This is a genomic window from Streptomyces sp. NPDC006463, from assembly GCF_042870715.1.
GTDB lineage: Bacteria > Actinomycetota > Actinomycetes > Streptomycetales > Streptomycetaceae > Streptomyces.
This window is the reverse complement of the sequence record NZ_JBIAHP010000006.1, coordinates 87,240-202,582: the sequence shown is the minus strand read 5'-3', so window position 1 is coordinate 202,582 and position 115,343 is coordinate 87,240. Positions and strand designations below refer to the sequence as shown.

Below are 115,343 nucleotides of genomic sequence, written 5' to 3'. Positions count from 1 at the left end.
CTACCGACATGGTTCTCCGTACGTTGCGTAGAGGGCGATCGAATGGGTCAGGAGGCCGGGTGGTGCCGGGGGCCGGCGCACCGGTGCCGGTCAGGAGCGGACACCGGCCGGCTGGATCCGCCAGAGCCCCGGACGGATCTCCACGGCACGCCGCGCGGCGCCGCCACCACCGGCGGTCGCGGACAGCGCCCGCAGCGAACGTCTGGCGTACACCTCCAGCCGGTGGTCGCGCAGGGCCCCCGCCAGCTGCAGGCACTCGCCGAACCAGGCCCGGGCCGTCTCCGCCCCCTCCGGCCCGTCCTGGGCCAGCGCCAGGAGCGCCCGGGCGCGGCTCGCCTCGTAGCGGCCGCGCGTACGGCCGGGCACCGACAGGGCGGCGAGGGCGGGCTCCAGCAGGGCGGCGGCCTCCGCCGCCGAACCGGCGTCCAGCCGCAGCTCGGCCAGGCCCACCAGGGCGCGGCCCGCCTCCTCCTCGTCGCCCGCCTCCCGGGCGTGCGCCAGCGCCCCCTCGTACAGCTCGTGCGCCCGTTCCGCGCGCCGGTACTGCCAGGCCAGGTCGCCGAGCGAGCGCTCCATCCGGGCCTGGGCCGACCGGTCCGCGCACCGCACTGCCGCGTCCAGCGCCATGGTGTAGGCGGCCTCGGCGTCCTCTTCCACCCACCCGCCCGTGGCGTCCGTCAGCCGTACCGCCAGCGCCCACAGCCCGGCCTCGTAGGCGGTCCGCGCCAGCCGTACGAGCCCCCGCGCGTCGGCGTCCGCCAGCCGGCCCGGCTGCGCGGCGGCCGCCGCGTACGCCCGGCACACCCGCTCCGCCGCCGCGCGCCGCACCTCGGCGTCCTCCTCCAGTGCCAGCCGCTCCACCGCCAGCAGCCGCAGCAGCTCCGGGAGGTGGCAGCCGTCGCGGTCCACCGCCAGCAGCCGCTCGTCGGCCAGGGCGTCCAGGGCCGCCGCGGCCCGCGGCTCGGCCAGGTCCAGCGCGGCGGCCGCCTGCCGGGCGCCGAACCTGCCGGGCGGCAGCAGCGACAGCAGGCGGAAGGTCCGCCGCTCGGCCCCGGGAGCCGCCGCGTACGCCTCCAGCAGGCGGGCCCGTACGTCGACATCGCCGGCCCGCAGCGCGTCCAGCCGCCCGCCCTCGTCCCGCAGCCGGTCCGCCAGCGTGGCGGGGGTCCAGTGCGGCCGGGCCGCGAGCTGGGCTGCGGCGGCCCGCACGGCGAGCGGGAGCCCCCCGCACAGCCCGGCGATCTCCTCGACCGCGCCGGGTCCGGGCGCGGGGCTGCCCCGCTCGGTGAACAGCCCGGCGAGCCGCCGCGACTCCTCGGGACGCCACGGTCCGAGGACCACCGGACGAAGCCCCGGGAGCCCGGCGGGCACCCGGCCCGCGGTGAGCAGCAGCGCGGAGCCCGGGGCGAGGGGCAGCAGGGGCCGTACCTGGGTCTCGGAGGTGACGTGGTCCAGCACGATCAGCACCCGGCGGCCCGTCAGGGGCGCCCGCTCCAGCCGGTCGAGGATCTCCGCGCCGGTCGGCGGCGGGCCGGCGGCGCGGCGCAGGTCCAGGAAGACCTGCCCGTCGGGGAAGGCGTCCGCCACGCGGTGCGCGCTCTCCACGGCGAGAGCCGTCTTGCCGGTGCCCGGCAGGCCCGTCACGGCGACGCAGCCGCCCGCGGGTGAGGCCAGCAACAGCTGCTCCAGCTCGGCGAGTTCAGCGGTCCGGCCCGCGAAGCGGGGGTCGGCGGGCGGCAGGGCGCCGAGCGCCGGCGACCAGCCTTGCGCACCGTCGGCCGGGGCGTCGGCCGCGGCACCCGATCCGGCCGGCCCGGACCGTACGGCCGACCCGGTGCCGGTGCCGGTGCCGGTGCCGGTGCCGGTTCCGGTTCCGGGGCCGGTTGCGGTTCGGGCTCCGGGCATCGACAGCGCCGGATCCCCTTCCAGAATGCGCCGCTGGAGCCGCCGGGACGAAGGGCCCGGCTCTATCCCGAGCTCCTCCACGAGGGTCCGCCGCAGCATCGCGAACACGCGCAGCGCTTCCGCCTGCCGCCCGCACCGGTACAGCGCCACCATCAGATGGGCGTGGAACTCCTCGTGCATCCGGTGCTCGGCGACCAGTTCCTGGAGCTCCGCCACCAGTTCGCGGTGCAGTCCCAGGTGCAGCTCGGCCCGGATGCGCTCGTCGAGCACGGTGGAGCGCACCTCGCCCAGGCGCACGGCCGCGCCGTCAAGCAGCGGCCCGTGCGGGGTGTCCGACAGCACCGGCCCCCGCCACAGCGCCAGCGCCCGCCGCATCAGATCCGCCGCCGCGCCGAAGTCCGCGTCCCGTAGGGCCTGGTGACCGCGGCGGGACAGGTCCTCGAAGACCGTGGTGTCGAGCGCGTCCGCTCCGACGCGCAGCAGATAGCCCGGGCGCCGGGTGACCAGCGACTCCCGGCCGCCGCGCGGATCGGCGCTGCCCAGCGTCTTGCGCAGGTGCGACACGTAGACCTGGAGCGTCGTCGTCGCCGTACGCGGCGGCGCCTCCGGCCAGAGCTCGTCGATGAGGCTCTCCGACGACACGACCTCGTTCGCGCGGACCAGCAGTGTCCCGAGGACGACCCGCAGTTTGGCGGCCTGCGGAGCGTACGAGACCACCGGGCCGTCGTCCGCACCGCCGTCCGGGCCGCCGTCCGCGCCGCCGCCCGTGACCTCCAGCGGGCCCAGGATTCCGAAACGCATCGTCCTCAGTAGTCCTGGACGACGGACGTGCGGGCCTCGGCCACCGCGCGGCGGCGCTGCGTCAGGGTGAGCGTGACCGGTACGGAGGGCCGCCCCGCGGCGTCGTGCCCCAGCGGCCCGGCCACCGCCACGCAGCGCAGCGGCAGATCGAGGTCCGCCTGCCCGCGGAAGTGCACCTGGCAGGCGCCGATCGCGCTGCGCGCCGGGTTCAGCCCGTGCGCCCGGCCCGCTGCGAGCAGCGAGGTCTGGCGCAGTGCCTCCATCAGGTGCAGTCCGGAGAGCTGCCCGTCCTCGCCCGCGAACACGGGGCTGATCTGCCGGGAGAGCAGCCAGGTGCTGATCCGGCCGCGTGCCGCGTCGGTCGGTTCGCTGATCACGGTGTTCTCGGGGGCGTAGCGGCCCGTCTCGGCGGAGTCGGCCGGCCGCAGCGGGCCGTCCGGCGCGTCGTCGAGCTCGGGCGCGGCCCGCAGCGCCTGCCGGGAGTGCTCCAGGTGCCTGCGGTAGAGCTTCGGCATGAGGAATACCAGACCGGCGGCGCCCGTCGCGCACGGGCGGCCGTCGATCACCACCTGCAGGTGGAAGTCGAGTCCGCGCGGCACCTCGTCGACCACGTTCGCAGGGCGGGCCCTGATGTGGGTCTCCATGGGTACGGGGCCGGCGGGGGCCCCGTCCGTACGCCAGGCCGAGAGGTCGGTGAGGTCGAGAGTGAAGCGGTAGAAGAGACCGGGGCGGTCCTCCGGCACGCCGAAGTAGCGGTGGCCGACGAACTCGCCGATCTCGCGCATGGTCTCGGTCGCGATCTGCAGATCGTGGAAGTGGCCCGGACCGTCGTTGAAGAGCGGATGGGCGACGGGGGTCGCGCCGACGAGGGTGAAGTTCTCCTCGCCGAGGCTGGGGACGTCGAGACCGTAGTGGGCCCGCGAGGGCGGACGGTGGATCAGGTGCTGGGCCGCCGCGGCCCCCGCGTGGCCGTGGACGGCGGGGGGCGAGGTCGTGCTGTTGTCGACTGTCATGTCCCTCTCCTAACTCTCGCGTCATGGTGGAGCGGTGGTCGAGCGGCCAGCCAGCCGGTGCCGTTGGCAGGAAAGTGCATGGCAGGAACTCATGCGTTCCGCATCGGCCCCCATCCGTGGTTGTGGGCTTTAGTCACCTCCAAGGGGGAGGACGGACCCTGCTGTACGAGAGCCCCGCCCCCCGGGATGTCCCCCCACCCCCCGGGCGGGGCCTTGCCCCGCGCCCACTCGACCGATCCCGGAAGGGAGCCCCCGATGACCACCACAGGTACCGACACCGTGCGGTCGGCGGAGTCGGCGGAGTCGGCGGATTCCGCGGCCGGGGCCGGCCCCGCGGGCCTGTCGGCCCGGCTCCGCTTCGGCTACGCCTCGGGATCGCTCGTCACGGGCACGTTCACCACCCTCCCCGGCCTGCTGCTGCTCCCGTACCTCACGGACACCCTGGGGGTGGGCGCCGCGCTGGCCGGCGCGATCGTCTTCGTACCCAAGGCCTGGGACGCCTTCCTCAACCCGCTGGTCGGGCGCGCCAGCGACCGCACTCGCAGCCGCTGGGGCGCGCGCCGCCCGTACGTCCTGTGCGGCGGGCTCGCGACGGCCCTGGCCTTCGCGCTGACCTTCGCCGGCCTGCTGCCGGGCACCGGCGGCGCCTGGCTCACCGCGGGCGGATACCTGCTCACCGCGACCGCGTTCGCCTTCTTCCTGGTGCCGTACGTCGCCATGCCCGCCGAGCTCAGCGACCGGCACCAGGACCGCATGCGCCTGGTCGGCGGACGGGTGGCCGTCATCGCAGTGGCCGCGCTGGTCACCGGCGCGGCCGGACCCGCCCTCATCGACGCCGGGGGCGGTGGGCTCGCCGGACACCGGTGGGTGGGGGTGTTCGGCGGGCTGGTCATCGCCCTCGGAGCGGTCTGGGTCTTCGCCGGAACCTCCGGCGGGGGCCGGGGCGGCCCCGTCGGCCCCCGCGTCCTCCAGAGCGAGCCGAGCCTGCGCCGCCAGTTCGTTGCCGCCCGCGGCAACCCGGCCTTCATGGCGCTGCTGCGGTGCGTGGTCGTCCAGTCCGTCGCGACCGGCGTCCTGCTCGCGGGCGCGCCGTACTTCGCCGAGCACGTCCTGCGCGACTCCTCCGGGGTCGGCGCGCTCGTCGCCGCGTTCGTCGCGCCCAACCTCCTGACCATGCCGCTCTGGTCGAGGCTGCGCGCCGGCCGCCACGGATACACCGTCGCCTCCGCCCTGTTCGCCGCCGGGTGCCTGCTCTTCCTCGCCGCCCCCGCACTGCCCGAAGGCGCCGTACTGCTCACCATGGCGCTGGCCGGCACGGGCCACGCGGGCCAGCTGCTCTTCCTGTACGCGATGCTGCCGGACTGCATCGCCAAGGACACCGCCCGGACCGAACGCCGCCGAGCGGGCGTCCTGTCCGGCCTGTTCAGCACCGGCGAGGGACTGGGTGTCGCCCTCGGCCCCTTCCTCTACGGCCTGGTGCTCCAGCTCTGCGGCTACGTCCCCTCCGGCACGGGACGGGCCGCCGAGCAGACCTCGACCGCCGAACTCGGCATGCTGGCCGGCTTCGCGCTGCTCCCCGCCCTGGCCACGGCGGTGGCCGTCCTCCTGCTGCGGGGCTACGACCGCACGGACCACCCCTACTGACCGTTCCTGACGACCTGGGGAGAATCCAGGGGTCTCTGATTCACTGGGGGACATGGGGATCGGGGCATTAGGTGCAAAGGCGCGACGGTTGGTGGCACACGAGGGGCGGTGGATGACGAGCCTCGGGCTGTGGGTGGCGCGGCGCACTGACGGGGTCGGGGACGTGGACATCGCTGTCGGGTATGCGCGTGCTCAGGCGCCGACGGCGTATGGGCTGGTCTTCGTGTTCGTGGTTGAGACGGTCGGCGTTTCCTTCATGCTCGCCGCGTATCCGGTCGCCCATCTGATCATGCTGCTCCTCGACCTCTACACGGTGTTTCTGGTACTGGGGCTGCACGCCGCGGCCGTCACACGCCCACACGTCGTGGGGCCGGGCGGGCTGCGGGTGCGGCGCAGTGCGGGGCTCGACCTGTGGATACCGCTGGAACGGATCGCGTCCGCTCGCTACGACCTCCGGTTTCCGGACGCGAACAAGTCCGAGGACGGTGTGCTGGACGTGGCCATCGCGTCGCAGACCTCGATCACTGTCGAACTGGCCCAACCAGTGACCACGGTAAGTCTCTTGGGGAAATGTACGGAGGTCCACACGGTCCGCTGTCACGCTGACGAACCGCGGGCCGCCGTCGCGGCCATCAAGAAGGTGTTACCGATCAAGAGCTGACGCCGCCACTCCGCGGATCGTCTCGTTGCCGAACCCTTTGCCGCTCTCGCCGTCAGCGGCGAGGAACCAGCGTTCGGCTTCCCGGTGTTCCCGCCACTCGGTTTCGGTGAGCTGGGCGGCGGCACTCATCCATGCCGGAACACACTCACCCGGTCAACGTCCAGCAGTCCCAACCCCTCATCGGACGCCGGGAAGTTACGGGTATGCGGGGGACCGTCCGCGCAGGATGATGGGACGATCATGACTCGCGGGCTTCGGGGGATGCTTTCGTGACGTACACACAGGAGTGGGACACCGGCCAAGTCGGCTTCGGCCCGGAGGTACGGGCCCTGATCGAGGAATCGCTCCTCCCCGGCCCCGTCGTCGACCGCGCCGTTCCCGATGGCGCCGTCCCCGTCCCCGTCCCCGACCCCGCCGTCGTCGTACGGTCCGGTACGTACGTCGTCGACCCGCCCTTCTTCGGCAACGGGGACATCGGTCGCGTCGCCGTCTGCGGAGCCGTCAACGAACTGGCCGCCACCGGAGCCGATGTCCGCCACATCGCCCTCGGCATCGTGCTGGAGGCCGGGCTGCCGCTGGACCTGGTGCGCAGGCTCACCGCCTCCGTCCGGGGCGCGGCCGCCGAGGCCCAGGTCGCCATCGCCGCGGTGGACACCCAGGTCGTCCGCGCGGGCGAGGCCGACCGGGTCTTCGTCACCGCCACCGCCTTCGGCGTGCTCGGCGGCCCGCCCCTGGAGCTCGGCTCGGTCAGGCCCGGCGACCGCATCGTGGTGACCGGGCGCCTGGGCAGCCACGCCGCCCACCTGGTCTCGCTGCGCGACGGGCTCGGCTACGAGCACCACGTACCCAGCGACTGCGCCCCTCTGGGAGGCCTGCTGCGCGCGGTGGGCCCCGACATCCGCCACGCCCGGACGGTGGTCGCGGGCGGCCTGGCAGAGGTCCTGCGCCGGTGCGCCGCGGGCCGCGGCCTGACCCTGCGGGTCGAGGAGGCCGCCCTGCCCGTCCGGTACGAGGCCCGCGTGGCCCTCGGCGCCCGCGGCCTCGCGCCCCTGGACGCGGCCTGCGCCGGGTGCCTGTGCCTGTTCGTGGCCCCGGAACGCACCTCCCAGGTCCTCACCCGCCTGCGCGCCCACCCCTACGGCCGCCACGCGACCGTGGTCGGCGAGGTCACCGCCGACCCGCTGGGCGAGGTGGAGTTCCGCACGCCGGACGGCCGCCTCCACACCCGCACGGTCCCCTCGGGCACGGTCCCCGAACGCCTGCTCTGACGAAGGGCTGACGCGGCACGTGTGCGAGATCGCCGCCGACTTCGCCGAAGAGGTGGCGCCCGAGGTCCCCGACGTGCCGGGCCGGCCGGCAGGACTCCTGCGGGGCCAACTCCGTTTTCTGAACAGTCGGTTGATCCACGTATGCGATGCCCTTGGGCGGCATATGCTCGGACCGCGCGTACGGACGCACGGACGGCCGTACACACGCGCGTCCGAACGCCTCGCGAGCCGTAAGGGGACCGTCCCGTGAGTGTCCGCATTCAACCTTCCTCCCAGGTCGACGAGACCGCCGAACTCGGTGAGGGGACCACCGTCTGGGATCTGGCGCAGATACGGGAGGAGGCCCGGCTCGGGCGCGGCTGCATCGTGGGACGCGGGGCGTACGTCGGGCCCGGCGTACGGATCGGGGACAACGTCAAGCTCCAGAACCACGCGCTCGTGTACGAGCCCGCCGAGCTCGGCGACGGGGTGTTCATCGGCCCGGCGGTGGTGCTCACCAACGACTTCTACCCGCGCGCGGTCGACCCCGACGGCCGCCTCAAGCGCGGAGGCGACTGGGAGGCGGTCGGGGTCGTGGTGGCCGAGGGCGCCTCGCTGGGGGCCCGCTCGGTGTGCGTGGCCGGGGTGCGCGTCGGGCGCTGGGCGCTGGTCGCGGCCGGCGCGGTGGTGTCCCGGGACGTACCGGACTTCGCGCTCGTGGCGGGGGTGCCGGCCCGGCGGATCGGCTGGGTGGGCCGGGCCGGGGTCCGCCTGGTGGAACACGAGGACGAGCCGGGCGTGTGGGAGTGCCCGCGCACCGGCGCGCTGCACGACGAGAAGGACGGCACGCTCGTCGAGCGCATCTGACGGTATGTCGGCAATTTAGGGCTTCGGCATTTCGTCAAAACCACAAACAACGAACAACCGTGGGCATACCGTGTCCCTGCACACGGGATCTGAGCAGGCAACAGGCCTGGCTCAGTGGGGGGTTGTACACGACGAGGGCACCGCGGGCAGTGCGCCGGCGGCGCGGTTCCACCGCGCCTGCGGCGGCTGCCGTTGACGCGCGCGCCCCAGTCCGACGGCATCGCTGGGGGGTCCAGACGCAGCCGTCGGACGGCTCGTGCCATCGGTGGGGATTCACCGGCGGCACGTGCGCCGTCATGCGCGATTCCCCTCCGCGGAGTGACGACCGCCAGGTCCGTCCGAGGAGCGATCAGAGGGGGTAGGTGTGTTGGAGCCGGAGAGCTCGGACATACGGGGTGCACGCAGCACCCGGGGAGTCGGGGTGGGGACCCGATGACCGCCGCACGATTAGAGGCACTGGCCCGCGAGGACCTGCCGCTGCACGCCCTCGCCGAGCGGCTGCTCGCCCTGGCCGAGGCGGGGCTGCCCGCGATGTACCTGCCGGGCGCCGAGAACTTCGTGTTCACGCTGGTGGGGACCGTCGCACCCGACGGCACCCGCCGCCTGGAGCGGCGGGGGACCAGCACCCGGTACGCGGCCATCACCGCGCTGGGCGCGCGGTTCCTGCCGGAAGACCGGCAGCGCGCCCTGTTCGGCGGGCTCACCGCCGAGCAGTTCGCGGGGCTGCTGGTGGAACGGCTCCCCGGGGTGACGAACCTCGGTGACGCGGCGCTCATCGCCTGGGCCGCCGCCGAGACCGGCCACCCCAAGCTGTCCGACGCCCTCGAACGGGTCGCCGCACTCGACGTACCCGGGCGGCCGCAGTACACCGTCGAGGCCGCCTGGGTCCTCTCTGCCCTCGTCGCGGCCCGCGCCGCGGTGGACGTGGAGGACCGCGTCGCCGCCGCCCGCGACCGGCTGCTCGCGGCGAAGACCGCCGGCAGCCCGCTGTTCCCGCACGCCACAGGGCCCGGGCTGGTGCCCGGATACCGGTCCCACGTGGCCTGCTTCGCCGACCAGACCTATCCGCTCCAGGCGCTGGCCCGGCTGCACGCGAGCGGCGGCGACTCCGAGGCCCTCGCGGCCGCGGACGCGTGCGCCGCCCGCATCTGCGCCCTCCAAGGGGACGGCGGACAGTGGTGGTGGCACTACGACGCCCGCCACGGCGGCGTGGTCGAGGGCTACCCCGTCTACAGCGTCCACCAGCACGCCATGGCTCCGACGGCCCTGTTCGACCTGGCCGACGCGGGCGGCACCGACTTCGGAGCCGAGATCCGCCGCGGCCTGCGCTGGATGACCGAGGTGCCCGAGCTCGCAGGGCCCGACGGGACCCCGCGCGAGCCCATGATCCGCGACGACTTCGACGTCACGTGGCGCAAGGTCTACCGCGGCGATCCGATGAAGGCCGTCCGCGCCGCCCGCGGACTCACCACCCGCGTGGCGCCGCACGCCCGGCTCGCACCCCTGGACCGGGTCTTCCGCCCCGCCTCGGTGGACCGCGAGTGCCGCCCGTACGAGTTCGGCTGGATGCTGTTCGCCTGGCTCGGGGGGCTGCCGAGATGAACCGGACCCAAAGGCCGTCCCTCTTCGGGATCTCACTCGACGCCCTGACCATGGACGAGACCGTACAGCGCTGCCTGGACGCGGTACGGCGCGGCGAACAGATCGAGATCGGCATGGTCAACGCCGCGAAGTTGGTCAACATGCGGCGCGACCCCCGCCTCGCCCAGGCGGTCGCGGGCTGCGACCTGGTCCTGGCCGACGGCCAGGCCGTCGTCTGGGCCGGGCGCCTGCTCGGCGTCCGGCTGCCGGAACGCGTCGCGGGCATCGACCTGTTCATGCGCCTGCTCGCCGCCGCCCAGACCGCGGACATCCCCGTCTACCTGCTCGGCGCCGAACAACGCGTCCTGGAGCTGATGCTCCAGGAGATCTCCGCACGCTTCCCCGAACTGCGGGTGGCGGGCAGCCGGAACGGCTACTTCGACGACTCCGCCCAGGAGACGATCGCCGACGCCATCGCCGACAGCGGCGCCCGGTTGCTGTTCCTCGGCATGACCTCGCCCAAGAAGGAGATCTTCACCGCCGGCTACGGCAAGCGCACCGGCGCCCACGTCGTGCACGGTGTCGGCGGCTCCTTCGACATCCTCGCCGGCATCACCAAGCGGGCCCCCATGCTCTGGCAACGGATGGGCCTCGAATGGTTCTACCGCACCCTCCAGGAACCGCGCCGCCTCGGCAAGCGCTACCTCACCACCAATGTCGCCTTCCTCCTCATGACGGCCCGGGAACTCATCCGCCGCACACCGTCACCCGCCCTTTCCGCGAACAGGAGTCACTGATGCGCGTAGTCGTCGTGGGACAGGGATACGTCGGCCTGCCACTGGCCATCAGGGCCGCCGAGGTCGGACACCAGGTGATCGGGTACGACGTGGACGCGCGGCGGGTCAAGAGCCTCGCCGCCGGTGAGTCGTACGTGGAGGACGTCTCCTGCGAACGGCTGACCCGGGCACTGGAGAACGGCAGCTACCGGCCCAGTGAACTCGCCCGGGACTGCGGCGGCTTCGACGTCGCCGTCGTCACCGTCCCGACCCCGCTGCAGGACGGGGCGCCCGACCTGCGCTACATCGAGGAGTCGGCGCACACCCTGGCCCGCTTCCTGCGCCCGGGCGCGACCGTGGTCCTGGAGTCCACCACCTACCCGGGCACCACCGAGGAGCTGTTCGCGCCGATCCTGGAGGACGGATCCGGGCTCACCGCGGGCGAGGACTTCCACCTCGGCTACAGCCCCGAGCGCATCGACCCGGGCAACACCGTCTGGGGCTTCCAGCAGACCCCCAAGGTGGTCTCCGGCGTCGACGCGCGCTCCCTGAAGGCCGTCGAGGCCTTCTACGGGCAACTCGTCGACACCACCGTGCCGGTGCGCTCGCCCAAGGAGGCCGAGCTGGCCAAACTGCTGGAGAACACCTTCCGGCACGTGAACATCGCGCTCGTCAACGAGATCGCCATGTTCGCCCGCCACCTCGACATCGACGTCTGGCAGTCCATCGAGGCCGCGTCCAGCAAGCCCTTCGGCTTCATGAAGTTCACCCCGGGCCCGGGCGTCGGCGGTCACTGCCTGCCGATCGACCCCTCGTACCTGAACTGGCGGGTGCAGCGCGAACTCGGCCAGAACTTCCGCTTCGTCGAACTCGCCAACGACATCAACAACCACATGCCCGAGTACGTGACGCGCCGCGTGATCGACGCGCTCAACGCCAAACGCCGCTCGGTCAACGGCTCCAAGGTCCTGCTCCTCGGGCTGGCGTACAAGAAGAACACCGGCGACGCCCGGGAGTCGCCCGCCGTACGCGTCTCGCAGCTGCTCCTCGACATGGGGGCCAAGGTCCGCGCGGCCGACCCCCACGTGGTGGAGAGCATCAAGGTCGACGCCCGCCTCGTGCGGGTCGAGCCGACCCGCAAGGAACTGGCGGCGGCCGACGTGGTCGTCCTGCTCACCGACCACGACTCCTTCGACTACGGGATGATCACCGAGCACGCCTCCTTCGTCCTCGACTGCCGCAACCGGTTGTCCGGACCGACCGTGGAGGTGCTCTGAGCCATGACCGTGACGAAGATCGTGTGCGTCGCCGGAGCGCGGCCCAACTACATGAAGATCAAGCCGGTGATGGACGCACTGGAGCGCCGCGGCGCCGAGGTGGTCCTCGTCCACACCGGACAGCACTACGACGAGTCCATGAACGACGTGTTCTTCCGCGATCTGGGCATCCGCACCCCCGACCGATACCTGGGCGCCGGTTCCGGCACCCACGCCCAGCAGACGGGGAGGGTGATGGCCGCCTTCGAGCCGCTGCTCGACGAGGTGGCCCCGGACGCGGTGGTGGTGGTCGGCGACATCAACTCCACGCTCGCCTGCGCCCTGGTGACCGCGAAGGCCGGCCCGCTGCTGGCCCACGTGGAGGCGGGCCTGCGCAGCCGTGACTGGAGCATGCCGGAGGAGGTCAACCGCGTCGCCACCGACCGGGTCAGCGACTACCTGCTGGCGCCCTCGCCCGACGCCGCCGCGAACCTGCGGGCGGAGGGCTACCGGGACGACCAGATCCACGTCGTCGGCAACGTCATGATCGACACCCTCCTCGCCAACCTGGACCGGGCCAGGCAGTCCGACGTCCTGGACCGGTACGGGCTGACCCGGGGCGGATACGGCCTGGTCACCCTGCACCGCCCGGCCAACGTGGACGACCCCGCGGCCCTCGGCGGCCTGCTGAAGGCCCTGGGCGAGATCGCCGTCCGCTGCCCCCTGCTGTTGCCCGTGCACCCGCGGGCCGCCGAGCGACTGGCCGAACTCGGCGTGCCGGGCGGCATCCGGCTGGTTCCGGCTGCCGGATACCTCGACTTCATCGCCCTGCAGGACTCCGCCCGCCTGGTGCTCACCGACTCCGGCGGCATCCAGGAGGAGACCACCGCGCTGGGTGTGCCCTGCGTGACGCTGCGGGAGAACACCGAGCGGCCCGTGACCGTGTCGGAGGGCACGAACGTACTGGCGGGCACGGATCCGGAGCGCATCGTGGCCACGGTGAACCGGGTGCTCGACGACCCGCCGGCCGCCCGCTGCCCCGAGCTCTGGGACGGCCGCGCGAGCGAGCGCATCGCCGCGGTCCTGCTGGACGGCGGGACCGCGCGGACCCGGCCCAGGCCCACCGACCTCGTCCCGCGGACGCCGTAACCGCACCGCCCGCACCAACCGCACCAACCGTGTGACAAGAGGGGGAAGACCATGGACCTCGCCGAGATATGGCGGGTCATGCGCAGGCGCTGGTACGTGCTGCTGCCCGGACTGCTGATCACCGGGGCGCTCGTCGTCGGAGTCCACCTGGTGGTGCCGGTGACGTACCGGTCACAGAGCACCGTGACCCTGCTCAACTCGCAGAAGGCCACCGAGGCCTACGACGGCAACCCCTTCCTGAGCACGCAGACCTCCCTCACCGGCATGGCCGACGGGCTCGCCCGCAACCTCAACTCCGACGACTCGTTGGCCGACCTCAAGGAGCTGGGGGTCACCGGAACGCCCGAGGCGAAGATCGCCGACAATGCCCTGGGCCCGTTCATGTGGCTCATTGCCACCGGGAGCGACCCGGACCGCGTCCAGGAGTCGGACAAGAAGCTCACCGCCTACGCCGAAAAGCGGCTCACCGAGCTCCAGGCGAAGCAGAACGTCGCCCCGGACGCCATGATCCGCATGGCGACGGTCGTGCCGCCGCAGAAACCGGTGGCCGAGACCAAGACCAGGCTGCAGTACCTCGTCATGGCCGGGGGCCTGGGCCTGGTGCTCAGCCTGGTCGCCGCCTTTTACGTGGAGGCGCGCAGGAGGCCGCACAAGCCCGAGCCCGAGCCCGAGCCCGAGCCGGAGCCGGAGGCCCAGGGCTCCGAGCCGGAGCAGGAGACGACCGTCCCCGTCCCCTCGACCCGCGAACCGGTCGTGGAAAGCACGCTCGCCATCCGGCGGCCGCCCACCTGGGCGCGGTCCGCCGAGGACGGTCCGGCCGCCGCAGAGCCCACGGCGCCGCAGCCCGTCACGCCCGTGGGGTCCGCCGCCGAGCCGCTCGACTAGGAGTCGACTCATGGACACCGTCCGCGCACCGGACAGTGAGACCGGTGAGCCGAGCGACGCCCCCGCTCCAACCGCTCCCGCACTCCTCGCTTCTTCCTCCCTCGGCCGGAAGGTCCGTTCGGCGGCCCGGTGGAGCCTGATCAATACCGTCGTCATGCGCCTGGGCAACTTCGCGACCGGCATCGTACTGGCACGTTTCGCCCTGGGCCCCGCGGAATGGGGCGTGTACGGGATCGCCCAGACCGTGCTGCTGGTCCTGCTGTCCGCGAACGAGCTGGGCGTGGGCCTGGCCATCGTGCGCTGGGAGGGGGACGCGCGGCGGTTCGCGCCGACCGTACTGACCCTCAGCACCCTCTCCAGCGGACTGCTGTACGTGGCGCTGTTCGCGGCGGCACCGACGGTGGCCGGCCTGCTCGGCTCGCCGGACGCCGCGGGCGTACTGCGCGTGATGTGCCTGTGCGTGGTGATCGACGGGGTGGCACAGGTGCCCGGCGGCTTCCTCACCCGTGAGTTCGCCCAGGGCAAGCGGATGGTCATCGACGGGCTCAACTTCGTGCTCAGCACGTCGGTGACGCTGCTGCTGGCCTTCGAGGGCTGGGGCGCGATGAGCTTCGCCTGGGGAGCCGTGGCGGGGAACGTCGTGACGCTGATCGGCTGCTGGCTGGCTGCACCGGGCACTGTGAAATTCGGCTGGGACCCCGGGCAGGCCCGGGCGCTGCTGAGGTTCGGGCTTCCGCTGGCAGGGGCGAGCATGCTGGCCCTCGCAGTGGTCAACGTCGACACCATGGTGGTGGGCGCGACGCTGGGCAACGTGTCCCTGGGCTTCTACGTGCTCGCCTTCAACGTCTCCGGCTGGCCCGTGAGGGTCATCTCCGAGGCCGCCCGCCGGGTCTCCTTCGCCGGCTTCTCCCGCCTGGCCGACTCGCCGCAGGCGCTCGCCCAGGGCTTCAGCCGAGCCCTGGGCGTACTGATCACCGGCACCGTCCCGCTGTGCGTCCTTCTGGCCGGCCTCGCGGGGCCGGTCATCCAGCTGATCTACGGGAGCCAGTGGGTTCCCGCCGCCGCGGCACTGCCCTGGCTGATGGCCCTCGGCCTGATCCGCATCGGCGGCGAACTCGCCTACGACTGCCTGGTCGCGATCGGACAACGCCGCTCGCTCTTCCTGGTGCAGGGCCTGTGGCTGGCAGCCCTGGTCCCGGCACTCCTCGTCGCCGCCCGCCTGAACGGCATCGTCGGAGTCTCCCAGGCCCATGTCCTGGTCGCCGGCGGCATGGTGGTCCCGGTATTCCTGTTCGCCCTCAGCCGCGGAGGAATCGGTGTCGGCTCGATCGCCAGGGCCTGCGCGTGGCCCTTCCTCGGCGGGGCCGTGATGGCCGCGATCATCCTCGGCCTGGAGCACCGGTTCGGCGACGGCCGGCTCGCGCTCCTCGCCATCGCCGCGATCGCCCTGGCCGGCTACACGGTGTGCGTACTGCCCAGTCGCGCCTTCCTGCGCGGCGTACCCAACAGGACGTGAGGTGAGCCTGATGTCACGGCGCATCAGCCGGAACCCGCTCGCGGGACTGCTGCTCGCAGCCCTACTGGCGGTCCTGGGCGTGGCCTGCTCGGGATCGGGCAGGTCCGCGCTGCCGGGCTGCCCGGATGACGCACCGACCTGCCCTGCGAGCGGGTCCCCGGCGACGCCGAGCGCCGGTCCGTCGACCGCAGCCGGTCAGGCGACCGGCAGCCCCGCCGCCTCTGCGTCCCCGACGGGTAAGCCCACCGCGACGGCGGGCGCCGGCACTGCGTCCGGCACACCCGCGGCCAAGCCCGCTTGCGCCTCTCCCGGGGCCTGCGGCTTCCCCGACGCCGGCACCACCGGTCCGCGGATCCCCCTCACACCCCGCAAGACCGGGTACATGGCCGTCCGTACCGACGGGCTCGTCATCCGGGGGGAGGACATCACCGGCTCGCTCGACATCTATGCGAACGACGTCACCGTCATCGACACCAAGATCACCTCGGACAGCTGGTGGGGCATCAACCTGCGCCCCGGTTTCGGCGGCCTGCGGGTCCTGCACTCCACCATCACAGCCGTGCCCGGCAAGGGGCCGGACAACGGCGGCGTGGACTACGCGGTGTCGAACATGGGGGGCAGCTCCATCGAGGTCGGCTGGTGCGACATCTCGGTGTTCGGCGACGCCCTGTCCATGGGGCAGGGCAATCTGCACGACAACTACGTCCACGACATCGTCCCGTTCGTCAACCTGGGCGGCGAGTGGCAGCACACCAACGCGGTGATCAGCGGTGGGGACGGCACCGGCGAGATGATCATCCGGCACAACACCCTGCTGAACCCGACCAGCCTCACGCAGGGTGCCTCGGGGAGCATCGGCCTGTTCGCGGACACCGGGGTGGTACGCAACGTCACCGTGGACAACAACTGGGTGGCCGGCGGCGCGTACGCCCTCTACGGCGGCAGCACCGGCGCCACCGGGATCAAGGTCACCGACAACGTCTTCTCGACGCAGTACCACCCCGCCTCCGGCGGCTACGGCGTGGTCGCCCACTGGAACCACGGCGGCGACGGAAACGTGTGGCGGAACAACCGGATGTCCGACGGCCGCCCGATCGAGCCCGAGCCGGCCCCGTGAGCGGCCTCATGCGCCGCGTCGCGCGGGCGCCCTGGACGCTGCTCAAGGCGTTGTTCGGCTGGCTGGCGCTCTTCGAGGCCCGGAACAAGGTCCTGCTGGCCCCCACCGCGGTGCGGCTGCTGCGGATCGAGGACTCCGAGACCCGACGGCTGGCCGCGGTCCTGCCGTCGCCGCCCTCGGCGATGGTCGCCACGGTGATCGCCACCCACCGGCGCCCCGAGGAGCTGCGTGCCGCGGTGCGCTCGGCCCTGGACCAGACCGTGTCCGACCAGGTCGTGATCGTGGTCGACGACGGCGCGGGACTCCCGGAACTCCCCGACGACCCACGACTGTTCGCCGTGTCGCTGGCACTGAACACCGGTGTGGCGGGTGTCGTGCGCAACGTGGGCATCCGCCTCACCCGCTCGCGGTACGTGGCGTTCCTGGACGACGACAACCTCTGGGAACCCGACCATCTGGAACGGACGCTGGCGGTCCTGGAGTCTCCCGACGGGCCCGACGGCGTCTACACGGCGCTGCGCCGCGTCCTGCCCGACGGCAGCGAGATCGACGTCCTGTCGGTGCCCTACGACCGGCGCCGCGCCGCCCGGGAGGCCTTCCTGGACACCAACGCCTTCGTCGCACGCCGCAACCGCTCCCTGCACTTCAGCCGTCTGCGCCGGACACCGGAGGTGCTGCCCCGCGAGGACTGGGAGCTGATCCGCCGCTACGGCCGCCGGCACCGGGTGCTCCATGTACCGCACCCCACCGTCCGATACCTGATGAACCCGGCCAGCTTCTACACGCAGTGGCGACAGCCCAGTTGAGGCTTGCCCCCCTTCCGCTCCGACCACAGGTGGTTGATCCCATGCCCCGATCCCGGGCCCTCAGAAACAAGTTCGTCGACGCACCCGGCTCGCTGGGCGAACGACTGCGCATCGCCCGCTGGCAGCGTTTTCAACGCTGCTTCCCCGGCATCGAGAGCATGAGCGTCGTGGACCTGGGCGGGACGGCCGAGATGTGGCTGCGCGCACCGGTGCGCGCCAAGCACGTCCACCTGATCAATCTGGAGGAACATCCCGCCGAACTGCCCGACTGGATCACGGCGGAGGTAGCGGACGTCACCGACCCGGCGGTCGCCGCCGAACTGAGCAGCCACGGTGGCTATGACCTGGTCTTCTCCAACTCGACCATCGAGCACGTGGGCGGCCACAGCCAGCGCCGCCGGTTCGTCGCCGCCGTCGAGTCCCTGGCGCCGCTGCACTGGATCCAGACGCCGTACCGCTACTTCCCGGTCGAGCCGCACTTCGTGGCGCCCGGCTTCCAGTTCCTGCCACTGGCCGCCAGGACACGCCTGGTACGGCACTGGCCGCTCGTCCACAGCCGTCCCGACAGCCCGGAGTTGGCGATGAACGCCGTGATCAACATCGAGCTGCTGACACGCGCCGAAATGCGCTACCTGTTCCCCGGATCGGTGCTCCTCGGCGAGCGGGTGCTCGGTGTCACGAAGTCGCTGACGGCCGTACGAACGGAGCGCGCATGCTGAACAACCTGATCAACAGGCATGATGCGGACCGGCTGCTGCGCAAGGTGCGACGGCTGGAACTGGACCCGGTGCTGGCCAAGCTGCGGGTGCGCGGCGGCGCGCGGGTGGTCCAGCACTGGTCCCAGGTAGACCCGTCGCTGACCGAGTGGTGGGCCATACCGGGGGTCATCAAGCGGTGGAACCTGCTCATGACCGGCGACGCGGACACCTCCTATCCCCAGTACGTGGCCGCCAAGCACTTCGCGCCGCGCACCGATCTGCGCGGCCTCTCGCTGGGGTGCGGCACCGGCGGAAACGAACTGCTCTGGGCGAAGACCGGTGCGTTCGCTCTCCTGGAGGGCGTGGACGTGGCGCAGCAGCGGATCGACTTCGCCACCCGCGCCGCCGCCGAGCACGGCCTCGCCGAAGTCCTGCGCTTCCGGGTCACCGACGTCAACCGGATGACCAGCGACGGGGAACGCTTCGACGTGCTGCTGGGCCTGCAGTCGCTGCACCACTTCGACGACCTCGACCAGACCCTGCCACGCCTGTCCCGACTGATCGAGCCCGGCGGGACGTTCGTGATCGACGAGTTCGTCGGCCCCACCCGGTTCCAGTGGACCGACCGCCAACTGGACGCCGCGAACGCGCTGCTGGCCCGGCTTCCCGAGGAGCGGCGGCGCCTGGCCGACGGCCGGATCAAGCGCCGCGTCGTGCGGCCCAGCAGGCTGTCGATGGTCTTGGACGACCCCTCGGAGGCGGTCGACGCGGCGGCGCTGCTGCCGGGCCTGCGACGCCACTTCGAGGTGGTCGAGGAACGGCCCTACGGGGGCACGGTGCTGCACATCGCGTTCTCCGGGATCGCGCACAACTTCCGTGACCAGGACCCGGAGACGCTGGCGCTGCTGGAGCGGTGCTTCGCCGCCGAGGACGCGGCGCTCCCGGAGGTGGGGCACGACTTCGTCGCCATGGTCTGCCGCCCACGCAGCGAGGGTTAGGGGGACGGTCAGGGCCCCGGCGTCGTACGCAGGGCGCCCGGCCGGGCGAGTGCGGCCGCGGCCGCGCGGCTGGCCGGGCGGCCGAGCGCGGCTCGCGAGGTCTCCCGGAGCAGGACGGCGGCGCGGAAGGCGGCCGTGGCGAGGGCGCCGTGCCGGCGCCGGTACAGACGGACGCGGTTGAGGGTGAGCAGCGTCCAGAGCCGGGGCGAGATCCGGGAGTCACCGCCGAGGTGTACGGCTTCGGCTGCCGGCTCCAGCCGGGTGCGGTAGTCCCGGTCCCGCGCACGCAGGCAGTATTCGGTCTCCTCGGAATAGAGGAAGAAGGACTCGTCCCACGGGCCGCAGGCGGCCAGGCAGTCCGCGGAGAGGGCCATCAGGGCTCCGGTCGCCCAGTCCGCGTACGTGGGCCGCCCGTACGCGGCGGGGTCGGTGACCAGTTCGCCGAGGCGGGGGAAGCGCCCGGCCCGGCGGTTGCCGATGACGGCCTCGCCGAGGGCGCGGGACACGCTCGACTCCCGGCGGAGCGAGTGCACGAGGGTACGGCCGTCGTCCTCGTACAGCAGCGGGACGCTGATCCCGACCCTGCCGCCCTCGGCCGGCGGGGCGTCGAGCGCGTCCACGAGCACCTTGGCGCAGCCGCGCCGCATCCGGACGTCCGGATTGCACACCAGGGCCGCACGGAAGCCGCCTTCCCACGCGGCGGCGGCCCCGAGGGCGGCGTTCACCCCGGCCGCGTAGCCGGCGTTGCGGCCGGTCTGGACGACGGTCGCGTCCGGGGCCAGCGAGCGGACCAGGTCCACGGTGCCGTCGGCCGAGTCGTTGTCGGCGACGACCAGGCGCCAGTCCAGCCCGGCCATGCCCTCCGGCAGTGAGGCGAGGAACTCCGGGAGCACCCCGGCGCTGTTCCAGGTGACGACGAGAACGGCAACGGGGCCTAGGGGGCCGACGGGACCGACGGGACCGGCGGAGCTGACGGGACGGACGGGTCGGACGGGACCGGGCACGGGGACTCCACGGTTCGGGGCTTCGGCGCCTCGCGCCGGATGAAGCCGAGGTAGCTGCCTCCGGCGGCGATCGTCAGGAAGAACATCCCCGCGAACATCGGGAAGCTGAGGGCGTCGAAGGTGGCGCTGATGACCAGGGAGACCAGGGCGGAGGCGAAGAAGGCCTGCCCGAGCTCACGGTCGGATTCGGTACGGGCCAGCCTGCGGATGGCACCGCCCTGGTGGACGCCGGTGAAGATGAGGACCAGGAGCGCGATCAGCCCCAGGAAGCCCATCTCGGCCAGCGTCAGCATGTACTGGTTGTCCGTGAAGAAGAACAGCTCGGGCAGGAACGTGCCGAAGCCGCGCCCGAACAGGGGGCGTTCGTCGAGGTAGGGGACGATCGCGCTGTACTTGACGGTGCGCGCCTGGGTGCTGCTGTCGGAGTTCGCCAGGAAGGACCCGAACAGCGTGGTGATGGTGCCGATCAGTCCCGGGACGATCACCTTGAAGCAGGCCACCGAGCCCAGCAGCAGACCGATCGCGGCCCACCTGCGCTGCGGCTTCCAGCGCAGCACCATCACCAGGACCACGATGAGCGCCCCGATGATGGAGGTCCGCGACACCGTGAGCGGCAGGGCGCCTCCCATCAGCGCCACCGGCCCCCAGCGGCGCCAGCCGCTCAGGTGCCGCCGCACCGGGTCGAAGGCCTGGTGCACGGCGAAGGGCAGCAGGATGGCGAGCATCCCGCCGAACTCCAGGGGATGCGCCGTGGTGGAGCGGGGCCGGGTGAAGGAGCCGCGGTCCATGGCGGTGAGCTGGGCGGCGGCCGACTGGAGCCCCGGGATGCTGATCTTGTCGGCGATGTTGGTCGCGCTGAAGAAGTCGTAGTAGCCGATCGCGGCCACCACCGCCCCCATCACCACGACCCGGCGCAGCAGCACGTCCAGGCGCGCCCGGTCCTGGATCCCCGCCGAGACCAGCACCACCAGGGACACCCACACGAGCAGCCCGATCAGGCCGCGGTCCGCCGCGAGGACCTCCTTCTGCGAACTGCCGCGCGTCGCGTTCGCGAGGTACGAGGCCAGCACCGACACGGCCAGCAGGCACATCACGACCCGGGACAGCCGGGTGCCCGGGGCCGGCCGGATGCGGCCGGTGATCCAGGCCGCCAGGTACCAGAAGAGGCCCAGCAGCGCGAACACGTTGGCCGGGGTGCCCACCCCGCCCATCCCCGGCAGCGTCAGGTTCGAGGGGATGAAGAAGGCCAGCGCCAGATATCCGCTGAGCAGGGCGACCGCGTCCAGTTGCCGGCCCCGGGCCCGCCGGTGCGCACGCCAGGCGCGCACAGCGGACGACCCGTTCGCGCGCCTGCGGCGCAGGGCCACCACCGCGGTCTCGGTCACGAAGGACAGGGTGAAACCGGCCGTCGTGCACAGGATGATGACGCCCAGCACCTGCTGGTAGCGGCTCTTGAGCTGGGGCCGCGGGGTCTGCGGCAGCACCACCGGGGCGGTGTGGACGAAGTACTCGGGCTCGACCTTGGCCGCGGCCTGTAGCGCCCCCAGCTGCTCCCCGGCGAAACCGGTGAGGATATTGGTCTCGCGGAGCACCTTCTCCCGGTCGGTGCCCGTGACCGTCAGCGTGAGCATCGGGCCCGAGGCGTTCGCGGCGAAGGAGACCGCGTACGGGTCCGTGACGCCGAGGCCGTGCAGATCCCGCGCCGCATCCGTCCCCGACAGGGCTCTGATCAGCACGTCCGCGGTCACGACCAGCGAACCGCCGGCGTTCGCGATGGGATTGCCGAAGGTGGGCGCCAGTTCGGCCACCGCCTTGGAATCGGTCAGCGCCACCGAACTCTGCGACTGGTACGCCACCGGCACCGACCGGTACAGGTGCACGGCCGCCAGGAGGCCGATCAGCGTCAGCGGCGCCATCACGTACCAGCGGCGCCGCAGCACCGCGAATATCTCACCGATGGTCACTGACGCCCCCACGAGGTACGGGATTTGATGGCGTGCCGACGCGTGTCCTGCAAGGATCGATCGCGACGAAGGGAATCGTGTGTCGCCTGGTGAGTTGGTCCGCGCGCTGCGTCGGCGCTGGTACGTCCTGGTCGTTGCGATGGCGCTCGCGGCCGCCGGCGCCTACCAGGTGCTCCGCCCCTCCGTGACGTACCTCAGCTCGGCCATCGTGGTGCTCAAGCCACCGGTGACCGGCAGCCAGCCGAACCAGCTCGTGAACCTGCAGCCGCCGCTCGCCGCCGTCTCCTACGCGGCGGTGCAGCAGCTGGACTCGCCCGCCGCGGAGGCCGAGCTCAGGGTCGCGGGAGTCACCGGCACCTACCGGCTGATCCCGCGCAACAGCGGCACCAGCGTGACCCCGCGCTACCTGATCCCCTCCCTGCAGATCCAGGCCGAGCAGCCCGGCGCGGCCGCCGCCGACGCCACCGTACGGAAGATCATCGAGCTCTACACCAAGCACCTGACGGACCTGCAGACGGAGCAGGGCATCCCCGAAGCGGCGCGGATGAGCGTCACCCTCCTGGTGCCTCCGAACGCGGTGGCGCAGACCGGCACCAAGAGCCGGGGTCTGGCCGGATCGGTTCTGCTGGCCGGGGTCGTGGGAGTGCCGGCGGCCCTGTGGACCGACCAGGCCCTGCTGCGCCGGAACCGGCGCCGGCGCGAAAGCACCGACGCCGGCCCCGGGAGCCACGTCCGGGAGGCCGAGCCGATGGCCGCGGCCTCCCGCTGAAGACGACGGGTGGTCCATCAGATCCCTCGGCGCTTCCAGGACCGCCACCACAGCCACTCGCGCCCCCGGTCGGCGACGGCCGAGAGCACCAGCGGCTGGAGGTACGGCATGACGCGCGCCCCGATGCGACGGCGCCGCAGCAGCGCCCGGTACTCGGCGAGCGAGGTGTAGCCCGGCAGGCACTCGGCGGCGAACTCCACGAGCTCGTCGACCGGCACCACCGCGGTCCGTCCCCGGTCGTAGGCACGGTAGGCGCGGCGCAGCGCGTACCGGGCGAGCCGGGTGCGCGCCGCCACCGACAGCCGGTCGGCCTCCGGGAGCAGCCCGGCGCACTTCTCCAGCACGGAGTCGAAGGCGACGAGCCGCTGGCGCAGGTCGTCCAGCTGCCCGCCGAAGTCCGTGGTGGACATGTTGCCGCCGTGGACGCGGTAGAAGGCCTGATCGGCGCCGCGGACGTACCCCACGTCGGCGTGCGCAGCGAGCCGCATCCACATCTCGATGTCGCCGGCGTGCGGGAGCTGCGGATCGTAGCCCCCGACCTTGCGCTGGAGACTGGTACGGACGACCACCTCGGGTGAGGTGATGCACCCGGTGCCCTCCCGGAAGCGCCGCTCCAGCCACCACCGTCCGGGGTAGACGACCGACCCCTTGCCTTCCGTACGGGCCGCGGGCAGCGGCCCGCCGTGCTGGAAGCGCAGCGGCCGGCCGTAACAGAAGCCCGCCTCCGGATGCGCGTCGAGCACGGCGGCCGCCCGCACCAGGGCTCCGGGGACGAGCCGGTCGTCCGCCGAGAGCAGTGCGACGTAGTCGCCTTCGGCCCATTCCAGGAGGCCCTCGTTGTAGGTGGCGATGTGGCCCTGGTTCTGCTCGTGGACCCGTACCTCGATCCGCGGGTCGGCGGCCGCCAGGGCGCGCGCGACGGTCGCGGAGTCGTCGGGCGAGGCGTCGTCGATGATCAGGACGCGGACGTCGACGCCCTCCTGCTCGTCCAGGACGCTCTTGACGCAGTCGGCCAGGAAATGGCCGTACTTGTAGCAGGGGATCACCACACTGACCGTGCTCACTGGCCGGCCACCTCCGTGGAGCCGGCCGCCTGCGCGGCCGGGGGAGTCGTGGTGAAGACCGGGCCGACCCAGTAGTTCACCGAGCCGAAGGTGTTCGCGGGGAACACCGTGGCGGAGCCGTACTTGTAGAGACCGTTGCCGGCACCGGCGCCGCCGTCGGCCGGGGCGACCAGCGGATAGGAGCGGTGCGCGCCCGTGAAGTAGCCGCCGTCCACCGAGTACCTGCCGTTCGGCGCGTGGTAGGAGGCCACGTACGAGGTGCCCGCGGTGATGTGCACCGGCGTGGCGAAGTGGAGCTGCTGCCAGCCGGACAGGGTCTCGCTGCCGAAGGTGCCGGTGGCCAGGAGCGTGCCGCCCGCGGACCACAGGCTGCCGGTGTGCGTGCCGGTGTTGCCCGGACCCTTGTAGAAGGTGACGCCGGTGACGTAGCCGTCGACCGCGGACTGGAAGCGGGTGCCCAGTTCCACGGAGTTGGTGTCGTCGCCCACGTTGGCGGTACTCGGTGTCGCCCCGGCGGTCCACAGGGTGCACGGGCAGTTCACCGACGGCGGGCTCGCGCTGGTGGTGAAGTTCCACGTGACCGGCGCGGCCATGGTGTTGCCCCACAGGTCGGCGGCCTGGACGGACGCCGTGTAGGTGGTGTTCAGCGCCAGTTCGGACGACGGGGTGAAGGTGGCGCTGTTCACCGTGTCGAGGACCTTGGAGCCCGGGACGGCGGCGCCGCCCGGGTCCTTCAGGGTGAACACCAGCGTCTCCGCGTCGATGCCTTCGCTGAAGGTGGCCTTCAGCGCCGCCGTGATCGGGGTGGCGGTCGCGGCGGACTGCGGCGAGGTCGAGCTCACCGAGGGCGGGGTCGTGCTGGCGGTGGAGGTGTCCAGCACCGCGTCCACCCAGTAGTTGCTCCCGGAGGAGGCCGTGGACGGGAACCCGCCGGTGGCGCTGTAGCGGTAGACGCCGTTGCCGCCGTCGGTGCCGCTGCGCAACGCCGTGAGCGGGGCCAGCCCCGCGTCACCGGCGGCGAAGGTGGTGTCGAAGGAGTAGCCGCCGTGCGGGGCGAAGTAAGAGGCGATGTACGTGGTGTTCGGCTTGACCGGCACGGGGGAGGAGAAGTTCAGCTGCTGCCAGCCGGAGGCCGTCTCGTTGGTGAAGGTGCCCGTGGCCAGGCGCTGCCCGGAGCTGCTCCACAGGCTGCCCGTGTGGGTGCCGGTGTTGGCGGGCGACTTGTAGAAGCGGACGCCGGTGATCGACCCGGCCGCCGAGGAGCGGATCTTCACGCCGAGTTCGACGGCGCCGCCGTCACCGGCGTTGACGGTCCCGGGAACCGCCGCGGCGGGCCAGACGGTGCAGGGGCACTGCTGGGGTCCGATGGTGAGCGGCACGGTGGTGGTGGTGCCGATGTTGACGCTGTCGTCCACCGCGCGCACCTTGATCTGTACGGAGCCCGGGGCGGTCGGGGTCCACTTGTAGCTCCAGGACCCGATTCCCGTGGTCGCCTTCCAGGTGGTCCCGCCGTCGGTGGAGACCTCCACCCGGGCCACCACGCCGCCGCCGCTGTCGGCCGCCGTGCCGGTGATGGTCACGGGCCGCAGCGCCGGAACGGTGGCGTTCGCCGCCGGGCTCGTCACCGTGACGACCGGGCCCGCCGTGTCCGTGGAGGCGGTCGCCGCGACCAGGTTGCTCTGCAGGGACCTGGGCTGGACGCCCATGTCGGCGAAGACGTTCACCGTGGCCTGCTGCATGCGCTTGTCCTCGGTGACCACCGCGTCGTCCGGGTTGCCGGTCGGCATGTTGGTCAGGCCCCAGGACCACTGCACGGTGCCCGCACCGAACACGAGGGCGTGCGAGGCCGGGTCGCGGAAGGCGACCAGGCTGTGCGTCGCGGTGCCGTTCCCGTACGTGTTGCCGTAGTCGAGCCGGAGTTTCCCGTCGTCGATGTCCACCGTGGTGGACGACATCTGGATCTGCCCGGCCGGCCGGTGGCCGTCCTCCACGTCGCTGTCCCACTCGTAGCCGAGCGTGCCCGACGGGAAGGTGGCGGTCTGGGACGGGGTCAGGTTCGCGACCGTGGTGTTCCGCCACAGCCGCATCTTCGCGAAGGAGCCCGGCACCGTGATCGCGTCGCTGCGGTAGCCGTTCACGCTGAACAGCGAGCCGGTCAGCTGGTTCTGCGGCTGGTAGGTCCGCCCGTTGGTGCCGCTGGCCGGGTCCATGAACGTGCCCGTCCAGATCCCGCTCGGGTCGGGGACGCCGTTCGGCTGGGGGAAGGACAGTTTGGTCTCCTTGTAGCAGACCAGGGTCCGGTTGGCGGTGTTGGCGCCGTCGATGCTCGGTGCGAGGCGGGTCTTCCAGAAGACCTCGTTGCCGCTGAAGTACGTCTGGTGCACCCCGGCACGGCGCGCGTTCAGCGCGTTCGTGAACTGCTCCTGGGTCCAGTACTCGTCGTGCCCCGAGGACATGAAGACCTTGTGGTTCTGCAACTGCGTCGCGCCGCGGGTCGACATGTCGATGCCCGACATGTAGCTCACGTCGTAGCCGTTGCGTTCCAGCCACGAGATCATCTGGTACTCGGACCCGTAGATCCCGTTCTCGCCGCCGATGTCCAACGGGCGGTTGTAGCTGACCTCGTACGCCCGGCCGTCGGGGGCGGGGCCCCCGCCGTCGTACAGGTCCTGGCCGCCGTAGTTGTTGTACGCCTGCCAGGTCTGGTCGCTGGTCTGCACCACGATGTCGGAGTGGCTGGAGTCGTTGCGGACGACGAACGGGTAGGGCATCACCCCGTTCCCGTCCGCCTGGTCGAAGTTGGCCACGTACAGACCGGAGACGGCGTCGGCCGGCACGGTCCACGTCGCGGTGACGGGCCAGTTCCCGCAGTCGACCAGGCCGGTCGACGGCTTGGTGGTGCAGCTTCGAGGGTTGCCGCCGGGCGTGAAGTTCGCCGGGTACGTCTGGGCCGCCTGCGCCGCGGTCGACAGCAGGCGGGCCCCGTTGCCCCCGTAGTGGCCCAGCCGGTAGACCGAGACACGGTACGGGGTCGGCGACTGGATCTTGAACTGCACGGTCTCGCCCGCCTGGACGCTCATCTGGGCACTGAAGCCCTTGATGTCGCCGTACGCGCTGGGTGCGAACCAGTCGGACATCGGCGTGCCCGGCTTGGAGTTCTCGCACACGACCGCGTTCGTGCCGGGACCGCACGGGTCGGCCGCACCGGCGACCGTGGACGGGGGCAGGACCGTTGCCATCAGGGCCGCGATCACGGTGAAGAGACCGTAACGGAGCAACCTTGTCCGTTTGTTCATCTGGACCTCATTTTTTGCGTCAGCGCAGGGCGTCGGTGAGCGCGTCCACGACCCGCTGCTGCTGAGCAGCGGTGATCTGGGGGAAGAGCGGGAGGGAGAGCATCCGGTCCGCGGCGAGTTCGGCGTGCGGGAAGTCCCCGTGGCCGTGGCCGAGGTGCGCGAAGGCCGGGGTGAGGTGGACCGGGGCGGGATAGTGCACGCCCGCGCCGATGCCCTCCGCGTTGAGTTTGCCGACGACGGCGTCGCGGTCGGCTCCGGCGGTGAGCCGGACGACGTACAGGTGCCACACGTGGACGTTGCCCTGCGCCGTCACCGGCAGGATGACGCGTCCGGCGGCCGCCAGGTCGCCCAGCAGCCCGTCGTAGCGGGCGGCGGCGGTCCGCCGGGCGGCGTTCCCGTCGGCCAGCCGGGCCAGCTTCGCCCGCAGGACGACGGCCTGCAGACCGTCGAGCCGGCTGTTGAACCCGGCCACGTCGTGGCGGTACTTGGCGACGCCGCCGTGGTTGGCCAGCGCCCGTATCAGGGAAGCCGTCTCCTCGTCGTCGGTCACCACCGCGCCCGCGTCGCCGTAGGCGCCGAGGTTCTTGCCCGGATAGAAGCTGGTCGCGGCGATCCCGCCGCTACCGGGGGAGCGGCCGTCGCGGGTCGCGCCCTGGCTCTGCGCGGCGTCCTCGACGACCTTCACGTGGGCCGGCAGCTGCGCCACCAGCTCCGCGGCGGCGGCGCACTGCCCGTACAGGTGGACCGGGACCACCGCGCGCGTGGCCTTCCCGACGGCGTCCAGTGCGGCCCGCGGATCCATCAGGAGACTGTCGGGGAGGCAGTCGACCAGGACCGGCCGGGCCCCGATCCGGGCGGTGGCGCCCGCGGTGGCGATGAAGGTGTTGGCTGGCAGCACCACCTCGTCGCCGACACCGACCCCGACGGCGCGCAGCGCCAGTTCGAGCGCGTCGGTGCCGTTGGCGACGCCCACGCAGTGCCCGACCCCGGCGAATTCGGCGTACTCGCGCTCGAACGCGCGGACCTCCTCACCCCCGATGAAGGCCGTGTCGGCCAGCACGCGGTCGAATCCTGCCCGCAATTCGTCGGCGACCTCGGCGTGCGCCGCCTTCAGGTCGACGAGCGGTATCTGGTTCATCCGACGGTGCTCCCCATCCGTGTCTCCGGCCACCGGCCGGTCTCGTTGCCGTCCGCCCGCAGTTCGTCGAGCGCCGGGCCGTCCGCCGCGCGCAGCCGGCGGGCCGGGCTGCCGGCCCAGACCTCGCCGGGCGGCACATCGGCCAGGACCGTGCTTCCCATACCGGTCAGCGACCAGGCGCCGACCTCTCTGTACTCGCGGACCAGCGAGCCCGCGCCCACGTACGCCCCCCGCCCCAGCCGCACCCCGCCGCCGAGGCGGACCCCCGAGGCGAGCGTGGCGAAGTCCCCGACCCGGTCGTCGTGGGTGAGGACCACCTGCGGCATCACCGCCACGTGGGACCCGACCCGGACGGCGGCGGTCAGCACGCAGTGCGCGAGCAGCACCGAGCCCCCGCCGAGGACCGAGGTCCCCGAGACCACCGCCGTGGGGTGGACCACCGTCGCGTACCGGCTCGTGGGCAGCCCGAGCCGGCGTACCAGGCGGGCCCGTACGGCGTAGTCGCGCGGACTGCCCACGCAGACCACCACCCGGGCGGCCGTCAGCTCGTGCACGAGGTCGCAGCCGCCCAGTACCGGCACACCGTCGACCTCGCGGCCGTGCAGGGCCGGATCGTCGTCGAGGTGCCCGGCGAGCCGCCACCGCGGGGCGCGGCCGTGCGCCGCGTCCGCGGCGCACGCGTCCCGGACCGCCTGGGCGGTCTCCCGCGCGAACCCGCCCGCGCCGACGATCAGCAGGTCGTCGGCCTGGTCCCAGGGCCCGTTCATCCGCCGGCCCGTTCGCGGAGCACCGCCACCACCCGGTCCTGCTGGGCGTCCGTCATAGTGTGGAACAGCGGCAGGATCAGCGAGTCGCGGCTGATCCGCTCGGTCACCGGCAGTGGCGCCGCGCCGTGCCCCGCGTACGCCGGCTCCAGGTGCGAGGCCATGATCCCGCGCCGGGCCGAGATCCCGGCCGCGGAGAGCACGGCGAGCAGCTCGTCGCGGCCGACCGGGAAGTCCTCGGCCAGCAGCACCCAGTACGACTGGAAGTTGCCCTGACCGTGACCCGGGTCCGTGACCGGGGTGAGACCGGGTACCGCGCGCAGCAGCTCCGCGTACCGGGCGGCCAGCGCCCGCCGCCGGGCCACGATCGCGTCCAGCTTGCCCAGCTGCACCAGGCCGACCGCGGCCTGGATGTCGGTCATCCGGTAGTTGTAGCCGACCTCCAGGTAGCTCTCGACGATCGGCTTGGCGCTCGCGTGCCGCTGCGCGGCGGACACGTTCATGCCGTGTTCGCGCAGCCGCCGCAGCCGCTCCGCCCACTGCGCGTCGTCCGTGGTCAGCATGCCGCCCTCGCCAGTGGTGATCACCTTGCGGGGGTGGAACGACCAGGCGGCGAGCAGCGCGCCGTGGCCGACGGACTTGCCGCCCACCGTCGCGCCGATGCCGCAGGCGGCGTCCTCCACCAGGGCGACGTCCCACTGCGCGCACGCCGCGCGCAGCGCGTGCACGTCCGCGGGCACCCCGCCCTGGTGGACGGCGAGCACCGCCTTCGTCCGGGGCGTGCGGACCGCGTCCACGGTGGCCGGGGTCAGATTGCCGGTGGCCTCCTCGACGTCCGCGAACACCGGCCGCGCGCCCACGTAGCGCACCGCGTTGGCCGTGGCGATGAACGACAGGGAGGGGACGACCACCTCGTCGCCCGGCCCCAGGTCCAGCGCGATGAGGGCCAGGTGCAGGGCGGTGGTGCACGAACTCACCGCGATGCCGTGCTCGGCGCCCACCCGCTCCGCGAAGGCCCGCTCGAACTCGGCGACCCGCGGGCCCTGGGCGACCCAGCCGGAGAGCACCGCGTCGGCCGCGGCCTTAGCCTCCTCCTCGCCCAGCCACGGCACCATGACCGGGACACGGGCCGGGGCGGCGTCCGCGACGCTCATCGGCCGGCCTTCTCGGCGGCGGCGTCGGCGGCGCGCTCGGCCCGCCACCAGTCCACCAGGTCCCGCAGTCCCCGGCGCATGTCGATCTCCGCGGTGAAGCCGAGCCGGCGCGTGGCCAGCGAGATGTCCGCGAGACGGCGGGTCACCCCGTTCACGGCGCGGGCCGGCCCGTGCACCGGCGCCAGCCCCTGCGCGCCCATCGCCTCCAGCAGCCCGAGCGCGAGGTCGAGCAGGCTGGTCTCGGTCGCGCTGGCGATGTTGAACACCTCGTCGGTCAGATCCGACTCCGCGGCCAGCAGATTGGCCCTCGCGATGTCCCTGACGTCGACGAAGTCCATGGTCTGCGTGCCGTCACCGAGGATCAGCGGCGGCTCACCCGCGGCGATCCGCTCCATCCAGCGGATCAGCACCTCGGTGTACAGGCCGTGGATGTCCATCCGGGGCCCGTACACGTTGAAGTAGCGCAGCGCGACGTAGTCCAGCCCGTACATGGCGTGGAAGCTGCGCAGCACGCCCTCGTTGAAGGCCTTCGCGGCCCCGTAGAAGGTGTCGTTGTTGTACGGATGGTGGAGCTCGGTGGTCGGGAACGTATCGGCGAGCCCGTAGACCGAGGCCGAGGACGAGGCGATCACCTTGCCCACTCCCGCGGCCGCCGCCGACTCCAGCACGTTGAACGTGCCGTCCACCAGCACCTCGTTCGCCAGCCGGGGCTCCTCCGCGCACTGGGTGATGCGGATGGCGGCGAGGTGGAACACCAGGTCGGCGCCCTCCGTCGCCTTGCGCACCGTGGCCACGTCGCGGATGTCGCCCTCGACGACCTCCACCACGCCGCTCGGCAGGGCGCGGGCCAGGTTGGCGGCCCGCCCCCGCACGAAGTTGTCGAGCACCACGACCTCGCGTGCCCCGTTGTCCACCAGGAGGTCCACCACGTGCGAGCCGATGGTGCCCGCTCCGCCGGTGACCAGAATCTTCTTGCCTCGTACGCTGCTCAACGCCCTGCCCCCACTGAGTCGGTCATGGTCTTGCGTGCGATCGGCCTGCGATCGCCGTGCCGGCGGGCCGCGCCCGGCCCGTGGACGGTCAGCGCCCGGTGCGCAGTCCGACGACCGCCCCGCGGAACTCCAGGCTCCGGGAGGCTGCTTCGAGGATGTCCAGCACCTGCAGTCCGGCGCGGCCGTCGGTCAGCGCCGGCCGACCCGTCCTGATCGCGGCGGCGAACTCCTCGACCATGCTGCGCAGGGCCTCCTTCTCGCCGAGCGCGGGCGCCACCATGTCGCCGCTCCGGTAGGAGACGAGCATGTCGCGGCGCTCGTCGGCGCCGATCTCCTGCGGGGCGGTCAGGTCCACCCCGCGGTCGAACACCGCCACGCGCTGGACGGGGTTGAGGTCGTCCCACACCAGGGTGCGCTTGGACCCACCGACCATGGTGGTCCGTACCTTCGTCGGGGACAGCCAGTTGACGTGTACGTGCGCGATCGCGCCGGTGTTGAGCTGGAGCGTCAGGTAGGCCACGCAGGACTGCCCGGCCCCGATCGGGTCGGCTCCGTGCGCGGCCACCGCGACCGGCCGGACGTGGTCCGGGAGGATGAAGTCGAGGACCGAAAGGTCGTGCGGGGCCAGGTCCCACAGGACGTCGACGTCCTTCTGGACGAGCCCGAGGTTGATCCGGACCGAGTCGAAGAACTGGATGTCGCCGAGTTCGCCGGAGCGGACCATCTCCCGGATGCGGCCCACGGCCGGGGTGTAGCAGTACGTGTGGTCGCACATCAGCGTGAGACCGCGCTCCTCGGCCTCGGTCACCAGCCGCAGCCCGTCCTCGTACGTGGCGGCCAGCGGCTTCTCCACGAGGACGTGCTTTCCGGCGCGCAGGGCGGCCAGCGCCACGTCCAGGTGCGTACCGGCGGGGGTGGCCACGGCGACCGCGTCGACGTCCGGGTCGGCGAGGACCTCCGCGTAGTCGGAGGTCGCCCGGACCGTCGAGTACCCGCCGAGCACCTGCCGGGCCCGGTCCTCGTTCAGGTCGCAGAGCCAGCGGAGCCGGAACTCCGGTGCGGACTGGAAGTTGCGGACGAGATTGGGGCCCCAGTAGCCCGCGCCGACCACGGCGACGCCTAATGCCTCGGTGGCCCCCCGGCCGGCGGCGTCCTTCGCAGTGTCCTTCACAGCGTTCCCCTTCGCTCCGCGAAACACGCCGGCTGGCGTGTCGACAACTCATGGCCGGGGCGCGTGTGATGGAGGGGAAACACCGTCGACGGCGGACCGGACGCCCCCGCGTCCCGTGCGTGACCCGCTCAACGGTGATGGCCCCCCACAACCGATGCTCTGCGCTCTGCGTAATGCGTACTTCAGCCCCCCGGCCGGCTGCGTGTTCCCCCAAGCAGCCGAACCTGTATCGCCGGCCAATCTAGTCCACCGGGCGTACGGCCGGGGAGAGTTGACGGAATCACCCGGCGCGGGTGTTCGAGCGTGCATACTGCCCGGGTGACCAGCATCGTGATACCGGCCCACAACGAGGGCCGGGTCATCGGCCGCCTCCTCGACGCGCTCCTGGCCGACGCCTCCGCGTCCGGGCCCGACATCGTCGTCGTGTGCAACGGCTGTACGGACGACACCGCCGAGGTGGCGTCCGCGCGCGGCCCTCGGGTACGGGTGGTCGAGATCCCGACCCCTTCCAAGCACACGGCCCTCCGGGTCGGTGACGAGCACGCGCGGGGCTTCCCCCGCCTCTACGTGGACGCCGACGTCGTCGTCGGGGCCGCCGACGTACGGGCCCTGGCCGGCGCGCTCGCCGGGAGTCCTGACCTGCTCGCCGCCGCCCCCGGCCGGGACATCCCGCTGACCGGCTGCGCATGGCCGGTCCGGGCGTACTACCGGGTGTGGCAGCGGTTGCCGGCCGTCCGCGAAGGCCTGTTCGGCCGGGGGGTCATCGCCGTGTCCGAGCCGGGGCACGAGCGGCTCGCCGCTCTGCCCCCGCTGATGGCCGACGACCTGGCCGCGTCGCTCGCCTTCGGGCCGGGGGAGCGCCTGGTGGTCGAGGCCGCCCGGGTCGTCGTCCATCCGCCGCGCACCTGGTCCGACCTGATCAGGCGACGGATCCGCGCGGCGACCTCCTCCGCCGAGTACGAGCGCTTCCAGGCCTCACTACGGGCCGACGCCCCGGCTTCGTCGTCCGTGTCGTCCGCGCCGTCCGCCCGCACCGGCTCGGCCGATCTGCGCGCCCTGCTGCGGGCCCAACCGGGGCTGCTCCCGGGGGTGGTGGTCTTCGTCGCGGCGGCACTCGCCGCCCGCAGGGGTTCCCGCAAGGCCATTCGCGATCAGGACTTCTCCACCTGGCTGCGGGACGAGAGCAGCCGCCAGAACTGAGCCGGTGATCGGCCGGATCGCGGCGAACCCCCCACCGTTGGCCCGTACAACCACTATGTTTCCACTCGCACGTTCGAGTGTCCGAGACCCCCGCCACCGGGAGCGCCTGAGCATGTACCTCGCGGACCGCTCCGCCCCCGCCGGGTCGAAGACCGCGCCGGACCGCGGACCCGGACGGACCCCCGCGGTCGCCTCCGCCGTCCTCGCGCTGGGCACGGTCAGCCTGATCACCGACATCTCCTCGGAGATGGTCACCGCCGTGCTGCCCCTGTACCTGGTCGCGGGTCTGGGCCTGAGCCCCCTCGGCTTCGGCGCGCTCGACGGCGTGTACAACGGGGTCAGCGCCCTGGTGCAGCTGACCGGCGGGCACCTCGCCGACCGGGTCCGCAACCACAAGCTGATCGCCGGCATCGGCTACGGCCTGTCCGCCCTGTGCAAGCCGCTGCTGCTGCTCGCCCACAGCCTGGGCCCGGTGGGTCTGGTCCTCGTCCTGGAACGCACCGGCAAGGGCCTGCGCACCGCGCCGCGCGACGCGCTGATCTCCCTGTCCACCCCGGCCGAGTTACAGGGGCGCGCCTTCGGTGTGCACCGGGCCATGGACACCACCGGAGCCCTGCTCGGCCCGCTCGCCGCCTTCCTCATCCTGAGCGTGGCGATCGACGGCTACGACGCGGTCTTCGGCGTCAGCGCGTGCGTCGCCGTACTCGGCGTCGTGGTGCTCGTGCTCTTCGTACCGTCCGGTGGCGGCGATGCCCCCCGGCCCAGGCCCCGGCCCAGGCCGAAGGGCGGCGCCGGCCCGGAACCGGCCCCCGTCGGCCCGCGCGAGGCACTGGCCCTGCTGCGCCTGCCCCGGCTGCGCGCCCTGGCGGTCTGCGCCGCCCTGCTGGGCCTCACCACCGTCAGCGACGCCTTCGTCTACCTGCTGCTGCAGGAGCGCGCCGGCATCGGCGAGCGCTGGTTCCCGCTGCTGCCGCTGGGCACCGCCGCCGTGTTCCTGCTGCTGGCCGTCCCGGCGGGCGCCCTCGCCGACCGGATGGGGCGCCGCACGATGTTCCTCACCGGGCACGCCCTCCTGCTGGCCGGGTACGGGCTGCTGCTGTGGTCCCCCGACTCGCCGGCCCTGCCCTGCCTCGTCCTCGCGCTGCACGGCATGTTCTACGCCGCCACCGACGGGGTGTTGCCGGCGGCCGTCGCCGCCACCGTGCCCCGGCAGCTGCGGGCCACCGGCCTCGCCCTGGTCGGCACCGGCCAGGCGCTGGCCCGCTTCGGCTGCTCGCTGGCCTTCGGCGGCGCGTGGACGCTCTGGGGCGCCGGGCCGGCCCTGTCCCTCGCCGCGGCGGGCCTGCTCTGCTGCGCGGCCGTCGCCGGGTTCGTCCTGCGTCCGCCGGCCCCGGCCGGCACCGCCCCGGACCCGGCCGACCCGACGGACGCCCCGGCCGACACCGCCCCGGACCCGGCCGACCCGACGGACGCCCCGGCCGACACCGCCCCGGCCGGCACCGCCCCGGACCCGGCCGACCCGACGGACTCGGCCGACCCGACGGACGCCCCGGCCAGCACCGCCCCGGACCCGGCCGGTCTGACCGACCCGGCCGACCCGACGGACGCTCCGGAGGGCACCGCCCCGGACCCGGCCGACCCGACAGACTCGGCCGACCCGGCCGACCCGACGGACGCCCCGGCCGGCACCGCCCCGGCCGGCACCGCCCCGGACCCGGCCGGTCTGACCGACCCGGCCGACCCGACGGACGCCCCGGACGGCACCGCTCCGGAGGGCACCGCCCCGGCCGGCACCGTCCCGGACCCGGCCGGTCTGACCCACCCGACGGACGCCCCGGACGGCACCGCCCCGGACCCGGCCGACCCGACGGACCCGACCGACCCGACCGACCCGCTCCCACGCCCGCGAGGAACCCGATGACACTGTCGCGCCGCCTGCTCGTACTCGCCGCGGCCGTGCTGCTCCTCGGGGCTCTGGCCACCGCACTGGTACTGCGCGCCGCCGCGCGCGGCGAGGCGCCGCAGCCGGGCGGCCCGGCCGTCGCCGCGGGCAGCGTCACCCTCGGCCCGCAGGACCGGCTGACCTTCCTCAACGGCGCACCGGGCCCGCACCGCGGCGCCCTCGCCTCCGTCCCGGCCGGGACCCCGCAGGCCGCGCGCACCGTCTCCGACCTCACCTGCCAGCGCTTCCACGCCGCCGCTGGCACCGGCGTGTGCCTGCGTTCCACGCCGGGCGCGCTCGCCCAGGACAACCGGGCCCTGATCGTCGACGCCGACCTGCGCACGCTGCACAGCTTCCCCCTCGCGGGCACGCCCAGCCGGGCCCGCGTCTCTCCCAGCGGCCGGTTCGCCGCCTGGACCGTCTTCGTCGCCGGAGAGTCGTACGGCGCCGCGTTCTTCTCCACCCGTACGGCGATCGCGGACACCCGCAGCGGAGCCCTCGAACCCGACCTGGAGAAGTTCACCATCTCCATGGACGGCCGGGAGTACCGCTCCGGGGACGTGAACTTCTGGGGTATCACCTTCTCCAAGGACGACGACACCTTCTACGCCACCCTGGGCACCGCGGGCCAGACCCACCTGGTCAAGGGCTCGATATCCCGGCGTACGGTCACCATCCTCGCGCAGAACGTCGAGTGCCCGTCCCTGTCGCCGGACGAGACCCGGATCGCGTACAAGAAGCGCGTGCAGCGCGGCGCGTCGCTGTGGCGCGAACACGTCCTGGACCTGGCCACGCTCCGCGAGCACCCGCTCGCGGAGAAGCACAGCGTGGACGACCAGGCCGTCTGGCTGGACGACCGGACCCTCGCCTACGGCCTCCCGGCCGAGGGAGCCCCCGACACCACTGACCTGTGGACCGTTCCCGCCGACGGGAGCGGCACGCCCCGCCTGCTGGCGCCGGGCGCATCCTCCCCGGCCCGACTCGGCTGATCTTGGTCCGCTTCGTGACAAGAGTTACATCCGCCCCCGAATGACCCGTTTTCCATGAATCATTATTTCCCGGAATCGTCGTATACCGGCCGGGAGAGACATGGGACGCGCAGGCAGCTGGATGGGTGACTGGCGGATCGCTCTGCCGGTGGCAGGCGGAGCAGTCGTACTCGGACTGGGCGGCCTCTACGTCACCGGGCTCGTGACCGGCGGCGACATCGAGGCCGGCACCCGGGTCCACGGGGTGGACATCGGCGGGATGAGCCGTGCGCAGGCACGTCAGGCGCTCACCCGGGAGCTCGGCCCCACCGCCGCGGCGCCGGTCGCCATGCAGATCGGCGACCGGGTCGAGAAGGCCGATCCGGCCGCGCTCGGGCTGTCACTCGACACCGCCGCGACCGTCGACCGCGCCGCACGCAAGGGCTACGGCCCCGTCACCGTCATCGGCGGTCTCTTCGCCTCCGCCAGCAGGGACATCGAGCCCGTGGTCCGCGTGGACGAGGCGGCCGGCCGCGCCGCGGTCGACCGGATCGGCCGGGCCGCCGGGCAGCAGGTCCGCGACGGATCGATCGCGTTCGAGAAGGGCACGGCCAAGGCCGTCGCTCCGCTGACCGGCGTCTCCCTCGCCGGGGACCGCGCCGTCGACACCCTCCGTGCCGCATACCTGCGGGCGGGCGCCGGCCCCGTCGTGATGCCGGTCGAGCGCACCCAGCCGCGCGTGGGGGCCGAGGAGACCGGACGGGCCATGCGGCAGTTCGCGGAGCCGGCGATGTCGGGGCCCGTCACGCTCACCGTCGCCGACAGGCGCATATCCATAAGCCCCGCCGTCCTCGGCAAGCACCTGGCGATGAACTCTGACGACCAGGGCCGCCTCGTGCCGTCCCTCGACTCCAAGGGCCTGCTCGCCGAGCCCGCGGTGGCCCGCCCGGTCGAGGACGCCACCCAGGCCCCGCGCGACGCCGCGCTCGGCCTCGCCACGGACGGCCGCGTGGTCCTCGGGGACCACGGCCGTGCGGGACGCCAGGTCACGGAGGCGGCGCTCCGCCGGGCCGTGCTGCCGCTGCTGACCCGCTCGGGCGCGGCCCGCAGCGGCGAGGTCGCCACCGTGGCGGTCCAGCCGGACCTCACGAGCGCCGAGGCCCGCCGGCTCGGCATCAAGGAGAAGGTCTCCTCCTTCACCGTCGCCTTCCCGGCCGCTCCGTACCGCACCACCAACATCGGCCGCGCCGTGGAGCTCATCAACGGCTCCGTGGTCCTTCCGGGGCAGGAGTGGAGCTTCAACCGGACGGTCGGTGAGCGCACCCCGGAGAACGGCTTCGTCGACGGCATCATGATCAATAACGGCCAGTACGTGAAATCGCCCGGCGGAGGCGTCTCGGCCGTCGCCACCACCATGTACAACGCCATGTTCTTCGCCGGCCTCAAGCCCGTCGAGCACGGAGCCCATTCCTTCTACATCGAGCGCTACCCCGAAGGCCGCGAGGCCACCGTCGCATGGGGCACCCTCGACCTGCGCTGGATCAACGACTCCGGGCACCCCATCTACATCCAGGCCGAGTCCACCGACACGTCGCTGACCATCACCCTCCTCGGCACGAAGAAGTACGACGAGGTCAAGGCGACCAAGGGGCCGCGCACCAACATCACGCCACCCGGCAAGCGGACGGGCAGCGGACCGACGTGCGAGGTCCAGACCCCGCTCGAAGGCTTCGACGTGTCCGTCGGCCGTGTCTTCGTCCAGGGAGGCCGGGAGGTCAAGCGCGAGGAGTTCAAGACCCACTACACGCCGCGCGACGAGGTCACCTGCACCCCCGAGGGCGCGGAGACCCCGAAGGCCGGAGAGGCCCCGAAGACCGGGCAGACCCCGCAGGCCGCGAAGACCGCCGGGACCGCGCAGACCGGCCGGGCGGGCGTGAAGGTGTGAGCCGACGGGTGACCGTCCGGGTGCGAAGTGTGCCGATCGGGAGCTTTGGGCGCCCGGAAGTGCTACAAATGGGTTCGTGACCATTCCTCGCCACCCGTGCCGGGCACGTCGGTGCGGTCACTCCTAGGCAGCAAGTTCAGGAGCGTCGCCGGACAGGTCTTCGTCCTCCAGGTGGCGATCGTGGTGTTGCTCGCCGCCAGCGCCCTCCTGGCCTTGGTGCTCCAGTCGCGGCACGACATCGACCGGGAGGCACGCAACCGGTCGGTTTCCGTCGCGCAGACCTTCGCCCACCAGCTCGGTCTGCAGGACGCGCTGAAGACGCCCAATCCGTCCTCCGTCCTGCAGCCGCTCGCCGAGCAGACGCGCAAGGCCGCCGGCGTGGACTTCATCGTGGTGATGGACACCAACGGCATCCGGTACAGCCACCCCCAGCCGGAACGCATCGGACAGCGGTTCGTCGGCACCATCGAGCCCTCGCTCGCCGGACACACCTATACCGAGAGCGTGGACGGCCCGCTCGGCAAGGAGATCCAGGCCGTCGTGCCGGTCACCGCGCCCGACGGCAAGGTCGTCGGCCTGGTGTCAGCGGGCTTGACGGTGAAGAACGTGACCGGCGTCGTCGACCGCCAGCTCCCCGTCATCCTCCTGGCCATCGCGACCGGCATGGCCCTGGCCACCGCCGGCACGGCGCTGATCAGCCGACGGCTGCGCCGCCAGACCCACGGGCTGGGCACGCAGGAGATGACCCGCATGTACGAGCACCACGACGCGGTGCTCCACGCCGTCCGCGAAGGGGTGCTGATCACCGACGGTGAAGGGCGGCTGCTGCTGGCGAACGACGAGGCCAAACGGCTGCTCGACCTGCCGGAGGACGCCGAGGGACGCCGCATCGGGGACGTACCGGGCCTGGACCGCCCCATGGCCGACCTGCTGCTGTCCGGCAGGGAAGCCACCGACGAGGTGCTGGAGAGCGGAGACAGGCTCCTCGTGGTCAACCAGCGGTCCACCCACCCCGGCGGCCGGCCGGAGGGCTGCGCGGTCACCATCCGCGACTCCACCGAGATGCAGGTCCTCACCAGCCGGGCCGAGACGGCCCGCCGGCGCCTCAAACTCCTGTACGACGCGGGCGGCGACATCGGCACCTCCCTCGACGTGGTGCAGACGGCCGAGGAACTCGCCTCCGTCGCCGTCCCCCGCTTCGCGGACTTCTGCACCGTCGACCTGGCCGACCCGGTGCTCGGCGGCGACGAACCCGGTGAGGTCACCGACATGCGGCGCACGGCGGTCTGCGGCATCCGCTCCGACCACCCGCTCTACCCCCTCGGCCGGCTGATCGACTTCCTGCCGTCCACCCCGCAGGCACGCGGTTACGGCACCGGAGAGGCGGAACTGGTCCCCGACCTGTCCGACGCGCCGGGCTGGGTCGCCCAGGACCCGCCGCGCGCCCGGGCCATCCTCGACTACGGGATCCACTCGCTCATCGCGGCCCCGCTCAGGGCCCGGGGCGTCGTGCTCGGCGTGGTCAACTTCTGGCGGTCGGAGAAACCGGAGCCCTTCGACGAGGACGAGCTGTCGCTGGCCGAGGAACTCGTCGCCCGCGCGGCGGTCAGCATGGACAACGCCCGCCGCTACACCCGCGAACACGCCCTCGCGGAAACGCTCCAGCGCAGCCTGCTGCCGCGCGCCCTGCCCGAACAGAGCGCCGTGGACGTGGCGCACTTCTACCTGCCCGCGCAGTCCGGGGTGGGCGGCGACTGGTTCGACGTGATCCCGCTGCCCGGCAGCCGGGTCGCGCTGGTCGTCGGAGACGTCGTCGGGCACGGCCTGCACGCCGCGGCCACCATGGGACGGCTCCGTACCGCGGTGCACAACTTCTCCTCGCTCGACCTGCCGCCCGATGAGATCCTCGCCCGCCTCGACGACCTCGTACAGCGCATCGACCACGACGCGGTCAGCGACGGCGTGACCGGCGGCGTACTGGGCGCGACCTGCCTGTACGCCATCTACGACCCGGTGTCCCAGCGCTGCACCGTGGCACGGGCGGGCCATCTGCCGCCCCTGCTGGTCGCTCCCGACGGCACGACGGAGATCATGGAGCTGCCGGCCGGACCCCCGCTGGGGCTGGGCGGCATGCCGTTCGAAACCGCGGAGCTCCACCTGGCCGAAGGGAGCCAGCTCGTCCTCTACACCGACGGGCTGGTCGAGGAGCGGACCCGGGACATCGGAGAGGGCCTGGAGCTGCTGCGCGGGGCGCTGAGCCATCCCGACCGGGACCCTCAGGAAAGCTGCCAGGCCGTGCTCGACCTGATGCTGCCGGCCCGGCCGGCCGACGACGTGGCGCTGCTCATCGCGAGGACACGGACCCTCGGCGAGGACCGCGTCGCGCAGTGGGACGTGCCGTACGAGCCGAGCGCGGTCGGCGTGGTACGGAAGGCGGCGGCGGAGAAGCTCGAAGAGTGGGGCCTGACGGAACTCGTCTTCGCCACCGAACTGATCCTCAGCGAGCTGGTCACCAACGCCGTGCGGCACGGCAGCGCGCCGGTGCGGGTGCGGATGCTGCACGACCACGCCCTGACCTGCGAGGTCTGGGACGGCACGAGCACCGCCCCGCACCTGCGGTACGCCGCCACCACGGACGAGGGAGGGCGCGGACTGTTCCTCGTGGCGCAGCTCAGCGAGCACTGGGGCGTCAGATACACCCCCGACGGCAAGGTCATCTGGGCGGAACAGGCACTGCCCGGGTCCTCCGACGGCGCGGAACCCGACCTCTCGGCCTTCCTGGACGTGGATCCCCTCTGAGGGCGACGGCGACGGCGGGGCGAGCGGGCTCGTCGGCCTGCCCGTACGGGAGCGCCCGCGGGCGCGCTGATCGCCGAATGGGCCCGGACCGTGATCGACGCGGCGCACGGACTGGACGCGGCCCTCGGCGCCCTGCACGAACGCGACCAGCGTCGCCCTCGAATCGGGCAACTCCGCCGACGTCGCCCGGGCCGTCCTGGAAGGCCGCGCCGACATCGGCCTGATCGAGAGCCCCCGCGCCGAAGGGACTGGAGAGCCGCCCGTGGCCAGGGGCTACCTGGCCGTCGTGGTACCCCCCGGCCCACCCCTGGGCGCGACGCACCGCCGTCACCGTCGAAGACCTCGCCGCCCGTACCGCCTTCGAGCGCGCGGTCAGGGCGCACCTTCCCGACTGGTAGCCCTCCGCAGGGCGGCGGCGGTCCCGCCGTCCTCACCGCCGGCACCCTGCGGTGAGCGTCGGTGACCGGCCGCGATCTCGGCCGCTCGCTGCGCGCCGTGTGGCCCGACGGCGGGCGTCCGACCGGCCCGGATGCACGTCTCCGCCCTGGTCGGCGGCACCGTCTCCGGCGCCCAGGTGCTGATGCACATCGTGCCCCGGACCCCGGACCCCGGACACGCCGGCCGCCTGGGCCGCGATCGCCTTCTTCCCGGCCGCCCCCGCCGCTGGCGTCAACCTGGTCCTGGCCGACGGGGACCAGCCCCTGGACGCCCGACCGATCGGCATTCCCGCGGCTCGCTGCCACCCGTACGAAACCCAGTTCGTCAGCGCCGGGCGGTCCGCGACCCACGTCCGGGTGGTTGTTCCCCGGCCCACCGGTTTTTGATCGTCCGGGCCCGGGCGGGCGGCAAGAGTTGACCCATGATCACTGATCCGCTTGCCACCCCTGAGCCCTCGGACGAGCCCGCACCGGAGCCTGTCCGCAGGCCTTCCCGCCGTACCGTCATCGCCGGCGCGGCCGCGGTCGCGGGAGCCGGCGCCCTGACGGTCGCCGCCGCTTCCGCCGAGACGCCGAAAGCCGCGCCCGGCGCAGCACGCCCCGACTGGGACACCTGCCTCACCATCGCCCGTGCCATCCTCGTGCGGGACGAGAAGGACCAGCCCCTGGTGCCGCGTTACGCGGACATCCTCCTGAAGAACGGTCTGCCCCGCTCCCGCGCCCGCAAGAACGTGCTGATCGTCGGCGCCGGGCCCGCCGGGCTCACCGCCGCCCACCTGCTGCGCGAGGCCGGGCACCAGGTCACCGTCATCGAGGCCAACGCGAACCGGGTCGGCGGCCGGATCAAGACCTTCCGTGCGGGCGGCCACGAGAAGTCCGCCGCGCCCTTCGCCGACCCGAAGCAGTACGCCGAGGCCGGGGCCATGCGCATCCCCGACAGCCACCCGCTGGTCACCGGGCTGATGGACGGCCTCGGCCTGAAGCGTCGGCGCTTCCACCTGGTCGACGTCGACGGGGCCGGTCGCCCCGCGTACCGGACATGGATCTACGTCAACGGCATCCGTACACGCCGGGCCGACTACGCGCGCAGCCCGCAGGCGGTCAACCGCTCCTTCGGAGTGCCGCAGGCCTACGAGTCCGTGCCCGCCGCCCAGATCGTCCGGGACGCCTTCGCTCCCGTACGCAAGGAGATCGAGGGCAAGAAGGACAGGGAACTCGTCGAGGGCTGGGCCCGCGTCATCCAGAACTACGGCCACATGTCGATGTACCGGTACCTGACGGAGGTGGCGGAGCTCGACGAGCGGACCATCGACCTGATCGGAACGGTCGAGAACCTCACCTCCCGTCTGCACCTCGCCTTCGTGCACAGCTTCATCGGGGCTTCGCTGATCAGCCCCGACACCGCCTTCTTCGAACTGCCCGGCGGCACGGCCACGTTGGCGGACGCGCTCTACGCCCGGGTCAAGGACCTGGTACGGCTCGACCGGCGTGCCACCCGGATCACCCATGGCGAGGGCCAGGTCACCGTCGACACCGTGTCCGAGGGCCGTGGCGGCAGCCCGGTACAGCGCGAGACCTTCACCGCCGACACCGCGATCATCACCGTCCCCTTCTCCGGGCTGCGCCACATCCCGGTCACCCCCGCGCTCTCCTACGGCAAGCGGCGCGCGGTCACCGAACTGCACTACGACGCCGCCACCAAGGTGCTGCTCGAATTCAGCCGCCGCTGGTGGGAGTTCGACGAAGCCGACTGGAAGCGGGAGCTGGAGGCCGTGAAGCCCGGCCTGTACCGGAGGTACCAGCTCGCGCAGACCCCGGAGGCAGGGGGTCTGCTGGGCGCCCACCCCTCCGTGCCCAAGGGCCACATCTCCGATGCCCAGCGCGCCCACTACGCCGCCTGCCGCGCGGTCACCCGCGACCAGCCCGAAGCGGCCGGCGTCATCGGCGGCGGCTCGGCGACCGACAATCCCAACCGCTTCATGTTCCAGCCGTCCTACCCTGTCGAAGGCAGCGCCGGCGGGGTGGTCCTCGCTTCCTACAGCTGGTCGGACGACGCCCTGAAATGGGATTCCCTGGACGACGACGAGCGGTACCCGCGCGCCCTGGCAGGCGTCCAGGAGGTGTTCGGGCAGCGGATCGAGGTGTTCTACACCGGAGTCGGCCGCACCCAGTCCTGGATGCGTGATCCGTACGCCTACGGTGAGGCGTCCGTGCTGCTGCCCGGCCAGCACACCGAGCTCTTCCCCCATGTCCGCAAGGCCGAGGGCAACCTGCACTTCGCCGGGTGCCACACCTCCATCAAGCCTGCGTGGATCGAAGGGGCCCTGGAATCCGCGGTACGGGCCGCGCTGGAAGTCCACTCGGCGCCGTGAGCGGCTGAGGGCCGCGCCGGCCGCCGCCCGAACCCAGGGCGTCGGCCGGCGCGGCCGCGGCGGTACCGTCAGCTCTCGGCGAGCACGATCAGCCAGTCGCCCTCGGCGAACCGGATCCGCCGCCGCTTGTCGGGGTTGATGCTCACCCCGTAGGCCGGGCCCGTGGACATCTGCCCGCGCAGCCGGTAGCCGACCGCGCACTCGCGGCGGCGGCGTGCGGATTCGACGACCGTGGCGAAGGAGACCTCACGACCGGCCCGGACGTAGTCCGTGGCCGGTCTGAGGTAGAACTCGTGCCCCTCCGCGTCGAACAACTCCTCGAAGACGTCGGCGAGGTAGCGGCTCTCCGAGATCTGGGTCATCAGGAGACTGATGAGCCTGCCGCTCACGATGAAGTCGGCTCCCTCGCGGGCGGGCGCGAGGAGCCGGTTGCCGTCGTCGGACATCTCGGTGGTGAGGGCGAGTTCCCGGCGTGCGGCCTCCCCGATGGCCCGCAGGTGCAGCAGCGTGACCAGCGTCCGGTCGTCGGCCAGCGCCTCCGGGTCCGTCGCCGTCGCCGTCGTCGGCCCCGTCGTCTCGTGAGCTGTCAGGGAAGGCGCTCCCGCGGCCACCGGGTCCGTTTCACCGATCACGATCACGCTGTCGTACGACGGCACGTCCAGCTTGGCCAGGACGAGCGGGTCGGTGATGTCCCCGCTGCGGAAAGTCACTTCGAGATGGTTCAGGGCCGCCGCGACGTCACCGGCGCCGTCCGCCGCCGCCCACTCGCCGAGCGCCACGACATCCAGGGTCGTTCCGGGGCTCACATACTGGTCGAGCTGATCCACGATGAGCGGAGCCCGGCGGTTCCAGCCGAGCAGGAGCAGGCGTTCGGCCACGGGGGCCCTGGTCCCGGCCGTGACGATCGCCTCCTCCTCGACGCAGGAGGCCACGTCCAGCTGTACGGCCGTGTCGTCGTCCTGTGAGATGACGATGATCCGGTCGCCCGCGCCGATCGCCGTAGCGGGGTCCGGATTGAGGGCGACGCCGCCGTCGGCCCGCAGCAGGCCGACCACGGCGGACGTGGCGAACGACAGCAGGGCCTCGCCGAAGGTGCGTCCCGCGAGCCCCTCGGCGGGGGCGGTGTAGAACTCGTCGCCCTCGAAGTCCAGCAGTTCCTGGTAGACGAGCGAGAGGCCGGGCTGGCGCGCGGTCTGCACGAGGAGCCGGGCGACGATGTCGTCGACGCACAGGACGTGCCCCGTCGGCCCTGCGGCCAGCTTGGCGGTCACGTGGTTGCGGGTGTCGCGGACCGCGGCGACCACCACCACGTCACCCGCCCCGGGGACGGCCGCGTCGAGGGCGAGCAGGGTCTTCACGACATGGGCGTCACCGCCGTCCCCCGCGGGAGGCAGGACGAGAACCGCCTTCGCGGTCTGCGGGCTCACCCGGCACAGCTCGGTGGGGTCGGTGGTGCTGCCGCTGCGACAGATGATCCGCGTCCTGCCACGGCCGGTGACGCGGGCGCAGATGTCGTCCTCCATTTCCACCTTGTCCTTGGGGGCGAGCACGGCAATGGCCGACCGGCGCTGATTCGCGTGGGCGGCGACCAACTCCCCGATCACGGGGAAGACCTGGTCGGACCATCCCAGCAGGACGGTGTGCCGTGCCTCCAGCACGGTGGAGTGACCGCGGCGCAGCGACATGATGCGCCGGTTGATGCCCGTGGTGATCAGACTGACCAGGGTCGACACGAACAGCAGGGCGACCAGGGCGAGGGACACGGAAGCCAGGACGTAGAGCGGGGAGCCGACCGCACCCCCGATCTTCAGCGTCTGGCCGACGCTGACCCACACCGCCGTGAGCCGGCCGGAGAGGGTGCTCGGGGCCGCTCGGTCGGACCAGACCAGGACCGTGCTCGCCGGGATGACGACCGCGAGGCAGGCGAGGGCGAGCCAGCCGATGAGCGCGGTGGTCCCGCCCGCGACCAGATGGTCGAACCGGTACCGCAGCCGCAGTCGGAGGGACGTCGTGTGATCGTGCGTCACGAAAGCTCCCGAGCAAGAGACGACGCGCCAGTCGGGCGGCTGCCCGCCACCTCGGGACTCACAGTAGGGAACTTCGTGGGACTGGCCCCCTCGAAGGCAGTCGGCCTCACTCAGAGGTATGAACGATCTACGGGGCGGGGCGCGAGGAGCAGGCGGGCGAGGAGCGGGGGCGCGAGGACCGGGCGCGCGAGGACCGGCTCGTGGCGGGACTCCGGAGTACACCCGGTGTGACGGGCCGGTCACCCCACACGCCTTCCGAAAACCTGCACATCGTGTGTGTGGCCGCTCCCGCCCGTTTTCACAGTTCACCCGCAGGCAGGACACCCGCCCGGCGTTTGACGGGTGTTCGTCCCGTTTGATCCCGGGCGGATGGTGGACCTCGCATATCTGTTACTCGATCTCGCGGAGAAGTTGTCACCATTCGGTGAATGAAGCTGCACGCCGATAGTCGGAGGTGGCCATCGGCCCCATGAGGAGGCGTCAACAGGATTGGCCTGCTCACCCGTTCGCGTGCTTTCATCTTGCGCACCGCGGCAGTCGAGGAATGGCGGCCGCGCATTTCCCCCCAATGAAAGGTGCGCATAATGCGTAACGACCTTGAGACCCGTGAGATGGCCGACTCCGAGCTGGACGCCGTCTCCGGTGGCATCGTCAGCATCCACGGTGGCCTGGCCGGCGCCGTGACCAGCGACGTCAGCAGCGTCGTCGGCGTCGTGGGCTCCCTCGACACCGTCCAGGCCGCGACCGGTCTCGTCTCCCACGTCCCCGGCCTGGTCTCGGGCATCACCGGCGTTTCGGTGAACACCGGTCGCGCCGGTCTCTGAGCGGATATCGCATGAACCCCGGAGCGTCCCCCACGGCTCCGGGGTTCATGCCTGCCCGCGCGCCCGACCTATACGAATGCAGTTGAAGGAATAGTCCGTGCAGTTTCGTCAAAAGGCTCTTTCCAAGCTGCAATCGCCCGAAGAACTCGATCTGCCCGTGCGCTTCGCACGTCCGCAAGGGCGGCTCGTACTGGCCGTCACGGTCGTCGTCATGGCCGCCGCGACCTTCTGGGCCCTCACCGGCACCGTCTCCGCCAAGCTGAGCGCACCCGGCGTCCTCACCCACGCCGAGGGCGCCTACGTACTGCAGAGTCCGGTCGCCGGACAGGTGACGGCGGTCCTCGCCGAGGAGGGCGGGCTCCTGCCCCCCGGCGCGCCCCTTCTCAACGTCCGTACGGAGCAGGGCGACCGGCCGGTGCGCGCGGTGACGGGCGGCCGGCTCACGACACTGTCCGCCACCGTGGGTTCGGTGGTCGCGACCGGCGCGGACGTGGCGATCGTCGAACACGTGAAGAACGCGGACGACCCCCTGATGGCCGTCGTGTACGTGCCGGGCGTCAGCGGCTCGACGATCGCCGTGGGCGCCCCGGTCGACCTCGACGTCCAGTCGGCCCCCCGCGGCCGCTTCGGCGTGCTGCGCGGCCGGGTCAAGACGGTCGGCCGTGCGCCTCAGACGGTGGCGCAGATCAGCGGCTTCCTCGGCGACAGAGGGCTCGCCGAGCAGTTCGCCAGGCAGGGCAACCCGGTCGCGGTGCTCGTACAACTGGAGCGCTCCACCACCACCAGGTCCGGCTACAAGTGGTCCTCCGTGGACGGACCCCCGTACGCCCTCGACTCCACGACCCCGGTCACCGCTACGGTCCACCTCGCCGCGCAGCGCCCCGTGGACTGGCTGCTGCCATGACCGCGTCGCAGACCGGGACACCTCCCCGGGCACCCCAGCTCCCTCCCGCCGGCCACCGGCGCCGCGGCTCCGAGCCCAAGGGCGGCACCCGCCGCAAGTCCGTGCCCGTCCCCAGGGGCAGGACTCCCCGCCCCGTCCGCACGCCCACCGTGCTGCAGATGGAAGCCGTGGAGTGCGGGGCCGCCGCCCTGGCCATGGTGCTGGGCCACTACGGCCGCTTCGTCCCCCTGGAGGAGCTGCGCATCGGATGCGGTGTCTCCCGCGACGGCTCCCGCGCCAGCAACCTCCTCAAGGCGGCGCGCGGTTACGGGCTGAAGGCCAAGGGCATGCAGATGGACCTGGCCGCCCTCGCCGAGGTGAGCGCCCCGGCCATCCTCTTCTGGGAGTTCAACCACTACGTCGTCTACGACGGCACGGGCCGCCGCCTCGGCCGCAGGGGCGTGTACATCAACGACCCCGGCAAGGGCCGCCGGTTCGTCCCCATGGAGGAGTTCGACACCAGCTTCACCGGTGTCGTGCTCACCTTCGAACCCGGCGAGGGCTTCAGCCGTGGCGGCCGCAGGCCGAGCGTCCTGGGCGCCATGCCGGCCCGTCTGCGCGGTACTTCGGGCACCATGGCCGCCGCCGTCGTCTCCAGCCTGCTGCTGGTGGCCGTGGGCGCGTCGGGGCCCGCCCTGAGCCGGACGTACATCGACATGTTCCTCATCGGGGAGCAGACGTCCCTGCTGGGCGTGCTGTTCGCGTCGATGGCCGTCACCCTGGTGCTCACCGGGACGCTCACGGCGCTTCAGCAGGCCAATCTGCTGCGCGGGCGCATCATCTCCTCCACCCTGGGCAGCGCCCGCTTCCTGCGGCACCTGCTCAGGCTCCCGGTCGCGTTCTACTCCCAGCGCAACCCGGCCGACCTGGTCCAGCGCCTGCAGTCCAACGACGCCGTCGCCGAGACCCTCGCGCGGGACCTGGCCGCCGCGGCCGTGGACACCGTCGTGGTCGTGCTCTACGCCGTGCTGCTGTGGACGTACGATCCGCAGCTCACCGTCGTCGGCGTGATGATCGCGCTGCTCAACGTGGTGGCCATCCGGACCGTGATGCACCTCAGGGCCACCGGTACCCAGAAACTGCGCGCCGAGAGCGCTCGGCTGACGAACACGTCCTACAGCGGTCTCCAGCTCATCGAGACGATGAAGGCCACCGGAGGCGAGAACAGCTTCTTCCGCCGCTGGGCGGGGCAGCACGCGGTCACCCTCGACGTGCAGCAGCGGCTCGGCGTGCCCAGCGCGTGGCTCGCGATCGTCGCACCCACGCTGGCGGCGCTCAACAGCGCGCTGATCCTGATGATCGGCGGCCTGCGGGCGGTGGAAGGGCATCTCACCGTCGGTCTGCTCGTCGCCTTCCAGGCTCTGGTGACCAGCTTCACCGCGCCGATCTCCCGGCTGGGCGGCGTCGCCGGACGCATCCAGGACTTCGCGGCCGACGTTGCCCGCCTCAAGGACGTGGAGAACTTCCCCGTCGATCCGGTCTTCTCGCGCCGCGAGCCCGCCGCCCACACCCGCCGCCTCACCGGCCACGTGGAGCTGGACAACGTCACCTTCGGCTACAGCCCGCTGGACGCCCCGCTGCTCAAGGACTTCTCGCTGTCGGTCGGCCCGGGGCAGCAGGTCGCGCTCGTCGGCGGCTCCGGCAGCGGCAAGTCCACCGTCTCACGGCTGATGTCGGGCCTCCACACGCCGTGGCAGGGGGCGATCCGCATCGACGGGATGCGCCTGGAGGACATCCCCCGCAGCGCGCTGGCCGCCTCCGTGTCCTTCGTCGACCAGGACGTCTTCCTCTTCGAGGGCACCGTCCGCGACAACGTCACGCTCTGGGACCCCTCGATTCCGGACGAGGACGTCGTCGCCGCGCTCCAGGACGCCGCCGTCCACGACGTGGTCGCCCGCCGTCCCGGCGGCATCCACAGCCGGGTCGAGCAGGACGGCCGGAACTTCTCCGGCGGCCAGCGCCAGCGGCTGGAGATCGCCCGGGCGCTGGTCAGGCGCCCCAGCGTCATGGTCCTCGACGAAGTGACCAGCGCCCTGGACGCGGTGACCGAGCAGACCGTCATCGACAACCTGCGGCGCCGCGGCTGCGCCTGCGTGGTCATCGCCCACCGGCTGAGCACGGTGCGCGACAGCGACGAGATCGTCGTGCTCGACCGGGGCACGGTCGTGGAACGCGGGCGGCACGAGTACCTGGTCGCCGCGCAGGGCCCGTACGCCGAACTGGTCAAGGAGCACTGAGGTGACGTACCCGCACCAGACCCCGTACGGCTGGGCCCCGGGCCAGGACGCCGACCCGGTCGTCGCCGCCCTGGGCGCCCTCGGCTCGCCGGTCGACTGCACGGGCCTGCGCAGCCTGTCGCTGGAGGGCCCGCACGTGCTGTGGCTCGTCGTACAGGGCGAGCTGGACCTCTTCGCCGTCGACGCCGCGCAGGCCGGGCACTGGCACTTCCTGGGCCGGCTGGGGGCGGGCACCCTGCTGCTGGGCCCGGCCGACGGCCCCGAGCACACCCTGGTCGGCCGGCCCGCGCAGGGCTGCCTGCTGCGCCGTATCGAGCTGCGGGAACTGCCCGGCCCCGAGTACGGCGCCCCCTTCCAGCAGCAGTGGGCCGATCACACGGGGTACGGAGCCCCCGCGGACCGGCCGAGCCCGCTGGAGGACGCGTTCACGCGCGGGCTCGGACGAGGGCTGCGGGTCCTGTACCAGGCACCGCTGGACGGCCGCCAGACCACCGAGCGGGGCCGGGCCGACGACGACATCCTGTGGATGGCGATCACCCCAGGCAGCGTGCAGTACGGCGCCGTGTACGAGGAGGGCGCGACCGGCACCCTCCTCGTCGACACGGCGCTGTGGCAGGGCATGGTCGATCAGCAGTACCGGCTGCTGTACGCCCTGGACCGCTCGATCGAGCAGCTCGGACGCGCCCACGAGGACCGCATGGCGGCCGGCATCGAGGCCGGGCAGGCAGCCCGCACCCAGGCGGACCGGACGCTGCTGGCCTCCATCGACCGCTCCGGCGGCCGTTCGCGCCACTGGGGCGCGAGCGTCGACACCACCTTCGCCGTGTGCTGCCTCGTGGCCGACGAGGCCCGCATCACCCTGTCCGAACCGGGCGAGGCCGATGCCGCCTCCGGGCGGACCGACCCCGTCGAACGCATCGCGCTCGCCTCGCGGATACGCACCCGCGCGGTCGCCCTCGACGGGCAGTGGTGGCGGGAGAACGGCGGTCCGCTGGTGGGCCGGCGCGAGAAGGACGGAGCCCCCGTCGCCCTGCTGTGGCGGCGTGGCGGATACGAGGCGGTCGACCCCGCCACCGGCACGCGCCGGCGCATCGGCAAGGCTGACGAGGCCGCCTTCGAACCGCGCGCCGTCATGTTCTACCGGCCGCTGCCCGACGGGCGGGTGGGCCTGCCGGCGCTGCTGCGCTTCAGTCTTCGCGGCACCCTGCCGGAGCTGCGCAGCCTGGTCCTGGGCGGGCTCGTCGCGGTCGTCCTGGGCGCCCTGGTGCCCATCGCCACCGGACAGGTGCTCGGCCGGTACGTGCCCAACGCCGAGAACGGCCTCATCGTGCAGACCGCGCTGGCCCTCATCGCCACCGGCGTCGTCTCGGCCGCCTTCATGCTGCTGCAGAACATCTCCATCCTGCGCATGGAGGGCCGCATCGAGGCCACGTTGCAACCGGCCGTGTGGGACCGGCTGCTGAGGCTGCCGGCGAAGTTCTTCGCAGGCCGCTCCACGGGCGAACTGGCCGGCGCGGCCATGGGCATCAGCGCGATCCGCAGCGCGCTGTCCGGTGTCGGGCCGGTCTGCGTACAGGCGAGCACGGTCGGCGCGATGAACCTCGCGCTGCTGCTCGTCCACAGCGTGCCGCTGGCGCTGGCGGCGATCGGCATGCTGGTCGTCATCGCGGCGGTCTTCCTGGGCCTGGGCCTGTGGCAGCTGCGCTACCAGCGCCGGCTGATCACGCTCAACAACAAGCTCAACAACCAGGCCTTCCAGACCCTGCGCGGGCTGCCCAAACTACGCGTCGCCGCGGCCGAGAGCTTCGCCTACGCAGCCTGGGCACGGGAGTTCGCCCGTACCCGCGAGCTGCAGCAGCGCATCGGCCGGATCCAGAACGTCATCACCGTGCTCGGCGCGGTGTACCTGCCGCTGTGCACGCTGGTGATGTTCGTCCTGCTGGCCGGGCCGGCCCGCGGCGTCATGTCCGCCAGCGAGTTCCTCACCTTCAGCACCGCCCTGACGATGCTGATGTCCTCGGTCACCCAGGTGACCGGCGCGCTCATCTCGGCGGCCGCGGTGCTGCCGATGTTCGAGCAGGTGCGGCCGGTCCTGAGGGAACTGCCCGAGGCGGGCCGCGCCAGTGCCCGGCCGGGCGAGCTGACCGGCGCCGTCGAGGCCAAGGCGCTGTCCTTCCGCTACACGGACGACGGCCCTCTGATACTCGATGACATCAACGTCGCGATCGGGCCGGGGGAGTTCGTCGCGATCGTCGGCGCCAGCGGATGCGGCAAATCCACTCTGCTCCGGCTGCTCATCGGCTTCGACAAGCCGGCCTCCGGCAGCGTCCTGTACGACGGCCAGGACCTGGCGGCGCTGGACCAGGCGGCCGTGCGCCGCCAGTGCGGTGTCGTCCTGCAGAACGCCCAGCCCTTCACCGGCCCGATCCTCGACTGCATCCGCGGCGCCGGGACGTTCTCGCTGGAGGAGGCCTGGGAAGCCGCCGCGATGGCGGGCCTGGCCGAGGACATCAAGGCCATGCCGATGGGCATGCACACCATGCTGTCCGACGGCGGCGGCACCGTCTCGGGTGGCCAGCGCCAGCGCCTGATGATCGCCCAGGCCCTCATCCGCAAGCCGCGCGTCCTCTTCTTCGACGAGGCCACCAGCGCGCTGGACAACGAGGCCCAGCGCGTGGTCATCGAATCGACCCGCACCCTGAAGGCCACCCGCATCGTGATCGCCCACCGGCTCTCCACGATCATGGACGCGGACCGGGTGATCGCCATGTCGGACGGCCGCGTCGTCCAGCAGGGCCCTCCCGCCGAACTCCTCGCCGACACCACCGGCCTGTTCCACGAACTGGTCCGCCGCCAGCTGAGCGGGTGATCGCACCAGCCGGTGAACCTCGGCACCACCAGACCCGTGGGCGCCGCCCCGTGTGCCGCTGAAGGCCATGGTGGCGATGTCCCGCCGCCGCGGGCTACCCCCGCCGTGGTGAGTCCGGCGCGTTCGGCGAGGGCGCCGCCCTGGAAGCGGCTCTCGGCGCCCAACTCCTCCAGCAGGTCGGCGATGTGGCGGCGGCAGGTGCGCAGGGACATGCCCATCCGCCGGGCGATCACCTCGTCCTTGGCGCCCTCGGCCAGCAGCCCGACCAGCGCCCGGCGCAGGCTCGGGCCGACCTCCTTGTAGGCGGCCTCGCTGCTGCCGCGGAACGGGGTCGCTCCGGACCAGTGCTGGTCGAACACCCGGCACAGGTACGCCACCACGTCCGGGTCCCGGACCAGTACGGCCCCTTCGCCCGGGCCGCCGTCGACACGTCGGGGCAGGATGTCGCTCCTGCTGCGCCTGCGGTACGGCGGCCCGCGAGCGTGGCTGCCCGAGGGCGGATCCGCCCACCCCTGAGTGTCCGGTGGCCGTGGGCCACCGGCTGCCGGGCCCGTCCGGGTCCGGTATTCCACCCGCAGTTCCATCCGCACAGAAGGAGACCGCCATGGCGGAGTTCGACATCGATGCCCTCCAGGTCCTGCCCGAGGACGTCCGTACCGAGGACGCCCGCGGCGAGGAGCACGCCGCCGCGCTGATCACGGCCTGCCGCTGGCACACCAGCGGCTGCTGATCGCCCGCTGAACGGGCGGCGACCCCCAACGGCCGCCCCTGGGAGGGGACCGGAGCCCTGCCCCGGCCCCTCCCTCAAGCACGCCTCGCCGGCCTCGCCGTTCGCCGCCAGGCGGCCTCGACGGGACCGTGACGCAGATCCACCTGCTGCCGCCCACACGCTGGTACAGGACCGCTGTTCAACCCCGCAGGCACCACTCGGCGAACCGCGTGACGCTGCCGTCCACGCCGGCCTCCTCACCCGCCACGGCGGCCGTCCGGAAGAAGCGGACTTCCCGGAAGTCCAGTTCCATGGCCTTCACGAGGCTGTGCAGGCCGAGCACGTCACAGAGCCAGGTCCGGGCGCTGTCGCTGTCTTCGAGGCGGGCCGGTACCAGGCCGTGCTCGGTGAGCAGGTCGGTCTTGCTGATGGCGACCGCCAGGCGCGAACGCTTCAGCGGGGCGCCCATCGCGGCCACCGCCTGGACCGAGCGGGCGAAGACCTCCTCCGGATCGACCGTGGAGCCGAGGGTGCGGTCCAGCAGGGGGCCCGGCGAGGGTTCCAGAGTGGTCCAGAACGCCTTGACCGCCATCGGATCCAGGACGAAGACGAAGGTGCGCGCGGCCCGCGCGTAGCGCAGCGCGTCGGTGTCGTCGCGGTCGACGAACCGCTCGCCGGCCGTGTCGAAGAGGTGGACCAGCCGCTGGGAGCGGCCGCTGCCGAGGACGAAGGAGTGGGCCCGGGGCAGGGTCTTCTGGGTGGCGCGGGTGTGTCCCCGGATCCGCAGGACCTCACGGAGCACCTGGTAGCTCGCGTCCGACTCCTCGTCGGCGTGGGTGATCGCCGGACCGCCGTTCGCCGCCGCGTGCTCCAGGGACAGCAGGATGGCCGCCATCAGCTGGGTCTTGCCCGCCGCCTGCCCGCCGATCAGCGGTATCACCACCTCGGGCATGTGGCCGGCGTCCGTGTTCATCGGCTTCCCGCAGTGCGGGTGGACACAGTACGCCTGGAGCCGGGCGTCCCGGCTCATCAGCATCAGCAGCGTCGGCATGCGCTGTCCGCACTCGCAGCGACGCCGGAAGATGCCGTACGTCCCCGGGCGGATGTCCGAGTGCCGGCGCCGGCAGGTGGGGCTGGGGCAGTCGTACGCAGGGTAGGGCACGCGTTCGAAGCAGTGCGGGCAGAGCATTCCGGTGCGCAGCCGTTTCATCCACAGCACCGCCCGGTCGACGGCCCGCAGGGTTCCGGCGAGGAGCCGGGCACCGCCCGTCAGCAGGGCCAGGACGAGCGCGTGCAGTGCCATCAGCAGACCGAGCAGCGGCAGGGCCACCGCCGTGCCCGCGCACAGCCCCAGGTACAGCGTCAGGCCGTACGGCACGGTCAGGGCCCGATGCTGCGCCGGAGCGACGAACTGCCGCGAGGTCACGGTACGGAAGGAGTCGCCGACGGTGGCGGCGTACGACCGCTGCTCCAGCGTGAGGAGCTGGCGCAGGTCACGGTAGGCCGGTCCGAAGAAGTAGTTGCGGTACGCCTTCACCTCCTCGTCCTGAGGACGGTACGGCGGCAGCGTCTGGAACTCGGGGGTGCGCCGGTGCACGACGCCGAACAGCGTGCGTCCGTACCCGGCGAGCACCTGCATCACCAGGGCGAGGCCCCGCAGGGCGGCGATGACCGGAACGAAGGGCAGGAACACCCCGAGCCCGAAGAGGAAGAGGGCGGGCACGAGGACGAAGGCGACGATTTCTGCCACGGTCTGTCACCGTCCTTTTGGCTTACGGGAGTTGTCGGAAGCCGCGCCGTCGGGAGGGTCCGCGGAGGGGGGCGTCGTGCGGCGGCCGAGCAGCGAGAACTTGCGGGGCAGGCCGAGCGGGCCGCGCCGTCGGGCCTCGGCCCCCGCGGCGTAGCGGTCGGCGAGTTCGGCGTCGTGGGGCCGTACCGCGTCCTCCAGCCGTTTCAGGTCCGCTACACACCAGTGCCCGTCGGGACGGGCGCGGATCGCCGAGACAGTCTCTTCGTGAGCCTGGGAGAGCCGGGCTCCCGCAGGCAGGGTGACGACGGCGGCGACATGGCTGAGCATGACGTTGTCGATCCGCTCGCCGCGCCTCACCCCCGCGTGCACGGCCGACAGGTACCGGTCCAGGTCGCGGTTGTTCAATTCCGCCAGCCGGCCACGGAGCCGGCCGATGTCGGCGGGCAGGCGCAGCATGGCGGGCACCAGATGGAGGCGCTTGAGCGCCCGCGGCGCCGACCACGGGCCGGTCTCCGGGATCGCGAAGGCGTGGAGGAGCTCCGTGGCCTCGTGGGCGTCACGGAGGGCGCCAGCCAGGCCGAGCGTGATCCGTACGCGCTCCCCGGCGCTCGGCGGCAGCCAGGCGAAGCGGCCCGGGGCGGCGAGCAGCCGGCACAGGTGAAGACAGGCATCGAGGGTGTCCTCGTCCTCGATGCCCTGGCTCACAGTTCGGTCGAACCACTCGCCGACCGCCGCGTCCACCGGGCCCGAGACGGGTAGTTCCGTGGCGATACGGGCCGCTTCCCGGTGGGTCCAGGTGCGCGAGGGCTGCCGCCACAGGTCGCGCAGCAGCTCCTCGTCGGGTGAGGTGCGCCCGCGGATCTTCAGGATCTTGAACATGAGCGGGACCGTGTTCGAGGGCTCGCGCTCGGCCCTCGCCCGCAGGTGGTGTTCCAGGAGCAAGGGGCGGCCCGTCAGGTCGTCTTCGTGGAGCAGCTCGGCAGGGAACTGCGAGAACAGCTGTTCCTGTCCCGCGCGTCGTTTCAGCACCTCCTCCACCGCCGTGGCCAGGGACGCCCTCATCACCGGCAGGACGCGCAGGAGTCCGGCCACCTCCTGGCGGAACCGCGGGGCGGGTTCGGCGGAGCCGAGCAGCGCGTGGGCCAGGGCGAGCGTCTCGCGCGCCATGACCTCCTGCGGTACCGGGAGGTGGGCGCCGAGGGCCCAGAGCAGCAGGCGCGTCCGCTCGCGGGCGGTCCGCACCTCGGTCTCCAGCAGCCGCTGCCACAGGGCCGTGGCCCGCTCGCGTGCCGCCGGATCGGCGATGGGCATGGGCTCGACGGCGTCCTCGGCGGCGGCGGTGTAGGCCCGCATGCGCGACCCGTGCAGTTTTCCCTCGATCTCCTGGTGCACCGCCGTGTCACCGCCGGCCTTCGCTGCCGCGCTCAGCACGGTCAGCCGGCCGTCGTCCAGGTCCCGGTGCTTGCGGTGGATGTCCGCGGCGACCGCTGCCCGGCGCGCCCCCAGATGGTCGGCCCCGCCCAGCCAGTCGATCACCGCGTGGGCATCGGCCGCGGTGAGCGTGATGCCGCCTGCGGCCGCCGCCGCGGCGACGGGGGCGTGCCAGTCGTCCGGTGTCTCCTCCCCGCCCCGGGCGTAGTCCGCCGTCCAGGACCAGACGGGCCGGACGGAGCCGACACCGATCCGGGTGAGCAGGCGGACCAGGGCGCCTACGGGGACCTCGGGGAAGACGCCCCGCGAGAAGTCGAACACGGTGTAGGCCGCTTCGTCGTCCGGTCCGAAGGCGAGCTGCGCGTCGGGCACCGTGCCGATCAGGTGCAGCCGGCTGCGGGCCGGACGGAAGACGTACGTGGCGAAGGAGAGGCCGCGGGCGAGCGGCGGCGGCAGCAGGTAGGAGACCGCGGCGAACCAGTGCGCGATCCGCTCGGTCGAATCGTCGACCACCACCACCGAGCCGTGTTCGGTGAGCGCGGCGAACACGGCGGCCAGCAGCTCCGGCAGGCGGGCCGCGTGGGGATGTCCGCGCAGGAACCCGCTCACGGCCCGGACACCGAGCGGGCCGGGCGCGGGCGCCGGGAGCACCGGGATCTCCGTGCTCGGGGACACCGTGCGGGTCCACGCCGGCGAGTTCCACAACTCGATCGCGAGCATCCCGCCTCCGGCCGCGGCGAAGTCCTCGCTGTGCAGGGCATGGGCGAAGTAGTTGCCGAAGCGGTTGGCGGAGTCGCGGCCCACGTACCGCACGCACAACGCGGTGGCGCGGCGCCCTTCCCGGTCGTAGGGCCGGTAGCAGAGGTTGACCGGGCAGCGCTCCAGCAGCTCCGGGGTGTCCGACTCCACCAGGGAGCGGGGCGGCTCGTACCCGGCCAGTGCCTCCACGGATTGCCGGGTCTCGGCGGTGACGCCCGCGCTGACGGCATTGAACTGGAATCCGGAGAACCCGCTGAGCCCGTGCTCGCAGGAGGTGTAGTAAAGCTGCTGGAAGTGCGTCATCCACGGCCTGCCTTCGGCACCGAACCGAAGTCGCTCAGCAGCCAGAGCAGTGGGTCGGCCACCCGGTACGGCTGGATGCCGGTGGGGGCGACCCGGGCGTCGGAAGTGGGGTTGCGACCGAGGGCGGAGACCCCGAAGTACCGGTAGCGGGTGTAGTGGGTGTCCAGCAGGTGGTCGATCGCCACGCCGTCCCAGTCCTTGAGGAGCCGGCGCACCTCCTCGTGGACGCTGAGGCTGTCGCTCACGTCGAAGCGCCCGCGCGGGGGCGCGTAGTCACGCAGCGGACTGCCGGGATCGAGAAGGTGCCAGAAGGCGTCCATCTTCGAGAAGACGACGGCAACCGGGGTGTCGATCTTCTGCGCGGACCGCCCGGAGCGGGGGGCGAGCAGCAGGCTGGTCACCCGGGACAGGACGTTGATGGGGGAGTCCAGACCCTCGGTTCCCGGCAGCGGTGTACCGGGCAGCGCGTTGTCGCGGGCGCCCGGCATCTGCAGCGGATCGAGTAGCAGAACGATGCCGTCGGCGCCGGCCAGATAGCGGGTGTTGAGCTCCACGCTCTCCCGGGAGCTGAAGTCCTCACCGGCTGTGTCGAAGAACGACAGGACGGTGTGCTGCGGGCGCTCGCGGAGCAGGGTGCGCCGACGCAGGCCGAAGCGGAAGACGAGCGGGTCCACCCGGTTGAGGGTGGTGGAGGCGGTCTGCGTGCCGGGGAACATCTGGTTGTCGCGGTAGAGACGGCCCTCGTAGTCGGAGCTGTAGCGCCGCATCGTCTCGTCGTCCGCGCCCATCAGGGCGGCTCCGTACGCCTCGCCGACCCGGTTTCGCACCTCGTGGAGCAGCACCGTCATGTAAACGGTCTTGCCGGACGCCTTCGGGCCGACCATGGCGATCAGGCGGTTGTCCACCATGCCGAACTGCACGGGCAGTTCGGAGTGACACACCGGGCAGATCCGGTAGGTGGTCTCGCCGTCGCAGTCCGGACAGACCGCCGTGGGCTTGCGGCCGTCCGCGGCGAAGTCCGGGCCGAGGTCGTGGCTGCGACGCGGACCCTTCCGTTGGTCCAGCACTTGGTCCCGGCGGCGCTGGCACTGTTTCCCCGTCCGGCTCAGGCGGCTGTTGCAGCGGAAGCGGATCTCGCGCCGGGCGAAGCTCTCGTAGCAGTAGGGGCAGGTGAGGCGTTTGGCCATCAGGTGACTCGCAGTCTGTGCAGCGCCGTCGGGCGGATGTCGATTCCGGAGTCGGCGCCCGCGTCCGCGTCGGCCGGGAAGCAGACCAGCCAGGACGGGCCGCGGGTGGCGGGCAGCGGGAACTCCACGGTCAAGGGGGTGCCGGCAGACAGGCGCTGCGCGGGCACCTCGTGCAGGACGGTGCCCTCGGCCGTGCTGGTGGGGCGGAAGCGGCCGAGGCTGTGGACGATGCGGAGACCGGGCAGGTCGCAGCCGGTCTCAGAGGTGAAGATGACCGACGCCACCCGGCCCCTGAGGCGGCGGCGCACGCTCGGCTCGTACGCGACGACCGTCGGCGCGGCCGGGACGAGCAGCGACGACGCGCCTTCGCAGTCCCCGCGAACCTCCGCGACCAGGGCCTCCACGGTGAGGGTGACGGCCTCACGGCCGACGGCCACGTCGAAGCCGCCGTCGTGCTCGTACACCCTGCGCCGGCACACGACGTCCCCGTCGCCGGGTCCTGCCCCGGCGGTGCTTCCCTCCCTGCGCCAGCGGACCCGCGCGCTCAGAGCTCCGTCGGGCCACGCCCACAGCACGAGGAGGTGGTCCCCGCGCCGGATGGTCTGGAGCTGGTCGACCGGAACCGCGAACAGGGTCCGCGGATCGGCGGGAGACCCCGTGGGGGCTGTGGCCGTGGTGTCGTACGGGTCGCTGCCGGCAGCGGCCGCTGGCCCGGGCGCGGTGTCGGCCCCGGGAGCGTGCGGCGGAGGCGCAGTCCGTGGCGGCTCCGGTGCCTCCGGGGAGCCGGGGTCGGCGGTGTACGCGGGCCCGGTTTCCGGCGGAGTGACGTGCGGCGGCTCGGCGTACGCGGGCTCGGCGTACGGGGGCTCGGCGTACGGCGCGTGCTGAGCCCCGGCGTGCGGCGGCTCGGAATACGGCCGCTCGGCCGCTTCGGGCTCCGGGAGCCGGAAGTCACCTTGATGCCCGGCCTGCCCTGCCTGCCCGGCGTTCGGGACGCCCGACGCGCCGCCCTGCCGTGAGCCGGGCTCGGGGTCCTCCGGCAGATGACGCCCGGTGCGGGGCTCCGGGTCCGTCGCGTCGATGGCGGGTTCGGGGTCCGGCAGGACGTCACCGGCGTCCGGGCCGAGGTGCCGGGTCTCAGCCCCGAGGTGCCCGCCCTCCGTGCGCGGATGACCGGCGCCCAGGGCGGCGTACCCGGTCTTCGCCCGCACCGGCCTCGCGGCGGGGCCGGTGACGACGCGCAGGACGCCGAAGTCGTGCAGCGCCAGCAGCCCGAGCACGACGGCGAGTTCGGGGCGGTCGCAGCGCACCGTCAGGCCGCGGGCGGCCGGGAGGGCCTCGATCTCGGACCGCAGGCCGGGCGCGGCGCACATGCCGCCGGCGAGCAGCACCGTGTCCACGGGCGGTTCGGCGGTGGTGAGTTGCTCGGCGACGGCGGCGAGCATGCGCTCCCGCGGGGCTGCCACCGCCCGCTCGAAGGCGGCCTTGTCGAGGGCCAGCGGGTGCCGGCCGCCCGTCGCGTCCTCCACCGTCTCGGTGACGCCGTCCGAGCCGCCGAGCGCCCGGCGCAGGACCTCCGCCGCCCCGAGCGGGTCAACGCCGTCCGGCAGGCGTCCGGTGAGTGCGGCTGCGACCGCCGCGTCCCAGTCGTCGCCCCCGAGCCGGAGGCTGAGACCGCGGACCACGTGCACGGTGAGGTCGGGGGCGATGGCCAGGACGCTCAGGTCCAGTGTCGTCGCCCCTTGGTCGCAGACCAGGACCGTGTGGTCCACGCCCTCCGCGATCGCCCCGTAGTGCAGGGCCACGGCCACGGGGTCCGGGACGACGCGTACGACGTCGAGTCCGGCGCGCTCCACCGCGTACCGCAGCTCGTCCTCCCGCCCGCCCGAAACGGGAAGTCCGAGGACGGCCGTGCGGTCCGGTTCCGCCGCGGGGGCGCCCTCTCCCGTCGGCGCGGATCCGATCAGCATGGGCAGCGCCCGGACCGGGTCGAGGACGCCGTCCACCCCGGCGAGCCCGGTCGTGGTCACCTCCGGCCGGCCGTCGGGGCCGACCCGCGCGACGCGCCCGAAACGGTGCCCGAGGTCGATGGCGATCACGCCCGTCCGCTCCCTTCGCCAGCGGACGGCGCCGCACCGTCGGTGGTGACCCGCGCCGTGCCGTCGGCTCCGACGCCGACCCGGATCCGGCTGCCCGGCTCCGGACGGTGCGCCAGCAGATGGCCGACGACGGCCGACCGCACCAGCTCCAGCTCGTTGCGGATCTGCCGCCCTCCGTACGCCTGGTGCTCGGGGTCCGTCATCCGCTCGGTGATCCACGGGTGCAGGGTGTCCGTGTCGGGGACGAGCTCCACGCGGTGGCGTTCGCGGACCGACTCGGCGAGCTGTCGCAGCAGCCGGTCGGCGATCCTGACGACGTGCTCGTGGCGCAGCATGTCGAAGACGACCACCCCCGGCTTGAGCCGGCCGTAGATCTCCGGCCTGCCGATCTGCCGGAACTTCTCCTCCACCGCCCGGGTGAAGTGCGCCTCCAGCTGCGGGTACGAGAGCTCGTCCCGCTCCTCCAGCAGGCTGCGGACCTGTTCCGCCCCCGTGTTGGAGGTGAAGATGATCAGGCACTGGGAGAAGTACGCCGTCTGGCCCCGCCCGTCGGTGAGCCGGCCGTCCTCCAGGATCTGCAGGAACTTGTCCAGCACCTTGGGGTGGGCCTTCTCGATCTCGTCGAAGAGCAGCACGCTGAACGGCCGTTCCTGCACCCGGCGGGTCAGCTCGCCGCCCTGCTCGTGGCCGATGAATCCGGGCGGCGCACCGGCCAGCCGCTCGGCGGCGTGCTCCTGCTGGTATTCGCTCATGTCGAAGCGGGCGTAGGCGCTCTGGTCACCGAACATCAACTCGGCGACGGCCTTGGCGAGTTCGGTCTTGCCGACGCCGGTGGGTCCCACGAAGAAGAATGCGCCCCGGGGGCGAGCGGTCCCCGAACTGCCGAAGTCGACCCCGACGAAGGCGGATTGGAGGGCGGACGCGACGGCGTCCACTGCCGTGGACTGGCCGACCACCCGTGTGCCGAGGACCTCGGCCGCGCCGGCGACGGTTTCCCGGTCGAGCTGGGTCCACGGGTCGACGCTGACGTTGAGCCGGTGCAGCTCCAGCAGCTTGTCCGGCTTCCGCAAGGACGCGTTGCGCAGCCACGAGGTCCTGGCCAGGCCCTCGATGTCCCATGCCGCCATCCCGTCGGTGGCTCCCACGAGGGCTTCGACGTCGGCGCGGGAGGAGTCCTGCGCCCCGTTGAAGTGCCGCCGCAGCCAGGTGAGCCACAGTCGCCGCTCGCTCGGGTCGGGCGGACCGATGTGCAGTGCGGCGATCCTCGGGTCCTCCAGATGGAACCAGCCGGGCAGCCGCCCGACGTCACCCACCGCGCACAGGACCGCGTTGCGCGCGTGCGGGGCCGAGCCGACGGCCGAGCGCGGCGTCACGGCGTCCGTCATCGCGGCGCGCAGCCTCAGATAGCCCAGGTGTGACTCGGGCTGGCCGGGCGGGAGGTGGTGATCGACGTCCTCGAAGACGAAGGCGGTGGCCGCGTCGGGCGAGGCCGCCATGCGGTGCACCGTGGCGACGACGTCCTCGAAGGAGCGCGGTCGGCCCGACTGCCGTGGCGCCAGCAGGCGCTCCCTGCCGCGGTCGCGCTCACCGCCCCGCCGGGTGCGGGCCGTCCCGTCCGGCGCGCCGTCGAGCGGCCCTTCCGCGTCCCCGTGGCCCTGCGGCGGCCGGGCCCCCGCACCCCCCGGCGGCGCTCCGGCAACCCCGCCCCGCGTCCCCGCCGCCTCGGCCGGGCGTCCCTCGCGCAGCTGGTCGAAGCGGTCCGCATGACCCGGCAGGGGAAAGGTGAGCCCGCCCACCGGATCCCACCAGCCGACGACCTCCGCGCCGCGCGTCTCCAGCAGGCCGGCGACCACCTCACGGAAGGACGCCGGCCGGTCCGCGAACCACCAGCGGTCCCTGATCTGCCCGTTCAGGATCACCTGGCGCCCGCGCCGCAGCTCCCAGCCCAGGGACACCGCCCACAGCGGCATCATGCCGTCCGCGGTGACCGGCTCCCCGTCCCCGGCGGGCCCGCTGCGGCGGTCCGCGCGCGCGGGGCGCTCCGCGCCGCCGACGCCGTTCTCCCGCTTCGCCCAGTCGATCGTGCTCACCGGCTCCACTTCCAGTCCTCAGTGACGGGCCGCTCGGTCCCCTGCGCCGCCGTGTTGGGGTTGGACGCGCGTCCACCCCTCGGCGGCTTGCCCTGCCAGGTGAGTTCACCCGGGACGAAGCCGTCCCGTTCGACGATCGCCTCGTGCACCCGCTCCAGCAGGTCCTCGGTGCGGTCGCACACCGCGCCGTCCGGCTCCGGACGGAGGGTGACATCGGGCTCGCCGTCGACCCGGTAGACGAGGACGGGGGTGCCTCCCTCGTCTGCGGTGATCGTGGTCTCGTACGTCGCCCCGCTCGGCCGTTCGAAGCTGAGCAGCAGACGGCCGTCCTGCTCGGCTCCGCCGGTGAACTCGAAGCCCTCGCCGAGCATGGCGTCCTGCAGCGCCTGCGCGAGATCCATCCGGCGCGTGTAGGCCAACTGCAGTTCGTCCAAACGGGCTTCGGTGCCCAGGAGCAACTCCTCCAGCGCCGTGACCGCCCTCAACGCCTCCGGCGCCGCGCCCGCCGCGAGCGAACCCGTGACGGCGGCCAGCGCGGCCACGATCCGCTCGGCGAGTTCGGGGTCGGCGAGCTCCCGGGCCTCTTCCGCCGCCTCCTCCACCGACTGCCGTACGACGCCGAGCCGGTCCGCCGCTTCGGCGAGCGCCGCCGCGAGGCGCTCCCGCTCGGCCTCCAGCGCCGCCTGCCGTGCCGCTTCCTGCCGAGCGGCGCGTTCCTCCGCCTGCCGCTCGGCCTCCCGCGTCTCCTCGGCCCGGCGGCGCTCCTCGGCGGCCCGTTCCCCGGCGGTCGCGGCATGCCGGGCGAGGGCGTGCTCCACGGTGCCGAGCAACGCCTGGAACCGTGTCTGCGCCCCGGGTCCGGCCGCCGCGCGCAGTTCGCCGAGCAGGTCCACGCAGTTCCGGTACCCCTGCGGGTCCTGCTCCCGGGCCTGCGAGCCGATCCGGGCCAGCCGCTCCTCCAGCCCGGCCAGGACGACCCCGTGGTCGGCGTCCCGGCCGGGCGCCTCCCCCTCCCGGCCGAGCAGGACGACCCGGCCGCGCAGCTCCTCGATCGCCCCGCCGAGGTCCTCGGCGCGATCGATGCCGCCTTGGAGCACGTCCAGCCGCTGCCGCAGGACCCGCACCTCGGAGTCGTCCGTGCGGACCCGGCCCAGCAGCTCCCGCACCTCGGCCAGCCGGCGCGCGTCGGCGCCGGCCTGCTCCTGGCGCACCCGGGTCGCGTGGGCCTGCTGTCGTTCGGCCCGGCGGTCGGCCGACTCGATCTCCCGTCGCTCGGCCTCGGCCCTGGCCCGGTCCCGGCGTGCCGCCGCTTCCTGGGCCCGCCGTGCGGCGCGTTCGGCCCGTTCCTTGGCGCGCTGTGCCTGCAGCCGCCGGCGTTCCGCCTCACGTGCCCTGCGCCGCTGCGCCTCAAGCCGCGCGTAGGCCGGTGCGACGGTGACGGTGCTGTACTTCGGTGATCCGCTCATGCTTCCCTCCGTGCCTCGGCGCGCAGGACGAACCCCCGAGCCGCGAGTCGTTCCTCAAGCCCTTCCCGGAAGCCGGGAGTCGGGGGCACCCCCGCCCAGGACAGCGATCCGTCGGCCTCCACCGACAGTTCGACGCCCGCGCTGGTGTCGGGCTCGGTTCCCACGTGCGCGTAGCGGTCGGTGAGCGCGATGACGCGCTGGTTGGACGAGCCGCGCCAGCGCAGGCCGTGCTGCCGGGAGGCCACGTACGGGCCGTCGACGAGCAGGTCGAGGCGCCGCAGCAGGGCGAGCCGGTCCGGGCCGCCCCGACGCAGGGCCTCGTACCGGAAGCCGGAGTAGGCCATCGCGCTGAACTCGGGGCGCCGCGACCGCACTTCGTCGAGCAGCGCGGCCAGCCCGGCCGCCTGGCTGAAGGGCTCGCCACCGGACAGGGTGACGCCCTCGATGTCAGGTAACCCACAGAGCCAGTCGGCGAGTTCGGCGACGCTGTAGGCGGTGCCGCCGTCGAAGGGCAGCGTCTCCGCCGCCACACAGCCACGGCAGCGCAGCGGGCAGCCCTGCACCCAGATCACGGCCCGGGCCCCCGGCCCCAGGACGGTGCAGCGGTCGAGCCTGCGCGCCACCGAGAGCCGGGTCACCTCTGCCATGCGGTGTTCCCCTTCATGCCGGTCACGTCCTTCGTGTCCTTCGCGCCCGGCGTCGCCCCGCCGCTGCTCCGTGGCCTCGGGTCCGGAGCCGGATAGCCGTCCGCCCCGCGTTCGGCCAGGTCACACCAGGGGCACCAGGGCCGTTCGGCGGTGTGCACGTGCAGCGGGTTGCGTCGGCAGGTCCTCAGCCGGGCCGGGTCCGCCTCCGCGGCCAGCGCCTCGACCCAGGTCGACGCGGCGGGCCGCACCCCGCCGAACGCCGCCCGGAAGAGGGTGGCGAGCCGACGGGGGAGCAGGTCGAGGGGCGGGGCCGAACGGGGCAGGACCACCGCGGCCCGGTCGAGGAGTCGACAGCGGCCGTGCAGGACGTTGTCGTCGTACGACAGGTAGTCGCCGGAGGCGGGATGCCCGGCGAACGGGTGGAGCCCGCACATCAGCAACTCGTGGACCAGGACGGCGAGGACGAACTCGTCGGAAGCCCGGTCCGGCGCGGTGCCGGCCGGCGCGCCGATCCGTTCGGGCGCCGTGTGGCCCGGGCTGCCCATGCGCCCGGGGAACACCTCGTTGCCGTCGGTGAACTGCCAGGAATCCACGTCCGCGATGCCGACCCTGCCGTGTGCGTCGACCCAGAGGTTGTCCGGCTTCAGATCGCCCACCACATAGCCCTCGGCGTGCAGGTCGGCCAGCAGCTGGGCGAGCGAGAGTGCGGCGGCGAGCGCGGTGGCCCAGGTCGCGTGGGGGAGGAGCGCCTGGCGGGACTGGGGGGTCAGGAGGTGCGTGAAGGGCTGGTGGGCGTGGCGCATGTCGGTCATCACGTAGCCGTCCACGCCGCCGCCACCGGGGCCGCCGGCCCGGACCCCGGCCAGCGGCCAGGCGACCCGCGTGGGAGTACCGGACAGCAGCCGGACGGCACGCGGTTCGCGGCGCTGCCGCACCAGCCGGGCGATACGGCGCCGGTAGGCGGCCGGGTCGAGCGGGTCCGGGACCAGCTTGGCCACCAGGGGGCGCGCGTCGTCCACGGCGTAGACGACCCCTTCCGAGCCGCTGCCGATCCGCTCGGTGAGCTGCCATGTGTGTCCGCTGCCGGACACCACCGTGAGGGCCATCGTCACCTGCCGTCCGTCAGGGCGCAGAGCACGGTCAGGTCGTCGCCGGTCCGTGCCGCCTCGGGGCCGGAGAGCAGGGCGCGTAAGGGGGCGGCGTCACCGCCGTTGCCGCGGAGCGTCGCGGCGAGCCCGCAGAAGAACCGCTCGGCGGGCAATGGCCCCGCCTCGGGCGGGAGTTCTCGGACCGAGGGGTGGTCGAGGGTGAGGGACGCGCAGCCGTCGGTGGCGAGGACGACCCCGCTCAACCGCGGCTCCCACAGCACGAACGACCGTAATCGCAGGGCGGCCCCGGGCGAGGAGAGGAAGACCGTCTCCGGCGCGCCGGGAGGGGGCGGCGGAAGGACCAGATGGCACCGCTCGGCAGTCTGTCCGGCCGGTCCGGTCCCATCGGTCCCATCGGTCCCATGGGTCAGAACCGTCCCGAAGCAGTCGCCGACCGAGAGGAACGCCACCCAGGGCGGCCGTACCACCGCCGCGGCAAGCGTGGCGGCCAGCGCGCCCGCGTCCACCGGCTCCGACGGGTCGGCCGCCGCCAGCACGCCCTCCACGGCCCGCCGATAGTCCCCGACCACCCTGGCGCCGGCCGCCGCGATCCACCCCGTCCACGTCTCCGGGGCGTCCTCCACCTCCGGGATGTCCGCGGCCAGGACCCGGCAGGCGGCGTCCACCGCGATGTGCGCGCCGAGCGCGCTGCGCTCCCGGCCGCCTGCGCCGTCCGCGACGGCGAGCACGGCGGTCGAACCCAGGTCGACCGCCTTGAAGGCATCCTGGCATCCCTGTCCGCGGGCCAGGTGCGCGGTCCCCTGGACGGCGGCCCCCGCCACGATCACCGAACCCTCTCCTCGAGCAGTCGCATGCGCCGCTCGTGCTCCGCGCGGTCGGCCACCTGCCTGTGGATCTCGTCGGCGGCCTGCCCCGCCCCGACCCGGTCCGAGCTCTGGAACAGCACATCGAGGATCTGCCCGAAGTCCAGGCCCTCCAGCATCAGCGCGCCCTTGGGCGTCAGGACCCGCAGCAGCTCCAGGTCCGCGCCGCGTACGCCGATCGCCTGGAGGACGCATTCGCCCCGCTCCTCGCCGCGGCGCACCTTCTCCGCCGTACCGGCCAGGGCGGCGGGGTCCATCGCCTCCCCGTTCGCGTCGCTCGGCGCGCCGTCCGTCAGCACCCACAGGAACGGCCGGCGCACCTGGACCTGTTGGTCCTGCAAGGCCCGGTGGCGCGACCGGGCCAGGTCGAGCGCCGTCTCGACGGCCTCCGTCATCCGGGTGAGTCCGGACGCCTCCAGCCGGGGCGGGCGCATCCGGTCCACCGGTACGAAGAGCCGGTCCGGGCCGGCCTCCTCGACCGGTACCAGCCGTTCCCGGTCCGGGTCGAAGACCCGCACCCGTGAATCGAAGGTGATCAGGCACACCTCCACCCGCGCGCGCAGCCTCGGTTCCGCCCGTACCCCGTCGAACCAGCGGACCAGCGCGTCGCTGAGCTCGTCGATCCGGGGGCTCCCGGCCGGGCGGCCCATGGAGGCCGAGGTGTCGAGGAGCAGGACGACGGGCTGCCGCTCGTCATAGCCCTGCGCCAGTCCGAAGTCGTACTCACTCATCCCCGGCCGCCCCGCTCTCGTCCGCCTCGTCCGCCCGACCCGCTTCGCGCGCGAGGAGCCGGTGTCGCGAGGCGTCGTAGCGCACGACGACCTCCGTGCCCGGCGCCATCCCCGGGGAGTCCGGGAGCATGCGCAGGAGCACACCTTCGACCAGGACGTACGCGTCGGGCGCAGGCCAGGTGATGATCCGGCCCGGTGCCCCATGACCCCACTTCTCCATCCCACCGCTCATGCGTCCACGCTAGGTGACTCGGCATCAACTAGGAGCGCGTCAGCAGAGATTACCCACACGAAGATCCCCCCGTACCCCGATGCGTCGCCCCGGTGCCCCCTCGTACGCACCGGGGCGCCCTTCCATTCCACCGGGTCAGCCGGTCGGCCTCCGGGCGTGCGCCGGGCGAATTCCGGCCGGGATGCGCTCCACCAGCGCCGCCGCCTCGGGCGTGCGCACCACGAAGTGGACGTCCCAGCGCGCCCCGCGCGCCAAGTCGGCTTCCACAGCCGCCCATACGGCACCCAGGCTGACCTCGTACTCCAGTCCGCCGCGGCCCGAGCCGAGCAGCGGGAAGCACACCGAACGCAGCGGCGGCACGTGGAGGTCCCGCTCCTCGGCGAGTACCGCCAGCGTCCGGGACACCGCCCGGGTGACGTCGGCCGGCAGCACGTCGTAGTCGTTGGTCCCGGCCCGGGGCACCGCGATCGCCGCGTGGTAGATCCGCCGGATGCCCTGTGCGGCCAGGGCCCCCGCCCCGGTGGCCGCCACCGTGCCGGGCCGCACCGCCCGCCCCGAAGTGCCGTGCCGCTCGGCCCACTCGTGCAACTCGGCCGGCAGCGGGTCCGCGAGCACCTCACCGGTGACCCCGTGCACGGAAGCCGCCCGTCGCAGCGACGCGGCGATGGAGGACTTGTACGCCTCGGGCAGCGCGAAGTAGACGTTGGACGGGGAGACGACCACGTCCACGTCACGCAGCAGGTCCACGGGGTGCACGTGCACGGTGAGCCGGACGTCCCGGCCGGCCGCCCGGACCTCCACGGACCGATGGGTCCCCACGCCGCCCCCGTCCACCACGGCCGCGCCCGGGTCCGGCCCGGCCGCGTCCGCCGTCAGCCGCACGATGTGCTCGGCGACCTGGCCGAGGACCATCACCTCCTGGTCCTTGCGGAACCGCTCGACACTCACCCCGTAGACCGACGCCGCCCTGGCCCTACGGGAGGACGCCGGCCAGTCCCGGGTCCCCTGGGCCAGCCCCAGGGTGTACTCGGCGGCGGTGCGCAGCGTCCCCGCGTCCAGGCGCGCCACCGCGCTCCGCAGCAACACCTCCATGGGCGCACCCGGTGTCCGGACGCCGGCCGGGGCGACCGCCTCCGCCGCCGCCTCCAACGCGGGCAGTGCACGCCCCCTCAGACGGATCAGTCCCGCGCGCCTGACCTCCTTCAACTCGGCCAGGAGTAAGGCGTAATCAGAAGGTGATGCCATGCGCCCACGATGGCATCACCCTTCACAGGCGGACAAGCCGGAACCGAACGTCCGTGTGCGTCACCACGTGATGGGCTTCGACACCTCCGCCCGCAGTGGGTCGAGGAGCCGGTCCAGCTCGTCGACGCCCTCGCGGGAACCGAGGTCCGCGATCCCCTGTTCCGGCAGCACCTCCAGGGCTCCGCAGTGGCAGTCCTCGAAACGATCGTGGAAGAGCACCATGGAGTGCTTGGGCCGGTTCCGGCGGGACTGCCAGACCAGCCCCATGGCCTCGGGTGCTTGCGCCCGGATCTCGCTCGTCCAGCGCCGTGCCATCGGATAGCTCCTCTCGTCGTCCAGCAGGTCGGCGGTCTGATGGACGGCGGCCAGGTCCTTCTCCTCGATCAGTGAGACCAAGGTCAGCTCGCGCGTGGTGCGCAGCACGCTCAGGGTCCTGCCGTGGACGAAGGCGTACGGGATCTTCCTCTTCCCGGTCGGCAGGAACGGCACCGAACGCAACAGGCTTTCCGCGACGGCCGTCAGGGCGGAATCGGCCACGTACAGGCTGCGGTACGGGTCCAGCACCGTGCCCTCGAAACGGCCGCCCTTGAGGTGGATGTCCGCGAGTCTCGGGTTGAACTGGACCGGCCTGTACTTGGACTGGTGCACCCGCCACAGCTCCGTGCCGGCCGGGATCACCTCAAGATTGGGTTTCAGTTCGTCCTCGATCATGGGGAAGAACCTGATCACGGGCGGGACGTTGCTCATCACTCCCCCTCCACGAGTGCGGTGACCGCACAGACGAGTTCGTGGTCGGGCAGCCGTCCCAGGAGCGATGCGGGAGTCGCGCCCAGCCAACTGTTGCCGCCTAGCCACCAGGACGCGGCGCCCAGGGGGTCGATGTCCGCCAGGAGCAGCCGGTTGACCTGAAGGACGACCGCGTGCGGTGTGCCGCCGCCGGACGGGAACTGGAACTCCGGGTAGCGGTCGCCGTTCGGCGGGTCCGGCAGTCTGATCAGTTCGGGTGGCGGCGCGCCACCGCAGCGCGCCGTCACCTCGGCCGCCGAGAGAGCCGGCTCCCGGAGCAGCGGGTCGGGTTCCGTCACGGGCTCCCGGGCGGGCGTCGCGTCGGGTTCCGTGTCGGGTTCCTGGGCCCCGGCCGCCATCAGGTTGACCAGCGCCAGCGCGTCCGTCACGGTCGCCGGGCCGGGGGGCGCGGCGACCAGCCGTACCCCGGCCAGGGCGGCGCGTACCGGATGGTCGAACGGCAGCGGCCGCAAGGCCAGCTTGACGCCCTGGAGCGCCCTGCGGACCGCCATGACGCTGTCCGGCGGCGCCGCGGCGAGCGCGCTCAGCCGGGTGAGCAGCAGTGCGTGCTGTTCGTCGTCGAGCGCCGCACGGATGGACTCCCGGTGTTCGCCGATCAGGGCGAGCAGCGGCTCCGCGGATGGTCCGCGGCCCTCCTCGTTCATGCTGTCCCTTCTTCCGTGTTCGTCGGGCTCGGGCTCGGGCCCGGGCCCGGGCCCGGGCCCGGATGTCCCTGATGGCCGAAGGCGGCCCAGAGCGCGGTCCGTTCCCGTCCCTGTCGTTCCATCTCCCTGAGCAGGTCGCCCTGGAGGGAGCCCGGGTTCTTGCGGTGCGGGTCGAGCATCCACAACTGCGCGGCCCGCAAGGCGTCCACGGGGCTGAGCCCGTCGACGACGAGGTGGTGGTGGAACACCGCCATCAGCAGCGCCGACGCGCTGTCCTCGGCCAGCCACCGCGAACCCACGACGTCCCGCGCTCCGGCGGCGACGAACGCCGTGGCCAGGGTCAGTGCCTCGTCGTGGTCACGTTTGCTCAGATCTGTCTGGCAGGCGCTCAGGACGACCAACGGCCCGTCGGAGGCGTCCTGTTGCTCCTCCCGGTCGAGCAGCCTGGTCACCGTCAACGGGGCCGGTGTGCCCTCCCCGTCGGCTGCGAGGTCCAGGGCGGAGACCGTGGGGCGGGTGCCCGCCGCTCCGTGCGAGACCACGTGCAGCAGGGAGGTGCCGTCCGTGAGGAACCCGAGGACGGCCTCGGGCGTGCCGGGCGGCAGCTCTCCCGGTTCCACGTCGTAGAGCGCGCCGCACACCCGGGCATCCGGATAGAAGGCGTCCCGCAGGGCGGTGACCTCCATGTCGGCGTATTCCAGGCTCATCAGCGGGTCGGCCACCAGCACGGGGGCTGCCGCCGGGTCCCGCGGCGCCCGCTTCACCGTCCGCAGGAACTGGCTGCCGGACGCCGCGTAGCTGATGACCACCGCCTGGCAGAGGCGCTCATGCTCCGCCCCGGCCGGGAAGCGCGCGGCGTGCCAGGGGACGATGCCCAGGCGCCCGCAGGGCACCAGGACGACGCGGAGCGGCCGGTCCTCCCGCCCTTCGTCGGCCTCCGCCAGCCGGTCCTCGATACCGCCGAGGACCGGGCCGAGCGCCTGGAAGGCCCAGTCGCACAACTCCTCCAGGGCCTCCTCCCATTCATGGGCGAGGGAGGCGTTGTCCGGATCGGCGTCCCGTGCCGCCGCCGCGTCCACGTACCGCGCCAGGGGGCCGTCCTCGACGTCGGTCAGGACGGGCAGGGCGCCCGCGCCGGCGCCGAGCTCCGGCCCCACCGCGATCACCAGGCCCGGTCCCTGCACGTCGCCGGCCACCAGGTAGAGGAGTACGTCCGCGCCCGCGTCGGCGAGCCCGTCCGCGAGGTCGCTGAGCGTGGGCGTGCCCAGCAGGCCGCCCTCCCGGCGGTAGCCGAGGGCGTCGAGGGCCTCGCGGCGCACCGTGCTCGGCAGCAGGCCCGGAACCTCTCCGGCGTCGCCCGCACCGTCTCGGGTACCTGCCGCCGCCCGCCAGGCCTCGGCGAGCTCGTGGCGCCCGGCGGCCTCCAGGAGTTCGGGTACGGCCGACGAGGTGGAGGCCCCCTGCAGGACCAGGGCCCGGCCCATCTCCAGGGCGGCCACGGCCTCGTGCAGCTTGCCGTACGAGGCCGCCATCCGGGCCGCCCGGACGCCTCGGCTCGCCCCGGTACGGGCGGCCAGCAGCCCGTGTTCGGCGCCCGTCTGGAGGAGGACGTCGGCGGCGAGCGCCATCAGCGCCTCCTCGGCGGCTTCGAGGACGCGGGTGTCCGCCGGGTCGGGCTCGTCCTCCGTGAGGAGGTTGCGCAGGTGGTACGACTCGGCCAGCTGCCACAGCGCGTCGGCGGCGATCCGCGGCGCCTTGCCCTCCCGTACGCCGACCCGGAGCCGTTCGAGTTCGTCGATCCAGGTGTCGAGCACGGCCGGGTCACGGTCGCGGTCGAAGCGCACGCCCAGGGACAGCGTGGAGGTGTAGAGGTCCTCCATCGAGGCGTCCGGGGGAGGGGGGACGTGAGCGGGTACGGGGGTCGTCTGTCCGGTGAGGGCGTCGTGGATCATGCGGAAGTCCTGCGTACGCGGCGCGGGCACCTCGTCGGCGAAGGGCAGGCCGCTCTCCTTGGCGCGGGTCATCGCCTCCTCGATGTGGGGCGTGGCTCGCAGCAGTGCCTCCTTGTCCCGGGTCACGATGCCGAGCGAGCCGTGCACCGCGCCGAGGGCCGCGTCGACCGCGAACCGGAGCGGATCACCCTCGGGGACGTCCGCCGCCAGGGCTTCGGCCTCTTCCAGGAGCTTCCGGAGCGCGGGGACGTCCTCCGTCTCCCTGGCTGCCATCGCCCGCGAGGTGATGTCCATCGCGCGCCCCACCACGGCGGGGTCGCCCACGCCCGGGGGCAGCAATCCGCGGATCCCCTCCAGGTGTCCGACGATCGAGTCCATGTGGGCGCGTCCGGCCGCCAGGTCCTGATAGGTGCCGCCCACCGCCGGACTGATGCCGAGCAGGAGCGCCCTCAGCCCCTCCAGGGCCGACGCCGACTTCAGACTGGCCGGCAGCGGCAGGCCCTGCGCCGAGCGCAGCCTGTCGAGGAGGTCGTTGAGTGCCCGGGGGTCCCCGCTCCGCAGGACGGAGTCGAGCCCTTGGGTGGTCGCGTTGACGGCGTCCAGGGCGCTGATCATGTTCCGGAGGGCGTCGGGGGTGAGCGTGGGCTCCGGCTCCGGCTCCGGCTCGGGCTCCGGCTCCGGCTCCGGGTCCGGCTCGGGCTCCGGGTCGGGCTCGGGGGCCGGCTCGGGCGCCGGGTCAGTCTGCGGCTGTGGGCCCGGAGTCGGCTCCGACTCGGGTTCCTGGTCCCGCTCCCACACCGGCTCCGAGGACGCGGAGGGGTTCGGGCCCGGAGCCGCCATCGCCCCGAACGTCCGGTCCATCATCTGGCGTAACTGATCCGCGTACGGTGAACCGGGCGGCACCATGCCCGCCAGCAGATCGGAGAACCCCTGTGGGGAGGGCGCCGCGAAGAGCCCTTGCGCCTGGCGCAGCGGACCGAGCACCTCCGGCGGCAGCGGCAGTTCCGCCACGTCGTTCATCAGCGTGCCGAGCTCCGTCGCCCTGGACATCGTCCCGGCGGGTCCCGCCCGCTGGAGCCAGTCGAGATAGCCGGAGAGATCGGGCACCATCCCGAGCACCCCCTGCTGTGGCTGGACCGGCGAGAGGTGTCCCATCAGGAACAGCGCCGCCCACCGCCGGTCCTCCTCGGTCACGGCGGCCCCGAGCGGAGTCGTACGGTCCCGGGCGTCCCGCAGCAGCCGTTCGGCCCGGTCCCGGTCCGCGGGCGTGCCGGCCCCGGCCGCGTCCCGCAGGGTCAGGGCACCCGCCAGCCACACGTTCACCGAGCCACGCAGGTCCTCGTCGTGGTCCAGCAGCCGGGCGAGCTGGTCGAGTTCGGCGACCGACGCCGTGTGGGCCTGCGGCGACACCGGGCCGCCGCCCATGCCGGGGAGCTGCCGTTTCACCCGCTCGACGGCGTCCGACACCCAGGCACGAAGTCCCTGAACGCCACCGCTCTCCTCCCGACTCACCGGCATCCCGCCTCTCCGGGCCCCCACACAGCCCTCAACAGCCTCAGCGCAGCCCAACAGCCTCAGCAGCCCTCAACAGCTCTTGGATCACTCCCACTATGCCGATCCGTCGCGGGCGCCGCCCCGACTTCGCCCGCTTCTCCCCGTCGACGACCGGAGTCCGCCCGGGAGACACCCAGATCGGCCCGCATCTCGCGCCGCATCTCCCGCAGTCGGGCCCACAACGCCTCGATGCCCTCGTGTGCCGCGGCCGGCGAGTCCCCCGGCCGCGGCACGCCGTCGTCCAGCCGCCGGACCATGCCGTAGACCGCCCCCAAGCCGTGGCTGACGGCGCTCGCGTGGTCGAGCACCAGCTCCGGGAGCCGCATCTGCGCCTCCGCGTACACCTCCCGGTGGTGGTCGCGCGCACCGGTGAGCCGCTGTCGTACGTGCGGCGCCTGCGCGGCGTCGCCGAGTGCGTGCAACTGGTCGGTGAGCGCGGCCAGATAGTGCCGCCCGGAAGTGTTGAGCGCCACGTAGCACGACCACAGCTCCTGCGCCTCGCTGCGCCGTTCCCACACTTCCTCGGCCCGCTGCCGCTCCCGCTGCCGGCTACGGTCGGCCGCCCGCTGGGTCAGCAGCGCGGACAGCAGTGTGCCGACGACGCCCACGACAGCCACCAGTGGAGCGGTCACCACACCGATGTCCACGCGGCCTCCTCCCCCGTTCCCCCGCACGAACAGCGAAGCAGCGGTTGGCGTGCCGGGTGAAGGCCGCGCCCGGACCTCGCCCGCTGTTCGCCCGATTGCCGCCCAGCGGGGCCGGGAACGGCGGCGCCGGTGGCCGGTGACCGGGTGGCTCCCGGTCGAATTGCGGTCGGATGAAGGGAGGTTGACGGCCATCAGGTACTACGGGAGTCACCGTGCGGCCATCATGGGCCACGAGAACGACCGGATGGAATCACCGTGGCGGACGGGGGCGTAGGGGACATGGTGGGCGACGAGGAGAGCGGTGGGGTCCAGGCACTTCGGGCCTGGGCCGAGGAAGCGGCCGAACGTGCCGCCCGGCTGGTCGGGCGGGGCGGCGAGGACTACCCGGTGTCCGCGGAGGAGTTCGATGGTTCGGTCGCCGAACTCTCGACGCTGCGGAACCTCCTGGATCACGACCGGGAGCTGCTCGGCAGGGTCACCCTGGTACTGGGCGGCCTGCTCGCCACACGCCACGCCTCCGGGCGCGGCACACCGGACGACCCGGAACGGGCCCGGCGCCTGCTGGACGAGGTGCGGGATCCGACGACGGCCGCCGGGGAGCGGATGACGCAGGAGGGCAGGCAGTGGGCGGCGATGTTCCTGCTGATGGTGTCGGGTCACGCGGAGCCGGGCCGCTCGGCCGGGGCGCCCCCGGACATCTGGCCCGTCCTCGACCGCTCCATGGCGGCGAAACCCGGTGAGGCCGCCGCCGAGGCGGAACGGATGGCGGCTCTGGCCGCCGAGGTCGGGCGGTTGCCGGTGCCACCGGAACTCCGGGATCGGCTGGGGCAGATGCAGGACATGCTGTCGTACGCGTCACGGAGCGACTTCTCCGACCCCGAGACGTTCCTGGCCATGCTGCCGCCCGGCTTTCCGTTCGGCGATCAGCTGCGGACGCTGCTGGGCGTGATGTCGTCGCTGCCCGACGCACCAGACGCACCCGACGCACCCGGCGCCGACGCACCCGACGCACCCGGCGCCGACGTGCCCGACTCGCCCGACGCGCCGGCGCCGGCCTCCGAGGCCGACAGCACTTTCACCGGAGCGCCGCTGGCCGCCCTGCTCGGCCTGTCGGAGGCGTTGAACACCGGCGATCCCGAATCCCTCAGCCGGCTTCTCCAGCGGCTGGGCGGGCACCTCGACGGCCTGCCGCCCGGGGACGAGCGGTCCTCCGAGATAGAGAACCTGATACGCATGGTGCTGCAGACGGCCGGGCCGCTCGGGGGCAGCCGGACGGACAGCGGCGAGGCCCTCCGGCAGATGGGACCGGTCGTCGAGCACTTCGCGCGGCAGGCGGTCGACGACCCCCGGGCGGCCGACATCACCGTCGCGATCCACGCGTTCGATCTGTTCACCAGGATGCGGGCGGCGGAGGAGGCGGAGAGCGAGGCCGAGTACCTGCGGCTGATGGGCGAACTGGACGCGCTCGAAAGTTCCACGCCCGCCGAGCACCCGTTCCGTTGGCTGATCATGCTCGTCCACGGCAACGCACTCACCTCGCTCGGCGAGCGCACCGGCGACAACGAGACGATCGTGCGCGGCCTGCTCCAACAGGAAGCCGCCCTCGAAGGCAGCTCCGATGCGGACATCGTGATTCCCGAGGCGCAGCTCGCGGCGTTCCGCGAAGGGCTCCGGGCGGCGCGGGCCGTGCTCGGGCAGACCCCGGACCTCATGCCCGCCCCCGCCCCGCCGGCCCCGGACGCCTCGACGGGCACCCGATACCTCGCCGCCATGACGGCGGGCCTCCGGTACTCCACCACCGACGATCCTGCCGACCTGGACGCGGCCATCGGCGGACTGGAGTACGTCCGCGCCGAAGTCCGGCAGGGCCGGTCGTCGCACATGGCCTTCCCCGCCCTGTGGCAGCTCGCGGAGAACTACCGCCTCCGCCTGGGCCGCACGCAGGACCCGGCCGACCGGGACGCCGCCACGGACGCGGCGATGGAATCGCTCCGGGCCCTCGCCGGTGACGTCGTCCTGCAGTCCGGCTCGGACCACGGCCTGCTGGCCGCGCGGTCCGGGGCCGAGCGCGGGGTGCAGGCCGCCATCTGGGCCGCCTCCCAGGGCCGGGTCGAGGAGGCGGTGGCCGCCCTGGAACTGGGCCGGGCCCTCGTGCTGCAAGCGGCGTCCGCCTCACGGGCCGTGCCCGACCTCCTGGAGGCCCGCGGCCACCACGACCTCGCGGGGGAGTGGCGAGCAGCGCAGCGCGGCCGGGACGGATCCGGCCCCGGACCCGAACCCGTACCCGGAGCCGCAAGCGCCGTGGCACCCGACGCGCTCCCCCGGGAACTGCCCAGTTCCCTGAGGCGCCGCGCCCTGGAGGCCCTGGGCCACCGTGAGCGGGACGGCGCCCTCTTCCGCACCCCCACGGTCGACGAGCTCAAGGCCGGGGTGGCCGAGGGCGACGCGGACGCGCTGGTCTACCTGCTCGCCGGCGAGGGCACCATGCCGGGGATGGCGGTCGTACTGGGCCCGGACATCGGCACCGGCGTCCGGGCCCTGCCCCTCCTGTCCGGAGACAAGCGCGGCCCCCTGGAGCGGTACCTCGACACCGCGGCCGCGTACCAGGCCCGGCCCGGCGCATCCGCGGCCGCGCAGGCCTGGGAGGACGCCTTGTCCGATCTCCTCGACTGGGCGACGGAGGCCGTGATCCACCCGGTGATGAGCGGCGTCGCGGAACGGCTCGCCGAGAACGAGAACCGGCGCAAGGACCGCCCCGGCCCGCCCAGGATCGTGCTGGTCCCCTGTGGCAGCCTCGGCGTCGTGCCCTGGCACGCGGCCCGCCTGCCGGCCGCCGCGCCCCGCGACTACGTGTGCCAGATCATGGTCATCAGCTATGCGGCGTCCGGCCGCCAGTTCCTGAACACGGTCCGGCGTGCCCGGCGTGCCCCGGCCGACGCTCCCGTCCTGGTGGCGGACCCCACCATGAGCCTGCCGTACGCGGAGCTGGAGGTGGCGGGGCTCCAGCAGACCCTCTACCCGCGGGCGCGCCTGTACGGGGAGTTCTACGAGCCTCCCGTCGAACCCGCGGCGGCCGGCACCCCGAACGACCTCCTGGACGCCCTCGCCGGGAACCCGTCCCTGCTCCACGTGGCGTGTCACGGCTCGGCCGGCACCAACCCGACCACATCGGCCCTGCGCCTGGCCCCCGACGAACACGGACCGGCGGACCACCGGATCACCGACCTGCTGACCGTCTCACGACTCCTCGACCGCGCCACAGACGAACAGCTCGCCCCCGACGGGCCATTGGTCGTGCTCAGTGCCTGCGAGACGGACCTGAGCAAGCGCGACCACGACGAGGCACTCACCCTGACGACCGCCTTCGTGGCGAGCGGCGCGCGGGACGTGGTGGGCTCCCGTTGGGCGACCCAGGACTCGGCCGCGGCCCTGATGATGGCCGTGTTCCACCACTACCTGACCGTCGACGGCCTGAGCCCCGTGGACGCGCTCCACGTCGCCCAGATGTGGATGCTCGACCCGGAGCGCGAGAACCCGGGGTCGCTCAGCGGCAGCCTGCTCGACGAACTGGCCGGCAGGCCTGAGCTGCACCGCCCGGCGGCTTGGGCCGCCTTCATCCACCAGGGCCATCCGGGGCCGTCCACCACGGCACGAAGGTGACGGCGTGCCGTCGGGCGCCAGGTCCGACCCCTCCCCGGCTGCATGCACTTCGCCCCGCCCAAGAGCTTCGCCGCCGGCTGAGGATCGGCCTTCAACTGCATGAGCGGAACGCGAGATGCCCCGGAGCGCGGGCGCTCCCGCCGAATTCATCGCCGCGGACCCAGAGTTCCGGCAGCTGGTCCTCGGAGACCAGCAGGCCCAGGGGGCAGCCTTCGGCGCCCTCCTGACCGAGGCCGTGGGCACGGGCGAATTCCGGCTCGCCACCGACACCGCCGTACTCACGGCGACCCTCCAGGCGACGCTCACCGGTGCCGCCCGGCGGTGGGCCGTGGACCGCGAGGGTCTGCTCGTCGACCGCCGGCGCTCCGTGTCCGCCGCCCTGGCCCGGGACGGACGGAAAGATTTCCCGTGAGCGACCGCACCTTCCGGTGCTCACATTCGGCCCGGAGCATCCGAGCCCATACGGCCGCGACCGCCCACGGGGGCGCCGATCACCACCACATCCGTGGGCCGCGTCATGCCGCGGACGACTCCCCGGTGTCCTTGGACTTCATGAAGATCAGCGCGACCAGCGCCAGCCCCACGACCGCACCGATCAGCTGCATCCCGATGAATCCGGCCACCGACGACGGCGCGATGCCCGCGAAGGTGTCGGTGAAGGCACGGCCGATGGTCACGGCGGGGTTGGCGAAGGACGTGGAGGAGGTGAACCAGTACGCGGCGCCGATGTACGAGGCCATGGCGACTGGCGCGAAGCGCAGCCTGTCGGTCTTGGCCAGGCCGAAGATCAGCAGGATCAGCCCGGCCGTCGCGACGACCTCACCGAGCAGCAGGCCGCCGTCCGAGCGGTCGTGCGTGGACCACTTCACCAGCGGCTCGCCGAACATCGCGTCCGCGAGGATCGCACCGCCAATGGCGCCGGTGATCTGGGAGGGCACGTACACGGCGAGCTCGCGCGCGGTGACTCCCGCGCCCCCGCGCCGGGCGGTCCACCACTCCGCCAAGGTCACCGCCGGGTTGAAGTGGGCGCCCGAGACGGGACCGAGGAGGGCGATCAGAACGCCGAGGCCGAAGACGGTGGCGGTGGAGTTGGCCAGCAGCTGCAGGGCCACGTCCTGGGTCAGCGTGGTGGCCTGGATGCCGGAGCCGACGACGATCGCGACCAGGGCTGCGGTGCCGACCAGCTCGGCGGCGGCGCGGGCGACCAGCGCGGTGCGGGGCGGGGTCGCGCCGGGCGCGGGCTGGTGAGCGTCGGCCGGTATCGGGGCGGCCGTGGGCTCGGTGGCCGTGGGCTCGGTGGCGACCGGCCGCCTGAGCGCCGACGCCCCGGCCCCGGAGAACCACAGGGGTGGGCAGCGCGGTGATGGGGACCGCGCAGTGGTCCGCGCTGACCGTAGGGGCAGCGACGCCCGGCACACTCTTGCAGCAGAGCCCCGGTACGGCAGCAGGGCCCGGGCCGCGCGTCGCGGTCCGGGCCCTGCCCCGTGCGGTGCCGCCCTGCGGCGGAGGTGCGTCAGCTCTGTGCGGTGTCGTCGCTCGCCGGCCCGGCGGCCTCAGCTGCGGCTGCCTTCTCCCGCATCTTGCGCACCAGCTCCGCCTTCTTGTCGGCGGCGCCCTGGCGGTCGAGGTTGCGGTGAGGACCGTTGTTCTGCCGTTCGGCGCGGGACAGCTTCTTGCGGTGGCCGCCGCCCTGCCCCACGGGGTTGTTGATGTTCTTGCTGTCGGTCACGGGTTCTCCCGGTGATGATGTGAAGTGGTCTACGGATTTACGGGCGGGGGACGGGCCCGCGACGTCGAAGGACGTCAGCAGGGGCCCGTCACGCTCTCACTCGTAAATCGGCGTCTGGAAGAACATGACAAAGACGGTACCCGGTTCCGTCGGCCCCGCACGCCAAGCCTCCGCCGCCCCGGCGTCGGCCGGGCCTTCGGTGAGCGCCCGGGGTCAGCCGATTCCCTCCGGGAATCCCAGCGCCGCCCGCACCTGCTGGTGGTCGCCGCCCGCCCGGGGCAGGTCGTCCGCAGGCGGATTCTCCCCAGCCGCGGCTGTCGCAGGAGCAGTCCCCATCGGCTGCGCCGCAGGCGACCGACCGTTACGTGTCCCACCCTTCCTTCGGGCCGAGGTCGGCAAGCGCGGACCCCAGTCGACGCGCACCCTCGGTGAGCTCGGCGTGATCAGCGGTCGCGGCGAACCCGATGCGCAGGTGAGCCGCCGGCGGCTCGGTGGCGAAGTAGCGGCTGCCGGCGCTCACGGCTACGCCGCGTTGCCGGGCAGCGCTGGTGAGGACGGTGTCGTCCACGCCGGACGGCAGGCGAACCCACAGGTGCAGTCCGCCCGTAGGCAGCCCGGCCACGGTCGCGCCGGGGATCTCCTGGGCGACCGCGGCGGCCAGTACGGCGCACCGCTCCCGCAGCGCCGCACCCAGAGAGCGGACGTGCCGGTCCCAGGACGGGGAGCTGAGCACCTCCAGCGCCGCCTCCTGGAGCGGGCGCGTGACGAAGAAGTCGTCGACCAGGCGCACCGCCCGCATCCGCTCCATGACCGGTCCGCGGGCCACCAGCGCCCCGATCCGCAGGCTCGGTGCGGCGGGCTTGGTGAGTGAGGTGACGTGGACGACCGTACCGTCGCGGTCGTCGGCGACCAGCGGCCGCGGCACTGCCCCGCCGTGTCCCAGGTGCCGTGCGAAGTCGTCCTCGATGACGAACGCGCCCGAGGCGCGTGCCACATCGAGGATCTGGCGGCGCCGTTCGGGCGCGAGTACGGTGCCGGTCGGGTTCTGGTAGGTCGGCTGGCAGTAGAGCAGTCGCGCGCCGGTCATCGCGAACGCGTCGGCCAGCATGTCGGGCCGCAAGCCGTCGGCGTCGAGCGGTACCGGAACGGGCCGCAGCCCCGCGGCGCGCGCGGCGGCCAGGGCCCGGGGATAGGTGGGGGACTCGACCAGGACCGGGCTGCCGGGCCCGGCGATGGCCCGGAACGCGATCGACAGGGCGCTCTGCCCGCCGGCGGTGACCAGCACGTCCTCCGGCGCCACGGTGCCGCCGACGATCCGGGCGAACACGGTGCGCAGCGCCGGCAGGCCACCGGCCGGGGCACGGTCCCAGGCGTCCGGACGGCGTGCCGCCCGGGCCAGCGCCGCGCTCAGGGCCCGAGTGGGCTGGAGCGAGGGGTGCACGTAGCCGCCGTCCATCGTGATCGTCCCGGCCGGCGGCGGGCCGAGCGGGTCGGCGATCAGGTGGGTGTCGACGGCGCGGTCGGTGAGGGCGACCGTCTGCCAGTCGGTATCCGTGTCGCCGGCGCCGGCCGCGTCGCGGTGCCGGCCCGGCTTCGCCGCGAAGGTCCCGCTGCCCGGACGGGTCACCACCGCGCCCTCGGCGGCCAGTACGGCGATGGCCCGCGCCACTGTCGCCGGGCCGACCCGGTATTCCTTGATCAGTTCCCGGCTGCTCGGCAGCCGGTCGCCGGGCGACAACCGCGAGACCAGTGCACGGAGGCTGTCGGCCAACTCGCCAGTAGTGCTACTGTCGTTCATGAGAGATAAGAGTAGCGCTTCTGGTCCTGGTCGGGAAGCACTTCAGCTGGACGTCGCCGCTCTGCGGGCCGACACTCCGGGGTGCCGCCACGTCATCCACTTCAACAACGCGGGCTGCGGGCTGCTGGCGGCGCCCGTGAGGGACGCGATGGTCAGCCATCTCAACCTCGAAGCCCGGATGGGCGGTTACGAGGCATCGGCCGCCCGAGCCGCCGAAGTCCGCGAGTTCTACTCGGAGATCGCCGCGCTCATCAACGCGACGCCCGACAACATCGCCTTCGCAGGCAGCGCCACCCACGCCTACGCCAACGCCCTGTCCTCGATCCCGTTCGAGACCGACGACGTCATCCTCACCACCCGCGACGACTTCATCTCCAACCAGATCGCCTTCCTCTCCCTGCGCAAGCGATTCGGCGTACGCATCGTCCACGCGCCCAACACCAGGGAGGGCGGGGTCGATGTGGAGGCGATGGCCGCGCTGATGCGGACGCACCGCCCCCGCCTGGTGTCCGCCACCCATGTCCCCACCAACTCGGGCCTCGTCTCGCCCGTCGCGGAAATCGGCCGCCACTGCCGGGAGCTGGACCTGCTCTACCTGGTCGACGCCTGTCAGTCGGTAGGTCAGTTCGTCATCGACGTGGAGGAGATCGGCTGCGACCTCCTCACCGCCACCTGCCGCAAGTTCCTCCGGGGCCCGCGCGGTTCCGGATTCCTGTACGTATCCGATCGCGTCCTGAGCGCGGGCTACGAACCGCTGTTCATCGACATGCACGGCGCCCGCTGGACCGGGCCGGGAGGCTACGAGCCCGTAGCGACGGCGGCCCGGTTCGAGGAGTGGGAGTTCCCGTACGCCACGGTGCTCGGCAGCGCCGCCGCGACGCGCTATGCCCGCGAGGTCGGCATCGAGGCCATCGAGCAGCGCACCCCGGCGCTCGCGGCCCGGCTCCGCGACCGGCTCGCACCGGTCCCGGGGGTGCGCGTGCTCGACCGCGGGCCGCGTCTTGCCGCGCTCGTCACGTTCGGCGTGGCGGGCTGGCAGCCGCAGCCGTTCAAGGCGGCCATGGACGCCCGCGGCATCAACTCGGCCCTCAGCTTCCGTGAGTTCGCACAGTTCGACTTCGGGGAGAAGGACGTCGACTGGTGCCTGCGTCTGTCACCGCACTACTACAACACCGAGGAGGAAGTGGACCACGTCGCGGACGCGGTGGCGGACCTCGCCCGCCGAGGACGGCGATGACCGCCACGCAGACTCCCACCGAGGAACAGTCCACGGAAAGCCTCTGGCGCAACGGCGACTTCCTCAGGTTCTGGCTCGGCGAGACCCTCTCGCTCCTCGGCACCCAGGTCACGAACCTCGCCCTGCCGCTCACCGCCATCACCGCCTTCAACGCCACCGACGAGCAGGTCGGCATCCTGCGGTTCCTGCAACTCGTCCCGTATCTCGGGCTCGCCCTGGTCTTCGGGGTGTGGGTGGACCGGGCCCGGCGGCGGCGGATCATGCTGGGCGCCAACCTCGTCCGGATGATCCTGCTGGCCCTCGTACCCGTCCTGTACGGGATGGACGTGCTCAGCATGGGATCGCTGCTGCTGATCGCCTGCGCGGTCGGCGTCGCCTCGGTGTTGTTCGACGTGAGCTGGATGTCGTACGTACCCACGCTCGTACGCGACCCCAAGCACTACGTAGAAGCCGGCGCGAAGATGGGGATGAGCTCATCGGCGGCCGATGTGGCAGGGCCCGGGCTCGCGGGGGTCCTGGTCGGTGCCCTGACCGCGCCCGTGGCGCTGATCGTCGACGCCTTCTCCTATCTGGTGTCCCTGATCTCGCTGCTGCTCATCTGCACGCCCGAGCCGCGCCCCGAACCGCCCGCGGCAAGAAGGCACCTGCCCACCGAACTCCAGGACGGCCTGCGCTTGGTGCTGAAGAACCCGGTCCTGCGGTCGCTGGCCCTGATCGGGTTCTGCTGCAATTTCTCCATGATCACTGTATGGACGATGTTCCTGCTGTACGGAACACGCGACCTGCACCTGGACTCGACGATCCTCGGCGGCATCTTCGCCACGGCCTCCGTGGGCGGTCTGATCGGCGCGGCGATCTCCCGCAAGGTCATCCGGCGCTTCAGGCTCGGCCTTGTCTACTTCATCGCGCAGTCGGCCCTCCTCATCGGCCCGACGCTGATCGTCCTGGCCTCCGGCCCCCGGCCGGTGATGGTGGGGATGTTCGTCCTCTCCTTCTTCACCACGTACCTCGGACTCGGCGTCGCCGGCGTCATCATCGTCAGCCTGCGCCAGGCCAGTACCCCGCAGTCGATGATGGGCCGGATGACGGCGGTCTTCCGCACCCTGCTGTTCGGAGGCGGCGCACTCGGCGGCCTGTCCGCGGGCCTGCTGTCCGGCTGGATCGGGGCTCGCGGGGCATTGACCGTGGCGGCGATCGGCTCCGCCGCCGTGCTTGTCGCGCTCGTTCTGTCCCCGGTGAGCCGACTGCGTGGCCTGCCGTCGGCACCGGAAGAACCGGTCACGACGGCAGCGGACGGGCAGGTCGTCGGCTGACACGGAGAACGTCGAAGGGCCCCACCGCAAACGGTGGGGCCCTTCGACATCGTGCCTGATGAGGCACGCCACTTCGCGTTCCAGGGTTCGGTGGGCCCGGAGTCGTGGTGGTCCTGGGCCTCACGGCGGTACTGCTCGACCCTGCCGTCCCGGAGATGGCCGAAGCCGACGGCCCGCGCGCTCAAGTTCCCTGGCAAGAACACCCTTTGACGGTACATCAGTTTCTTCTGATGCTTGCAACCCCCTTTTACTGCCATGTGAACTGTGAAATTGTACGGTCACACTTTCCGCGGCCATGCCAGCTCCGGGAGTGCTCAACTTCCGTTGCCATCACGGTCCGCACCCCCACCGCCGTGCCCCACGCACGGCTGCCGACCGGCCTGGAGGCCATCGCCATGCGCAAACCCCCCACCCTCCGGAAACTCACCCAACTGCTGATACCCACCGTGGCCGTCGCCGGCCTGGGGCTCGCCGTGCTCGCCCCCAATGTCGCGGCGACCCCGGCCGGCGCTGGGGCACTCAAGTCCGCACCGAGGTCGGCCCCCGCCCCACAGCCCGCCTCCGCCACCGTGCTTGCCGCCGATCTCGCACCCGGACACGCCGCCGACCCTGCGCGATCGGCCTCGAAGGCCTCGAACCCCGCGCAACGCCCTCCGCTCCCCGCGGCCCAGAACGCCGCAGAGCGCAAGCAGGCCCGATCTGCGGCGAAGGCCCCGGCGGACTGCAACGTCAGCGACTTCACCTCGAAGACCGGCGCTGCCCTGGTCGAGCAGATCAAGAAGTCGGAAACCACCTGCATCAACACGCTGTTCGGCGTGACCGGTGAAGACTCCAAGGCCCTCTTCCGCGAGGAACAGATGGTCACGGTGGCGAACGCACTCAAGGACGTCGCGACCAACTACCCGGGGGACAACAGCACTTTCGCAACCCAGGTGGTGCTGTACCTGCGCGCCGGCTACTACATCCAGTACAACCAGCCGGAGAGCGTCGGTGAATACGGCCCGACGCTGAAGAGCGCCATTCAGGGCGCCCTGGATGCCTTCTTCGGCTCGTCCCACGCTTTCGACGTCACCGAGGCCAATGGAGAAACCCTGGGCGAGACGGTCACCCTGATCGACAGCTCAGGAGAGAACGCCCGCCACCTCGACGTGGTCAAGCGTCTGCAGAAGGACTACGACTCGTCGTACGACCAGTTCTACGGGATGCTCGCGGCGGTCAACAACACCTACACCGTGCTCTTCCGCGGCCACCAGCTGCCTGAGTTCGTGGAAGCCGTGAAGGCGGACCCGAGCGTCCTCACCGGGCTGCGTGACTTCGCCGTCGCCCACGACGATCTCCTCGGCACCGACAAGTCCTACCTGGCCAGCAATGCCGGACGCGAACTCGGCCGCTTCCTGCGGCACGCCGACCTCAAGGACACCGTCAAGCCGATGGTCAAGGAGCTGCTCGGCCGCAGCGAGATCACTGGACGCACCGCCCCGCTCTGGGTCGGCCTTGCCGAGATGACGAACGAGTACGAAAAGGAGAACTGCGCCGAGTACGACACCTGTGACCTGCAGAACCGCGTGCGCGACGCCGTGCTGACGGTCAAGCACACATGCGGTCCGAGCGCGAAGATCCTCGCACAGGAGCTGACCGCGTCCGAACTGTCGGCCACGTGCGACAGCATCCTCAAGCAGGACCCGGTCTTCCACAACATCGTCAAGGACAACGGTCCGGTCAAGGACGACAACAACACCAGCATCGAGATTGTCGCCTTCAACTCCAGTACCGACTACAAGACCTACGCCGGTGTCGTCTTCGGCATCGACACCAACAACGGCGGCATGTACCTGGAGGGCGACCCGGCCGCTGAGGGCAACCAGCCGCGCTTCATCGCCTACGAGCAGCCGGCCCAGGACGGCGCCTTCCAGATCTGGAACCTCAACCACGAGTACACCCACTACCTCGACGGCCGCTACGACATGCACGGCGACTTCGCAGCCGGGCAGACCACTCCGACCGTGATGTGGATCGAGGGATTCGCCGAGTACGTCTCCTACTCGTACCGCGGCATCACCTACGACAGGGCGATCGAGGAGGCGGGCAAGAACACCTACAAGCTCAGCCAGCTCTTCGGGACCACCTACGACAACGCCGACACCACCCGTATCTATCAGTGGGGCTATCTGGGTGTCCGTTACATGCTCCAGTCGCACCCCGCGGACGTGGCAACCCTGCTCGGCCACTACCGCGCAGGCGAGTACGACGCGGCCCACAGCCTGCTCCGTGACACCATCGGCACCAAGTACGACGCCGACTTCGCCGACTGGCTGAGCAAGTGCGCCGGCGGCGACTGCGGCCAACTGCCGGCCCGGAGCGGCCGGTGACCGGGGCCTCGGTCGCCGACAAGAACTGAGCCAGGAGAGCCTGGTGTCCCGCGCGGCGTTCGTGCGCGCGGGACACCAGGCCTGCCTTCGCGGGTCCGGGAGCCCCAGCCGAGCGGCTGCAGTCCAGCATTGCCAACTGAAGGTAGCGGAAGAGGAGTGTCATATCGATCTTCTGCCATTGCAGGGGCGATGTCCGCCGACTGGGAGGTGGCCGGCGGCAGGGTGGATCGCTTGATCTACAGTCCGGCCGCCGCACCCCCCCACGCTCCGGCCTCTACCCTTGAGGCCGCCGGTTGGTGGATGACGAACAGTGATGGAATCGATGGAACGGAGCGTGCGGTGAAGGCGGGGGAAGGGAATGACGGAGAACTGATAGGCAAGGGGAACCAGCTATTTCGCCGTGCTGCCCAGCTATGGGACCGATCCTGCACCCGTAGTCCGCACTTGGAGAACTGGGGTAAGGCCCGTGAATCAGATTGACGCCACATCGTGGAGCCGTTCCCTGCGGGCCCTTTTCGGGGAGGACATGTTCGCGGCCGTGGGGGCGCGGCGGCGCGATGACTGGCGCCTGGACGCCCTCGACGTCATGCAGCTGCGGACGGACGATCCGCGTGGCTGGTCGAAAGTTGCCGCGGCACCGGGAGGGGGCGACTACGGCACCGGCCCGGACAGCCCGTTCGGTGCTGTCACGCCAGGAGACTTCAGCACGGCCTTCCCTGTGTCCAGGAGGGGCACCGAACAAATCCTGGTCACTCTCCAGGGTGAGTGGTTCCAAACAGAGGACATTCCGGATTTCGATGCGCGAGAGGCCGAGCTGACCTCGCACGCGAGAACGATCCTGGAAAGATTCGGAGAAGACGCGCTGTTTTTTACCAATGCGGCGACGGCGCGAGAGAATCCCCACGCCGATATGTTCCGTCGCGAGGGTGCCTATGAGGGCTTCACCAGCCACGTAATGGATTGTGGTGTAATCGCTGTCTCCGCCACGGAAGTCGGCATCTTCTGGTGCTTCACCATCGACTGAGGATCTCCCGTGCGTACCCGTTCTGCCACCTATCCCGACCGCGCGACCGCACAGTGGTGTACCCAGCAGGTCGTCACGTGCAATGAGCAGGCCGTACGTCGCTGGCTGGCCCAGGGCACGCGGCCGAGGCTCACCATCGAGGCCGCTTGGCCGTCCCGTGAGGAGCCCGTCGGGCGCGTGCTGCTGCAGGCGATGATGCTCGCCGGTCGCGAGCCCTCCGATGTGCGGGCCGCGCGGGTGACGCTGAGGCGTGAAGCGTCGAGTCCGCACGGCTTCGTTGTGCACGCCACTTACCCGATCTACCTCTGAAGGTGCCGCGGTTCCCATGAAGCCGCTTGAGTTCGACCGCCGGTACGGCGAACTCGACGTCGTCGTCGCAGCCTTCGTCGGACAGGAACCCGACAGTCCGGAAGCAGGCACAGCGCCTCCGGCTCTTCAGGCGTACCTCCGGCACACCTGGCACACCCGGCCCTGGGCGCTCTCCGTCGCCGAACAACAACTTCGGGAGTACGCGCGGAATCCGCCGGGCCGCTTGCGGCTGCGCCTCGGCGAGTTCTATTCGGTACCCGACATCGGGCTGTCCGAGTCCCGGACTCAAAGCTGGCTGTCCGAGATGGCCGACCACATCAAGTGCAGCATCGAGTCCGGAGATGTGCCTCCGCCGGCCGCGCCTCAGACCCACTGGGAGTGGCACGCCCGCTTCGGGGAGCTGGGGCAGTTCCTCGGCGGTTGGTTCTCGCAGGACATGCCCGACGAGTTCGGCGACCACGATGCGGCGGTCCGCGACTACAGGGCAACGGTTGATCCCCAGCTGACCGCCCGGCTGGTCGGCGAGATCCACGAACTGCTGGCTCTGGGGCTGGAGGAGCACGACTACGCCGTCGGCGTCGCTGAGCTCGGCATGGAGGTCGAGCCGCCGGCCCCGTTCTCGGTCGAAGCCTGGCTCCGGACGGTGGCGGAGCATCTCGGGACGGCCAGGCCCGACTACGGGAACTGAACAGTCACGTCCGGAGGGCTTTCCGGGCTGGCGGGGCTATGTTGGAGCCCGTTGCCATGGGGTACTGACCTGCGGGTTTGGAGTGTACTTCCGGTTGGTGAAGGGGGAGCGTGGTGAACTTGGGAGCTGTGGTCGTGCTTGCGGGGATCGCCGTGCTCGGTGGCGTGGTCGCCGCCCTCGCGGGCGTTCAGGGCTTGCGCCTGGGCGCCGCGTGAGCGGAGCGGGCGTGCGGGTGCCGGCCCTGGTCGAGCGGCGGCCCGGTCCCCCGGGGAGGAACTGACCCCGTTGCTGCAGTTCGTGAGGAAGGCGACAGGGTGATGGAGATTGCCTGTCCCGTCCCCCAACCCGGCGCCAACCACTCCACGACGGCGACAACGTCCTGGTCACCTATGATCCGGCCGACCCCCGCAACGTCGTCGTCCGGGGCCGCGAACGCTTCGGCCTCGAGCGTGCCTTCGTCGTCGGGGGCCCTCGTGGCGCTGCTCGCCCTGGCTCTCCTCCTCCTCGTGATCGTGGTTCGGTATCACCTCCGAGAGCGTTCCTCGGCGTGAGGTCATTTCGCCGTCGCGGCATCCCGCTGCCCGCCTGACGGATCTTCTCGAAGCTCCGCTGCGCGAGCCGGTCGTAGCCCGCCTCGGTGCTGATCACGCGGATCACGCCGTCCGTGTCGCGGTGGACACCGCTGGGGTGCCAGTGGTCGGTGATCTGGCACAGACTGGAGCCGAGCCAGTCGATGCACGTCATCGCCGTGAACGTGTCGTTCACGGCGGGGGACAGGGCGCGAAAGGGCGGGCCGGTGTCGGCAAGACGACGGTGGGGTGGGAGGTTTCGGCGTTGCTGCGCGCCGGCGGGCGATGCGGTTAGTTGCTTCGTCTAGAGCCAGTCCCGACGTTTGAAGATGACGTACAAACTGATGCAAACTGCCGCCATCAGGGCAACTGCGAATGGGTATCCGAGCGCCCAGTGCAGCTCTGGCATGGCTTCGAAGTTCATACCGTAGACAGTTCCAACGAGTGTGGGTGCAAAGAGAATTGCTGCCCAACTTGAGATCTTCTTGATCTCCTCGTTCTGTTCGAAGCCGGCTTCGGCCAGGGCGCGCATTTCGGCGTTCTGTTGTTGGGAGACCAGGGTGGCGTTCACCGTCAGGATTTCGGTGAGGGCCTGGCGGAAGCCGTCGACGCGTTCGCTGGTGTGGGTGACGTGGTCGGCCACGTCGCGGAGGTAGCGCTGGAGTTCCTCGTCCGTGCCGTACTTGGCGAAGCCCGCCATCAGGCCGTGGATCATCCCGACCAGGGGGCGGGTGGCGCGCTGGAACTCGACCATTTCGCGGGACAGTTCGTAGATGCGGCGGGAAACCGCCGGGTCGCCGCGGAAGACCTCTGTCTCGATCTCGTCGATGTCGGTCTGGACGCCCTCGACGACCGGGGCGTAGCCGTCGACCACCGCGTCGAGGATGGCGTACAGGGCGGCCTCGGGGCCGAGGGAGAGGAGCTCCGGGGTCTCCTCCATGCGGCGGCGGACCGACGAGAGGTCCGGGGCTCCGCCGTGGCGGACCGTGATCAGGAAGTCCGGGCCGACGAAGATGTGGAGCTCGCCGAACTCCACCTCCTCCTGCGCGTCCAGGTAGCGGGCGGCGCGCAGTACGACGAACAGGGTGTCGCCGTAGCGTTCCAGCTTGGGGCGCTGATGGGCCTCCAGGGCGTCCTCGACGGCGAGTTCGTGGAGGTTGAACTCGGTGGCCAGGGAGTGCAGTTCGGGCTCGGTGGGGCGGTGTAGGCCGATCCAGGCCATGCCTTCCGGCTCCTCGCGCAGCAGCCGGAAGGTGTCCGCCAGGGTGGTGGGGGAGGCGATGCGGCGGCCGTCGCGGTAGACGGCCGAGTCGATCACGCTGCGGTGGTTCGGGGCAGCGGTGGCCGACGGGGCGGGCTGCGGACCGGCCGGGGGTCCCGCCGGGGGCGTGTCGGACGGAGAGGCGGGCCGACGCCGGCCCGTGCGCTTGCCGGCGGACGGCGAGGGGCGGCGGTCTGGGCGCTCCGACATCGCAGGTCTGCTCCCGGTCGAACGGTCGAGCGTCTGTTTACGGGCAAGAGGCAGGATATACGGGAGAAAAGGGCGCCGGACCTTGTGTCCGGGACTTCTGCGGGCCCCGGTGGGGCGGGCCGCCGTCTTGCGGACAGAAAGTGGCCGCGAGGGGAGTTGCCGAGCGCCCCACCGCGATAACCCTCAGCAGCGGGACCGGAGTACTTGTGCATGCCACGGACATGCCGCGCGGTCATCCTGGGAAGACCCAAACGGGCTAACCCCGAGAGGAGCAAGCCATGCGCGTTCGACGACTGCTCGGCCTGGCCCTCGCAACCCTGGCCTTCGCAGGAATGAGCGTCACCGGGTCCTTCGCGGCCGAGGCGGCCGCACCTCAGGTGTCCTTGGCGGACTGCAAGTACGGCGGCGGTTACCAGGTGAAACACAGCAACGGCTACTGGTACTGCGAGGGCGGCAAGTACGACGGCCAGCGGATCTACGAAAGCAGCGGCTACTGACCACGCGACCCAGGGTCGTCGGCTCACTGCCGACGACCCGAGGCGCTCGTGGCGTCGGCCTGCTCCCCGGTCGTGAGCTGACCCAGCCGGACGGCGGAGCGCAGACTCGTGTCCGTGCCGAGGACGCCGATGTCGCGCAGCACGCACGCCTGAAGCCGTAGCCGGGCTGCACCAGGCGACACAGCAGGAGGCCGGCCGGCACGCTGGTGACGCCGTTCCGTGCGAGAACGCCGTCCGGGCCGGGCTGATGGACGGGTAGGGACGGGTAGGGACTGGTAGCGCGAGCGCCTGGCCCCAGCTGCCGCCTCATCCACCGGCCCCGCGGCCGTCTCCTGCCTCGGCGGCCCGATCGTGGTGCAGCGGTGTTCCGGGACGAGCTCAACACCCGGAAAACCTCGGTAGGTTGCTGTCATGGCCTCCAGGACGACGCATCCCGTGCTCGACACCCGCGCACTGAACCGTGCCACGCTCGCCCGCCAGCTGTTGCTGAGCCGCGCCGAGATGTCCGCGCGGGACGCGATCGCGCACCTCCTCGGACTCCAGGCGCAGAACGTGAAGCCTCCCTACTTCCAGCTCCACGCCCGCCTCGCCGACTTCAGGCCCGACGAGCTGGCCGGCCTGATGGAGTCCCGGGAGGCCGTCCGGATGGTCACCATGCGGTCCACCATCCACACCCACACCGCCCACGACGCCCTGACCCTCAGGCCCCTCGTCCAGCCCGCCCGGGACCGGGAGGTGAACTACTTCCGCAAGGGGCTCGCCGGGGTGGACCTCGAACGGCTCGCCGAGCTCGCCCGCGCCTTCGTCGAGAGCGAGCCGCGCACCATGGGAGAGATCCGCGAGGAACTGCTGGGGGAGTGGCCCGAGGCCGACCCGCAGTCCCTGTCCGTCGCCGCCCGGTGCCGGCTCCCGCTGGTCCAGGTCACGCCCCGCGGCGTGTGGGGGCGCAGCGGCGGGGTCCGGCTCACCACCGTGGAGAACTGGCTCGGGCGGCCCGCCGGGGAGGCGCAGCCCGTGGACGACGTCGTACTGCGCTACCTGGCCGCCTTCGGACCCGCCTCCGTCAAGGACATGCAGACCTGGGCCGGGCTCACCCGGCTGCGGGATGCCTTCGAGCGGTTGCGCCCCGGCCTTGCCGTCTTCCGCGACGGGAACGGCGTCGAGCTCTTCGACCTGCCCGACGCACCCCGGCCGGACGCCGACACCCCGGCGCCGCCCCGCTTCCTCCCCGAATTCGACAACCTCCTCCTCTCCCACGCCGACCGCTCCCGCGTGGTCGCCCCCGAGATCAAGGGACGTACCTGGACGGGGAACCAGGCCCACTGCACCCTGCTCGTCGACGGCTTCCTCGCCGGCCTCTGGAAGCAGGAGGGGAACGAGGTCACGGTAGAGCTGTTCGGGAAGGCATCCCCGGCGCGGAAGGATGAGATCGCCGCCGAGGCAGAGCTGATGGTTACAGCCATGAGCGCAGGACCCGAGGCCCCCGCGAAGGTCTCCGTACGCTTCGCGTCAATCCACGGCTGACGCCGCTCTGGTGGTCCGGACGGCGCACGCGGCACGATGCCTGGCATGACGACCGAAAGTGCGCAGGCCGAGAGCGTGCAGGGCGAGGGTGCGCAGCCCGAAAGTGCGCAGCCCGGCAGCCCGGCAGCCCGGCAGCGCGCCGAACGGCAGTGCGCCCAACGGCGCCACCGCCCTTTTCCCGGCCGCGCGGGACACCGACGGGTACCTCACCTCGTCGGGCGCTCCGACGACGTCTTCGAACTACCGAGATCAGGTGCCATTCGTTCTCCTTCTGCAGCTGACCGCCTGACCCCGATACCAGGAGAGAGCAATGCGGATTCCGATGACCGTCGCGGACTTCCTCGACCGGGCCGAGCTGGGGTTCTCCTCCAGCGCCGGCGTGGTCGACGAGCCAGATCAGCCAGGGCTGCCGGTGCCCGTGTCGACGTACGGGCGGCTGGGCGAGCGGGTTCGGGCCTGGCAGGCGGGGTTCGACCGGCTCGGCGTCGGCGAGGGCGAGCGGGTGGCGGTGGTCAGCCACAACTCGGCACGGATGCTTGAGCTGTTGTTCGCGGTGCCGATGAGCGGCCGCATCTGTGTGCCGGTCAATTTCCGTCTCAAGCCCGAAGAAATCGACTACGTGCTGCAGCAGAGCGGGGCCTCGGTCCTGCTCGTGGACCCGGAGCTCGACGAGATGCTCTCCGGGATCAAGGTCAGCCATCGGTTCGTCCTCGGTGAGCAGACGGACAGCGAGCTGATGTCCTTCGGCGTCGAGCCACGTCCGTGGTCGAACCCGGACGAGGACGCCACCGCGACCATCAACTACACGTCGGGCACCACCGCCCGTCCCAAGGGTGTGCAGCTGACCCACCGCAACATCTGGGTCAACGGTCTGACCTTCGGGCTGCACACCCGTGTGTGGGAGCGCGACGTCTACATGCACACGCTGCCGATGTTCCACTGCAACGGCTGGGGAATGCCGTACGTGATGGCCGGCCTCGGCGTCAAGCAGGTGGTCCTGCGCAAGGTCGACGGCGCCGAAATCCTGCGTCGAGTGGACGAACACGGTGTCACGCTCATGTGCGGCGCGCCCGCGGTGTGGAACGCGGTGCTCGACGCGGCGACGACATGGCAGGGCGAGATCCCGGGCCGTGACCGCGTACGGATCGTCTGCGCGGGAGCCCCTCCGCCGAGCAAGATGATCCAGCGGGTCGGTGATGAGCTGGGATGGGAGTTCACGCAGATCTACGGCCTGACCGAGACCTCGCCGCTGCTCACCTTCAACCGGGCCCGGCCCGGCGACGCGGACCTGCCAGGGGAGGAGCGGGCGCGCAAGCTGTCCCGCGCGGGGCTGCCGGCGCTCGGGGTCAAGCTGAAGGTCTCTGACTCCGGTGAGGTCCTGGCCCGGTCGAACGTCGTGCTGGACGGCTACTGGGGCAAGCCGGAGGAGACGGCGGCCGTCTTGGAGGACGGCTGGTTCCACACCGGCGACGGCGGCACGATCGATGAGACCGACGGGCACCTGACGATCTCCGACCGGAAGAAGGACGTGATCATCACCGGCGGTGAGAACGTCTCGTCGATCGAGGTGGAGGACGTGATCTTCAGCCACCCGGCGGTCGCCGAGGTCGCCGTCATCGGCGTGCCGCACGAGAAGTGGGGCGAGACGATCAAGGCCCTCGTGGTCCTGGCCGAAGGCGCGACGGCACAGGAGTCCGAGATCATCGCCCACTGCAAGCAGCGGATGGCCGGCTACAAGGCACCGACCACGGTCGAGTTCCGCGACGCCATCCCGCGCACGGCCACGGGCAAGATCCAGAAATTCAAGCTCCGCCAGCCGTACTGGTCCGGTCTCGACCGAGAGGTCAACTGATCGGCGGGCCGCTCCTGGTCGGTTGGAATCTGCGCACGTCAGGGTGGTGACGAGTCGAAAGGCTCGTCGCGCGCAGATTCCAACCGAGCACAACCGGCAACCGGCAACCGGCAACCGGGACCAGGCAACCGGCTCCTCGAACGCACGGGGTTCGGCCGGGCGCCGATGCCTACGGGAGCCGGCCGTCGCGGCCGGGCCGACGCCGCGGGACCTGCCCGGCCACACCGCCGTTCACAGCGCTGCCCCGATCCGGTCGAACGCCTCGCCCAGGACCGCTGGATGGCCGGCGGCGTTGATCCGGAAGAACCCGGCATAGGCATCGCCCCCGAAGCCGGCCCCGGGAAGGGCGTGGACCCGGGCGTCGGTGAGGGCGCGGGCGAAGCGCTCCGCCTGGTCCGGCTCGGGGATTTCGGCCCACACCAGATAGGTGGCCTCGGGTGCGACGACGTCCACCTGCAGGGGGAGCCGGGAGAGTTCCGTACGGACCAGTTCCACGCGCTCGGTGAGTACGGCCCGCAGTGCGGTCAGCCAACCGGTCCCCTGCTCGTAGCAGGCGACCGTGGCGATGGCACCGAGGCTTCCGGGGCGCCCGAGCAGACCCTGCGGCAGTCCGGCGAGCGCCCCGGCCGTGCGGTCCGAGGCATAGACCGTGGCGCTCTTCAGGCCGGCGATGTTGAATGCCTTGGACGCCGAGGTGAGGCCGAAGGCCCGGGCCCGGTGCACGGCGGGATCGGCGAACACGGAGCGCGGCTGCACCGTGAGCCCGAGCGGCATGTGCACCTCGTTCGCGAGCAGCAGCAGGTCGTGGTCCAGGGCGAGGGAGAGCGCCGCGGAGGTCTCCTCGTCGTTCCAGGCCCGCCCTACCGGGTTGTGCGGCTGGCAGAGGATCCAGGCCCCGGCACCGGCTGCGGCGGCGTCGAGTGCGTCGAAGTCGTGACGCCAGCCCGCCGCGCCCCGCAGCAGGGGTACGGCCACCGGCCGCATGCCGGCCTCTTCGATCACCGTGAACAGGTCGCCGTACACCGGTGTCTCCACGATGACAGGGGTGCCGGGCGGCAGCTGGTCCCGCAGGAGTGTCCGAAGTCCGGTCAGTATGTCGGTGGTGCAGCGAAGTCCTGCCGTGGAGGCGTGGTGCTCACGCGCCAGGTGGCGTGCGCACGCCTGCTCCTGCTCGCCGGTAAGGCCGTATCCCGTCTCGCCGTCCCGCACGGCGCGTTCGAGGGCGGCGCGGAGGAACTCCGGTGTCTCCAGATCCATTTCCGCGACACCGAGGCAGATCCGGTCCGGCTCCGGCGCGCCCACCTGCCACTTCAGGGTGCGCCGGCCGCGCAGGACGTCCGCGTCCGCTATGAACCGCGGGGCGTCCGCATGCGGCTCGGCGGCCCCGCGGACCGGGGTGTCCGCGCACGTGGGGTGCTCGTCAGTCCGCATCGCGGTCCAGCTCGACATAGAGGCGGGTGCCGCCCTTTCCCTTGGTGCGGCGGCGCACGGTGATGCCTCCCCGGATCTCCTTCGGATGCCGCACGTGGGTGCCGCCGCAGGGGATCTCGATCTCTCCCGAACGCCAGACGAAGACGTCGTCGGCCCCCGGCAGGGGGGTCACGATCGCCTCCCCGGCGGACCCGAGAAGGGCGAGGACACGGTCCTGGATCTCCGGCACCGCCTCGCTGGGGATCGCGCAGCCGAAGTCGAAGCGCGCGGCGCTGTCGCTGATGTGACAGCCGCGGGTCGAGCGCGTCTGGCCGTGCGCCGAGAGGTATTCACCGGTGGCGTGGAACAGGAAGTGCGCCAGGGTGTGCATCTGCATGTTCCGGAAGCGGCGTTCCCAGTCGATCTCCATGGTGACCTCCGCTCCCACCTCGAGCGAACAGGGTTCCTCGAACACGTGACAGAACACCGCGTCGATCGTGGCGACTTCACCGTTGGGCAGCTGGTAGGGCCGGCCGCCCGCCTTCTGCACGTCCACCACACGCTGGCCGTCGACGCTTCCCTGGTCGGCGACCTGCCCGCCGGACTCGGCGTAGAACAGCGACCGGTCGAAGACCGCATGGTGCCCCTCGACCGCCAGAACGACGGCCGTCGCGGTCGTCGCGTACGGGTCGTGGTGGTAGACCTGGGCCGTGGCGGGAGCCTTGCTCCACAGGGCGGGGCTGATCATTCGGTCCGTCCTCCGTTCAGCAGGGTGGTTCCGTACAGTTCGCCGCGGTCGGCGAAGAAGGTGAGGATGTCGCCGTCGGCGGACGGGCCCAGGTCCGCGGCGAGTTGGCCCGCGCCCATGAAGCAGACGCCGGACGATCCGCCCACGCTCAGACCTCTGGCGGCCAGCTCCCGGACGCCGTCGCAGGCCTGTGCGTCGGACACCTGGTAGACGCCGCTGACCCGGGTCCTGGCCGCGTCGATCACGGCGGGGATCCGGTTCTGATTGCCGGTGCCGCGCAGGATGCTCCGGGCCGGCGAGCCGCCGAAGGTGATCGAACCCTCGCGGTCCGCCACGTAGGAGGGTATGCCCTTGGCCTCCAGCATCGCGGACAGGGCGGAGAAGTGGCCACCGCTGCCCACGCAGAAGATTCCGGCGGTGATCCGGGAGAAGTCGAGGACGCTCATCAGGTGCGGCACCACCCAGCGGGTGTACACCTGCGGGTTGAGCGGGCTGTCGTTCTGGTTGGTCCAGTAGAAGTCGGGGTGCTCGGACAGGATGGTCCGCAGCAGGTCGTCTCGGGCCTGCTGGCTGCCGAGGACCGGATGCGGGGTCCCGGCGATGTGAAGGATCCCGCCGACCAGTTCGATCTTCCGTCGGGTGATGTCCGGGATGCCGGGGTCGGTGACCAGGTGCACGGGGTGCCCGAGCAGCCGGCCGGCTACCGCCAGGCCGAGTCCGAGGGAGCCCGAGGTGGACTCGATCACGGTCTGGCCCTCGGCGAGCAGACCCTGTTCACGGGCCAGCAGGAGCAGTCCGAGACCGAGGATCGACTTGAAGCTGGACTCGGTGGCGGGGCTGCCGTGGATCGCGCGCAGCCGCAGTCCGCCCGTCTCGAAGCCGCCGCAGTCCACGGTGCTCAGCCGGCTGAGTTCTTCGATGAGTTCGTAGGGATCGGGGCCGCGGTGGGGCAGCGCCGAAAGGTGGGACAGGCTCACTTCTTGCCCTCCAGGAGGTTCTTGGCCCAGAAGATCGAAACGAGCAGCACGCCGATCCCCGCCATTTGCACCAGGCTCAGACGCTGGTCGAACAGGACCAGGCCGTAGACGGCCGCGGCGACCGGCTGCAGCAGCACGAAGAGCGCGGCGAGCTGGAGCGGCAGGAACTTCACGGCGTGTGCCATCAGGGTCTGGCCGAGCAGCTGGGACGTCACCGCCAGGGCGATCAGCACGAGCCAGCCCTTCACGCTGGTGGGCCACATGCTCTCGCCGAGGACGGCCGCCACCGCGAAGCAGGCGATGCCGCAGACCAAGCTGAGGGTGGCCATGATGCGGGTGGCTTCGTGGCGCTCGCGCAGCCCCTTGGCCACGACGAGGAACAGCGCGTAGAACACCGCGGTGGCCAGCGCGAGGAGGTCACCCCGCAGATGCTCGGGGTCGAGGCCCGTCCCGAGGATGACCAGGATGTACAGGCCGGCCAGCGCGAGCAGGGCGGGCAGGGCGAGCTGCCACGGCAGCCGGTCCCCGAAGAGCAGGAGGCAGAGCGGGGCGATGATGAACGGCACCAGATTGGCCAGGAGGTTCGCCTCGGCCAGCGAGGTGAAGAGGAACGAGATGTTCCACAGGCACAGGTCGGCGGCGAGGAACAGTCCTCCAAGGACGATGAGGAGCTGGTCCCGCCGCCCGATCCGAGTGGCGGCGCCCGGTCCGCCCGTACCGGAGGTGGCGGCGGTGGAGGCGTTCACGCGGGTGCGGCGGGCGGCCGCCAGCGACATGCCGAGCAGCATGGGCGCGGCGAGCAGCGAACGGTAGCCACCGGTGGCCACCGGACCCACTTCGCTGATCCGGACGAAGACGCCGCCGAGGGCCAGGCAGCAGACCGCGAGGAGCACCATGAGCTGGGAACGGGCGCGGTTGCCCGGCTTTTCCTCCGCCGCGGGCTCTGGCCCGTCCGGGACGGGGCCAGGGGTCTCGTGTCCCGGTTCTGTCGTCGAGTCCGTCGTGACTGCGCGGCTCATGAGCGCCCCGACTCCTTCAGTGTGTAGAGGTCGCTGTCGTAGCCGAGAGAACGCAGTTCTCTCCGGGATTCGGCGACACGAAGATCGTGGTCCGTCTGGTGCTTCGAGAAGATGAGCCCGGCCAACGTTCCGCTGTGCGCCACGCACACGCCGAGGGCCCCCCATTCCCTTTTGACCGCCATGAGGTCCTCCAGGGACTTCTTGGGGAGCCGGTCATTGTGCAGTTCGCTGCTGAGGGTCGCAATTTCCGCGGCTGCCTTGCCGTCGTTCGCGAGGAGCGCCGCGTCGAGTTCTCCGAAGAGCCGCTCGTAGACACGGGCCTTCCCCGGGTCCTCCGGCACTTCCCGGTGGAATTCCTCCGTCCGAACCCAGCCGCCTTCGTCCACCCCGACAATGCTCCAGCGCAAATCGGTGTGATATTGCGCGATCAGGGTCTGTGACCGCTGGGCGCAGGAGGCGATTCCGGGGTGCAGCAGATAGTCGCCGTATTCGAGCCGCCGGGCCACGGAGAGCGCGAGCGCGTGCGCCACCGGCACCGGGGTCGCCGGGTAGGCCTCCCGGATGCAGAGCAGTGCGACGGCCAGAATGTCGGCGGTCGAGCTCGCATGTCCTTTGGCCACGGGAATGTTCGACGTGATGTCGATGGTGAGGCCGGAGTTGGAGAGTCCCAGTTCGGCGCTGAGGGACTCGAAGGCGGAGAGTGCCTTGGTCCGGTCGGCCGGGCTGATCGTGAGCGCTTGCGTGCCAGGGCCCTCGGCTCGCCGGAGCTGCGCTGAGCAGGTCAACTCCTCGACCGGCGCCGTGAAGAGGAAGTGCTCGAACCCGTTCGCGCCCGCTGTGTAGCCCTGAAGTATTTCTCCGAATGCGCCGTGGATGGCGCTGACGATCTTGTCGTGCATGGCGTCGTTGTACGTGGCATCGAGTGCCCCCGGCAACCAAAGGCAACCTACTGGCAGCCATAAGTCGAGACCGGCTCGGGGCTGAGCGTGAACCGCGTCACGTGCGGACTTGTGTCAGTTGTCCCGATAGGCACCTATTTCGAGACCACCTGCCTTACCGGTGCCGAAAGGCGCGCTTATATAAAATCCCCCTGGTGGTCGATGTTCAAGACTTAGCAAAATCGCCCGGTGCCGTCATGTGGAGCGAATGATTTCGCGCATTTGGCGCGATGTTTTCGCCCGGCAGTGACGAGTTGCTCGATGCCATTCCTCCCGCTTACGTTTCATCCCATGATCGAGACGCGCCATCTCCGCACGCTGCGTGCCGTTGCGGAATCGGGCTCTTTTGCTGCCGCGGCGCGGCAGCTGGGCTGTAGCCAGCCGGCCGTGAGTCAGCAGATGAAATCCCTCGAACTGGCAATGGGTACTCCGCTTCTGATACTCGCCAGCCGCGAGATACGGCTCACCGAGGCCGGTGCGGCCCTGGTGCGGCATTCGGTCGGGGTGCTGACCGGACTGCACGCGGCCGAGGAGGAGATGGCGGCATTCGCGGGGCTGCGCGCCGGCCGGGTCCGGCTCACCTCCTTCCTGAGCGGTACTTCGGCACTCATACCGTCCGCCCTTGCCGCGATGCGCGCCGCCCATCCGGGCATAGAGGTGTCCCTGTCGTCGTCGCCGCCCCCACGCTCCATCGACCTCCTTCGCAACGCCGAATGCGACATCTCCCTTGCCTTCCGCTACTCGGAGATCCCTGGCGCGGACACGAAGGCGCAGGCCGAGTGGCAGGACCTCGTGGTCCGCCCGCTCCTCGCGGACCCTCTGGTCGTGCTGGTGCCGGACATGCATCGCCTCGCGGAGGCGGACCAGGTGGAACTGGCCCAACTGGCCGACGAATCCTGGGTCATGGGATGCAACCGCTGTCACAGCCATCTGTTGCGGCTGTGCGAGCACGCCGGTTTTGAACCGCGCGCGGAGTACAGGACGGACGACTACCAGACCGTGATCGGACTGGTCGCGGCGGGCCTCGGAGTCGCCGTCCTGCCGGAGCTGGCCCTCAGCGGGCCGCTGACGAGGGGGATCCGGCTGCTCCGCCTGGAGCCCGTGGTGCACCGGGAGGTGGTGGCCCTGTCCATGCCGGGCTTCCCCTCCGTCCCGGCGGTCGGACTCATGCTGCGCGAACTGGAACGGTCTGCCACCCGCCTGGCGGGCTCGTCACCGGTTCAGCCCGGCCGTCAGTGACGCGTGGCCCGGCGGCTTGCCGGGGGGAGGAGCGGGGCGCGCACGCTGTCGCGAGCGCTCGGCGCGTCAGCCCGCCGACGCCCCCAGCGTCCTGCTGCGCCGCGACACCGCCGCGCGCAGGACCCGTTTGCCCTCGTTGGACAGGGCGAGGGCGCTGCGCAGCCCCGAGCCCGATTCGTCGGCGAGCATCTCCAGCAGGGCGGCCTGGCGGCGCTGCTCGCCGAGGGTGAGGGGGCCGATGCCGTCCGTGTCGCCGGTGCGGTACGCGGCGATACGGGCTTCGTCGACGGCCGACGCGCCGTCCAGCAGCTGGTGGATGCCGAGCAGTACGGTCGAGCACTCGTCGGACCAGGCGCGCAGCGCCTCCCCGCAGTAGGTCTCGGGGATGTGCTCCACCAGCCGCATCGCGTACTCGGCGAGTTCGCAGTCCGGAGCGATCCGGCGGACCCGGATCCCGGCGGCGCGCAGCCTGCCGAGCCAGTGGTCCCCTCCCTCGACGGCGACCCAGAGCGGGCGCAGCACCGACTCGTCGGCGTCGAGGCCGAGGCCTTCGACGCCTTCGAGGAGGGGCAGGCAGCGGTCCACACAGGCGACGGCGCTTGCGGCGAGGGCGCGCTCGTCCGCGCGGGCGATCAGTTCCACCAGGCTCATGACTCGTACTGCGCCGTAGGGCTGACTCCCGTCACAGCGCCACCTCCGGCACCACTCCGGCACCGCGGCCGGCTCGGCGCAGCGGTGCGACGAGTCCGTCCTGAGCCTCGGCTGAGCCCCGGCGGCAGAGCTACGCGGGCAGGTGCGCCTCGATCGCGGCGACGACCTCGGGGGACTCGGGCTCGGTGCGGGGGCGGAAGCGCGCCACGACCTCGCCGGCGGGGGAGATCAGGAACTTCTCGAAGTTCCACTGGATGTCCCCCGCCTCGCCCTCGGCGTCCGGGACCTTCACCAGCTCCTGGTACAAGGGGTGCCGGTTCTCGCCGTTGACCTCGGACTTCTCCAGCATCGGGAAGGTGACGCCGAAACCGGCCGCGCAGAAGGTCTGGATGTCCTCGGCGTTACCGGGCTCCTGCTCGCCGAACTGGTTGCAGGGCACCCCGATGACGGTGAAGCCCTTCTCCTCGTACGTGAACTGCAGGCGGGCGAGCCCGGAGTACTGGGGGGTCAGCCCGCACTGGGAGGCGGTGTTCACCAGCAGGATCACCTTGCCCTTGTGGGCACCGAGGCTGGTGGGCTCGTCGGACAGGCTGGTCAGCGGGATGTCGTAAAGGCTCATCGGGCTCTCCTGGCAGGAATCGGTCGGATAACGGCTCCGAGCGTAGGCGATGCCCGGCGCGCGCCCCGGCGGCCGCGCCCCCGCTACGCGCCCGTACCGATCAGCTCGTCCGCCGGGTCGTTGACCGGCTGGGGCATGCCCGTGAGGTCCATGACGAACAGGGGTATCCCCAGGTCGTCCGCGCGGGCGCGGGCGTCCTGCGTGTATCCGGCGAGTGCGAAGTAGACGCTGGTCGCGGAGGCCGTGAGTCCGTTCAGCCAGACGCACTCCACCGCCCGCACCCCGGCCGGCGCGGTGGTCGGGTCCACCTGCGCGACCAGCCCCGGAGCCCGCAGGTCCACGGCCGCCGAGGGGATCGGCCGCCCGTCGGGCTGCCGTACGTCCTGGAAGCCGAGCCAGCGCAAGTACAGCGCGGCGGTGGCCACCGCGTCGCGGGCCGTACGGATGGTCACCGGGCGGAACGCGGGGCGCGGCACCGGGGCCGTCGGCGGCAGCGGTATGTGCGCCGGCTGCGGATCAGGCCGACCGGCGGCCGCCCGGGCAGGATCGGCCGCCCCGGCACACGCGTCGCTCACGCCGCCGCTTCGGTACTCGCCCTGCTCGGCCCGCTCGATCGGGTGCGGGGGATGAACGGGACGAACGCCGCGTACGGGGTGCACCGGAATCCGCACCACCGTCCCGCACGATCCGCACCCCAGCTCGGGCTGCGGCCACTCGCTCTCCCGCCCGCACGACTCGCAGCGCACCGCCACCCAGCTGTCCGACCAGGTCCGATGGGTCAGCGGCTCCGGCGGCGCCGTCAGGTTCAGCGGCGGATTTACCGGGCTCCCGCAGGCGCAGGGGAAGACCGGGGCGGTGTAGCCGTTCTCGCGCAGGCACGCCGGGCAGCGCACCGGTACCGCTTCCGCCATGAGACCTGGACCCCCTCCGTCGCTGTGCGTAGGTACATGCTCCACCACCCGCCACCGCCGGGGCGAGCATGCCCGCCGATTCAGGTGGATTCCCGCCGGAGGCTCGGTCATTTGTGCAACACACCGAGCGAGACGCGGCTTTTGGTGGCATCCGGGGTCCCGCAGCGCCTTGACGTCAGGGAAGTCGCCACTTAGCTTGTTCCGTATAGCAGAACAAAACTTCCGGATGACGGAAAAGCCTGACCGCCAGACCCGCAGGAGAACTGATGCCTCGTATGACAGCCGCCGCCGCTGCAGTTGAGATCCTCAAGCTTGAGGGTGTCGAACAAGCGTTCGGCGTGCCCGGTGCTGCGATCAACCCGTTCTACCGCGAGCTCAAGAACGTGGGCGGCATCAAGCACACGCTGGCCCGCCACGTCGAGGGCGCTTCGCACATGGCCGAGGGCTACACGCGTGCCAAGGCGGGCAACATCGGTGTCTGCATCGGCACCTCGGGCCCGGCCGGCACCGACATGATCACCGGCCTGTACTCCGCCATCGCGGACTCGATCCCGATCCTGTGCATCACCGGTCAGGCTCCGGTCTCGAAGCTCCACAAGGAGGACTTCCAGGCCGTCGACATCGCCTCGATCGCCAAGCCGGTCACCAAGAAGGCCACCACGGTCCTGGAGGCCGCCCAGGTTCCGGGTGTGTTCCAGGAGGCCTTCCACCTGATGCGCTCCGGCCGTCCCGGCCCGGTCCTGATCGACCTGCCGATCGACGTCCAGCTCACCGAGATCGAGTTCGACCCGGAGACCTACGAGCCGCTGCCGGTCTACAAGCCGCGCGCCACCCGCGCCCAGGCCGAGAAGGCCCTGCGCTTCCTGCTGGAGTCCGAGCGCCCGCTGATCGTCGCCGGCGGCGGCATCATCAACGCCGACGCCTCCGACCTGCTGGTCGAGTTCGCCGAGCTGACCAACATCCCGGTCATCTCCACCCTGATGGGCTGGGGCACCATCCCGGACGACCACGAGCTGGCCGCCGGCATGGTCGGCGTCCAGACCTCGCACCGCTACGGCAACGCGACCTTCCTGGAGTCCGACGTCGTCATCGGCATCGGCAACCGCTGGGCCAACCGTCACACCGGCTACAACCTCGACGCGTACCGCGGCGACCGCAAGTTCGTCCACGTCGACATCGAGCCCACCCAGATCGGCAAGATCTTCGCCCCGGACTTCGGCATCGCCTCCGACGCCAAGGCCGCGCTGGAGCTCTTCATCGAGGTCGCGAAGGACCTCAAGGCCGAGGGCGAGCTGCCGGACTTCTCCGCCTGGGCCGCCTCCGCCCAGGAGCGCAAGGCCACCCTGCAGCGCCGCACGCACTTCGACAACATCCCCATGAAGCCGCAGCGCGTCTACGAGGAGATGAACAAGGCGTTCGGTCCCGAGACCCGCTACGTCACCACCATCGGCCTCTCCCAGATCGCCGGCGCGCAGATGCTGCACGTCTACAAGCCGCGCAACTGGATCAACTGCGGCCAGGCCGGCCCGCTCGGCTGGACCATCCCGGCCGCCATCGGTGCCGCCACCGCGGACCCGGAGACCCCGATCGTCGCCCTCTCCGGCGACTACGACTTCCAGTTCATGATCGAGGAGCTCGCGGTCGCCGCGCAGCACAAGGTCCCCTACGTCCACGTCCTCGTGAACAACGCCTACCTGGGTCTGATCCGTCAGGCGCAGGGCGGTCTCGGCATCAACTTCGAGGTCAACCTCGAATTCGAGAACATCAACACCCCGGAGATCGGCGTCTACGGCGTCGACCACGTCAAGGTCGCCGAGGGCCTGGGCGTCAAGGCCATCCGCGTCACCGACCCGAACGAGCTGGGCGCCGCCTTCGAGCAGGCCAAGAAGCTGGCCCAGGAGTTCCAGGTCCCGGTCGTCGTCGAGGCCATCCTGGAGCGCGTCACCAACATCTCGATGAGCAAGACCGTCGACATGAGCGACGTCACCGAGTTCGAGGAGCTCGCGACCGAGCCGGGCCACGCCCCGACCGCGATCAAGGCCCTGAAGGTCTGATCACCCCCCCCGCATCACCCGGCGGCCCCCGTCCCTCCTTCCTGAGGGGCGGGGGCCGTTCGCGTGGTCCCTACCGGGCGCGCGGCGCGGCGCGGGGCACTCAGGGCGCCTGCGGGAACCGGACGGGGACGGCGAGCAGCGTCGTGGGGCCGTCCGCCCCGGCGACGACGAACTCCGCCGGCGGTGCTTCCGGTGCCTCCGGCGCCTTCTCAGCGGTCGTCCGCGGCCTCCCGCCGCCGCCCCGCGGCAGCACCTCCGTGACCTCGTACGCCGTCGCGAACGGCGTCTGCCGGAGCTCGTCGGAGGTGAGGAGGGCGCCGCCGCCGTCGAGTGGCCCGCCGGCGATGTCCTCGGCGACCTCGGCGACCAGGCCCGCGTGGACCACCGCCGGGTCCGGCACGTACACGTAGCGGCCCAGGGGGCGCACGGACGGCTCGGGCAGGCCGCGTGCGGTGAGCGAGACCCCGGCGGGCAGCAGGGTGGCCTTGCGCGCGGTGACCGGTGCGGGCTTCGGGAGCAGGCCGAACCACAGGACCAGCTCCTGGACGGTCCCGGCGTAGGAGATCCACTCGGCCTCGTCGGCCCGGCCCAGATCGGGTACGGCCCCGGGCGCGAGGCCGGGTGCGAGCCGGACCCAGCCGAGGCCGGTCGTGCGTACGCGGTCCAGTGCCCAGGAGAGCGGCGGACTGTACGACTCGGGGTCGTGGGCCCCGTCGGGCCCGGGACGCCTCATCAGGTCGATGAATACGGCCTCGCCCTGGCTGTCGAACGCGGCGGTGTCCCCGCGGTGGGGGAAGAACAACGAGGCGTTCGCGACCGGCGCGTTGGCCTCGGCGATCTCGACGGTCAGCGGATCGGAGTCGACGGCCGTGGTGTGGTGCGACCAGCTGAGTACGAGGGCGTCCAGGCCGCTGCCCAGGCATATCGCGTCGATCAGCACCACGCCGACCTCGTCCAGGACGCGGTCCAGCTTGTACTCGGCCACGGCCAGGTGAGAGGACAGCTCGACGAAGTCGGGGGTGAGGTACATGCGCGGGGCGAACTCCCCGAACTTCGCGGCAGCCTGTCCTCGCAGCAGGACCTGCTCCTCGGCGGCCGCCACCAGCGCGGGGGGACTGCTCCGCCGCAGGGCGGCCGTCGCCGAGGGCGACGGCGCCCCGCCCGGGCCGGTCTCCTGGAGGGCTGCCAGCAGGCTCCGGCCCTCGTCCGTCAGCAGGGCGCGGAACGTCTGAAGATCCATCAGGCCATTCAACCGGGGGTCCGCCCGCACCGGACGGCCCGGCCTCGCCCCGGCCCCCGTCCGGGCACGACAAAGCGCCGAGTCACGGGACCGTCCGTGACTCGGCGCTCTGGTTGTTACCGCCCGACGGAGCGAGGCTGGCGCGACAGGACGTTCGCACCGCCGGGCGGAGTGTGTGGGGAGGAGTTCACCTACTCGTACAGGGGACCCTGTGCGTGGCCCCTGTACGGGGAGGAGCGGCTGGGACCGTGGCGGGCGGGCGACGAGAACTCCGGCACCGTCTCCCTCAGGTCAAGAGACGGGCCTTGAGAACCCATTACCACCGCACTGGCTCGCACGCCTGCCACGGTCCTCGTCCTGCCCTCGCCGCGTACCACCCCTCATCCGGGTCCACGGGTCGGGCTCAGCACCCGGGGCCTGACCTCCCGTCAGGCCCCCGGTACAGCTGTGTGGCTCAGGCGTCGCGCAGGGCGCGCACGGCCTCCTCGACGCGACGGCCGTAGTCGGCGTCGGCGGCGTGGAAGTGAGCCAGGTTCTTCTCGATGACGTCCTCGAGGGTGACCTGAGACAGGCCGCCGGCGATGTTCGCCACCAGACGCTGCTTCTCGGCCTCCGACATCAGGCGGTAGAGCTCACCGGCCTGGAAGAAGTCGTCGTCCTTGGTGTGGGCCGGGGCCTCGTGGGTGCCCGTGTAGCCGGAGACGGCCTTCGGGGCGCCGAGCGCGAGACCGGTCTCGGCCGGACCCTGGTACGAGTTGGGCTCGTAGTTCTTGTCGTGGCGCGAACCGTTGCGCAGCGCCATGACACCGTCGCGGCCGTAGTTCTCGGCCTTCGTCGCCTTCGGGGCGTTGACCGGCAGCAGGGTGTGGTTCACACCGAGGCGGTAGCGCTGGGCGTCGGCGTACGCGAAGAGGCGGCCCTGGAGCATCTTGTCCGGCGAGGCGGTGATGCCCGGGACGAAGTTGTTCGGGGAGAAGGCGGACTGCTCGACCTCGGCGAAGACGTTGTCCGGGTTGCGGTCGAGGACCAGACGGCCCACGCGCTGCAGCGGGTAGTCGCTGTGCGGCCACACCTTGGTCAGGTCGAACGGGTTGAAGCGGTAGTCCGCGGCCTCGGCGGCGGGCATGATCTGGACGTAGAGGGTCCAGCTCGGGTTCACACCGCGCTCGATGGCCTGCAGCAGGTCGGTCTGGTGCGAGTTGGCGTCCTGGCCGACGAGTTCGGCGGCCTGCTCGCCCGACAGGCAGCGGATGCCCTGGTTCGTCTTGAAGTGGTACTTGACGAAGAAGGCCTCGCCCTGCTCGTTCGTCCACTGGTAGGTGTGGGAGCCGTATCCGTTCATGTGACGGTACGAGGCGGGGATGCCGCGGTCACCCATCAGCCAGGTGATCTGGTGCGTCGCCTCGGGGGCGTGCGCCCAGAAGTCCCAGACGTTGTCCGGCTCCTGCTTGCCCGTGAAGGGGTCGCGCTTCTGGGAGTGGATGAAGTCGGGGAACTTGATCGGGTCCTTGATGAAGAACACCGGGGTGTTGTTGCCGACGAGGTCGTAGTTGCCCTCTTCGGTGTAGAACTTCAGCGCGAAGCCGCGCGGGTCGCGGACCGCGTCCGCGCCACCGAGCGAGTCGGCCACGGTGGAGAAGCGCAGGAAGGTCTCGGTCTTCTTGCCGACCGTGTTCAGGAACGCGGCGCTGGTGTACGCGGTGACGTCGTCGGTCACCTCGAAGTAGCCGTACGCGGCCGAGCCGCGGGCGTGCACCACGCGCTCCGGGATGCGCTCACGGTTGAAGCGGGCAAGCTTCTCGAGGAGCTGCTGGTCCTGGACCAGGAGCGGGCCACCGACGCCGGCGGTGGCGGAGTTCTGATTGTCGGCGACCGGGGCGCCGGACTCGGTCGTCAGCGTGCGCTTCGACATGGTGACCTTCCGTACGGGTAACTGCTGACGGAAAGTGTCTTCCGTCATGCGGAACAGCCTAATTTCGGCAGGAACTAAACGTCAACAGTCTGTTGAACGAAGTTGAAGAGAGGTGATCCGGACGGTGCCGGCGCTTGGGCGCGACAGGACAGGTGTCAGCACCGGCACCATCCGGAGACTCAGGTCCCCGCGAGGGGGAGGGGGCTCAGATCCGAGCTCAGATCTGGGCGCCGGAGAGGCGCTCGACGGCGCGGAGCAGGGCCGAGTGGTCCAGGCCACCGTCACCCTGGGCGCGCAGCGAGGCGACGAGCTGGGCGACGACCGCGCCGACCGGGAGGGCCGCACCGACGTTGCGGGCGGCGTCGGTGACGATGCCCATGTCCTTGTGGTGCAGGTCGATCCGGAAGCCGGGCTTGAAGTCGCGGTTCAGGAAGTTGTCCTTCTTGCGGGTCAGGACCGTGGAGCCGGCCAGACCACCGTTGAGGACGTCGAGTGCGGCCTGGAGGTTCACGCCCGACTTCTCGAGGAAGACGACGGCCTCGGCGCACGCCTGGATGTTCACCGCGACGATGAGCTGGTTGGCGGCCTTCACCGTCTGGCCGGAGCCGTGCGGACCGCACAGGACGATGACCTTGCCGAGCGCTTCGAGGATCGGCAGGGCCGCGTCGAAGTCGGCCTGCTCGCCACCCACCATGATCGACAGGACGGCCTCGATGGCGCCGGCCTCGCCGCCGGACACCGGGGCGTCGATGACGCGGATGCCCTTGGCGGCCGCGTTCTTCGCGAGGTCGATCGAGGTCTGCGGGGTGATCGACGACATATCGATGATCAGCGCACCGGACCTGGCGTTCTCCAGGATGCCGTTCTCACCGTAGGAGATGGCCTCGACCTGCGGGGAGGCGGGCACCATCGTGATGATGACGTCGGCGTCCTTGACGGCCTCGGCGATCGAGCCGGCCGCGGCGCCGCCGGCGGCGGCCAGGCGGTCCAGCTTGTCCTGCTCCAGCGTGAAGCCGGTGACCGAGTAGCCGGCCTTCAGGAGGTTCTCGGCCATGGGGGAGCCCATGATGCCGAGCCCGATCCACGCGATCTTGGGGAGGTTGCTCATGATGAGGGTCCTTCTCTTAATGCTTTGTACGAAAAGTTCGTGAGGTGCCTGGCTGATCGCCTGGACTTTGTCCGCCTACTTGGCGGCGCGGGCCTCGGCCGGCAGCCATGCGAAGGAGGCGGCAGCGTCGGCGGCCTTGTACTCCAGGCCTACGTAGCCCTCGTATCCGGCCTTCTTCAGCTGGTCGAGCAACTCCTCGAGGGGCAGCTCGCCGGTGCCCGGGGCACCGCGTCCGGGCTTGTCCGCGATCTGGACGTGCCCGGTCTTGGCGGCGTACTTTTCGATGACCTCGGAGAGGTCCTCATCGTTCATCGCCAGGTGGTACAGGTCGAGCAGGAACTTGGCGTTCCCGAGGCCGGTGGCCTCGTTGACCTTGTCCACCACCTCGATACCGGCCGGGGCGCTCACCAGGGGGTAGAGCGGCGACTCGGGCTTGTTGAGGGTCTCGATCAGGAGGATCGCGCCGACGCGGTCCGCGGCCTGAGCCGCCACGACCAGGTTCTGGAGCGCGAGCTCGTCCTGAACGGCCGGGTCCACGCCTTCGACGCGGTTGCCGTAGAGGGCGTTGAGCGCCTTGCAGCCGACCGAGGCCGCGAAATCGGCGGCCACGTTGATATTGGCGTTGAAGCGCTCCGACTCCTCACCGGGTACCGACACCGCACCGCGGTCCGGGCCCGGCAGCTGGCCGGCGTAGAAGTTCAGTCCCACCAGCTGGGTGCCGGCGTCCTCAAGAGCCTTCTTGAGGGCGTCGAGCTCCGCCTGAGCGGGGGTGGGGGTCTCGATCCAGGGCCACCACAGCTCGACCGCCGTGAAGCCCGCCGCGGCGGCGGCCGCGGGACGCTCCAGGAGCGGGAGTTCCGTGAAGAGGATCGAAAGGTTCACATCGAAGCGCTGGTCCGTGTATCCCATGAGGGGTGTGCGCTCCTTCCGTATTGCGGAAGTTATTTTCTGCTTGATGGAAGACTGCATGGGGTCCCGCGCCGATGTCAAGTGCGGACTCCCGGAAAATCCTGACCGCGGGGTAGCTTGACGGCGTGCGATTGAGAGTGGAGTTCACGACCGAGCCCTTCGATCTGGAAGAGGCTCCTGCCCATGCCGTGGCGGCCCGCGAGGTCATCCAGAAGGCCCAGCTGGACGCGGTGGATGTCGGCCCGTTCGGAAACACCGCCGAGGGGGAAGCGGGCCAGGTGCTGGCCGCGGTGGGCGCGCTGCTGCGCGACTCGCTGGAGGCCGGAGCGACCCGCGTGTCGCTCCAGGTCAACGTGATCGGCGAGGAGACGCCATGACCGACCCCCGCGACCACCCGTTCGTCACCGCGGTCAAGCCGCTCGTCGACGCCATGGGTGGCGAGCTGATGGATCCCGCCCAGGCGCAGCCCGACGACGTCGTGCTCAGCTGGGAGGGCCAGGACCTGCTGGCCGTGCGCCTGCCCCAGCTCTCGGACTCGCTGGATCACATCCTTGCGGCCCTGGAGCGTCGGCACGGCGTACCGTTGTCCCAGCTCGACCGCAAGTCCAAGCAGGACGTCGTGCGGATACTGGAGGCGCGGGGCGCCTTCTCCGTGCGCCACGGTGTGGAGACGGTCGCGAGTGCCCTGGGCGTAAGCCGCTTCACGGTCTACAACTACTTGAACAGGGACGCCGGCGCTCAGGCGAAGGCCGACAAGAGCAGCCGACAGCGAAGCCAAGAGTGAACGTGGTCTGACCCATGGTGACGAGCCGCCGCCCAATTCACCCGGGCGGCGGCTTTTGTGTACGGGAAGTTTCAACAAAGTGTTGACGCCGTGTTGTCGAGGGCGTTAGCTATGCGCAGCCCGTCAAAGCAACAACAGGCCACGGAGGCCTACCGTGACTTCGAGTCCGACCCCGGGTCTCACCCGGTTCAACGCCTTGGACGACAGCGCGGCCGCGGCCGAGCTGCACGAGGTGTGCGCCAGTTCGGCATGGGGGAGCAAGCTGCTCGCCCAGCGCCCCTTCGCCACCGCTGACTCCCTCTTCGCCGCCAACGAGGCCGCCATGGCCGAGCTCACGGCCGAGGACCTCGGTGAGGCGATGGGCGGCCACGCGCCGATCGGCCGGCCGAAGCCGGGAGACCCGACCTCCGCCCGCGAGCAGCGCGGCATGGCCGGTGCCTCGCAGGAGCTCAAGAACGAGCTCCTCGAACTGAACCTGGCCTACCAGGAGAAGTTCGGCCACGTCTTCCTCATCTGCGCCACCGGTGCGACCGGTGAGTTCATGCGGGACGCGGTCAAGGTCCGGATCGACAACTCGCCGGAGCAGGAGCGAGAGATCGCCCGCGGTGAGCTCGTCAAGATCAACAAGATCCGCCTGACCCGACTCGTAGAACTCGCAGAAGAAGGAGCGTGAGCATGAGCACCGAGACCATCGCGTCGGTGTCCACGCACATCCTGGACACCAGCATCGGCAAGCCCGCCGAGGGCGTCGCCATCTCCCTGTCGGCCCGCACGGGCCTCGACGGAGAGTGGGCGGCCCTGGGCGGCTCCGCCACCGATGCGGACGGACGCTGCAAGGACCTGCCCGCCCTGCCGGAGGGCACCACACACGTGCGTCTCGACTTCGAGACCGAGACGTACTTCTCCAAGAAGCAAGCCGCCGAGGCACAGCAGGACGCCCCCCGCGTAAGGGACAGCGGTCCGTTCTTCCCCGAGGTCACCATCACGTTCGCGGTGAACCCGGGCGAGCACTACCACGTACCGCTGCTGCTCAACCCGTTCGGCTACTCCGTTTACCGAGGGAGCTAGCATGGCCACCATTCTGGGCCAGAACCAGTACGGCAAAGCAGAGAACCGCGTAGTCAAGATCACGCGGGACGGCGACACCCACCACATCAAGGACCTGAACGTCTCGGTCGCCCTCTCCGGCGACATGGACGACGTCCACTACTCCGGCTCGAACGCCAACTGCCTGCCGACGGACACCACCAAGAACACGGTGTACGCGTTCGCCAAGGAGTACGGCATCGAGTCCGCGGAGCAGTTCGGCATCCACCTGGCGCGCTGGTTCGTCACCAGCCAGGAGCCGATCAAGCGGGCGCGCATCCGGATCGAGGAGTACGCCTGGGACCGGATCGCCACGTCCGACGCCAACTCCAAGTTCATCGGCGCCGACGAGGTGAACCACTCCTTCGTCCGCAAGGGCATGGAGACCCGCGTCACCCAGATCACGTACGACGGTCAGAACTGGGAGGTCATCTCCGGCCTCAAGGACCTGATCGTCATGAACTCCACGAATTCCGAGTTCTGGGGTTACGTGAAGGACAAGTACACGACCCTGCAGGAGGCGTACGACCGCATCCTGGCCACCCAGGTGTCGGGTCGCTGGCGCTTCAACTGGACCGACGACGAGCAGCGGATGCCCAACTGGGAGAAGTCCTACGCCGAGACCAAGAAGCACATGCTCCAGGCCTTCGCGGAGACCTACTCCCTCTCGCTGCAGCAGACCCTGTACCAGATGGGTTCGCGCATCATCAACCACCGTTCGGAGATCGACGAGGTCCGCTTCTCGCTCCCGAACAAGCATCACTTCCTCGTGGACCTTGAGCCGTTCGGCCTCAAGAACGACAACGAGGTGTACTTCGCCGCGGACCGTCCGTACGGTCTGATCGAGGCCACTGTTCTCCGGGACGGCGTTGACGCCCGTATCCCCGTGGACATGACCAACCTCTGATGCGGCACGCGCGTCCCGGGGCTCCGCAGTGGCCCCGGGGCGGGGCGACACGCATCCGCTTCCTGAATCGGCACCCGGACGCATCGCGCGGGGCGGCAGTACTGTCAGCTGTCAAGGCCCCCGGCTCCGGCACTCAAATCTCCTGGGCCTTGCCGTGCCCGCACCGCCACTGAAAGCACGAGGAAGTCCCATGGCAGCATCGGCAGCCCCTGACAGCGCGGTCGAGCGCATCGTCATCGAGAACTGTGCGATCGCGACCGTCGACGCGAACGACACCGAGTACGCCTCGGGGTACGTGGTCGTCGCAGGCAACAAGATCGAGTCGATCGGTGCGGGCAAGGCCCCCGAGAACCTCGACAACGTGGTCCGGCGCATCGACGGCACCGGGCACCTCGTGACCCCGGGTCTGGTCAACACGCACCACCACTTCTACCAGTGGATCACGCGTGGTCTGGCCACCGACCACAACCTCTTCAACTGGCTCGTCGCGCTGTACCCGACCTGGGCGCGCATCGACGAGCAGATGACGTACACGGCCGCACAGGGCTCCCTGGCGATGATGGCCAAGGGCGGCGTCACCACCGCCATGGACCACCACTACGTGTTCCCCAAGGGCTCGGGCGACCTCTCCGGCTCGATCATCCGCGCCGCGTCCGAGATGGGTGTCCGCTTCACCCTCGCCCGCGGCTCGATGGACCGCAGCGAGAAGGACGGCGGCCTGCCGCCGGACCACGCCGTGGAGACCCTCGAAGGCGCGCTCGCCGACACCGAGGCGACCGTCAAGAAGCACCACGACCATTCCTTCGACGCGATGACCCAGGTCGCCGTCGCCCCGTGCTCCCCCTTCTCGGTCTCGACCGAGCTGCTGAAGCAGGGTGCCGAGCTGGCCCGCCGACTGGGTGTGCGCATGCACACGCACGGCTCGGAGACCGTCGAGGAAGAGCAGTTCTGCAAGGAACTGTTCGGCATGGGCCCGACCGACTACTTCGAGTCGACCGGCTGGCTCGGCGAGGACGTGTGGATGGCGCACAGCGTCCACATGAACGACTCCGACATCGCCGCGTTCGCCCGTACCAAGACCGGTGTGGCGCACTGCCCGTCCTCCAACGCCCGTCTGGCCGCCGGCATCGCCCGCGTCCCGGACATGCTCGCCGCCGGTGTCCCGGTCGGCCTCGGCGTGGACGGCACCGCCTCCAACGAGTCCGGTGAGCTGCACACCGAGCTGCGCAACGCGCTGCTGATCAACCGTCTGAACCCGGTCCACCGCGAGCGCGCCCTGAACGCGCGTCAGGCCCTGCGCCTGGGTACGTACGGTGGCGCCCAGGTCCTCGGCCGCGCCGACAGCATCGGCTCGCTGGAGGTCGGCAAGTGCGCCGACCTGGTGATGTGGAACCTGAGCACCCTGGCCCACTCCTCCATCGCCGACCCGGTCACCGCGCTGGTCTTCGGCGCGGCCGCCCCCGTGACGCTCTCGCTGGTCAACGGCAAGCAGATCGTCGAGAACAACCGACTGCTCTTCGCCGACGAGGACGCCATCGCCGCGTCCACGCGGGAAGAGGCCCAGCGCCTCGCGCGGATCGCCGCGCAGGCCTGACCCTCCCCAGGGAGGTGCCCCAGAAGTCCGGCCGGGGGGGACGGCCCCCGGCCGGCGGGGGGGGGGGCCCCCCGGGGGCGCGGGGGGGGGGGGCCGGGCGCCCCCCGGGTTGTTGGGGGGGCCCCCCGGGCGGGGGGGAGGGGGCCAGGGGGGGGGAGCCCCCGACCCCAGCC

The 115,343-nt window shown here is 71.8% G+C and carries 90 protein-coding genes and 1 pseudogene (1 of these 91 only partly in view); 45 read left to right on the top strand and 46 right to left on the bottom strand.

Going from position 1 to position 115,343, the window contains the following annotated elements:
- From ACFYOB_RS13765 to ACFYOB_RS13755, 3 genes are all read right to left on the bottom strand, one after another.
- Nucleotides 1–10, bottom strand: partial view of an ATP-binding protein gene (locus ACFYOB_RS13765; RefSeq protein ID WP_388559198.1) — the beginning only. 2,213 nt of this gene lie to the left of the window's left edge; 10 of the gene's 2,223 nt are visible here — the first part of the coding sequence; its start codon is at nt 8–10; the stop codon falls past the left edge of the window.
- A gap of 80 nt (nt 11–90) precedes the next feature.
- Nucleotides 91–2,706, bottom strand: a complete 2,616-nt coding sequence (locus ACFYOB_RS13760; RefSeq protein WP_388559195.1) for a BTAD domain-containing putative transcriptional regulator — start codon at nt 2,704–2,706, stop codon at nt 91–93.
- Nucleotides 2,707–2,711: 5 nt separating this feature from the next.
- The gene (locus ACFYOB_RS13755) at nt 2,712–3,719 is read right to left on the bottom strand and encodes an AfsA-related hotdog domain-containing protein (RefSeq protein ID WP_388559192.1); all 1,008 of its coding nucleotides are present in this window, start codon (nt 3,717–3,719) and stop codon (nt 2,712–2,714) included.
- Nucleotides 3,720–3,974: 255 nt separating this feature from the next.
- On the opposite strand from ACFYOB_RS13755, the gene ACFYOB_RS13750 reads away from it, so the two are divergent.
- From ACFYOB_RS13750 to ACFYOB_RS13685, 14 genes are all read left to right on the top strand, one after another.
- The gene (locus tag ACFYOB_RS13750; protein WP_388559189.1) at nt 3,975–5,363 is read left to right on the top strand and encodes an MFS transporter; all 1,389 of its coding nucleotides are present in this window, start codon (nt 3,975–3,977) and stop codon (nt 5,361–5,363) included.
- A gap of 112 nt (nt 5,364–5,475) precedes the next feature.
- On the top strand, nt 5,476–6,024 hold the full coding sequence (locus tag ACFYOB_RS13745) for a hypothetical protein (protein ID WP_388559186.1): 549 nt from the start codon (nt 5,476–5,478) through the stop codon (nt 6,022–6,024).
- A 269-nt stretch (nt 6,025–6,293) separates the two neighbouring features.
- Nucleotides 6,294–7,292, top strand: coding sequence for an AIR synthase-related protein (locus ACFYOB_RS13740; RefSeq protein WP_388559183.1), 999 nt, complete (start codon nt 6,294–6,296; stop codon nt 7,290–7,292).
- A 246-nt stretch (nt 7,293–7,538) separates the two neighbouring features.
- Nucleotides 7,539–8,138: an acyltransferase gene (locus tag ACFYOB_RS13735; protein ID WP_388559181.1), complete on the top strand. Its 600-nt coding sequence runs from the start codon at nt 7,539–7,541 to the stop codon at nt 8,136–8,138.
- Nucleotides 8,139–8,570: 432 nt separating this feature from the next.
- Nucleotides 8,571–9,740 (top strand): hypothetical protein, encoded by a 1,170-nt coding sequence (locus tag ACFYOB_RS13730; protein ID WP_388559178.1) that lies wholly within the window; start codon nt 8,571–8,573, stop codon nt 9,738–9,740.
- Nucleotides 9,737–10,516 (top strand): WecB/TagA/CpsF family glycosyltransferase, encoded by a 780-nt coding sequence (locus ACFYOB_RS13725; protein ID WP_388559175.1) that lies wholly within the window; start codon nt 9,737–9,739, stop codon nt 10,514–10,516. The genes ACFYOB_RS13730 and ACFYOB_RS13725 overlap by 4 nt, the downstream gene beginning before the upstream one ends.
- Nucleotides 10,516–11,772, top strand: coding sequence for a nucleotide sugar dehydrogenase (locus ACFYOB_RS13720; RefSeq protein WP_388559172.1), 1,257 nt, complete (start codon nt 10,516–10,518; stop codon nt 11,770–11,772). Before ACFYOB_RS13725 ends, ACFYOB_RS13720 begins: the two co-directional genes overlap by 1 nt.
- Nucleotides 11,773–11,775: 3 nt before the next feature.
- Nucleotides 11,776–12,900 (top strand): non-hydrolyzing UDP-N-acetylglucosamine 2-epimerase, encoded by a 1,125-nt coding sequence (gene wecB, locus ACFYOB_RS13715; protein WP_388559169.1) that lies wholly within the window; start codon nt 11,776–11,778, stop codon nt 12,898–12,900.
- Nucleotides 12,901–12,951: 51 nt separating this feature from the next.
- Nucleotides 12,952–13,785: a chain length determinant protein gene (locus ACFYOB_RS13710; RefSeq protein ID WP_388559166.1), complete on the top strand. Its 834-nt coding sequence runs from the start codon at nt 12,952–12,954 to the stop codon at nt 13,783–13,785.
- Between the two features lie 10 nt (nt 13,786–13,795).
- The gene (locus ACFYOB_RS13705) at nt 13,796–15,301 is read left to right on the top strand and encodes a lipopolysaccharide biosynthesis protein (RefSeq protein WP_388559163.1); all 1,506 of its coding nucleotides are present in this window, start codon (nt 13,796–13,798) and stop codon (nt 15,299–15,301) included.
- Nucleotides 15,302–15,311: 10 nt separating this feature from the next.
- The gene (locus tag ACFYOB_RS13700) at nt 15,312–16,418 is read left to right on the top strand and encodes a hypothetical protein (protein ID WP_388559160.1); all 1,107 of its coding nucleotides are present in this window, start codon (nt 15,312–15,314) and stop codon (nt 16,416–16,418) included.
- An 8-nt stretch (nt 16,419–16,426) separates the two neighbouring features.
- Nucleotides 16,427–17,224 (top strand): glycosyltransferase family 2 protein, encoded by a 798-nt coding sequence (locus tag ACFYOB_RS13695; protein ID WP_388559157.1) that lies wholly within the window; start codon nt 16,427–16,429, stop codon nt 17,222–17,224.
- Nucleotides 17,225–17,265: 41 nt separating this feature from the next.
- Nucleotides 17,266–17,943: a class I SAM-dependent methyltransferase gene (locus tag ACFYOB_RS13690; RefSeq protein ID WP_388559154.1), complete on the top strand. Its 678-nt coding sequence runs from the start codon at nt 17,266–17,268 to the stop codon at nt 17,941–17,943.
- Nucleotides 17,937–18,920 (top strand): class I SAM-dependent methyltransferase, encoded by a 984-nt coding sequence (locus ACFYOB_RS13685; RefSeq protein ID WP_388559151.1) that lies wholly within the window; start codon nt 17,937–17,939, stop codon nt 18,918–18,920. The genes ACFYOB_RS13690 and ACFYOB_RS13685 overlap by 7 nt, the downstream gene beginning before the upstream one ends.
- 8 nt (nt 18,921–18,928) lie before the next feature.
- On the opposite strand, the gene ACFYOB_RS13680 is transcribed toward ACFYOB_RS13685, so the two are convergent.
- The gene (locus tag ACFYOB_RS13680; protein ID WP_388559148.1) at nt 18,929–19,924 is read right to left on the bottom strand and encodes a glycosyltransferase; all 996 of its coding nucleotides are present in this window, start codon (nt 19,922–19,924) and stop codon (nt 18,929–18,931) included.
- On the bottom strand, nt 19,855–21,888 hold the full coding sequence (locus tag ACFYOB_RS13675) for an O-antigen ligase family protein (RefSeq protein ID WP_388559145.1): 2,034 nt from the start codon (nt 21,886–21,888) through the stop codon (nt 19,855–19,857). The genes ACFYOB_RS13680 and ACFYOB_RS13675 overlap by 70 nt, the downstream gene beginning before the upstream one ends.
- Nucleotides 21,889–21,967: 79 nt before the next feature.
- On the opposite strand from ACFYOB_RS13675, the gene ACFYOB_RS13670 reads away from it, so the two are divergent.
- On the top strand, nt 21,968–22,657 hold the full coding sequence (locus ACFYOB_RS13670) for a hypothetical protein (RefSeq protein ID WP_388559142.1): 690 nt from the start codon (nt 21,968–21,970) through the stop codon (nt 22,655–22,657).
- Between the two features lie 17 nt (nt 22,658–22,674).
- Here the strand turns inward: ACFYOB_RS13670 and ACFYOB_RS13665 are convergent, their stop codons facing one another.
- The 7 genes from ACFYOB_RS13665 to ACFYOB_RS13635 form a co-directional block, all read right to left on the bottom strand.
- A complete protein-coding gene (locus tag ACFYOB_RS13665) occupies nt 22,675–23,721 on the bottom strand; it encodes a glycosyltransferase family 2 protein (protein WP_388559139.1) in 1,047 nt (348 codons plus the stop codon).
- On the bottom strand, nt 23,718–27,017 hold the full coding sequence (locus tag ACFYOB_RS13660; protein ID WP_388559136.1) for a DUF4082 domain-containing protein: 3,300 nt from the start codon (nt 27,015–27,017) through the stop codon (nt 23,718–23,720). Before ACFYOB_RS13660 ends, ACFYOB_RS13665 begins: the two co-directional genes overlap by 4 nt.
- A gap of 19 nt (nt 27,018–27,036) precedes the next feature.
- Nucleotides 27,037–28,155: a DegT/DnrJ/EryC1/StrS family aminotransferase gene (locus ACFYOB_RS13655; RefSeq protein ID WP_388559134.1), complete on the bottom strand. Its 1,119-nt coding sequence runs from the start codon at nt 28,153–28,155 to the stop codon at nt 27,037–27,039.
- Nucleotides 28,152–28,922: a NeuD/PglB/VioB family sugar acetyltransferase gene (locus tag ACFYOB_RS13650; protein ID WP_388559131.1), complete on the bottom strand. Its 771-nt coding sequence runs from the start codon at nt 28,920–28,922 to the stop codon at nt 28,152–28,154. Before ACFYOB_RS13650 ends, ACFYOB_RS13655 begins: the two co-directional genes overlap by 4 nt.
- Complete coding sequence (locus tag ACFYOB_RS13645; protein ID WP_388559128.1) at nt 28,919–30,073, bottom strand: DegT/DnrJ/EryC1/StrS family aminotransferase; 1,155 nt, start codon at nt 30,071–30,073, stop codon at nt 28,919–28,921. Before ACFYOB_RS13645 ends, ACFYOB_RS13650 begins: the two co-directional genes overlap by 4 nt.
- A complete protein-coding gene (locus ACFYOB_RS13640) occupies nt 30,070–31,065 on the bottom strand; it encodes an NAD-dependent epimerase/dehydratase family protein (protein WP_388559125.1) in 996 nt (331 codons plus the stop codon). The genes ACFYOB_RS13645 and ACFYOB_RS13640 overlap by 4 nt, the downstream gene beginning before the upstream one ends.
- An 88-nt stretch (nt 31,066–31,153) precedes the next feature.
- Nucleotides 31,154–32,236 (bottom strand): Gfo/Idh/MocA family protein, encoded by a 1,083-nt coding sequence (locus tag ACFYOB_RS13635; RefSeq protein ID WP_388559122.1) that lies wholly within the window; start codon nt 32,234–32,236, stop codon nt 31,154–31,156.
- 318 nt (nt 32,237–32,554) lie between these two features.
- Here ACFYOB_RS13635 and ACFYOB_RS13630 point away from each other — a divergent pair, with 318 nt between their 5' ends.
- From ACFYOB_RS13630 to ACFYOB_RS13605, 6 genes and pseudogenes are all read left to right on the top strand, one after another.
- Nucleotides 32,555–33,436, top strand: a complete 882-nt coding sequence (locus ACFYOB_RS13630) for a glycosyltransferase (RefSeq protein WP_388559119.1) — start codon at nt 32,555–32,557, stop codon at nt 33,434–33,436.
- A gap of 112 nt (nt 33,437–33,548) precedes the next feature.
- A pseudogene (locus tag ACFYOB_RS13625) lies at nt 33,549–34,829 on the top strand (MFS transporter); the annotation flags it as partial.
- 524 nt (nt 34,830–35,353) lie between these two features.
- Complete coding sequence (locus tag ACFYOB_RS13620) at nt 35,354–36,367, top strand: TolB-like translocation protein (RefSeq protein ID WP_388559116.1); 1,014 nt, start codon at nt 35,354–35,356, stop codon at nt 36,365–36,367.
- Nucleotides 36,368–36,467: 100 nt separating this feature from the next.
- On the top strand, nt 36,468–38,291 hold the full coding sequence (locus ACFYOB_RS13615) for a VanW family protein (protein ID WP_388559113.1): 1,824 nt from the start codon (nt 36,468–36,470) through the stop codon (nt 38,289–38,291).
- A 111-nt stretch (nt 38,292–38,402) separates the two neighbouring features.
- Nucleotides 38,403–41,090: a SpoIIE family protein phosphatase gene (locus tag ACFYOB_RS13610; protein WP_388559110.1), complete on the top strand. Its 2,688-nt coding sequence runs from the start codon at nt 38,403–38,405 to the stop codon at nt 41,088–41,090.
- Between the two features lie 859 nt (nt 41,091–41,949).
- On the top strand, nt 41,950–43,899 hold the full coding sequence (locus tag ACFYOB_RS13605) for a flavin monoamine oxidase family protein (protein ID WP_388559107.1): 1,950 nt from the start codon (nt 41,950–41,952) through the stop codon (nt 43,897–43,899).
- A gap of 68 nt (nt 43,900–43,967) precedes the next feature.
- Here ACFYOB_RS13605 and ACFYOB_RS13600 read toward each other — a convergent pair whose 3' ends face one another.
- The gene (locus ACFYOB_RS13600) at nt 43,968–45,926 is read right to left on the bottom strand and encodes an NAD-binding lipoprotein (RefSeq protein WP_388559104.1); all 1,959 of its coding nucleotides are present in this window, start codon (nt 45,924–45,926) and stop codon (nt 43,968–43,970) included.
- 584 nt (nt 45,927–46,510) lie between these two features.
- Between ACFYOB_RS13600 and ACFYOB_RS13595 the strand changes: the two genes are divergently transcribed.
- The 5 genes from ACFYOB_RS13595 to ACFYOB_RS13575 all read left to right on the top strand — a co-directional run bounded on the left by ACFYOB_RS13595 (nt 46,511) and on the right by ACFYOB_RS13575 (nt 53,529).
- Nucleotides 46,511–46,750, top strand: a complete 240-nt coding sequence (locus ACFYOB_RS13595) for a hypothetical protein (protein ID WP_328928419.1) — start codon at nt 46,511–46,513, stop codon at nt 46,748–46,750.
- 97 nt (nt 46,751–46,847) lie between these two features.
- Nucleotides 46,848–47,654 carry a hypothetical protein gene (locus ACFYOB_RS13590; protein WP_388559101.1) on the top strand — a complete coding sequence of 269 codons (807 nt, stop codon included), beginning with the start codon at nt 46,848–46,850 and terminating at the stop codon, nt 47,652–47,654.
- A complete protein-coding gene (locus ACFYOB_RS13585; RefSeq protein ID WP_388559098.1) occupies nt 47,651–49,930 on the top strand; it encodes an NHLP family bacteriocin export ABC transporter peptidase/permease/ATPase subunit in 2,280 nt (759 codons plus the stop codon). Before ACFYOB_RS13590 ends, ACFYOB_RS13585 begins: the two co-directional genes overlap by 4 nt.
- 1 nt (nt 49,931) lies before the next feature.
- Nucleotides 49,932–52,799, top strand: a complete 2,868-nt coding sequence (locus tag ACFYOB_RS13580) for an NHLP bacteriocin export ABC transporter permease/ATPase subunit (protein ID WP_388559095.1) — start codon at nt 49,932–49,934, stop codon at nt 52,797–52,799.
- 604 nt (nt 52,800–53,403) lie between these two features.
- Nucleotides 53,404–53,529 carry an ALQxL family class IV lanthipeptide gene (locus ACFYOB_RS13575; RefSeq protein WP_189745961.1) on the top strand — a complete coding sequence of 42 codons (126 nt, stop codon included), beginning with the start codon at nt 53,404–53,406 and terminating at the stop codon, nt 53,527–53,529.
- A gap of 178 nt (nt 53,530–53,707) precedes the next feature.
- Here the strand turns inward: ACFYOB_RS13575 and ACFYOB_RS13570 are convergent, their stop codons facing one another.
- From ACFYOB_RS13570 to ACFYOB_RS13495, 16 genes are all read right to left on the bottom strand, one after another.
- Complete coding sequence (locus ACFYOB_RS13570) at nt 53,708–55,258, bottom strand: hypothetical protein (protein ID WP_388559092.1); 1,551 nt, start codon at nt 55,256–55,258, stop codon at nt 53,708–53,710.
- A 6-nt stretch (nt 55,259–55,264) separates the two neighbouring features.
- Complete coding sequence (locus ACFYOB_RS13565; RefSeq protein WP_388559089.1) at nt 55,265–57,751, bottom strand: GTPase-associated protein 1-related protein; 2,487 nt, start codon at nt 57,749–57,751, stop codon at nt 55,265–55,267.
- A complete protein-coding gene (locus tag ACFYOB_RS13560) occupies nt 57,748–58,938 on the bottom strand; it encodes a hypothetical protein (protein ID WP_388559086.1) in 1,191 nt (396 codons plus the stop codon). The genes ACFYOB_RS13565 and ACFYOB_RS13560 overlap by 4 nt, the downstream gene beginning before the upstream one ends.
- Nucleotides 58,938–61,037, bottom strand: a complete 2,100-nt coding sequence (locus ACFYOB_RS13555) for an Hsp70 family protein (protein ID WP_388559083.1) — start codon at nt 61,035–61,037, stop codon at nt 58,938–58,940. The genes ACFYOB_RS13560 and ACFYOB_RS13555 overlap by 1 nt, the downstream gene beginning before the upstream one ends.
- Nucleotides 61,034–63,127: an AAA family ATPase gene (locus ACFYOB_RS13550; RefSeq protein ID WP_388559080.1), complete on the bottom strand. Its 2,094-nt coding sequence runs from the start codon at nt 63,125–63,127 to the stop codon at nt 61,034–61,036. Before ACFYOB_RS13550 ends, ACFYOB_RS13555 begins: the two co-directional genes overlap by 4 nt.
- Nucleotides 63,124–64,593 carry a hypothetical protein gene (locus ACFYOB_RS13545; protein WP_388559077.1) on the bottom strand — a complete coding sequence of 490 codons (1,470 nt, stop codon included), beginning with the start codon at nt 64,591–64,593 and terminating at the stop codon, nt 63,124–63,126. Before ACFYOB_RS13545 ends, ACFYOB_RS13550 begins: the two co-directional genes overlap by 4 nt.
- The gene (locus ACFYOB_RS13540) at nt 64,590–65,240 is read right to left on the bottom strand and encodes a 4Fe-4S single cluster domain-containing protein (protein ID WP_388559074.1); all 651 of its coding nucleotides are present in this window, start codon (nt 65,238–65,240) and stop codon (nt 64,590–64,592) included. The genes ACFYOB_RS13545 and ACFYOB_RS13540 overlap by 4 nt, the downstream gene beginning before the upstream one ends.
- Nucleotides 65,228–66,346 (bottom strand): hypothetical protein, encoded by a 1,119-nt coding sequence (locus ACFYOB_RS13535; RefSeq protein ID WP_388559516.1) that lies wholly within the window; start codon nt 66,344–66,346, stop codon nt 65,228–65,230. The genes ACFYOB_RS13540 and ACFYOB_RS13535 overlap by 13 nt, the downstream gene beginning before the upstream one ends.
- 2 nt (nt 66,347–66,348) lie before the next feature.
- Nucleotides 66,349–67,176, bottom strand: coding sequence for a protein phosphatase 2C domain-containing protein (locus ACFYOB_RS13530; protein ID WP_388559071.1), 828 nt, complete (start codon nt 67,174–67,176; stop codon nt 66,349–66,351).
- Nucleotides 67,173–67,943 (bottom strand): hypothetical protein, encoded by a 771-nt coding sequence (locus ACFYOB_RS13525; RefSeq protein ID WP_388559068.1) that lies wholly within the window; start codon nt 67,941–67,943, stop codon nt 67,173–67,175. The genes ACFYOB_RS13530 and ACFYOB_RS13525 overlap by 4 nt, the downstream gene beginning before the upstream one ends.
- On the bottom strand, nt 67,936–68,175 hold the full coding sequence (locus ACFYOB_RS13520) for a hypothetical protein (protein WP_388559065.1): 240 nt from the start codon (nt 68,173–68,175) through the stop codon (nt 67,936–67,938). The genes ACFYOB_RS13525 and ACFYOB_RS13520 overlap by 8 nt, the downstream gene beginning before the upstream one ends.
- A 135-nt stretch (nt 68,176–68,310) precedes the next feature.
- Nucleotides 68,311–69,420: a hypothetical protein gene (locus ACFYOB_RS13515; protein ID WP_388559062.1), complete on the bottom strand. Its 1,110-nt coding sequence runs from the start codon at nt 69,418–69,420 to the stop codon at nt 68,311–68,313.
- A gap of 60 nt (nt 69,421–69,480) precedes the next feature.
- A complete protein-coding gene (locus tag ACFYOB_RS13510) occupies nt 69,481–70,167 on the bottom strand; it encodes an RES family NAD+ phosphorylase (RefSeq protein ID WP_388559059.1) in 687 nt (228 codons plus the stop codon).
- A complete protein-coding gene (locus ACFYOB_RS13505; RefSeq protein ID WP_388559056.1) occupies nt 70,167–70,871 on the bottom strand; it encodes a hypothetical protein in 705 nt (234 codons plus the stop codon). Before ACFYOB_RS13505 ends, ACFYOB_RS13510 begins: the two co-directional genes overlap by 1 nt.
- On the bottom strand, nt 70,868–74,290 hold the full coding sequence (locus ACFYOB_RS13500; RefSeq protein ID WP_388559053.1) for a CHAT domain-containing protein: 3,423 nt from the start codon (nt 74,288–74,290) through the stop codon (nt 70,868–70,870). Before ACFYOB_RS13500 ends, ACFYOB_RS13505 begins: the two co-directional genes overlap by 4 nt.
- A gap of 107 nt (nt 74,291–74,397) precedes the next feature.
- Nucleotides 74,398–75,024 carry a hypothetical protein gene (locus ACFYOB_RS13495; protein ID WP_388559050.1) on the bottom strand — a complete coding sequence of 209 codons (627 nt, stop codon included), beginning with the start codon at nt 75,022–75,024 and terminating at the stop codon, nt 74,398–74,400.
- A gap of 255 nt (nt 75,025–75,279) precedes the next feature.
- On the opposite strand from ACFYOB_RS13495, the gene ACFYOB_RS13490 reads away from it, so the two are divergent.
- Nucleotides 75,280–78,684 carry a CHAT domain-containing protein gene (locus tag ACFYOB_RS13490; RefSeq protein WP_388559047.1) on the top strand — a complete coding sequence of 1,135 codons (3,405 nt, stop codon included), beginning with the start codon at nt 75,280–75,282 and terminating at the stop codon, nt 78,682–78,684.
- 115 nt (nt 78,685–78,799) lie between these two features.
- Nucleotides 78,800–79,096, top strand: a complete 297-nt coding sequence (locus ACFYOB_RS13485) for a hypothetical protein (protein ID WP_388559044.1) — start codon at nt 78,800–78,802, stop codon at nt 79,094–79,096.
- Between the two features lie 103 nt (nt 79,097–79,199).
- Here ACFYOB_RS13485 and ACFYOB_RS13480 read toward each other — a convergent pair whose 3' ends face one another.
- The 3 genes from ACFYOB_RS13480 to ACFYOB_RS13470 all read right to left on the bottom strand — a co-directional run bounded on the left by ACFYOB_RS13480 (nt 79,200) and on the right by ACFYOB_RS13470 (nt 82,211).
- Nucleotides 79,200–80,030, bottom strand: coding sequence for an aquaporin (locus tag ACFYOB_RS13480; RefSeq protein WP_388559514.1), 831 nt, complete (start codon nt 80,028–80,030; stop codon nt 79,200–79,202).
- A gap of 167 nt (nt 80,031–80,197) precedes the next feature.
- The gene (locus ACFYOB_RS13475; protein ID WP_388559041.1) at nt 80,198–80,413 is read right to left on the bottom strand and encodes a DUF6243 family protein; all 216 of its coding nucleotides are present in this window, start codon (nt 80,411–80,413) and stop codon (nt 80,198–80,200) included.
- 361 nt (nt 80,414–80,774) lie between these two features.
- On the bottom strand, nt 80,775–82,211 hold the full coding sequence (locus tag ACFYOB_RS13470) for a PLP-dependent aminotransferase family protein (protein WP_388559038.1): 1,437 nt from the start codon (nt 82,209–82,211) through the stop codon (nt 80,775–80,777).
- Here ACFYOB_RS13470 and ACFYOB_RS13465 point away from each other — a divergent pair.
- The 6 genes from ACFYOB_RS13465 to ACFYOB_RS13440 all read left to right on the top strand — a co-directional run bounded on the left by ACFYOB_RS13465 (nt 82,210) and on the right by ACFYOB_RS13440 (nt 89,151).
- Nucleotides 82,210–83,448: an aminotransferase class V-fold PLP-dependent enzyme gene (locus ACFYOB_RS13465; RefSeq protein WP_388559035.1), complete on the top strand. Its 1,239-nt coding sequence runs from the start codon at nt 82,210–82,212 to the stop codon at nt 83,446–83,448. The genes ACFYOB_RS13470 and ACFYOB_RS13465 overlap by 2 nt on opposite strands.
- The gene (locus ACFYOB_RS13460) at nt 83,445–84,761 is read left to right on the top strand and encodes an MFS transporter (protein WP_388559032.1); all 1,317 of its coding nucleotides are present in this window, start codon (nt 83,445–83,447) and stop codon (nt 84,759–84,761) included. Before ACFYOB_RS13465 ends, ACFYOB_RS13460 begins: the two co-directional genes overlap by 4 nt.
- A gap of 353 nt (nt 84,762–85,114) precedes the next feature.
- A complete protein-coding gene (locus ACFYOB_RS13455; RefSeq protein ID WP_388559029.1) occupies nt 85,115–87,130 on the top strand; it encodes a collagenase in 2,016 nt (671 codons plus the stop codon).
- 466 nt (nt 87,131–87,596) lie between these two features.
- Nucleotides 87,597–88,154, top strand: coding sequence for a hypothetical protein (locus tag ACFYOB_RS13450; RefSeq protein ID WP_388559026.1), 558 nt, complete (start codon nt 87,597–87,599; stop codon nt 88,152–88,154).
- A 9-nt stretch (nt 88,155–88,163) separates the two neighbouring features.
- Nucleotides 88,164–88,463: an RNase A-like domain-containing protein gene (locus ACFYOB_RS13445; RefSeq protein WP_388559023.1), complete on the top strand. Its 300-nt coding sequence runs from the start codon at nt 88,164–88,166 to the stop codon at nt 88,461–88,463.
- Nucleotides 88,464–88,479: 16 nt separating this feature from the next.
- Complete coding sequence (locus ACFYOB_RS13440) at nt 88,480–89,151, top strand: contact-dependent growth inhibition system immunity protein (protein ID WP_388559020.1); 672 nt, start codon at nt 88,480–88,482, stop codon at nt 89,149–89,151.
- Between the two features lie 387 nt (nt 89,152–89,538).
- Here ACFYOB_RS13440 and ACFYOB_RS13435 read toward each other — a convergent pair whose 3' ends face one another.
- Complete coding sequence (locus ACFYOB_RS13435) at nt 89,539–89,895, bottom strand: DUF2254 family protein (RefSeq protein WP_388559017.1); 357 nt, start codon at nt 89,893–89,895, stop codon at nt 89,539–89,541.
- Between the two features lie 129 nt (nt 89,896–90,024).
- Entirely contained in the window at nt 90,025–91,191 is a 1,167-nt protein-coding gene (locus tag ACFYOB_RS13430) for a magnesium and cobalt transport protein CorA (RefSeq protein ID WP_388559014.1), read from the bottom strand.
- Nucleotides 91,192–91,469: 278 nt separating this feature from the next.
- On the opposite strand from ACFYOB_RS13430, the gene ACFYOB_RS13425 reads away from it, so the two are divergent.
- The 3 genes from ACFYOB_RS13425 to ACFYOB_RS13415 all read left to right on the top strand — a co-directional run bounded on the left by ACFYOB_RS13425 (nt 91,470) and on the right by ACFYOB_RS13415 (nt 95,064).
- Nucleotides 91,470–91,688 carry a hypothetical protein gene (locus ACFYOB_RS13425; protein WP_328928494.1) on the top strand — a complete coding sequence of 73 codons (219 nt, stop codon included), beginning with the start codon at nt 91,470–91,472 and terminating at the stop codon, nt 91,686–91,688.
- Nucleotides 91,689–92,099: 411 nt separating this feature from the next.
- On the top strand, nt 92,100–93,212 hold the full coding sequence (locus ACFYOB_RS13420; RefSeq protein ID WP_388559011.1) for a winged helix DNA-binding domain-containing protein: 1,113 nt from the start codon (nt 92,100–92,102) through the stop codon (nt 93,210–93,212).
- 310 nt (nt 93,213–93,522) lie between these two features.
- Nucleotides 93,523–95,064, top strand: a complete 1,542-nt coding sequence (locus ACFYOB_RS13415; RefSeq protein ID WP_388559008.1) for an AMP-binding protein — start codon at nt 93,523–93,525, stop codon at nt 95,062–95,064.
- 231 nt (nt 95,065–95,295) lie between these two features.
- Here ACFYOB_RS13415 and ACFYOB_RS13410 read toward each other — a convergent pair whose 3' ends face one another.
- From ACFYOB_RS13410 to ACFYOB_RS13390, 5 genes are read right to left on the bottom strand one after another with little or no spacing between them, the layout of a single operon-like run.
- On the bottom strand, nt 95,296–96,495 hold the full coding sequence (locus ACFYOB_RS13410; protein WP_388559005.1) for an aminotransferase class I/II-fold pyridoxal phosphate-dependent enzyme: 1,200 nt from the start codon (nt 96,493–96,495) through the stop codon (nt 95,296–95,298).
- Nucleotides 96,485–97,222, bottom strand: a complete 738-nt coding sequence (locus ACFYOB_RS13405; RefSeq protein ID WP_388559002.1) for an alanine--tRNA ligase-related protein — start codon at nt 97,220–97,222, stop codon at nt 96,485–96,487. Before ACFYOB_RS13405 ends, ACFYOB_RS13410 begins: the two co-directional genes overlap by 11 nt.
- Nucleotides 97,219–98,199 carry a pyridoxal-phosphate dependent enzyme gene (locus ACFYOB_RS13400; protein WP_388558999.1) on the bottom strand — a complete coding sequence of 327 codons (981 nt, stop codon included), beginning with the start codon at nt 98,197–98,199 and terminating at the stop codon, nt 97,219–97,221. The genes ACFYOB_RS13405 and ACFYOB_RS13400 overlap by 4 nt, the downstream gene beginning before the upstream one ends.
- Nucleotides 98,196–99,218, bottom strand: a complete 1,023-nt coding sequence (locus ACFYOB_RS13395; protein WP_388558996.1) for a DMT family transporter — start codon at nt 99,216–99,218, stop codon at nt 98,196–98,198. The genes ACFYOB_RS13400 and ACFYOB_RS13395 overlap by 4 nt, the downstream gene beginning before the upstream one ends.
- Nucleotides 99,215–100,117: a hypothetical protein gene (locus ACFYOB_RS13390; RefSeq protein WP_388558992.1), complete on the bottom strand. Its 903-nt coding sequence runs from the start codon at nt 100,115–100,117 to the stop codon at nt 99,215–99,217. Before ACFYOB_RS13390 ends, ACFYOB_RS13395 begins: the two co-directional genes overlap by 4 nt.
- 330 nt (nt 100,118–100,447) lie before the next feature.
- On the opposite strand from ACFYOB_RS13390, the gene ACFYOB_RS13385 reads away from it, so the two are divergent.
- The gene (locus ACFYOB_RS13385; RefSeq protein WP_388558989.1) at nt 100,448–101,395 is read left to right on the top strand and encodes a LysR family transcriptional regulator; all 948 of its coding nucleotides are present in this window, start codon (nt 100,448–100,450) and stop codon (nt 101,393–101,395) included.
- Nucleotides 101,396–101,461: 66 nt separating this feature from the next.
- On the opposite strand, the gene ACFYOB_RS13380 is transcribed toward ACFYOB_RS13385, so the two are convergent.
- From ACFYOB_RS13380 to ACFYOB_RS13370, 3 genes are all read right to left on the bottom strand, one after another.
- Nucleotides 101,462–102,046, bottom strand: a complete 585-nt coding sequence (locus ACFYOB_RS13380) for a hypothetical protein (RefSeq protein WP_388558986.1) — start codon at nt 102,044–102,046, stop codon at nt 101,462–101,464.
- Between the two features lie 130 nt (nt 102,047–102,176).
- A complete protein-coding gene (locus ACFYOB_RS13375) occupies nt 102,177–102,665 on the bottom strand; it encodes a glutathione peroxidase (protein WP_388558983.1) in 489 nt (162 codons plus the stop codon).
- Nucleotides 102,666–102,748: 83 nt separating this feature from the next.
- Nucleotides 102,749–103,576 carry a hypothetical protein gene (locus ACFYOB_RS13370; RefSeq protein WP_388558980.1) on the bottom strand — a complete coding sequence of 276 codons (828 nt, stop codon included), beginning with the start codon at nt 103,574–103,576 and terminating at the stop codon, nt 102,749–102,751.
- 266 nt (nt 103,577–103,842) lie between these two features.
- Here ACFYOB_RS13370 and gcl point away from each other — a divergent pair, with 266 nt between their 5' ends.
- Nucleotides 103,843–105,630: a glyoxylate carboligase gene (gene gcl / locus ACFYOB_RS13365; RefSeq protein ID WP_388558977.1), complete on the top strand. Its 1,788-nt coding sequence runs from the start codon at nt 103,843–103,845 to the stop codon at nt 105,628–105,630.
- Nucleotides 105,631–105,730: 100 nt separating this feature from the next.
- Here the strand turns inward: gcl and ACFYOB_RS13360 are convergent, their stop codons facing one another.
- From ACFYOB_RS13360 to ACFYOB_RS13345, 4 genes are all read right to left on the bottom strand, one after another.
- On the bottom strand, nt 105,731–106,870 hold the full coding sequence (locus tag ACFYOB_RS13360; protein ID WP_388558974.1) for an SAM-dependent methyltransferase: 1,140 nt from the start codon (nt 106,868–106,870) through the stop codon (nt 105,731–105,733).
- Nucleotides 106,871–107,324: 454 nt separating this feature from the next.
- Nucleotides 107,325–108,782, bottom strand: coding sequence for a catalase (locus tag ACFYOB_RS13355; protein WP_388559511.1), 1,458 nt, complete (start codon nt 108,780–108,782; stop codon nt 107,325–107,327).
- A 217-nt stretch (nt 108,783–108,999) separates the two neighbouring features.
- A complete protein-coding gene (locus ACFYOB_RS13350) occupies nt 109,000–109,890 on the bottom strand; it encodes a 2-hydroxy-3-oxopropionate reductase (RefSeq protein ID WP_388558971.1) in 891 nt (296 codons plus the stop codon).
- Between the two features lie 75 nt (nt 109,891–109,965).
- A complete protein-coding gene (locus ACFYOB_RS13345; RefSeq protein ID WP_388558968.1) occupies nt 109,966–110,799 on the bottom strand; it encodes a TIM barrel protein in 834 nt (277 codons plus the stop codon).
- Nucleotides 110,800–110,924: 125 nt separating this feature from the next.
- Here ACFYOB_RS13345 and ACFYOB_RS13340 point away from each other — a divergent pair, with 125 nt between their 5' ends.
- The 6 genes from ACFYOB_RS13340 (at nt 110,925) to ACFYOB_RS13315 (ending at nt 115,170) form a co-directional block, all read left to right on the top strand.
- Nucleotides 110,925–111,176, top strand: coding sequence for a thiamine-binding protein (locus ACFYOB_RS13340; protein ID WP_328928511.1), 252 nt, complete (start codon nt 110,925–110,927; stop codon nt 111,174–111,176).
- A complete protein-coding gene (locus ACFYOB_RS13335) occupies nt 111,173–111,583 on the top strand; it encodes a helix-turn-helix domain-containing protein (protein ID WP_388558964.1) in 411 nt (136 codons plus the stop codon). Before ACFYOB_RS13340 ends, ACFYOB_RS13335 begins: the two co-directional genes overlap by 4 nt.
- 154 nt (nt 111,584–111,737) lie before the next feature.
- Nucleotides 111,738–112,256 (top strand): 2-oxo-4-hydroxy-4-carboxy-5-ureidoimidazoline decarboxylase, encoded by a 519-nt coding sequence (gene uraD / locus ACFYOB_RS13330; RefSeq protein ID WP_388558962.1) that lies wholly within the window; start codon nt 111,738–111,740, stop codon nt 112,254–112,256.
- Between the two features lie 2 nt (nt 112,257–112,258).
- Nucleotides 112,259–112,651, top strand: a complete 393-nt coding sequence (gene uraH, locus ACFYOB_RS13325; protein ID WP_388558959.1) for a hydroxyisourate hydrolase — start codon at nt 112,259–112,261, stop codon at nt 112,649–112,651.
- Nucleotide 112,652: 1 nt separating this feature from the next.
- Complete coding sequence (pucL, locus tag ACFYOB_RS13320) at nt 112,653–113,576, top strand: factor-independent urate hydroxylase (protein ID WP_328928514.1); 924 nt, start codon at nt 112,653–112,655, stop codon at nt 113,574–113,576.
- Between the two features lie 190 nt (nt 113,577–113,766).
- Complete coding sequence (locus ACFYOB_RS13315) at nt 113,767–115,170, top strand: 8-oxoguanine deaminase (RefSeq protein WP_388558956.1); 1,404 nt, start codon at nt 113,767–113,769, stop codon at nt 115,168–115,170.
- Nucleotides 115,171–115,343: the final 173 nt, after the last annotated feature.

Coding starts and splice junctions, on each gene's coding strand:
- ACFYOB_RS13760 (WP_388559195.1), bottom strand. CDS start 2,706: ATGCGTTTCGGAATCCTGGGCCCGCTGGAGGTCACGGGCGGCGGCGCG.
- ACFYOB_RS13755 (WP_388559192.1), bottom strand. CDS start 3,719: ATGACAGTCGACAACAGCACGACCTCGCCCCCCGCCGTCCACGGCCAC.
- ACFYOB_RS13750 (WP_388559189.1), top strand. CDS start 3,975: ATGACCACCACAGGTACCGACACCGTGCGGTCGGCGGAGTCGGCGGAG.
- ACFYOB_RS13745 (WP_388559186.1), top strand. CDS start 5,476: ATGACGAGCCTCGGGCTGTGGGTGGCGCGGCGCACTGACGGGGTCGGG.
- ACFYOB_RS13730 (WP_388559178.1), top strand. CDS start 8,571: ATGACCGCCGCACGATTAGAGGCACTGGCCCGCGAGGACCTGCCGCTG.
- ACFYOB_RS13725 (WP_388559175.1), top strand. CDS start 9,737: ATGAACCGGACCCAAAGGCCGTCCCTCTTCGGGATCTCACTCGACGCC.
- ACFYOB_RS13720 (WP_388559172.1), top strand. CDS start 10,516: ATGCGCGTAGTCGTCGTGGGACAGGGATACGTCGGCCTGCCACTGGCC.
- wecB (WP_388559169.1), top strand. CDS start 11,776: ATGACCGTGACGAAGATCGTGTGCGTCGCCGGAGCGCGGCCCAACTAC.
- ACFYOB_RS13710 (WP_388559166.1), top strand. CDS start 12,952: ATGGACCTCGCCGAGATATGGCGGGTCATGCGCAGGCGCTGGTACGTG.
- ACFYOB_RS13705 (WP_388559163.1), top strand. CDS start 13,796: ATGGACACCGTCCGCGCACCGGACAGTGAGACCGGTGAGCCGAGCGAC.
- ACFYOB_RS13700 (WP_388559160.1), top strand. CDS start 15,312: ATGTCACGGCGCATCAGCCGGAACCCGCTCGCGGGACTGCTGCTCGCA.
- ACFYOB_RS13695 (WP_388559157.1), top strand. CDS start 16,427: ATGCGCCGCGTCGCGCGGGCGCCCTGGACGCTGCTCAAGGCGTTGTTC.
- ACFYOB_RS13690 (WP_388559154.1), top strand. CDS start 17,266: ATGCCCCGATCCCGGGCCCTCAGAAACAAGTTCGTCGACGCACCCGGC.
- ACFYOB_RS13685 (WP_388559151.1), top strand. CDS start 17,937: ATGCTGAACAACCTGATCAACAGGCATGATGCGGACCGGCTGCTGCGC.
- ACFYOB_RS13660 (WP_388559136.1), bottom strand. CDS start 27,017: ATGAACAAACGGACAAGGTTGCTCCGTTACGGTCTCTTCACCGTGATC.
- ACFYOB_RS13655 (WP_388559134.1), bottom strand. CDS start 28,155: ATGAACCAGATACCGCTCGTCGACCTGAAGGCGGCGCACGCCGAGGTC.
- ACFYOB_RS13650 (WP_388559131.1), bottom strand. CDS start 28,922: ATGAACGGGCCCTGGGACCAGGCCGACGACCTGCTGATCGTCGGCGCG.
- ACFYOB_RS13645 (WP_388559128.1), bottom strand. CDS start 30,073: ATGAGCGTCGCGGACGCCGCCCCGGCCCGTGTCCCGGTCATGGTGCCG.
- ACFYOB_RS13620 (WP_388559116.1), top strand. CDS start 35,354: ATGACACTGTCGCGCCGCCTGCTCGTACTCGCCGCGGCCGTGCTGCTC.
- ACFYOB_RS13615 (WP_388559113.1), top strand. CDS start 36,468: ATGGGACGCGCAGGCAGCTGGATGGGTGACTGGCGGATCGCTCTGCCG.
- ACFYOB_RS13605 (WP_388559107.1), top strand. CDS start 41,950: ATGATCACTGATCCGCTTGCCACCCCTGAGCCCTCGGACGAGCCCGCA.
- ACFYOB_RS13595 (WP_328928419.1), top strand. CDS start 46,511: ATGCGTAACGACCTTGAGACCCGTGAGATGGCCGACTCCGAGCTGGAC.
- ACFYOB_RS13585 (WP_388559098.1), top strand. CDS start 47,651: ATGACCGCGTCGCAGACCGGGACACCTCCCCGGGCACCCCAGCTCCCT.
- ACFYOB_RS13575 (WP_189745961.1), top strand. CDS start 53,404: ATGGCGGAGTTCGACATCGATGCCCTCCAGGTCCTGCCCGAGGACGTC.
- ACFYOB_RS13565 (WP_388559089.1), bottom strand. CDS start 57,751: ATGACGCACTTCCAGCAGCTTTACTACACCTCCTGCGAGCACGGGCTC.
- ACFYOB_RS13560 (WP_388559086.1), bottom strand. CDS start 58,938: ATGGCCAAACGCCTCACCTGCCCCTACTGCTACGAGAGCTTCGCCCGG.
- ACFYOB_RS13545 (WP_388559077.1), bottom strand. CDS start 64,593: ATGAGCGGATCACCGAAGTACAGCACCGTCACCGTCGCACCGGCCTAC.
- ACFYOB_RS13540 (WP_388559074.1), bottom strand. CDS start 65,240: ATGGCAGAGGTGACCCGGCTCTCGGTGGCGCGCAGGCTCGACCGCTGC.
- ACFYOB_RS13535 (WP_388559516.1), bottom strand. CDS start 66,346: ATGGCCCTCACGGTGGTGTCCGGCAGCGGACACACATGGCAGCTCACC.
- ACFYOB_RS13525 (WP_388559068.1), bottom strand. CDS start 67,943: ATGAGTGAGTACGACTTCGGACTGGCGCAGGGCTATGACGAGCGGCAG.
- ACFYOB_RS13520 (WP_388559065.1), bottom strand. CDS start 68,175: ATGAGCGGTGGGATGGAGAAGTGGGGTCATGGGGCACCGGGCCGGATC.
- ACFYOB_RS13515 (WP_388559062.1), bottom strand. CDS start 69,420: ATGGCATCACCTTCTGATTACGCCTTACTCCTGGCCGAGTTGAAGGAG.
- ACFYOB_RS13510 (WP_388559059.1), bottom strand. CDS start 70,167: ATGAGCAACGTCCCGCCCGTGATCAGGTTCTTCCCCATGATCGAGGAC.
- ACFYOB_RS13505 (WP_388559056.1), bottom strand. CDS start 70,871: ATGAACGAGGAGGGCCGCGGACCATCCGCGGAGCCGCTGCTCGCCCTG.
- ACFYOB_RS13485 (WP_388559044.1), top strand. CDS start 78,800: ATGCCCCGGAGCGCGGGCGCTCCCGCCGAATTCATCGCCGCGGACCCA.
- ACFYOB_RS13465 (WP_388559035.1), top strand. CDS start 82,210: ATGAGAGATAAGAGTAGCGCTTCTGGTCCTGGTCGGGAAGCACTTCAG.
- ACFYOB_RS13470 (WP_388559038.1), bottom strand. CDS start 82,211: ATGAACGACAGTAGCACTACTGGCGAGTTGGCCGACAGCCTCCGTGCA.
- ACFYOB_RS13460 (WP_388559032.1), top strand. CDS start 83,445: ATGACCGCCACGCAGACTCCCACCGAGGAACAGTCCACGGAAAGCCTC.
- ACFYOB_RS13440 (WP_388559020.1), top strand. CDS start 88,480: ATGAAGCCGCTTGAGTTCGACCGCCGGTACGGCGAACTCGACGTCGTC.
- ACFYOB_RS13435 (WP_388559017.1), bottom strand. CDS start 89,895: ATGACGTGCATCGACTGGCTCGGCTCCAGTCTGTGCCAGATCACCGAC.
- ACFYOB_RS13430 (WP_388559014.1), bottom strand. CDS start 91,191: ATGTCGGAGCGCCCAGACCGCCGCCCCTCGCCGTCCGCCGGCAAGCGC.
- ACFYOB_RS13425 (WP_328928494.1), top strand. CDS start 91,470: ATGCGCGTTCGACGACTGCTCGGCCTGGCCCTCGCAACCCTGGCCTTC.
- ACFYOB_RS13420 (WP_388559011.1), top strand. CDS start 92,100: ATGGCCTCCAGGACGACGCATCCCGTGCTCGACACCCGCGCACTGAAC.
- ACFYOB_RS13415 (WP_388559008.1), top strand. CDS start 93,523: ATGCGGATTCCGATGACCGTCGCGGACTTCCTCGACCGGGCCGAGCTG.
- ACFYOB_RS13410 (WP_388559005.1), bottom strand. CDS start 96,495: ATGCGGACTGACGAGCACCCCACGTGCGCGGACACCCCGGTCCGCGGG.
- ACFYOB_RS13405 (WP_388559002.1), bottom strand. CDS start 97,222: ATGATCAGCCCCGCCCTGTGGAGCAAGGCTCCCGCCACGGCCCAGGTC.
- ACFYOB_RS13395 (WP_388558996.1), bottom strand. CDS start 99,218: ATGAGCCGCGCAGTCACGACGGACTCGACGACAGAACCGGGACACGAG.
- ACFYOB_RS13390 (WP_388558992.1), bottom strand. CDS start 100,117: ATGCACGACAAGATCGTCAGCGCCATCCACGGCGCATTCGGAGAAATA.
- ACFYOB_RS13385 (WP_388558989.1), top strand. CDS start 100,448: ATGATCGAGACGCGCCATCTCCGCACGCTGCGTGCCGTTGCGGAATCG.
- ACFYOB_RS13380 (WP_388558986.1), bottom strand. CDS start 102,046: ATGAGCCTGGTGGAACTGATCGCCCGCGCGGACGAGCGCGCCCTCGCC.
- ACFYOB_RS13375 (WP_388558983.1), bottom strand. CDS start 102,665: ATGAGCCTTTACGACATCCCGCTGACCAGCCTGTCCGACGAGCCCACC.
- ACFYOB_RS13370 (WP_388558980.1), bottom strand. CDS start 103,576: ATGGCGGAAGCGGTACCGGTGCGCTGCCCGGCGTGCCTGCGCGAGAAC.
- gcl (WP_388558977.1), top strand. CDS start 103,843: ATGCCTCGTATGACAGCCGCCGCCGCTGCAGTTGAGATCCTCAAGCTT.
- ACFYOB_RS13360 (WP_388558974.1), bottom strand. CDS start 106,870: ATGGATCTTCAGACGTTCCGCGCCCTGCTGACGGACGAGGGCCGGAGC.
- ACFYOB_RS13355 (WP_388559511.1), bottom strand. CDS start 108,782: ATGTCGAAGCGCACGCTGACGACCGAGTCCGGCGCCCCGGTCGCCGAC.
- ACFYOB_RS13350 (WP_388558971.1), bottom strand. CDS start 109,890: ATGAGCAACCTCCCCAAGATCGCGTGGATCGGGCTCGGCATCATGGGC.
- ACFYOB_RS13345 (WP_388558968.1), bottom strand. CDS start 110,799: ATGGGATACACGGACCAGCGCTTCGATGTGAACCTTTCGATCCTCTTC.
- ACFYOB_RS13335 (WP_388558964.1), top strand. CDS start 111,173: ATGACCGACCCCCGCGACCACCCGTTCGTCACCGCGGTCAAGCCGCTC.
- uraH (WP_388558959.1), top strand. CDS start 112,259: ATGAGCACCGAGACCATCGCGTCGGTGTCCACGCACATCCTGGACACC.
- pucL (WP_328928514.1), top strand. CDS start 112,653: ATGGCCACCATTCTGGGCCAGAACCAGTACGGCAAAGCAGAGAACCGC.
- ACFYOB_RS13315 (WP_388558956.1), top strand. CDS start 113,767: ATGGCAGCATCGGCAGCCCCTGACAGCGCGGTCGAGCGCATCGTCATC.